At 72.0% G+C, this 114,023-nt stretch carries 102 protein-coding genes (1 of these 102 running past the window's edge); 53 read left to right on the top strand and 49 right to left on the bottom strand.

The features are described from left to right. The first annotated feature begins 176 nt into the window (after window positions 1-176). A complete protein-coding gene (locus ACGFIK_RS08555) occupies window positions 177-506 on the top strand; it encodes a hypothetical protein (protein WP_327024740.1) in 330 nt (109 codons plus the stop codon). 62 nt (window positions 507-568) lie between these two features. Here ACGFIK_RS08555 and ACGFIK_RS08550 read toward each other — a convergent pair whose 3' ends face one another. Then, window positions 569-2,137: a leucyl aminopeptidase gene (locus tag ACGFIK_RS08550; protein ID WP_327024741.1), complete on the bottom strand. Its 1,569-nt coding sequence runs from the start codon at window positions 2,135-2,137 to the stop codon at window positions 569-571. A 162-nt stretch (window positions 2,138-2,299) separates the two neighbouring features. Between ACGFIK_RS08550 and gcvT the strand changes: the two genes are divergently transcribed. Beyond that, a complete protein-coding gene (gene gcvT / locus ACGFIK_RS08545; RefSeq protein WP_393338436.1) occupies window positions 2,300-3,424 on the top strand; it encodes a glycine cleavage system aminomethyltransferase GcvT in 1,125 nt (374 codons plus the stop codon). A gap of 5 nt (window positions 3,425-3,429) precedes the next feature. Here gcvT and ACGFIK_RS08540 read toward each other — a convergent pair whose 3' ends face one another. The 4 genes from ACGFIK_RS08540 to ACGFIK_RS08525 all read right to left on the bottom strand — a co-directional run bounded on the left by ACGFIK_RS08540 (window position 3,430) and on the right by ACGFIK_RS08525 (window position 7,710). Beyond that, a complete protein-coding gene (locus ACGFIK_RS08540) occupies window positions 3,430-4,719 on the bottom strand; it encodes a DUF2314 domain-containing protein (RefSeq protein WP_393338434.1) in 1,290 nt (429 codons plus the stop codon). A 66-nt stretch (window positions 4,720-4,785) separates the two neighbouring features. After that, entirely contained in the window at window positions 4,786-5,562 is a 777-nt protein-coding gene (locus ACGFIK_RS08535; RefSeq protein ID WP_393338432.1) for an adenosylcobinamide-GDP ribazoletransferase, read from the bottom strand. Further along, a complete protein-coding gene (gene cobU / locus ACGFIK_RS08530; protein WP_327024745.1) occupies window positions 5,552-7,438 on the bottom strand; it encodes a bifunctional adenosylcobinamide kinase/adenosylcobinamide-phosphate guanylyltransferase in 1,887 nt (628 codons plus the stop codon). The genes ACGFIK_RS08535 and cobU overlap by 11 nt, the downstream gene beginning before the upstream one ends. A gap of 65 nt (window positions 7,439-7,503) precedes the next feature. Further along, window positions 7,504-7,710, bottom strand: a complete 207-nt coding sequence (locus tag ACGFIK_RS08525; RefSeq protein WP_327024746.1) for a hypothetical protein — start codon at window positions 7,708-7,710, stop codon at window positions 7,504-7,506. A 189-nt stretch (window positions 7,711-7,899) separates the two neighbouring features. Between ACGFIK_RS08525 and ACGFIK_RS08520 the strand changes: the two genes are divergently transcribed. Together ACGFIK_RS08520 and ACGFIK_RS08515 are read left to right on the top strand one after the other, a co-directional pair. After that, on the top strand, window positions 7,900-8,100 hold the full coding sequence (locus tag ACGFIK_RS08520; RefSeq protein ID WP_327024747.1) for a hypothetical protein: 201 nt from the start codon (window positions 7,900-7,902) through the stop codon (window positions 8,098-8,100). Then, a complete protein-coding gene (locus tag ACGFIK_RS08515) occupies window positions 8,100-8,888 on the top strand; it encodes a site-2 protease family protein (RefSeq protein WP_327024748.1) in 789 nt (262 codons plus the stop codon). The genes ACGFIK_RS08520 and ACGFIK_RS08515 overlap by 1 nt, the downstream gene beginning before the upstream one ends. Before the next feature lie 46 nt (window positions 8,889-8,934). On the opposite strand, the gene ACGFIK_RS08510 is transcribed toward ACGFIK_RS08515, so the two are convergent. The 3 genes from ACGFIK_RS08510 to ACGFIK_RS08500 form a co-directional block, all read right to left on the bottom strand. Next, complete coding sequence (locus ACGFIK_RS08510; protein ID WP_327024749.1) at window positions 8,935-9,933, bottom strand: aldo/keto reductase family protein; 999 nt, start codon at window positions 9,931-9,933, stop codon at window positions 8,935-8,937. Window positions 9,934-10,017: 84 nt separating this feature from the next. Next, window positions 10,018-14,250 (bottom strand): WG repeat-containing protein, encoded by a 4,233-nt coding sequence (locus tag ACGFIK_RS08505; RefSeq protein WP_327024751.1) that lies wholly within the window; start codon window positions 14,248-14,250, stop codon window positions 10,018-10,020. Between the two features lie 383 nt (window positions 14,251-14,633). Further along, a complete protein-coding gene (locus ACGFIK_RS08500) occupies window positions 14,634-15,194 on the bottom strand; it encodes a helix-turn-helix domain-containing protein (protein ID WP_327024752.1) in 561 nt (186 codons plus the stop codon). A gap of 66 nt (window positions 15,195-15,260) precedes the next feature. Between ACGFIK_RS08500 and ACGFIK_RS08495 the strand changes: the two genes are divergently transcribed. Further along, complete coding sequence (locus tag ACGFIK_RS08495) at window positions 15,261-16,016, top strand: AzlC family ABC transporter permease (RefSeq protein ID WP_327024753.1); 756 nt, start codon at window positions 15,261-15,263, stop codon at window positions 16,014-16,016. Continuing rightward, window positions 16,010-16,318 (top strand): AzlD domain-containing protein, encoded by a 309-nt coding sequence (locus ACGFIK_RS08490; RefSeq protein ID WP_327024754.1) that lies wholly within the window; start codon window positions 16,010-16,012, stop codon window positions 16,316-16,318. The genes ACGFIK_RS08495 and ACGFIK_RS08490 overlap by 7 nt, the downstream gene beginning before the upstream one ends. A gap of 58 nt (window positions 16,319-16,376) precedes the next feature. Here ACGFIK_RS08490 and ACGFIK_RS08485 read toward each other — a convergent pair whose 3' ends face one another. The 3 genes from ACGFIK_RS08485 to nadA form a co-directional block, all read right to left on the bottom strand. Beyond that, window positions 16,377-16,982, bottom strand: coding sequence for a DUF3043 domain-containing protein (locus ACGFIK_RS08485; protein WP_327024755.1), 606 nt, complete (start codon window positions 16,980-16,982; stop codon window positions 16,377-16,379). 75 nt (window positions 16,983-17,057) lie between these two features. Further along, complete coding sequence (murA, locus tag ACGFIK_RS08480; RefSeq protein ID WP_013735182.1) at window positions 17,058-18,413, bottom strand: UDP-N-acetylglucosamine 1-carboxyvinyltransferase; 1,356 nt, start codon at window positions 18,411-18,413, stop codon at window positions 17,058-17,060. A gap of 224 nt (window positions 18,414-18,637) precedes the next feature. Then, window positions 18,638-19,813 (bottom strand): quinolinate synthase NadA, encoded by a 1,176-nt coding sequence (gene nadA / locus ACGFIK_RS08475; RefSeq protein WP_327024756.1) that lies wholly within the window; start codon window positions 19,811-19,813, stop codon window positions 18,638-18,640. A 68-nt stretch (window positions 19,814-19,881) separates the two neighbouring features. On the opposite strand from nadA, the gene ACGFIK_RS08470 reads away from it, so the two are divergent. The 3 genes from ACGFIK_RS08470 (at window position 19,882) to ACGFIK_RS08460 (ending at window position 22,711) form a co-directional block, all read left to right on the top strand. Beyond that, the gene (locus ACGFIK_RS08470; RefSeq protein ID WP_327024757.1) at window positions 19,882-21,021 is read left to right on the top strand and encodes a glycerate kinase; all 1,140 of its coding nucleotides are present in this window, start codon (window positions 19,882-19,884) and stop codon (window positions 21,019-21,021) included. A 152-nt stretch (window positions 21,022-21,173) separates the two neighbouring features. After that, window positions 21,174-21,542 (top strand): iron-sulfur cluster insertion protein ErpA, encoded by a 369-nt coding sequence (gene erpA, locus ACGFIK_RS08465; protein WP_327024758.1) that lies wholly within the window; start codon window positions 21,174-21,176, stop codon window positions 21,540-21,542. Between the two features lie 191 nt (window positions 21,543-21,733). Continuing rightward, window positions 21,734-22,711, top strand: coding sequence for a carbohydrate kinase family protein (locus ACGFIK_RS08460; protein WP_327024759.1), 978 nt, complete (start codon window positions 21,734-21,736; stop codon window positions 22,709-22,711). 352 nt (window positions 22,712-23,063) lie between these two features. On the opposite strand, the gene ACGFIK_RS08455 is transcribed toward ACGFIK_RS08460, so the two are convergent. Together ACGFIK_RS08455 and ACGFIK_RS08450 are read right to left on the bottom strand one after the other, a co-directional pair. Continuing rightward, the gene (locus ACGFIK_RS08455) at window positions 23,064-23,288 is read right to left on the bottom strand and encodes a sulfurtransferase TusA family protein (protein WP_327024760.1); all 225 of its coding nucleotides are present in this window, start codon (window positions 23,286-23,288) and stop codon (window positions 23,064-23,066) included. Beyond that, window positions 23,285-24,436, bottom strand: a complete 1,152-nt coding sequence (locus tag ACGFIK_RS08450) for an aminotransferase class V-fold PLP-dependent enzyme (RefSeq protein WP_327024761.1) — start codon at window positions 24,434-24,436, stop codon at window positions 23,285-23,287. Before ACGFIK_RS08450 ends, ACGFIK_RS08455 begins: the two co-directional genes overlap by 4 nt. Before the next feature lie 198 nt (window positions 24,437-24,634). Here ACGFIK_RS08450 and coxB point away from each other — a divergent pair, with 198 nt between their 5' ends. Together coxB and ACGFIK_RS08440 are read left to right on the top strand one after the other, a co-directional pair. Then, window positions 24,635-25,606: a cytochrome c oxidase subunit II gene (gene coxB, locus ACGFIK_RS08445; protein ID WP_327024762.1), complete on the top strand. Its 972-nt coding sequence runs from the start codon at window positions 24,635-24,637 to the stop codon at window positions 25,604-25,606. A 10-nt stretch (window positions 25,607-25,616) separates the two neighbouring features. Further along, a complete protein-coding gene (locus ACGFIK_RS08440) occupies window positions 25,617-26,045 on the top strand; it encodes a cytochrome c oxidase subunit 4 (RefSeq protein WP_327024763.1) in 429 nt (142 codons plus the stop codon). A 376-nt stretch (window positions 26,046-26,421) separates the two neighbouring features. Here the strand turns inward: ACGFIK_RS08440 and ACGFIK_RS08435 are convergent, their stop codons facing one another. From ACGFIK_RS08435 to ACGFIK_RS08420, 4 genes are all read right to left on the bottom strand, one after another. Continuing rightward, window positions 26,422-26,616: a hypothetical protein gene (locus ACGFIK_RS08435; protein WP_327024764.1), complete on the bottom strand. Its 195-nt coding sequence runs from the start codon at window positions 26,614-26,616 to the stop codon at window positions 26,422-26,424. A gap of 226 nt (window positions 26,617-26,842) precedes the next feature. Next, the gene (gene trpD / locus ACGFIK_RS08430; protein ID WP_327024765.1) at window positions 26,843-27,889 is read right to left on the bottom strand and encodes an anthranilate phosphoribosyltransferase; all 1,047 of its coding nucleotides are present in this window, start codon (window positions 27,887-27,889) and stop codon (window positions 26,843-26,845) included. A gap of 81 nt (window positions 27,890-27,970) precedes the next feature. Further along, window positions 27,971-28,366 carry a hypothetical protein gene (locus ACGFIK_RS08425; RefSeq protein ID WP_327024766.1) on the bottom strand — a complete coding sequence of 132 codons (396 nt, stop codon included), beginning with the start codon at window positions 28,364-28,366 and terminating at the stop codon, window positions 27,971-27,973. Window positions 28,367-28,528: 162 nt separating this feature from the next. Further along, window positions 28,529-29,512 (bottom strand): cytochrome c oxidase assembly protein, encoded by a 984-nt coding sequence (locus tag ACGFIK_RS08420; protein WP_393338421.1) that lies wholly within the window; start codon window positions 29,510-29,512, stop codon window positions 28,529-28,531. Window positions 29,513-29,620: 108 nt separating this feature from the next. On the opposite strand from ACGFIK_RS08420, the gene ACGFIK_RS08415 reads away from it, so the two are divergent. The 5 genes from ACGFIK_RS08415 to ACGFIK_RS08395 all read left to right on the top strand — a co-directional run bounded on the left by ACGFIK_RS08415 (window position 29,621) and on the right by ACGFIK_RS08395 (window position 34,740). Then, the gene (locus ACGFIK_RS08415) at window positions 29,621-30,220 is read left to right on the top strand and encodes a heme-copper oxidase subunit III (RefSeq protein ID WP_327024767.1); all 600 of its coding nucleotides are present in this window, start codon (window positions 29,621-29,623) and stop codon (window positions 30,218-30,220) included. Window positions 30,221-30,287: 67 nt separating this feature from the next. Further along, complete coding sequence (locus tag ACGFIK_RS08410; protein ID WP_327024768.1) at window positions 30,288-31,127, top strand: cytochrome c; 840 nt, start codon at window positions 30,288-30,290, stop codon at window positions 31,125-31,127. 70 nt (window positions 31,128-31,197) lie between these two features. Continuing rightward, entirely contained in the window at window positions 31,198-32,274 is a 1,077-nt protein-coding gene (locus ACGFIK_RS08405) for a Rieske 2Fe-2S domain-containing protein (protein ID WP_327024769.1), read from the top strand. Continuing rightward, window positions 32,271-33,890 (top strand): cytochrome b N-terminal domain-containing protein, encoded by a 1,620-nt coding sequence (locus tag ACGFIK_RS08400; RefSeq protein ID WP_327024770.1) that lies wholly within the window; start codon window positions 32,271-32,273, stop codon window positions 33,888-33,890. The genes ACGFIK_RS08405 and ACGFIK_RS08400 overlap by 4 nt, the downstream gene beginning before the upstream one ends. A 169-nt stretch (window positions 33,891-34,059) precedes the next feature. Then, window positions 34,060-34,740 carry a DUF4142 domain-containing protein gene (locus tag ACGFIK_RS08395; protein WP_327024771.1) on the top strand — a complete coding sequence of 227 codons (681 nt, stop codon included), beginning with the start codon at window positions 34,060-34,062 and terminating at the stop codon, window positions 34,738-34,740. 224 nt (window positions 34,741-34,964) lie between these two features. Here ACGFIK_RS08395 and ACGFIK_RS08390 read toward each other — a convergent pair whose 3' ends face one another. From ACGFIK_RS08390 to ACGFIK_RS08370, 5 genes are all read right to left on the bottom strand, one after another. After that, window positions 34,965-35,252 carry an Lrp/AsnC ligand binding domain-containing protein gene (locus tag ACGFIK_RS08390; protein ID WP_327024772.1) on the bottom strand — a complete coding sequence of 96 codons (288 nt, stop codon included), beginning with the start codon at window positions 35,250-35,252 and terminating at the stop codon, window positions 34,965-34,967. A 36-nt stretch (window positions 35,253-35,288) separates the two neighbouring features. Beyond that, a complete protein-coding gene (locus ACGFIK_RS08385; RefSeq protein ID WP_327027027.1) occupies window positions 35,289-36,182 on the bottom strand; it encodes a sugar phosphate nucleotidyltransferase in 894 nt (297 codons plus the stop codon). Window positions 36,183-36,202: 20 nt separating this feature from the next. After that, on the bottom strand, window positions 36,203-36,745 hold the full coding sequence (locus ACGFIK_RS08380) for an NUDIX domain-containing protein (RefSeq protein ID WP_327024773.1): 543 nt from the start codon (window positions 36,743-36,745) through the stop codon (window positions 36,203-36,205). A gap of 70 nt (window positions 36,746-36,815) precedes the next feature. Further along, window positions 36,816-38,606, bottom strand: a complete 1,791-nt coding sequence (locus ACGFIK_RS08375; protein WP_327027028.1) for a RelA/SpoT family protein — start codon at window positions 38,604-38,606, stop codon at window positions 36,816-36,818. A 129-nt stretch (window positions 38,607-38,735) separates the two neighbouring features. Beyond that, window positions 38,736-40,490 (bottom strand): DEDD exonuclease domain-containing protein, encoded by a 1,755-nt coding sequence (locus ACGFIK_RS08370; protein ID WP_393338414.1) that lies wholly within the window; start codon window positions 40,488-40,490, stop codon window positions 38,736-38,738. Between the two features lie 127 nt (window positions 40,491-40,617). Between ACGFIK_RS08370 and ACGFIK_RS08365 the strand changes: the two genes are divergently transcribed. From ACGFIK_RS08365 to ACGFIK_RS08355, 3 genes are all read left to right on the top strand, one after another. Continuing rightward, a complete protein-coding gene (locus ACGFIK_RS08365) occupies window positions 40,618-42,135 on the top strand; it encodes an NYN domain-containing protein (protein ID WP_357531958.1) in 1,518 nt (505 codons plus the stop codon). Between the two features lie 155 nt (window positions 42,136-42,290). Then, entirely contained in the window at window positions 42,291-43,547 is a 1,257-nt protein-coding gene (locus ACGFIK_RS08360; protein ID WP_327024776.1) for a M48 family metallopeptidase, read from the top strand. Beyond that, the gene (locus tag ACGFIK_RS08355) at window positions 43,547-44,671 is read left to right on the top strand and encodes a glycosyltransferase family 4 protein (protein ID WP_327024777.1); all 1,125 of its coding nucleotides are present in this window, start codon (window positions 43,547-43,549) and stop codon (window positions 44,669-44,671) included. Before ACGFIK_RS08360 ends, ACGFIK_RS08355 begins: the two co-directional genes overlap by 1 nt. Before the next feature lie 9 nt (window positions 44,672-44,680). Here the strand turns inward: ACGFIK_RS08355 and ACGFIK_RS08350 are convergent, their stop codons facing one another. The 5 genes from ACGFIK_RS08350 to ACGFIK_RS08330 form a co-directional block, all read right to left on the bottom strand. Then, window positions 44,681-46,420: a bifunctional diguanylate cyclase/phosphodiesterase gene (locus ACGFIK_RS08350; RefSeq protein ID WP_357531957.1), complete on the bottom strand. Its 1,740-nt coding sequence runs from the start codon at window positions 46,418-46,420 to the stop codon at window positions 44,681-44,683. Next, the gene (locus tag ACGFIK_RS08345) at window positions 46,413-47,222 is read right to left on the bottom strand and encodes an SAM-dependent methyltransferase (protein WP_357531956.1); all 810 of its coding nucleotides are present in this window, start codon (window positions 47,220-47,222) and stop codon (window positions 46,413-46,415) included. Before ACGFIK_RS08345 ends, ACGFIK_RS08350 begins: the two co-directional genes overlap by 8 nt. A 162-nt stretch (window positions 47,223-47,384) precedes the next feature. After that, window positions 47,385-48,053, bottom strand: a complete 669-nt coding sequence (locus ACGFIK_RS08340; RefSeq protein ID WP_007072219.1) for a response regulator transcription factor — start codon at window positions 48,051-48,053, stop codon at window positions 47,385-47,387. 7 nt (window positions 48,054-48,060) lie between these two features. Beyond that, entirely contained in the window at window positions 48,061-49,755 is a 1,695-nt protein-coding gene (locus ACGFIK_RS08335; protein WP_327024780.1) for a GAF domain-containing sensor histidine kinase, read from the bottom strand. Window positions 49,756-49,769: 14 nt separating this feature from the next. Further along, the gene (locus ACGFIK_RS08330; protein ID WP_327024781.1) at window positions 49,770-51,569 is read right to left on the bottom strand and encodes an AMP-dependent synthetase/ligase; all 1,800 of its coding nucleotides are present in this window, start codon (window positions 51,567-51,569) and stop codon (window positions 49,770-49,772) included. A gap of 147 nt (window positions 51,570-51,716) precedes the next feature. Between ACGFIK_RS08330 and ACGFIK_RS08325 the strand changes: the two genes are divergently transcribed. From ACGFIK_RS08325 to ACGFIK_RS08300, 6 genes are all read left to right on the top strand, one after another. Further along, entirely contained in the window at window positions 51,717-52,172 is a 456-nt protein-coding gene (locus tag ACGFIK_RS08325; protein WP_327024782.1) for an SRPBCC family protein, read from the top strand. A gap of 41 nt (window positions 52,173-52,213) precedes the next feature. After that, complete coding sequence (locus ACGFIK_RS08320; RefSeq protein WP_327024783.1) at window positions 52,214-52,891, top strand: hypothetical protein; 678 nt, start codon at window positions 52,214-52,216, stop codon at window positions 52,889-52,891. Window positions 52,892-52,952: 61 nt separating this feature from the next. Continuing rightward, entirely contained in the window at window positions 52,953-53,909 is a 957-nt protein-coding gene (locus ACGFIK_RS08315; RefSeq protein WP_327024784.1) for an ROK family glucokinase, read from the top strand. 1 nt (window position 53,910) lies between these two features. Beyond that, entirely contained in the window at window positions 53,911-54,621 is a 711-nt protein-coding gene (locus ACGFIK_RS08310) for an endonuclease/exonuclease/phosphatase family protein (protein ID WP_393338406.1), read from the top strand. Window positions 54,622-54,713: 92 nt separating this feature from the next. Beyond that, on the top strand, window positions 54,714-56,120 hold the full coding sequence (locus ACGFIK_RS08305) for a flavin-containing monooxygenase (protein ID WP_393338403.1): 1,407 nt from the start codon (window positions 54,714-54,716) through the stop codon (window positions 56,118-56,120). Between the two features lie 23 nt (window positions 56,121-56,143). Beyond that, a complete protein-coding gene (locus ACGFIK_RS08300) occupies window positions 56,144-56,941 on the top strand; it encodes an alpha/beta fold hydrolase (protein WP_327027029.1) in 798 nt (265 codons plus the stop codon). Window positions 56,942-56,968: 27 nt separating this feature from the next. Here the strand turns inward: ACGFIK_RS08300 and ACGFIK_RS08295 are convergent, their stop codons facing one another. The 3 genes from ACGFIK_RS08295 to ACGFIK_RS08285 form a co-directional block, all read right to left on the bottom strand. After that, the gene (locus ACGFIK_RS08295) at window positions 56,969-58,381 is read right to left on the bottom strand and encodes a trehalose-6-phosphate synthase (RefSeq protein WP_327024787.1); all 1,413 of its coding nucleotides are present in this window, start codon (window positions 58,379-58,381) and stop codon (window positions 56,969-56,971) included. Between the two features lie 174 nt (window positions 58,382-58,555). Then, window positions 58,556-59,407, bottom strand: a complete 852-nt coding sequence (locus ACGFIK_RS08290; RefSeq protein WP_357531953.1) for a DUF308 domain-containing protein — start codon at window positions 59,405-59,407, stop codon at window positions 58,556-58,558. Window positions 59,408-59,622: 215 nt separating this feature from the next. Next, window positions 59,623-60,246, bottom strand: coding sequence for a serine hydrolase domain-containing protein (locus tag ACGFIK_RS08285; RefSeq protein ID WP_393338400.1), 624 nt, complete (start codon window positions 60,244-60,246; stop codon window positions 59,623-59,625). Here ACGFIK_RS08285 and ACGFIK_RS08280 point away from each other — a divergent pair. Genes ACGFIK_RS08280 through ACGFIK_RS08270 form a run of 3 tightly spaced genes read left to right on the top strand, consistent with a single transcriptional unit; the run spans window position 60,220 to window position 62,616 of the window. Continuing rightward, on the top strand, window positions 60,220-61,332 hold the full coding sequence (locus ACGFIK_RS08280) for an RHS repeat-associated core domain-containing protein (protein ID WP_327024790.1): 1,113 nt from the start codon (window positions 60,220-60,222) through the stop codon (window positions 61,330-61,332). The two genes, ACGFIK_RS08285 and ACGFIK_RS08280, sit on opposite strands and share 27 nt — an antisense overlap. A gap of 10 nt (window positions 61,333-61,342) precedes the next feature. After that, window positions 61,343-62,020, top strand: a complete 678-nt coding sequence (locus ACGFIK_RS08275; RefSeq protein ID WP_327024791.1) for a hypothetical protein — start codon at window positions 61,343-61,345, stop codon at window positions 62,018-62,020. After that, window positions 61,996-62,616: a hypothetical protein gene (locus ACGFIK_RS08270; RefSeq protein ID WP_327024792.1), complete on the top strand. Its 621-nt coding sequence runs from the start codon at window positions 61,996-61,998 to the stop codon at window positions 62,614-62,616. Before ACGFIK_RS08275 ends, ACGFIK_RS08270 begins: the two co-directional genes overlap by 25 nt. Window positions 62,617-62,744: 128 nt before the next feature. Here ACGFIK_RS08270 and ACGFIK_RS08265 read toward each other — a convergent pair whose 3' ends face one another. Both ACGFIK_RS08265 and ACGFIK_RS08260 read right to left on the bottom strand, forming a co-directional pair. Then, window positions 62,745-62,870, bottom strand: coding sequence for a hypothetical protein (locus ACGFIK_RS08265; protein ID WP_393338397.1), 126 nt, complete (start codon window positions 62,868-62,870; stop codon window positions 62,745-62,747). A gap of 419 nt (window positions 62,871-63,289) precedes the next feature. Next, complete coding sequence (locus ACGFIK_RS08260) at window positions 63,290-66,904, bottom strand: ATP-binding protein (RefSeq protein WP_393338394.1); 3,615 nt, start codon at window positions 66,902-66,904, stop codon at window positions 63,290-63,292. Window positions 66,905-67,080: 176 nt separating this feature from the next. Here ACGFIK_RS08260 and ACGFIK_RS08255 point away from each other — a divergent pair, with 176 nt between their 5' ends. After that, window positions 67,081-67,278 carry a hypothetical protein gene (locus ACGFIK_RS08255; protein ID WP_327024794.1) on the top strand — a complete coding sequence of 66 codons (198 nt, stop codon included), beginning with the start codon at window positions 67,081-67,083 and terminating at the stop codon, window positions 67,276-67,278. 103 nt (window positions 67,279-67,381) lie between these two features. Here ACGFIK_RS08255 and ACGFIK_RS08250 read toward each other — a convergent pair whose 3' ends face one another. After that, window positions 67,382-68,074, bottom strand: coding sequence for a Crp/Fnr family transcriptional regulator (locus ACGFIK_RS08250; protein WP_327027030.1), 693 nt, complete (start codon window positions 68,072-68,074; stop codon window positions 67,382-67,384). A 257-nt stretch (window positions 68,075-68,331) separates the two neighbouring features. Here ACGFIK_RS08250 and ACGFIK_RS08245 point away from each other — a divergent pair, with 257 nt between their 5' ends. From ACGFIK_RS08245 to ACGFIK_RS08225, 5 genes are all read left to right on the top strand, one after another. After that, a complete protein-coding gene (locus tag ACGFIK_RS08245; RefSeq protein ID WP_357531949.1) occupies window positions 68,332-68,832 on the top strand; it encodes a polyadenylate-specific 3'-exoribonuclease AS in 501 nt (166 codons plus the stop codon). A gap of 82 nt (window positions 68,833-68,914) precedes the next feature. Then, window positions 68,915-69,412 carry a pyridoxamine 5'-phosphate oxidase family protein gene (locus tag ACGFIK_RS08240; RefSeq protein ID WP_393338390.1) on the top strand — a complete coding sequence of 166 codons (498 nt, stop codon included), beginning with the start codon at window positions 68,915-68,917 and terminating at the stop codon, window positions 69,410-69,412. 147 nt (window positions 69,413-69,559) lie between these two features. Then, complete coding sequence (locus tag ACGFIK_RS08235; protein ID WP_327024797.1) at window positions 69,560-70,588, top strand: 6-phosphofructokinase; 1,029 nt, start codon at window positions 69,560-69,562, stop codon at window positions 70,586-70,588. Window positions 70,589-70,657: 69 nt separating this feature from the next. Further along, window positions 70,658-71,476, top strand: a complete 819-nt coding sequence (gene proC, locus ACGFIK_RS08230; RefSeq protein WP_393338387.1) for a pyrroline-5-carboxylate reductase — start codon at window positions 70,658-70,660, stop codon at window positions 71,474-71,476. Window positions 71,477-71,621: 145 nt separating this feature from the next. Next, window positions 71,622-71,972 (top strand): DUF2203 domain-containing protein, encoded by a 351-nt coding sequence (locus tag ACGFIK_RS08225; RefSeq protein ID WP_393338384.1) that lies wholly within the window; start codon window positions 71,622-71,624, stop codon window positions 71,970-71,972. A gap of 48 nt (window positions 71,973-72,020) precedes the next feature. On the opposite strand, the gene ACGFIK_RS08220 is transcribed toward ACGFIK_RS08225, so the two are convergent. Continuing rightward, window positions 72,021-72,854, bottom strand: coding sequence for an exonuclease domain-containing protein (locus ACGFIK_RS08220; protein ID WP_327024800.1), 834 nt, complete (start codon window positions 72,852-72,854; stop codon window positions 72,021-72,023). Window positions 72,855-73,325: 471 nt separating this feature from the next. Here ACGFIK_RS08220 and ACGFIK_RS08215 point away from each other — a divergent pair, with 471 nt between their 5' ends. The 3 genes from ACGFIK_RS08215 (at window position 73,326) to ACGFIK_RS08205 (ending at window position 76,091) form a co-directional block, all read left to right on the top strand. Further along, on the top strand, window positions 73,326-73,892 hold the full coding sequence (locus ACGFIK_RS08215) for a GNAT family protein (RefSeq protein WP_327024801.1): 567 nt from the start codon (window positions 73,326-73,328) through the stop codon (window positions 73,890-73,892). A gap of 61 nt (window positions 73,893-73,953) precedes the next feature. Further along, complete coding sequence (locus ACGFIK_RS08210; RefSeq protein WP_327024802.1) at window positions 73,954-75,318, top strand: helix-turn-helix transcriptional regulator; 1,365 nt, start codon at window positions 73,954-73,956, stop codon at window positions 75,316-75,318. Window positions 75,319-75,413: 95 nt separating this feature from the next. Next, window positions 75,414-76,091, top strand: coding sequence for a hypothetical protein (locus ACGFIK_RS08205; RefSeq protein ID WP_327024804.1), 678 nt, complete (start codon window positions 75,414-75,416; stop codon window positions 76,089-76,091). Window positions 76,092-76,110: 19 nt separating this feature from the next. On the opposite strand, the gene ACGFIK_RS08200 is transcribed toward ACGFIK_RS08205, so the two are convergent. Both ACGFIK_RS08200 and ACGFIK_RS08195 read right to left on the bottom strand, forming a co-directional pair. Next, window positions 76,111-76,788, bottom strand: a complete 678-nt coding sequence (locus ACGFIK_RS08200; protein ID WP_393338381.1) for an NADPH-dependent F420 reductase — start codon at window positions 76,786-76,788, stop codon at window positions 76,111-76,113. Window positions 76,789-76,842: 54 nt separating this feature from the next. Then, complete coding sequence (locus tag ACGFIK_RS08195; RefSeq protein WP_327024806.1) at window positions 76,843-77,328, bottom strand: glutathione peroxidase; 486 nt, start codon at window positions 77,326-77,328, stop codon at window positions 76,843-76,845. Between the two features lie 191 nt (window positions 77,329-77,519). Between ACGFIK_RS08195 and ACGFIK_RS08190 the strand changes: the two genes are divergently transcribed. From ACGFIK_RS08190 to ACGFIK_RS08175, 4 genes are all read left to right on the top strand, one after another. Further along, entirely contained in the window at window positions 77,520-79,118 is a 1,599-nt protein-coding gene (locus ACGFIK_RS08190; RefSeq protein WP_327024807.1) for a glycosyl hydrolase family 18 protein, read from the top strand. Between the two features lie 201 nt (window positions 79,119-79,319). Beyond that, window positions 79,320-79,799 carry a hypothetical protein gene (locus tag ACGFIK_RS08185; protein WP_393338377.1) on the top strand — a complete coding sequence of 160 codons (480 nt, stop codon included), beginning with the start codon at window positions 79,320-79,322 and terminating at the stop codon, window positions 79,797-79,799. 87 nt (window positions 79,800-79,886) lie between these two features. Further along, window positions 79,887-81,293, top strand: a complete 1,407-nt coding sequence (locus tag ACGFIK_RS08180) for a class II 3-deoxy-7-phosphoheptulonate synthase (protein ID WP_327024809.1) — start codon at window positions 79,887-79,889, stop codon at window positions 81,291-81,293. A 110-nt stretch (window positions 81,294-81,403) separates the two neighbouring features. Continuing rightward, window positions 81,404-82,435, top strand: coding sequence for a GntG family PLP-dependent aldolase (locus tag ACGFIK_RS08175; protein WP_327024810.1), 1,032 nt, complete (start codon window positions 81,404-81,406; stop codon window positions 82,433-82,435). A gap of 131 nt (window positions 82,436-82,566) precedes the next feature. Here the strand turns inward: ACGFIK_RS08175 and ACGFIK_RS08170 are convergent, their stop codons facing one another. Together ACGFIK_RS08170 and pknB are read right to left on the bottom strand one after the other, a co-directional pair. Continuing rightward, window positions 82,567-83,427, bottom strand: coding sequence for a deoxyribonuclease IV (locus ACGFIK_RS08170; protein WP_393338373.1), 861 nt, complete (start codon window positions 83,425-83,427; stop codon window positions 82,567-82,569). Further along, window positions 83,427-85,415 (bottom strand): Stk1 family PASTA domain-containing Ser/Thr kinase, encoded by a 1,989-nt coding sequence (pknB, locus tag ACGFIK_RS08165; RefSeq protein ID WP_327024812.1) that lies wholly within the window; start codon window positions 85,413-85,415, stop codon window positions 83,427-83,429. The genes ACGFIK_RS08170 and pknB overlap by 1 nt, the downstream gene beginning before the upstream one ends. Before the next feature lie 153 nt (window positions 85,416-85,568). Between pknB and ACGFIK_RS08160 the strand changes: the two genes are divergently transcribed. Further along, on the top strand, window positions 85,569-85,952 hold the full coding sequence (locus tag ACGFIK_RS08160) for an Rv2175c family DNA-binding protein (RefSeq protein WP_327024813.1): 384 nt from the start codon (window positions 85,569-85,571) through the stop codon (window positions 85,950-85,952). Window positions 85,953-86,003: 51 nt separating this feature from the next. Here the strand turns inward: ACGFIK_RS08160 and ACGFIK_RS08155 are convergent, their stop codons facing one another. Both ACGFIK_RS08155 and ACGFIK_RS08150 read right to left on the bottom strand, forming a co-directional pair. Further along, window positions 86,004-87,086, bottom strand: a complete 1,083-nt coding sequence (locus tag ACGFIK_RS08155) for a polyprenyl synthetase family protein (protein WP_327024814.1) — start codon at window positions 87,084-87,086, stop codon at window positions 86,004-86,006. 9 nt (window positions 87,087-87,095) lie between these two features. Beyond that, the gene (locus ACGFIK_RS08150) at window positions 87,096-87,485 is read right to left on the bottom strand and encodes a helix-turn-helix domain-containing protein (protein ID WP_393338368.1); all 390 of its coding nucleotides are present in this window, start codon (window positions 87,483-87,485) and stop codon (window positions 87,096-87,098) included. A gap of 289 nt (window positions 87,486-87,774) precedes the next feature. On the opposite strand from ACGFIK_RS08150, the gene metF reads away from it, so the two are divergent. Further along, window positions 87,775-88,692, top strand: coding sequence for a methylenetetrahydrofolate reductase [NAD(P)H] (gene metF, locus ACGFIK_RS08145; protein ID WP_357529858.1), 918 nt, complete (start codon window positions 87,775-87,777; stop codon window positions 88,690-88,692). Between the two features lie 43 nt (window positions 88,693-88,735). Next, window positions 88,736-89,425 (top strand): CDP-alcohol phosphatidyltransferase family protein, encoded by a 690-nt coding sequence (locus ACGFIK_RS08140; protein WP_327024818.1) that lies wholly within the window; start codon window positions 88,736-88,738, stop codon window positions 89,423-89,425. Window positions 89,426-89,495: 70 nt separating this feature from the next. Here the strand turns inward: ACGFIK_RS08140 and ACGFIK_RS08135 are convergent, their stop codons facing one another. Genes ACGFIK_RS08135 through ACGFIK_RS08110 form a run of 6 tightly spaced genes read right to left on the bottom strand, consistent with a single transcriptional unit; the run spans window position 89,496 to window position 94,818 of the window. Continuing rightward, complete coding sequence (locus tag ACGFIK_RS08135; protein ID WP_393338366.1) at window positions 89,496-90,983, bottom strand: phytoene desaturase family protein; 1,488 nt, start codon at window positions 90,981-90,983, stop codon at window positions 89,496-89,498. 56 nt (window positions 90,984-91,039) lie between these two features. Further along, window positions 91,040-92,167, bottom strand: a complete 1,128-nt coding sequence (locus tag ACGFIK_RS08130; protein ID WP_393338364.1) for a glycosyltransferase — start codon at window positions 92,165-92,167, stop codon at window positions 91,040-91,042. Next, window positions 92,164-93,021, bottom strand: a complete 858-nt coding sequence (locus ACGFIK_RS08125) for a carotenoid biosynthesis protein (RefSeq protein ID WP_327024821.1) — start codon at window positions 93,019-93,021, stop codon at window positions 92,164-92,166. Before ACGFIK_RS08125 ends, ACGFIK_RS08130 begins: the two co-directional genes overlap by 4 nt. After that, window positions 93,018-93,581 (bottom strand): GNAT family N-acetyltransferase, encoded by a 564-nt coding sequence (locus tag ACGFIK_RS08120; protein WP_327024822.1) that lies wholly within the window; start codon window positions 93,579-93,581, stop codon window positions 93,018-93,020. Before ACGFIK_RS08120 ends, ACGFIK_RS08125 begins: the two co-directional genes overlap by 4 nt. Then, complete coding sequence (locus ACGFIK_RS08115) at window positions 93,578-94,333, bottom strand: monooxygenase (RefSeq protein WP_357529852.1); 756 nt, start codon at window positions 94,331-94,333, stop codon at window positions 93,578-93,580. The genes ACGFIK_RS08120 and ACGFIK_RS08115 overlap by 4 nt, the downstream gene beginning before the upstream one ends. Then, entirely contained in the window at window positions 94,330-94,818 is a 489-nt protein-coding gene (locus ACGFIK_RS08110; RefSeq protein WP_357529851.1) for a YbaK/EbsC family protein, read from the bottom strand. Before ACGFIK_RS08110 ends, ACGFIK_RS08115 begins: the two co-directional genes overlap by 4 nt. Before the next feature lie 468 nt (window positions 94,819-95,286). On the opposite strand from ACGFIK_RS08110, the gene ACGFIK_RS08105 reads away from it, so the two are divergent. The 8 genes from ACGFIK_RS08105 (at window position 95,287) to ACGFIK_RS08070 (ending at window position 105,563) form a co-directional block, all read left to right on the top strand. Further along, window positions 95,287-95,736 carry an SAV_6107 family HEPN domain-containing protein gene (locus ACGFIK_RS08105; RefSeq protein ID WP_357529850.1) on the top strand — a complete coding sequence of 150 codons (450 nt, stop codon included), beginning with the start codon at window positions 95,287-95,289 and terminating at the stop codon, window positions 95,734-95,736. A 157-nt stretch (window positions 95,737-95,893) separates the two neighbouring features. Beyond that, complete coding sequence (locus ACGFIK_RS08100) at window positions 95,894-96,628, top strand: hypothetical protein (protein WP_393338359.1); 735 nt, start codon at window positions 95,894-95,896, stop codon at window positions 96,626-96,628. Window positions 96,629-96,674: 46 nt separating this feature from the next. Continuing rightward, window positions 96,675-98,264 (top strand): DNA polymerase Y family protein, encoded by a 1,590-nt coding sequence (locus ACGFIK_RS08095; protein WP_393338356.1) that lies wholly within the window; start codon window positions 96,675-96,677, stop codon window positions 98,262-98,264. 72 nt (window positions 98,265-98,336) lie between these two features. Beyond that, entirely contained in the window at window positions 98,337-101,720 is a 3,384-nt protein-coding gene (locus ACGFIK_RS08090; RefSeq protein ID WP_393338354.1) for an error-prone DNA polymerase, read from the top strand. A gap of 111 nt (window positions 101,721-101,831) precedes the next feature. After that, the gene (locus ACGFIK_RS08085) at window positions 101,832-102,578 is read left to right on the top strand and encodes a methyltransferase domain-containing protein (RefSeq protein WP_327024829.1); all 747 of its coding nucleotides are present in this window, start codon (window positions 101,832-101,834) and stop codon (window positions 102,576-102,578) included. Beyond that, a complete protein-coding gene (locus ACGFIK_RS08080) occupies window positions 102,575-103,753 on the top strand; it encodes an alkaline phosphatase family protein (protein ID WP_393338351.1) in 1,179 nt (392 codons plus the stop codon). The genes ACGFIK_RS08085 and ACGFIK_RS08080 overlap by 4 nt, the downstream gene beginning before the upstream one ends. A 39-nt stretch (window positions 103,754-103,792) precedes the next feature. Beyond that, a complete protein-coding gene (locus tag ACGFIK_RS08075) occupies window positions 103,793-105,052 on the top strand; it encodes a DNA polymerase IV (RefSeq protein WP_327024831.1) in 1,260 nt (419 codons plus the stop codon). Between the two features lie 115 nt (window positions 105,053-105,167). Continuing rightward, entirely contained in the window at window positions 105,168-105,563 is a 396-nt protein-coding gene (locus ACGFIK_RS08070; RefSeq protein ID WP_327024832.1) for a DUF3040 domain-containing protein, read from the top strand. 505 nt (window positions 105,564-106,068) lie between these two features. Here the strand turns inward: ACGFIK_RS08070 and ACGFIK_RS08065 are convergent. The 3 genes from ACGFIK_RS08065 to ACGFIK_RS08055 are packed head-to-tail and all read right to left on the bottom strand — an operon-like array spanning window position 106,069 to window position 110,900. Then, window positions 106,069-108,534 carry a DUF3488 and transglutaminase-like domain-containing protein gene (locus tag ACGFIK_RS08065; protein WP_327024833.1) on the bottom strand — a complete coding sequence of 822 codons (2,466 nt, stop codon included), beginning with the start codon at window positions 108,532-108,534 and terminating at the stop codon, window positions 106,069-106,071. Between the two features lie 16 nt (window positions 108,535-108,550). Next, window positions 108,551-109,846 (bottom strand): DUF58 domain-containing protein, encoded by a 1,296-nt coding sequence (locus ACGFIK_RS08060; RefSeq protein ID WP_327024834.1) that lies wholly within the window; start codon window positions 109,844-109,846, stop codon window positions 108,551-108,553. 1 nt (window position 109,847) lies between these two features. Further along, window positions 109,848-110,900 carry an AAA family ATPase gene (locus tag ACGFIK_RS08055; protein ID WP_393338347.1) on the bottom strand — a complete coding sequence of 351 codons (1,053 nt, stop codon included), beginning with the start codon at window positions 110,898-110,900 and terminating at the stop codon, window positions 109,848-109,850. 498 nt (window positions 110,901-111,398) lie between these two features. Here ACGFIK_RS08055 and leuS point away from each other — a divergent pair, with 498 nt between their 5' ends. Next, a protein-coding gene (gene leuS / locus ACGFIK_RS08050; protein ID WP_393338344.1) for a leucine--tRNA ligase crosses the window boundary here: on the top strand, window positions 111,399-114,023 show its 5' portion. 240 nt of this gene lie beyond the right edge of the window; the window shows 2,625 of its 2,865 coding nt (coding positions 1-2,625); its start codon is at window positions 111,399-111,401; the stop codon falls past the right edge of the window.

Below are 114,023 nucleotides of genomic sequence, written 5' to 3'. Positions count from 1 at the left end.
ACTCCCAGGTCGCTTCGCTGCATCGGGGGTCACGGCGGGGTAACAGGGATACACCCCACCTCGGCCATCTTGTCACCACCGGGTCGAGAGCGCGTACCGAGGTGCCCAATGACACGTTGGTGCCACGTACCCTTGGCACTGCCTTCGATGACGCGGACAGGTGGGGAGACGGCTCAGTGGGACTGTTCCGGCGACGCAAGCGGGCACGAGCGGCCGAACCCGACCGTACGGCCAATCGCGCCGATCTGGAGCATCTTGAGAACTTTGTCCGGACCCGCAAAGGGGTCGAGGCGTACATCGAGCCGCGTACCACGGTTACCGAGACCACTGTCATCCTGATCGCCGACGACGGCGAGTGGACCCGGCGGCGGATCAACGGGCCGGACGGGGCGCGGCGCTTCGCCTACCGGCTGAGCATCCCGGTCTACGACGTGGCGCTGATGGGCTACCCGCAGCGCATGCGGGACTACAACGAGCGCCGCAAGCGCCGCCCGGAGCTGTACTGACCGACATGTGACAGGGCCCCCTGCCCGGCGCGATGCGTCGAGCAGGGGGCCCTTCTCGCAGCTCAGCCGTTGGCGGCGATGTCCTCGATCAGGTGCAGCAGGGTGCGCACCGGTACCCCGGTGCCGCCCTTGGTCCAGTAGCCGGTGGCCTCGCCGGAGTGGTAGGCCGGGCCGGCGATGTCGATGTGCGCCCACGCCACCTCGTCGGTGACGAACTCGCTGAGGAACACCCCGCCCTGCAACATGTGCCCGGCCCGCTCCATGCCCGCGTTGACCTGCGAGATGTCGGCTACATCGGAGTTCATGCCCTTGCGTACGTCCTCCGGCAGCGGCATCGGCCAGGCCGGCTCGCCGACGGTGTCGCCGGCGGTACGGACCCGCTCGCACAGCTCCGGGGTACCCATCACACCGGAGATCCGCTTGCCCAGCGAGACCACCTGCCCACCGGTCAGGGTCGAGGTCTCGAAGAGGTAGTCGGTGCCGTCCGCGCAGGCGCGGGCCATCGCGTCGCCGAGGATCATCCGGCCCTCGGCGTCGGTGTTGAGCACCTCCACCTTCTTGCCGTTGAACATGGTGATCACATCACCCGGCCGGTACGAGGTGCCCGAGGGCATGTTCTCCGCCATCGGCACGTACGCGGTCACCGCCACCGGCGGCTTCAGGTCGGCCACCGCCAGCATGGTCGCGGCCACCGCCGCCGCCCCGGCCATGTCGGACTTCATCTCCCACATGCCCTGAGCCGGCTTGATCGAGATGCCGCCGGTGTCGAAGGTGATGCCCTTGCCGACCAGCGCCACCCGCTTGCCGGTGCCACCCCCGGCGGGGGTGTAGGTCAGCTTCACCAGCCGAGGCGGAGCCTCCGAGCCCTGCCCGACCGCGATGATGCCGCCGTATCCCCCCTCGCGCAGCGCTACCTCGTCGAGCACCTCCACCCCCAGCCCGGCAGCCCGGGCGGCCTCGGCGACGGCCTCGGCGAAGACCGGCGGACGCTGATCGTTCGGGGCGGTGTTGACCCAGTCCCGGGTGACCCGCACCGCGTTGGTCACCGCCACGGACCGGTCCACCTCGGCCCGGGCACCGGCGTCCGCGGCGTCCGGCACGGCGATCAGCACCTCGGCCACCGGCTCCCGCCGGGCCGGCTGCGGCCGGGTCTTGTAGCCGGCGAACCGGTACCCACCCAGCAGCGCCCCCTCGGCGACGGCACGCACCGCGGCACACGCGTCGGCGTCGTCGGGCAGCGGCAGGGCCAGCGCCACCTTCGTCGCACCGGCCAGGGCCCGTACCGCCGCCCCCGCGGCCCGGCGCAAGGTCTCCGGGGCCGGCGCCGCACCGCTGGGCTCCGGGCCGAGGCCGACCGCGGCGATCACCGGGGCGGTGATGGTGCCCAGGGTCGCCAGCTTGATCACCTCACCCGGGCCGCCGGTCGTGCCGAGCAGCGCCAGGGTCTCGGTCAACTTGCCGTCGAAGGCGGCGGCGATGCTCTCCGCGCCGCTGGCGAGCAGCAGCCTGCCGGCGGGACCGGTGGTGGCGTCCTCGCCGGTCGTACTGTGCACACCGATCACGATCGCGTCGACGGCGAGTTCGGCGGGGTCGGTGTCGACCAGGCTCAGGGTGGTGCTGGACGATGTCACGGAAGCTGCTCCCGGGCAGGCCGGGCCGGTCGCATCGTGGCGTACCGGCGATGGAGTTGGCGGCGGATGGTCACCCGCCGGGCGTTCATGCTGCCCGCCGGATCATCCCCGGGGGTCCCGCCGATGCTAACCAGACCGGTGGTTCCCGGTAAGTTGCGACCCATGACCGACGTGACCACCGACGCCGTCGAGACCCGGCTGCGTCGTACCCCGCTGGCCGAGCGGCACACCGCCCTGGGCGCCAAGTTCGCCCCCTTCGGTGGCTGGGAGATGCCCCTGGAGTACGCCGGCGGCGGGGTGCTGCGGGAACACACCGCGGTACGGACCGAGGTCGGCGTGTTCGACGTGTCGCACCTGGGCAAGGTGCGGGTGACCGGCCCGGGGGCGGTGGAGTTCGTCAACTCCTGCCTCAGCAACGACCTGAACCGGATCGAGGCGGGCCGGGCGCAGTACACCCTCTGCTGCGACGAGGCCACCGGCGGGGTGGTGGACGACATCATCGCCTACCGGTACGCCGACGACCACGTCTTCCTGATCCCGAACGCCGCGAACACCGCCGAGGTGGTACGCCGACTGCGCGCCGCCGCCCCGCCGCAGATCACGATCGCCGACGAGCACGAGGCGTACGCCATCCTGGCGGTCCAGGGGCCCCGCTCCGCGGAGCTGCTGGAGGCCCTGGGCCTGCCCACCGGGCACGAGTACATGAGCTTCTCCCCGGCGACCCTGGACGGGGTCGAGCTGACGGTGTGCCGGACCGGCTACACCGGCGAGCGTGGCTACGAGCTGGTCATCCCGGCCGCCGACGCGGTAGCGGTCTGGGACGCCCTGTTCGCCGCCGAGCCGGCACCCCAGGCCTGCGGGCTGGCCGCCCGGGACACCCTGCGTACCGAGATGGGGTACCCCCTGCACGGGCAGGACCTGTCCTTGGAGATCACCCCGGTGCAGGCCCGCACCGGCTGGGCGGTGGGCTGGGACAAGCCGGCCTTCTGGGGCCGCGAGGCCCTGCTAGCGGAGAAGGCCGCCGGTCCCGGGCGTACGCTGCGCGGCCTGACCATCGCCGGTCGGGGCATTCCCCGCCCCGGCATGGCCGTCTTCCACGGCGACACCCAGGTAGGCACGGTCACCAGCGGCACCTTCAGCCCCACGAACAAGCAGGGCATCGCCCTGGCCCTGATCGACACCGCCCCGGCCCTCCCCGACGGCGCCGAACTCCAGGTGGACATCCGGGGCCGCCGCACCCCCGCCCACCTGACCCGCCCTCCCTTCACCCACCCCTCCGTCAAATAACCCCGTCAGGGGGTGGGTTTCTCGCCGGCGTCCAGGACGGCCTGGGTCCAGCCGCCTTCGATGACGCCGGTGGAGTCGAGCAGGGCCCAGTCGACGATGTCGGTGGCTTCGATCACCACCGGGGAACCGATGCGTACGGTGGGGTCGGTGTTGGCGTCGCTGGCGCTGGCGCCGACCACCCGCTCCGGGGTGTCCCAGGAGGTCACCCCGGCCCAGACGTACTCGGGACCGTCCTCGCCGGGCAGCCCGTACTTGACCACCAGTTGGGTCTCCGGTGGCAGCTGGCCGGCGCGGAAGCGGGCCCGGATGTCGCCCAGGCCGGCGCGGGCGGTGGCGATCGCCCGGCTCATCGCGTCTCCGGAGCGGGCGTACCGCACATCGGGCTGGATGCCGGCGAAGAGGGTGGCGCAGGCGGCGGCGAAGTAGCGCCCGTCCGGGCCGGGGTGCCCGGCCGGTGGGCGCAGGCTGAGGAACGAGTCGGCCTCCGGATCCGTGGCCGGGTCCAGTTCCAGCCGCAGCAGCACCGGCGCGGTCGCCCCGTGCTGTTCCGGATTGCCGTACGCCACCGCGATGTCATGCCCGGTCACCGTGGCCAGTACGGGTAGCTGCACGAAGGCGGGTACCTCCTCGCCGCTGAGCCCGTCGGTCCAGTCGCGCAGCAGTCGGCGGGCGGCTCCGGTCATCACCGCGCCCCAGGCCCGGGTCAGATGGTCCGGTACCCCCTGGGTCTGCAACTCCAGCAGACCGAAGCGGCGCAGCCCCTTGGTGGTGAACCACAGCCCCTCGGCGTCGGAGGAGTAGGGCACCAGCACCCAGTCGACCAGGCGGACCCGGCCCCGCTCGTCCGGCAACGACCGCAGCGCCGCCACCGGGTCCAGGAACTGCAACCCGAACACGTCGACCACGTCGCCGTCGACCGCCTCGGCGATCGCCGCGGCCACCGCCCGGGCCGCCCACTCGTGGGCCGGGGGCCACCCCGGTCGGTACTCGGCCTGCACCACCACCAGATGGGTGGCCGCGGCCAGCCGATCCAGCTGGGCCTGGCTGGCGCCGAAGGCGGTGAGCAGGTCCGGCGGCAGCTCCGGAAACTCGCTGATCGGGCGTACGTCGACACTCATCAGTGGACTGTCCAGCATCTGCTTGGCCAGCCCGTGCACCGGTTCGGCCAGCCGACCGGCCAGACCCCGTACCGCCGTGCGGGCGCTCACCGCCGGCAGCCCGGTCGTCGGCACCAGGTAGGTGGCGTTCAGCGACTCGGGGACCGGTACGGGCAGGAAGTCGTCGGTGATGAGCATGAGGTTCCCCTGCCAGGCGTGCCGGTGCTGTCGTGGGGAAACGCTACCCGCCACCGGTGGTCCGGCTCAGCCGGACAGCACCAGTCCCAGGTAGACCAGCGTGGTGACCAGTTCGACCTCGGCGCCGAGCACGTCGCCGGTGATCCCGCCGAGTCGGCGTACCACATGTCGCAGCACCGCTACCGCGACGGCGAGGGCGGTGAGCACGGCCAGCGGCCCCTGCCAGGGACGGTCCGGCACCGCGGCCACCGCCAGCAGGGTGACCCCGGCGATGCCGGCGGCCAGGGCTACCGGGCCGACCGTGCCGGCCACCAGCGCGCCTAGACCTTCCGGGCGGGCGGCCGGAACCCCCCGTCGACAGGCGACCGTCACGCCCAGGCGACCGGCTGCGGTGGCGGTGACGATCGCCGCGAGCACGGCCGGAGCCTCGCCACCGGCCAACTCGGCCAGCGCCGCCGCCTGCACCAGCAGGACGAGCACCAGCGCGACCACCCCGAAGGGGCCGACGTCCGGCTTCTTCATGATCTCCAGGGCGGCCGGTCCCCGCCGGTACGACCCCAGGGCGTCCACCGTGTCGGCCAGCCCGTCCAGGTGCAGGCCCCGGGTGAGCAGGGCGCTGACCGCCACGGCCACCCCGGCGGCGACAAGGGGTGCGGTGAGCGCGCCGAGCAGCAGCAGAATCCCGGCGACCGGCAGTCCCAGCAGGGCGCCGACGGCCGGGGCTAGGGTCATCGCCGTACCCGCCGTGCGCCGGTCGACGCTGCCGGCGCGCACGGGTGCCACCGTGAGGGTGGTCAGGGCCAGCCGGACCCCGTCGCCGAGCAGCCGCAGGTCAGCCGGCACGCGAGCCGGAGTGGTCCGCCGAGGCGGCTGAGGTGCTGGTCGGCCCGGGCCCTTCCGGCTCCGGCTCCCGGAAGTCAGGCTCCTGAGAGTCAGGCTCCTGGGAGTCAGGCTCGGGGGAGTCAAGCTCCTGGGAGTCGGGCTCGGGGGAGTCGGGCTCTACCGATTCGGTCGGGACCTCGGCGGCCGGGTCCGGGCGGGCCGGTAGCGCGGCGGCCAGCGTCAGCGCCGAGCGCAGCATCGGCAGTACGGTCAGCGCGTTCGCGCCCTCACCGAGGTCCAGCTTCAGCTCCGCCAGCGGGGTCAGGCCGAGCACGTCGGCTGCTAGCCGGATGCCGGGCTGCCCGCCGTGGTCGGCCAACAGGCACCAGTGCCGGGCCTGGCCGGCGAGATCCCGGCTGACCAGCCCGGCGGCCATGCCGACCGGCCCGTCCAGCAGCACCGGAGTGCGGCGGGCGGTGGCGCCCAGCAGGATCCCGGTGGCCACGGCGATGTCGCCACCGCCGACCTGGGCCAGCACCTCCTTGGCCTCCCGGGCGGTGCCCCGGCAGCGCTGCAGGGCGTCCCGGATCGCCGCGCACCGGGCCATCCAGGCCACATCGTCGTACTCCCCGCGGTTGATCACCCGGGCCAGCACGGCGGGCGCCTCCGCCCCGGCGGTCGCCGCCAGGACGGCAGCCGCTGCGGCCTCGGTGCCGGCGCCGCACGCCGCCAGCACCAGCAGTTGTACGCCGGCGTCGACGGCCTCCTCGGCCAGCCGCCAGCCGTAGCGCAGCGCGGACTCGACCTGCTCGGCGGTCAGGGCCGGCCCGTCTTCGATCGGTGCGGCCGTCGGGGCCTCGATCACCTGGAGCGCCGCTCCACTCTCGGCGGCCAGCCGGGCGAGCACCCCCTGACCGGAACGGGCCTGCTCGGCGCGGCGAGCCGAATCACCGGACCGGGTACCGGCCGCCGAACCGCCCTCGTGGTCACCGTGCACCAGCAGCACCCGTACGGACTCCCAGGGTTGCGGGGTCGAAGTGCCCTGGGTGGTGGCGGCGAAGGCGACCACCTGCTCCAGCACGCCGAACCCACGGCCCGGCAGGTCCAGACCGGCCAGCCGCTCCAGGGCCTGCGGCCCGGCGTCCAGGTCGGGCATGGGCAGTTCCATCCCGGGCCCGATCTCCGGTCCATCGGCCGCCACCGGCAGCGACCCTCCGGGGATGATCGCCACAGCGGGCGCTGCGGGCCGTGCCTGCGGCGTCGTCACCGCCGGGGAGGCCGGCACACTGACATCGCCGACCGGCCCGGTCTGGGCGGGCACTCCCGCACCGGCCGGGTCGGCGGCGGGCACGGTGGCGGGCGGCTTGAGCTGGCACGGCTGGCCGGCGACCACCAGCAGCACGGTGTCGCAGACCTCCGCCACGGCCCGGTTGACCAGCCCCAGCGCATCCGTGAAGGCCCGGCCCAGCGGGGTCGTCGGCACCAGACTGAGCCCGACCTCAGGGCTGACCAGCACCAGTCGCGCCGCACACTCCCGGATGGCGGCGACCAGTTCCTCGATCGTGGTGGTGTCGTCGGCCGGCTGGTGGGCGGGGTCCAGCAGGACGGTCACCCAGCCACCCAGGTCGTCGACGAGCAGGGTCTCGTCCGCCCGGGCGGTGGCGATCACGTCGGCCAGCCGACGCGGGTCGCTCGCGGTCTCCTCGGTGCTCCAGCTTGCCGGTCGGCGGTCGCGGTGCGCGGCCAGCCGGGCCGCCCACTCCGCGCCGTCGTCACCGGCTGCGGTGGCCACGTACCGCACCGTGGCCGCGTCGGCCACCAGGGATTCGGCGTACTGCGACTTGCCGGAGCGGATGCCGCCCAGCACCAGGACCCGGTTCCACCCGTCGAGGGACATGCTCGTACCTTACGACCAGCCGACCGCCTCGGTCGTCGCAGGTGCACCGCGCGGCCCCGGGCCCCTCACCGCCCGTCCGGGGGCCGGTAGTAGTAGTCGTTCGGGTTGACGTCGGCGGGTTTGGTGTCCTCCTGCCAGGCGCCCTCACCGGGCCGCGCGACCAGGGCGTCGATCAGTTCCTCCCGGTCCATGTCCCGGGCGCCCTCGATGCCGCCACGTACCGCGATGTCGCGTAGCTCCGCCGTGTCCATCTCCGGGATCGGCCTCGTCATCACCCCTCCTGTCCAGGTTCGGATGCTCAGCGACTTACCCGGCGGTGAGCAGGCGAATCGTCGGGGACCGGCATCCCCGGGTCCGGGTCCGGGGCCGCCTGCCGCCCACCGGTCGAAGGGCCGAGGCATCCACGGCCGACTACGCTGGCAAGGTCCGTCCGGGACATAGCGGTGAGGGGAGACGCGCAAATGGCGTGGAGCTGGCGGTACGAGGGCGCGAACGGCGAGACGGTCGAGGGGCCCGCCGAGTCGTTCAGCAGCCAGGCGGACGCCGAGTCCTGGATCGGTCAGACCTGGCGCGAACTCGCGGCCTCCGGGGTCACCTCGGTCACCCTTCTCGAGGACGACCGGGTGGAGTACCGGATGAGCCTGCTGCCCACGGCGCAGTGATGGCGGCCCGGGACGGCGAACCGCTGGTCCTGGGGGTGCCGCGGGCCGCCTTCCGGCCGTCCCCGATCTTCCTGGCTCTGGTCGCGCTGCTGATCGCCTGCGGGGTGTCGGCCTGGCACGGCATCGGCAACGTCCGGCTCGCCGTCTTCGGGTTCGTGGTCACCGGCTGGGTGGTCTCGCTCTGCCTGCACGAGTACGCGCACGCGGTGGTGGCGTACCGGTTCGGCGACCGGGGGGTGGCCCATCGCGGCTACCTGACCCTGAACCCGCTGAAATACAGCCACCCCCTGCTGTCGATCGCCCTGCCGGTGGTGGTGGTACTGCTCGGCGGCATCGGCCTGCCGGGGGGTGCGGTCTGGGTGGATCGGCACGTCATCGCGGGGCGGCTGCGCCACACCCTGGTCAGCCTCGCCGGCCCGGCCACCAATGTGGTGTTCGCCCTGGTGCTGGTGGCGGTGCTGCGGATCGGTGCGCCCGGGGGTGGTCCGGTGGAGTTCTGGGCGGCCGTGGCCCTGCTCGGCTTCCTTCAGCTCACCGCCAGCGTGCTCAACCTGCTGCCGGTGCCCGGTCTGGACGGCGGCAACATGATCCAGCCCTGGCTGAACCCGCAGTGGCGGCGGATGTACGACCTGTTCGCCCCGTACGGCTTCATCCTGCTCTTCGCCCTGCTGTGGAACCCGCAGATCGGCGGCTGGTTCTTCTCCGCGGTCTTCGCGATCGCCGACTTCCTCGGCCTGCCACCGTGGCTCTACGCCACCGGCCTGGACCTGGTCCGCTTCTGGAGTTGACCCGACCGGGCCGGTCGACCGGACAGGTCGACCGGCCCGGCATCGGTCAGGGCCGCTCGGCCGGCGACTCGGTACGGGCCGGGTCGCGTTCGGTGATGGGGTCGACGATCTCGTCGATCGCCTTGAGCAGGTCGGCGTCGAGCTTGACCCCGGCCGCCTTGACGTTGTCGTGCACCTGCTCCGGGCGGGTCGCGCCGACGATCGCCGAGGAGACGTTCGGGTTCTGCAACACCCAGGCGATGGCCAGCTGGGCCATGCTCAGCCCGGCCTGGTCGGCCAGCGGGCGCAGCTGCTGCACCCGGGTCAGCACGTCGTCGGTCAGCCACCTGGCGATGAAGTTCGCCCCGGACTTCTCGTCCGTGGCCCGGGAGCCGGCGGGCGGCGGCTGACCGGGCAGGTACTTGCCGGAGAGCGCCCCCTGGGCCATCGGCGACCAGACGATCTGCCCGACCCCCAGCTCCGCACTGGTGGGGACGACCTCGCTCTCGATGACCCGCCAGAGCATCGAGTACTGCGGCTGGTTGGAGACCAGCGGGATGCGCAGTTCACGGGCCAGTGCGTGGGCCTCGCGGATCTGCGAGGCCTTCCACTCGGAGACCCCGATGTAGTGGGCCTTGCCGGAGTGCACGACGTCGGCGAAAGCCTCCATCGTCTCCTCCAGCGGGGTGTGGTAGTCGTACCGGTGGGCCTGGTAGAGGTCCACATAGTCGGTGCGCAACCGCCGCAGCGAACCGTTGATCGACTCCATGATGTGCTTGCGGGACAGGCCCCGGTCGTTGCGGCCCGGACCGGTCGGCCAGTACACCTTGGTGAAGATCTCCAGACCTTCACGCCGTTGGCCCTCCAGGGCCCGACCGAGCACGTCCTCGGCCCGGGTGCCGGCGTAGACGTCCGCGGTGTCGAAGGTGGTGATGCCGGCGTCCAGGGCGGCTCGGACGCAGGCGAAGGCGGCGTCCTCCTCGACCTGTGAGCCATGGGTGATCCAGTTGCCGTACGAGATCTCACTGACCATCAGGCCGGAACGGCCCAGGTGTCGGAATTCCATTCCCTGAGCCTAATGCGCCCCGACCCAGGTCCGCCGGGTCGACCACCTCGCCAGGGCTCGCCGGGTGGCGAACGCCTCCCCGGGTCAGAGCAGGGGAGTCGTGTCGGTGAGCAGCGCCTCGATCTCGGCGATGACATCGTTCGGGTTGCCGAAAACCGGGTCGATCAGCGGCCCGCCCCGCCGGTCCAGGGCACCCCACCGGCCGATCCCGTTGGTGGCCAGGAAGGCGACCGGGTGGATGAGCAGCGCCGGGTGGGCGGGGGTGACGATCACCTGGCCGGTCCGGTCCACCACACCCTTGCGCCCGGCCAGGTCGACCACGGCCAGGCCCTCATCGGTGAAGCCGTCGACGTACCGGCCGTCCGCGAGCAGGGTGTGGAAACCGTGGTACCGGGTCGGCACCACGATCTGGCCGGTCAGGTCGACCGCCCCCCAGCCCTCGCGGCGGACGGCCGCCACCCCCTTGCGGAAGGGCCGCACGTCCGCGAAACCAGGGGGTACGACCACCTCGCCGGTGGTGTCCACGGCCAGCCAACCGCTGTTGTCCCGTACCACCCAGGCCAGGCCGTCGGAGAACGGCCGGGCAGCCAGGTAGGTCGGCTCGACCACCACCTCCCCGGTCAGGTCGATCAACGACCAGTGCTCCGACTCCGGTCCACGCACCCAGGCCAGGCCCTCGGAGAAGGGCTGGGCCTCGGCGTACCGGGCCGGCACGACCAGGTCACCGGCGCCGTCCGCGTACCCCCACAGACCCTGATCGCCGTCGCGGGCCGGCACCGGACCGCGCTCCCGGTCCAACACCTCGTCGGCACTACGGGGGTACGGCCCGAAGCCCCGTAGGGCGGCTCGGGTCGCCACCGCGTCCAGTCCGATCCGGACCCGGGCGAGCAGTTCGGCGTCCCCCTCCCCGCGCAGGTCGAGAGCCCGCTCGAAGTGGTGACAGGCCTCCATCAACCGGCCCTGGTCGTAGCAGCACCGCGCGGCGTGTTCGTGCAGGGCGGCCCGCAACCGGTCCGGCAGCTCTACCGAGTTAGCCTCCGCGAACAGCCGGTCGGCCTCGGCGAACTCGCCCCGCCAGCGCAGCACGTGCGCCAACCGGGCCTGGGCCAGCGCCACCCGACGCAACTCCCCGGTCGCCTCGGCGTAGGTCAGGGCCAGCCGACCGTCGTCCAGCGCATCGTCGAGGTCACCGAGCACCCGGGAGGCCACTGCCCGCAAACTCAGCAGCCGGGCGCGGGAGCGGTTGTCCAGGGCCGAGGCGAGCTTGTCGGTCAACCGGTCCCGTACCGTCCGCAGCTCCTGCGGGTCCTCCACGACCTCGCGCAGCTGCTCCGGGTCCAACTGCCAGCGGTACCCGGCCAGCACCTGCTCCGGGTCAGCCGGCGGCTCCGGCTCCTCGTCAACCGTCGACTCGGTCGCATCGTCGGCCGCTGATGCCTCGGCCACCAGGGCGTCGTCGTCCGGCGGTACGACGTCGGCTGGTGCTGCTTCGGCCGCCGAGGCGATGTCGGCAGCTGGTACATCCTCGGCCGATGGTGCGTCCTCAGCCGGTGGTGCGTCCTCAGCCGGTGGTGCGTCCTCAGCCGGTGGTGCGTCCTCGGCCGGTGGTGCGTCCTCGGTCGCTGGCACGTCGTCGGCTGGCGGTATCACCTCGGCGGGAGGTGCGTCGATCGCTGATGCTGCCTCGGTGGCCGGTGCTGACGGGATCGGCGCTGCGGGCGCTGCGGGTGGTGCGGAGACCGGTGCGGTCGCGGCCGGTGTGACGGATTGCGGTGTGGCGGTGGCCGGCGGTCCGGAGACCGGTGCCATGGGGGGTGACGGCTGCTCCCGGGTGGCAGGCGGAGTGGAATCCAGGGTCGCGGGCAGAGTGGGATCGGGAGTCGCGGGCGGGATGGTCGCCGGTGTTACCGCCGTCGGCAGACCCGCCGCCGACGTGGAGGTGGCCGCAACCGACGGTGCGGAAGGCGGTGCCGATGCGGGTAGCGGTGGGATCAGGGGCGCGGAAGCCGAGGCGGGCGGTGCGGAGACCGGCGTGGTCGCGGGCGACGCCGACACCGGCGGAGTGGCCGGTGGTGCGGACAGTGATGGCGCTGGCGGCGCGGACACCGGTGGGGAGGCAGGTGGTGCGGACACCGGCCGGGTGGCCGGTGGTGCGGAGACCGGCGTGGTGGCGGGTGGCGCGGACACCGGCGTGGTGGCCGGTGGCCCGGACACCGGCGGAACAGGCTGTGTCGGGCGGCCTGGTAGGTCCGTGCTCTCCGGGGCGACGGCAGGGCTGGGCGCGGGCGAGCCGAACCATGCCTGAAAACCCTCCGGCGGCGAGTTGACCCCTGCGGAGGCGGCCGTCTCCGCCGCTGGCGGGACATACCGGCCGGGCGGCGGGGTGACCGGCGGCCCGGAGACCGGGGTGGACCCAGGAGGGTCGTCGGTCGGGGCAGCCACGGGCGCGTCGAGGTGTTCGAATCGCGAGCCACCCAGCGGCCAGTGGCTAGGCGGCGCGGAGACCGGCCGCTGGGTGGATGGCGCGGAGACCGGTCGGTAAGTGGGTGGTGGGGTGGCCGGGGGTGCTGAGGCGACCGTCGGGGTGGGGACCGGGGGCGGGGTGGCCGCCATCGGCTGGTCGTGCAGGGGTGCGGGCCGGACCTGGTGGTCATGCAGCGGCGCCGGGCGTACCTCGTGCTGGTGCAGCGGTGCGGGCCGTACGGTCTCCCCCGGCGCGGCCCGGTCGGACCCGGAGGCGACGGGCCGCTCCTGGCTCGGCCGGGATGGCTGGTGCTGGTCGGGGCGCGGGAAGCCGGGGCGCTGCGAACTCGGGCCGGGGGTGCCCGGCCAGTCGGGTGCCGGGGCCGAGGGCCGGTCGGGGTGCGGGCGGAAGCTGTCGGGCCGGTCCTGGCCCGGGGCGGGGGAGACCGGACGGGCCCGCCCGGCGGCGGGGGAGACGGGGTGCTCGGGGGCCGGGGAGACCGGGCGGGCGGTCCGCTCGGGGGCGGGGGAGACGGGCTGTTCCGGCACCACGGACAGGTGCCGGCGGGACGGGTGGTCGGCGGCGGGGGAGACGGGGTGGTCGGCGTCCGGTCGCTGCGCGGCCGGGCGGTCCATGAACCGGTCCGGTCCGGGCCGCTCGGGGATGCGCCGGTCGTCGCGTCCGGGTTGGTCGCCGGGGCCCGGGGCCACCGGGCGCTGGTACTCCCGGTGGCCTCGACCGGTGCCGGGGCGCATCGGGCCGGGCTCCGGCCAGGGCAGGTCCCGGCGTGGCGGTTCAGGGTGCCGCTGCGGGTCCCGGGAAATCGGCTCGGTGCGGGACCGCTCCGGTGCGCGGGTCCACTCGTCGCGCGGCCCTCGGACCGGCTCGTCGTCGAGGTAGCCGTCCGGGTAGGGGGCGGCCTCCGGGTCACCGACACCGAACTGCTCCCGGTAACCCTCCACGCGGGGCTCGTCCTCGTGGCCGGGGTGGCCGGGATGGCTGCTCCACTGGTAGCGGGGGCGTCGTGCGGGGTCGCCTGACCGGCGGTCGACCTCCTCGGCCGGCCGGTACGCGGCGGGACGCTGGCCTTCCTGACCCGGCTCGGGCACCCAGCCGCGCTCCGGCGGTCCGGCCGGCGACACGGGCGCGCCACGCCGGTACTGATCCCGATCCGGCGGCTCGGGCCGAGCCGGCCGTCGGGGGTACCGGTCGGGGTCCTGGTCGCGCCACTGTGGTTCGTGCTGCGGATACCGGTCCGGCTCTCGCCGGTCGGCCTGGCGCCGGTCGGGTTCGGGTTCACCTCGGGAGTACCGGTCGGGGCCGCGTCGCTCGTGCGAGGTGAAGCCGCCCCGATCCCGGCGGTCGTGGCGCGAGGGGTATCCCTCGGGCTGGGCGTACCGGTCGGGAGTGCGGTGGGTCGGCGCTCCGGTGCCACCGGTCGCCTGCGGACCCATGTCGGACCAGGTGACCCCGTCGCGGCCGCGTACCGGCTCGGCCGGTGCCGACCGTCGCTCCTCCGGTCGCCCCGGGTGCGGGAAACGGTCGTACGCGGGTGGGCTGTTGCCCCCGTCGGGACGGCGGTGACCGGCGGCCTCCTGCCGACCCGGCCAGCCCTCGGGCTCGTCCTCCCAGGACCGACCCACATAGGTACCGTCCGGTCTGGTCGGTGCCAGGGGTGGCACCTCGGCCCGCCCGATCGCGCTCGCCCGGCCCCTGGGCCGTGGCTGGTGATGGTCCGCGCCGTCGTCGCCCGGGTAGCGCTGGCCCGGGAACTGTGGCTGCCATTCGGTCGTCGGCTCGACCATCCAGGACGGCTCGGGGGGATCACCCCACCGGTCGTAGCCGCGACTCATCCGCCGAACCTGTCGTACCGGCCAGGACCTGGTCGGCGGGTCGGGTGACACTCGGCCACGGCCGGGCCCGGCTGCTCGGCGGCGGCCACGCGACGCCGGCGGGTCGGCGTCCGCTCACTCACGGCCGCGCCCCGATGGTCGGCTCGCGTCCGCTCGCTCACGGCGAATGTCACCTCGTCGGAAATGGTCGCTGGGCACCTGCCCGGAGTCGGCCAAACTTGCTCGTCCCGGCACCGAATGGCTGCGGATGGAGGGTAGCGGCGCGAGCTTGGTCAACGCCACTGTGGCGCTCGCGCCGGCCCCAAACGTTATCCAGTGGATCCGGGCATGTGGGTGCCTTCGGTCAGATCGGACCTAACAGGATGAGCCAGGCGGGCCCAGGCTCAGGGATGTTCCATGATCAGTACGACGAAGGTGCCCGGTTCGAGAGCCTCATAGCGGTGCGGGGTGTCCCCGGGAAAGGTGGCGTAGTCGCCCGGGCCGAGTTCCACCTGCTCGTGCTCCGGGCCGCAGAGCAGTCGGCCGGCCCCCACCACCAGGTGTTCCACCGTGCGTGGGGTGTGTGGCTCGGCGCTGCGGACCCGCCCCGGCTCCAGTTCGAGGAGGTAGACGTCCCGGCGGGCGTGGGCCGCACCGGCGGTCAGCAGGGTGGCGGTGAAGTCCGCGTGCTCGGAGTGGACCCGGGGGCCGTCACCGGCCCGGATCACCCGTACGGCGTTCGCCGGTGGCTCGACCAGGCGGCTGAAGGGTATGTCGAGCGCCACACCCAGGGCCCACAGGGTCTCCACGCTCGGGTTGCCCAGCCCGGCCTCGAGTTGCGACAGGGTCGACTTGGCGATCCCGGCCCGGCGGGCCAGTTCGGTCAACGAGATGCCGACCCGCTGCCGTTCCTGGCGGAGAGCAGCGGCGATGGTGGCCAGCGGGGGCGAAGGATCCGCGGACATTGTTCGCTCCGTCGGTCAAGTTGTTCTATTTGACGAACATGAGGGGCGTGTTCATCATGATGGACTATGCGTACGCCAGAGCGAACAGCGGGGGCCGGGATGCTCCGCGACATCGCGGCCATCGGGGCGGCGATGGTCGCCGTCGGCGCCTCGTTCGGGGCGGTGGCCGTGGCCGCGGGACTGCCGGTCTGGGCGGTCATCGCCATGTCCGTGCTGGTCTACGCCGGTGGTGCGCAGTTCATGGCGGTCGGGCTGGCGGCTGCCGGCAACCCGGTGGCCGCCGTACTGGCCGGGTTGCTGCTCAACGCCCGACACCTGCCCTTCGGGCTGGCCCTCGGCGACACCCTGGGCCGCCGACTGTGGCAACGGCTGCTCGGCAGTCACCTGATGACCGACGAGGCGACCGCCTTCACCCTCGCCCGCCCGGCCGGTGAACTGCGGCGCAAGGCGTTCTGGCTGGCCGGCATCCTGCTCTTCGTGGCCTGGAACGCCGGTACGGTGCTCGGCGCCCTGGCCGGTGGGGCGGCCGGAGACCCCGCCGCCCTCGGACTGGACGCCGCCTTCCCGGCAGGGCTGATCGCCCTGCTGCTGCCCGCCCTGCGGGACCGGGACACCCGACGGGCGGCCGTGGGCGGGGCGGCCCTGGCGGTACTGACCACGCCGGTGCTGCCGGCCGGGCTGCCGGTCCTGCTGGCGCTGGCCGGCCCGGCGCTGCTGGCCGCGCACCGACTTCGGCGGCCTACGGCCACTCCGGAGGTCGTCGAGGAGTCCCCGGTCTCGCCCGAGCCGGTGCCGGCCGGTCGGAAGGAGTCGTCGTGCTGATCGCGGTGATCGTGGCGCTGGCCGTCGGGACGTACACCTTCCGGGTCGCCGGGGTGCTGCTGCGGGACCGGCTGGACCTGCCCACCTGGGCCCGGCAACTGCTGCCGGTCGCCGCGGCGACCCTGCTGGCGGCCCTGGCCGCGACCGCGACCCTGACCGAGTCCGGTGCCTTCTCCGGCTGGGCCCGGCCGACCGGGGTGCTGGTGGGCGTGCTGCTGGCCTGGCGGCGGGCGCCGTTCGTGCTCGTGGTGATCGCCGCGGCGGCCACCACCGCCCTGCTGCGCCTGCTCGGGGTGCCCTGAGGCGCAGCCCGGGCCGGTGGTTCCAGACCGGTCGGTGATTCTAGACCGGTCGGTGATTCTAGACCGGGTCGCCGATGGAGACCCGGGGCTCCGGGGTACGCAGCTTGCGGAAGGTGATCGCCCGCATGATCGCGTAGAGGTACAGCGACCCCATCCGCTGGGTGGACTGCGGGTAGCGGGTCCGGACCAGCTTCTTGATCTTGCGCGAGATGAAGACCGAGTCGATCACTACACCGAGGGCCAGAGCACCCCACAGCAGGTTGGCGGCCAACCGGATGCCCGGGGGCATCGCCTGGTTGGACCCGATCAGCACGATCAGCGCGCCACCGAAGAACCAGGTGCCGACGGTACGCCGGGAGTCGACCACGTTGCGGGCCAGCAGCCGCTCCGGGCCCCGGTCACGGGGGCCACCCTCACGCCGGAACTCCGCTGACGCCTCGGCCCGCCGCTGCCGCCGCAGGGCCTTGGCCTCCTCCTTGCTCAGCGGCTTGGTCGTACCCGGTGGGCGACGGCCACTGCTGGGGCGCTTCGGCGTCTCACGCCCCTTGCTGGGGGTGTAGTTGCGCGGACGACCGGCCTCGGACTCCTCTTCCTCGGCCGGGGTCAGCGGCTCGGAGGCGGGGTCGACGAGGTCGGCGGACTTACGACGAAACAGCGACGGCACGCGGCAAGGGTAGCCAACGCGCCGTGGTCGCCGCACATCGCGGGTGCGACGGCCACGGGCGTGGTGTGGCAGGGATTACGGCCGCTCGACGTGGGCGCCGAGGTCGGCCAGCTTGGCCTCGAAGTCCTCGTAGCCCCGGTTGATCAGGTCGACGCCGTACACCCGGGAGGTGCCCTCGGCGGCCAACGCCGCGATCAGGTGGCTGAAGCCGGCCCGCAGGTCCGGGATGACCAGGTCGGCCGCGTGCAGCTTGCTCGGCCCGGCGATCACCGCGGAGTGCTTGAAGTTGCGCCGGCCGAAGCGGCACGGGGTGCCGCCCAGGCAGTCCCGGTAGACCTGGATGTTGGCGCCCATCGAGTTGAGCGCCTCGGTGTAGCCCAGCCGTTGCTCGTAGACCGTCTCGTGCACGATCGACAGGCCCCGGGCCTGGGTCAGCGCCACCACCAGCGGCTGCTGCCAGTCGGTCATGAACCCCGGGTGCACGTCCGTCTCCAGCGCGGTGGCCTGGAGTTCGCCGCCGGGGTGCCAGAAGCGGATGCCGCCCTCCTGGCCCGGCTGCCCCGGGCGCGGCGGGCGGGTGTCGGTGACCTCGTACTCGCCGCCGATCGAGCGGAACACGTTCAGGAAGGTCATCATGTCGGCCTGCTCGGCGCCGAGCACCTCCACGTGACCACGGGTGGCCAGCGCCGCCGCCGCCCAGCTCGCCGCCTCGATCCGGTCCGGGATCGGCCGGTGGGTGTAACCGTGCAGCTTCGGTACGCCCTGGATCTCGATCACCCGGTCGGTGTGCACCTTGATGATCGCGCCCATCTTCTGCAGCACGCAGATCAGGTCGATGATCTCCGGCTCCACGGCGGCGTTGCGCAGCTCGGTGACCCCCTCGGCCATCACCGCGGTGAGCAGCACCTGCTCGGTGGCGCCCACACTCGGGTACGGCAGGGCGAACTTGGTGCCGTGCAGGCCGTTCGGCGCGGACAGGTGCAGCCCTTCCGGGGTCTTCTCGACCGTCGCGCCGAACTCGCGCAGCGCCTGAAGGTGAAAGTCGATCGGTCGCGGCCCGATGTGGCAGCCGCCCAGGTCCGGAATGAAGGCGTGGCCGAGGCGGTGCAGCAGCGGCCCGCAGAACAGGATCGGGATCCGGCTGGACCCGGCGTGCACGTTGATCTGGTCGGTGCTGGCGCTTTCCACGTTCGCCGGATCGAAGACCAGCTCGCCGTCCTCGACCCCGTCGCTGACCTTGACGCCGTGCAGCCCGAGCAGGCCCCGGACCACCTCCACATCACGGATCTTCGGCACGTCGAACAGCCGGCTGGGGCTGTCGCCGAGCAGGGCGGCGACCATCGCCTTGGAGACCAGGTTCTTCGCGCCGCGCACGCGGATCCGCCCCTGCAGGGGGGTGCCTCCGTGTACGACCAGGACGTCGTCGGTCAACGCAACCTCCAGCGCGTGCGTGCTGTCGTTTCGATGTGGGAACACCACGGGTCGCTACCCGGGCAACGGTCGCGCTCAAACTCACGCGGCACGTTTCTCGTCGCCCGGCAGCATAGCCCTCCGTGATGAGAATGGATCCCGTCACACCACATACGAGGGTATTTATCGGCGATCCGGCACTTTGGCGTACCAGGGTTGTTACTGAGGGTGATGGTGGTTCCGGGTCAGGCGCCGGGCAGGGCGAGCATCTGATCCAGGGCTGTACGGGCGTGGTGTGCGGTGTCGGGGTCGACCGTGATCTGGTTGACCACCCGGCCGGCGACCAGCTCCTCCAGCGCCCAGACCAGGTGCGGAAGATCGATGCGGTTCATCGTCGAGCAGTAGCAGACCGCCCGGTCCAGGAACATGATCTGCTTGTCCGGGTGGGCCAGGGCGAGCCGGCGTACCAGATTCAGTTCGGTGCCGATCGCCCACGCGGAACCGGCCGGCGCGGCCTCGACGGTCCGGATGATGTACTCGGTCGAACCGACCAGATCGGCGGCGTTGACCACCTCGTGCCGGCACTCCGGGTGCACCAGCACGTTGACCCCGGGGACCCGTTCCCGGACGTCGTTGACGCTCTCCAGGGTGAACCGCCCGTGCACCGAGCAGTGCCCTCGCCACAGGATCATGCGGGCGTCGCGGAGCTGCTCGGGGGTGAGCCCGCCGCCCGGCTTGTGCGGGTCGTAGAGCACACAGTCGTCCAGGGTGAAGCCCATCTCCAGTACGGCGGTGTTGCGGCCCAGGTGCTGGTCGGGCAGGAAGAGGACCTTCTCACCCTGCTGGTAGGCCCACTCCAGGGCCCGCTTGGCGTTCGACGAGGTGCAGACCACCCCGCCGTTGCGGCCGACGAAGCCCTTGATGTCGGCCGAGGAGTTCATGTAGGTCACCGGCACGGTCTGGGCCGCGATACCCAGGTCGGTCAGCACCTCCCAGGCGCTCTCGACCTGGGGCAGCGCCGCCATGTCCGCCATCGAGCAGCCGGCCGCCAGATCCGGCAGGACGACCCGCTGGGTGTCCGAGGTGAGGATGTCGGCGCTCTCGGCCATGAAGTGCACACCGCAGAAGACGATGTACTCCGCGTCCGGCCGGGCGGCGGCCTCGCGGGCCAGCTTGAACGAGTCGCCGGTCACATCGGCGAACTGGATCACCTCGTCGCGCTGGTAGTGGTGGCCCAGCACGAAGACCTTGTCGCCCAGGGCTGCCTTGGCCGCCCGGGCCCGCTCCACCAGGTCGGGGTCACTAGGTGCCGGAAGATCACCCGGACACTCCACGCCACGCTCGGTGGCGGGGTCGGCGCCGCGGCCCAGCAGCAGCAACGCGGTGGCGGTGTTCGAGGGCTCAACCCAGGTCGACGTCACGCCACCCATGGTCCCACAGCGGGACACGCGCGCAGCCCGCGCCGCTGTGGGCTGCCACACTGCCAGACATGCGCGTACTGCTCTGCCCGGACAAGTTCGCCGGCACCCTGCCCGCACCCCAGGTGGCCGCCGCCGTGGCCGACGGTTGGCGGCAGGTGGCCCCCGACGACGACCTGCTGGTCAGGCCGCTGGCCGACGGCGGCCCCGGCTTCCTCGACGTGCTCGCCGAGGCGCTGCCCGGGCGGCGGGTCCCGGTGGACACCCTCGACCCCCTGGGCCGTCCGACCGCCGGTGAGATCCTGCTCACCGACGAGGGCGCGACCGCCTGGCTGGAGAGCGCCCAGGCGTGCGGGCTGCACCTGCTGGACCCGACCGAACGCGACCCGAAGACGACCACCTCGTACGGGCTGGGGCTGCTGATCACCGCCGCGGTCGAGGCCGGGGCCCGCACGGTCGTGGTCGGGCTGGGCGGCTCGGGAACCAACGACGGGGGCGCGGGGATGCTCGCCGCGCTGGGGGCGGTGGCCCTGGACGACACCGGGGCCGCCCTGCCGTACGGGGGTGCCGCGCTGGCGGCGGTGGCCGCCCTCGACGGCACCCCCCGACTGCGCGAGGTACGCCTGATCGCCGCCACCGATGTCGACAACCCGCTGCTCGGCCTGCACGGGGCCAGCAACGTCTTCGGGCCGCAGAAGGGCGCAGACCGGGCCGACGTGCTGCTGCTCGACGCCGCGCTGCAACGCTGGGCCGAGGTGCTCCAGCAGCACCTGCCCGGCTGCCCCAGCGGATTGGGTGCGCTGCCCGGCGGGGGAGCGGCCGGGGGTATCGGGGCCGCCCTGCTGGCCCTCGGGGGCCGGTGCGAGTCCGGGATCGGGCTGGTCAGTCGGGCCGTCGACCTGAATGTCGCCCTCGACGAGGTGGATCTGGTCATCACCGGGGAAGGCAAGTTCGACCACCAGTCGCTGCGCGGCAAGGTGGTCGCCGGTGTCGCCGGTGCCGCCCGGGACCGGGGCGTACCGTGTGTCGTGCTCGCCGGTCAGGTGAGCACCGGGCGCCGGGAGGCGGCCTCGGTCGGGGTGACCGAGGCGTACAGCCTGGTGGAACACTTCGGCGGCGAGGAGCGCGGCGGCCTGGCCGCGGCGCTGGACCGCCCGGGGGAGGGGCTGCGGGCCCTGGGTGCCCGGTTGGCCCGCCAATGGAGCCGCTGACGGGTTCGGCACCGCTGCGGCTGGTCACGCCACCGGGTGGGCGGACCGCGAGCGGCCTACAATCGGAAACTGGACCACTGTGGGAATCGCTGACCGGCGACTGATGTTGGCCAGGGGAAGACCACACCTAACGCGCGCAGGGAGAATTCCACGTGACCACGCCAGCGCAGACCGAGTCGACCGAGGCCCAGGCCCCCACGTCCGTCGTCCTCACCGACGTCGCGGCGCAGAAGGTCAAGGCCCTGATCGAGCAGGAGGGCCGCGACGACCTGCGGCTCCGGGTCGCCGTGCAGCCGGGCGGCTGCTCCGGCCTGCGATACCAACTCTTCTTCGACGAGCGCTCCCTCGACGGTGACGTCGTCACCGACTACGACGGTGTAGAGGTCGTCGTCGACCGGATGAGCGCTCCCTACCTGGCCGGCGCCACGATCGACTTCGCCGACCGGATCGACGCCCAGGGCTTCACCATCGACAACCCCAACGCGGGCAACTCCTGCGCCTGCGGTGACTCCTTCAGCTGAGTCGATTTCACGACTGAGGGGGACGGTCCATCGGGCCGTCCCCCTCAGTCGTTCCTGGTCCCGGCGCAGGGCCGATGGCGAGGCTCCCGAGGATCTTGACCAGGGCCGGAGTCCGGGTCCGACGGAGTGGTCGGTCGGGGGCCGGAGGGCGATAGGCTGTCCGGGCTCTGCCGCCGACCCTGAGGGCTGCCATGAAGATCGCCGTGACCGGCTCGATTGCCACCGATCACCTGATGAGCTTCCCGGGTCGGTTCGCCGATCAGCTCATCGCCGACCAGCTGCACAAGGTGTCGCTCTCCTTCCTGGTGGACGACCTGGTGCTGCGCCGGGGCGGGGTGGCGGCCAACATCGCGTTCGGCATGGGGCAGCTGGGTATGCGGCCGGTGCTGCTGGGTGCCGTCGGCGCCGACTTCGCCGACTACCGCTCCTGGCTGGAGCGGCACGGGGTGGACTGTGACTCCGTGCACGTCAGCGAGGTGGCCCACACGGCCCGTTTCGTCTGCACCACCGACACCGACATGTGTCAGATCGCCTCCTTCTACGCCGGCGCGATGAGTGAGGCGCGCAACATCGAGCTGCGGCCGGTCGCCGAGCGCCTGGGCGGTCTCGACCTGGTGCTGGTCGGCGCCAACGACCCGGCGGCGATGCTGCGTCACTCCGAGGAGTGCCGGGAGCGCGGCTACCCGTTCGTCGCCGACCCCTCACAGCAACTCGCCCGGATGGACGGCGAGGATGTGGTGGGGCTGATCGACGGCGCCGAGTACCTGATGACCAACGACTACGAGAAGTCCCTGCTGCAGAGCAAGGCCGGGCTGAGCGACGACCAACTGCTGGACCGGGTCCGGATCCGGGTCACCACCCTGGGCAAGCACGGGGTGGAGATCGCGGGGAGGGAGATCGACCCGATCCACGTGCCGATCGCCCGGGAGGCCCAGGCGGTCGACCCCACCGGGGTCGGGGACGGCTTCCGCGCCGGCTTCTTCACCGCACTGTCCTGGGGGGTGGGGCTGGAGCGCGCCGCCCAGGTCGGTTCGCTGCTAGCCGCCCTGGTGCTGGAGACCGTCGGCACCCAGGAGTACCAGGTACGGCGGGACCTGTTCGTCAAGCGCCTGGCCGAGTCGTACGGCGACGAGGCGGCCGACGAGGTCCGTCCGCACCTGCTGCCCTGACGGTTGCCGGCGCGCGTCCGGGGTGCGTTGGTCTTCAACGATCTGCACAACGATCGCGGCGTCCCGCTGGTGCAGACCTACGCCATGCCGCCCGCCACCACCTGGGATCAGGTCCGGTCCGGAGTCGCCGGTCAGCTCGACGGATGGAACGAGGTCGGGGACTGCACCGACACCGGGTGTCGCCGATTCCCACCTGTGGCCCGACAACACCTTCCTGGTGATCGGCTCCGCCCGCGGCGCCAACCGCTGACAACGCGCCCTGTGGCGACGACCGCATGCCGGATCAGCGGGCATCACGTTGTTAACAGGGGGCCCCGCCTATGCGCGAGGCGTTAATAAGGTGCCCTTCCTTTTACTGTCGGCGGCGGACGTGGTGGGCGGAGCCGGTGGTGCCGAGGAACTCCTGGTCGCGCATCCGGCACCAGGCCGGAATGTCCACCGCCGCCGCCGGGTCGTCGGCCAGCACCCGCAGCACCGCGCCGACCGGAAGCTGCGGCAGCCGGCGGGCCAGCGCGATCACCGGCAACGGGCAGCGCTGACCGAGACAGTCGAGGACCTCGTCGGGTTCGGCGGTCACAGCCCGACCACCCCGGCCTCGGCCCGCAGGTCGGCGACGATGCCGGGCAGTTCGGCGAGGAACCGTTCCACCTCCGCCTCGGTGCTGCCGGAGTGCAGCGAGACCCGGACGTTGCCGTGCGAGAGCACCCCCATCGCCTCCAGGACATGCGAGGGTCGCAGGGTCGAGGAGGTGCAGGAGGAGCCGGACGAGACCGCGAAGCCGCGGCGGTCCAAGGCGTGCAGCAGCGCCTCACCGTCGACGTACAGGCAGGAGAAGGTCACCAGGTGCGGCAGCCGGTGCTCGGGATCACCGACCACCTCCACGTCCGGCACCTCGGCGGCCACCCGGGCCCGGATCCGGTCCACCAGGGGCGCCAGCCGGGCCGCCTGGGCCGCCGCGTCGGCCGCCGCCGCGCGCAGGCTGGCCGCCGCCGCGACCACCGCCGGCAGGTTCAGCGTGCCGGGGGTACGCCCCGACTCCCGCTCGTCGGCCGGCCAGGGCGACTCCCACCGGGTGCCCTTGCGGACCACCAGCAGCCCGACGCCGGGCGGGCCACCCCACTTGCGGGCGCTGGCGGTCAACACCGACCAGCCCTGCGGTATCGGCAGCCGCCCCACCAGCTGAGCGGCGTCGATGTAGAGCGGCACCCCCGCCTCGCCGCAGGCCGCCGACGCCGCCTCGACCGGCTGGATGGTGCCCACCTCGTGACTGGCCGCGATCAGGGCGGCCAGCGCCACCCCGGGGCCGGTTACCGCCCTGGACCAGGTCTCCAGATCCAGTCGGCCCAGCCGGTCCACCGGCACCTCGACGGCGACCCCTCCGCCCGCCGTGTGGCGCTGCGCGGCGTGCAGCACGGCGGAGTGCTCGATCGCGGAGTGGACCAGCACCTCACCGGCCCGTCGTCGCCCCAACAGGCCCCCGAGCACGGCGGAGTGGGCCGCGGTCGTACCGCTGCTGGTGAAGGAGAGCTCGTCGGGGCGTACCCCCAGGGTCTGCGCGGCGGCCTCGCGGGCGGCGTCGAGCAACTGACGGGCCCGCCGGGCGGAGGTGTACAGGCGGTCGGGGTCGGCCCACCCGTCATCGAGGGCGGCAAGTAGCGCCTGCCGGGCGACCGGGTGCAGCGGCGCGGCGGTGGCCGCGTCCAGGTAGACCGGGGATGGAATCACATCTACCTACGCTATCGCCCCCGGCCGCGACAAGATCCCCCATCCGGGGGCGGACAGTGACCCCAACCGGGTCGAGCCCGTCATGGTCGAGTAATCTGCGACCGTCGGTGACGCCTTTGCCGCTGGTGTGGCGGCTCCGCTCGGCGGAGCCGGCCAGATCGAAAAAGACACCGCGGCGCGCTAGGGAGGCAGGACCAGGTGGTCGCAAGGAGTTCGGAGGTACGGCCGACGGCCGTACGGCGCAGCGCATCTCCGCCAGCCGGTGCGCGGCGGGGGCGTCGTGCCGGGCGTCTCGCCGGGCTCGGATTCGGTGGGGCGGCGCTGCTGGTCCTGCTCACGGGCTGTGATGTCGGAGCGGCGTTCGGGGGCTTCGGCTGGCCGCAGGGTGGCATCACCCCGGAGGCCCGGCAGATGTACGACCTGTGGATCGCCTCGTGCATCGCGGCGCTGGCGGTCGGCGTCTTCGTCTGGGGCCTGATCTTCTGGTGCGTGGTGCGGTACCGCAAGCGCGGTAACGAGCTGCCGGTGCAGACCCGCTACAACCTGCCGATGGAGTTCCTCTACACCATCGCCCCGGTGCTGATCGTCGCGGTGCTGTTCTACTACACCGCGGTCGTGCAGACCGACGTGGTGAAGACCAGCCGCAACCCCGACGTCACCGTCGAGGTGGTCGCCTTCAAGTGGAACTGGCAGTTCAACTACCGCGACGGCCAGGGTGTGGACGCCAACACCACCGCCTCGGTGCTGGGCACCAGTGAGGTCATCCCGATCCTGGTGCTGCCGAGCAACCGGTCCATCCGGTTCGAGGAGACCAGCAAGGACGTCATCCACTCGTTCTGGGTGCCGGAGATGCTGTTCAAGCGGGACGTCTTCCCGGGCAGCATCCGCAACGTCTTCGAGGTCTCCTCGCTGGAGTCCGAGGGTGCCTACGTGGGCCGGTGCGCCGAGCTGTGCGGTAGCTACCACGCCTTCATGAACTTCGAGCTGCGGGTCGTCTCGCCGGAGAACTTCGACCGCTTCCTCGCGGCCAAGCAGGACGGTGCCACCACCCAGGAGGCGTTGACCGCGATCGGCGAGGAGCCGTACGCGATCACCACCAAGCCGTTCGAGACGCGGCGTACCCAGGACAACTTCAACCAGGGCAGCGCGCCGCTGGGCGCGGGAAGCTGAGGCGGCGGCCATGAAGACCGAGTGGCGCATCTTCTTGACCATTGCCGCGTTCCTGCTCTTCGCATGCTTCCTGTACGGCGGCTGGACCTGGGCCGACTCGGGTGGCCGCGTGGAGTGGATCGGCACGGTGGCTCTGCTGCTGTCGTTCCTGCTCTGCTCGATGTGCGGTGGCTTCTTCTGGTTCGTCTCCCGCCGCATCGACCTGCGCCCGGAGGACCGGCCGGACGCTGAGATCGCCGACGGTGCGGGCGAGATCGGCTTCTTCAGCCCCGGCAGCTACTGGCCCTTCGCCCTGGCGCTGGCCGCCACGATCGCCGGCCTGGGCCTGGTGTTCTGGCAGATGTGGCTGCTCGGCCTCGGCGCGGTAGCGGTCATCTTCGCCGCCTGCGGCCTGCTGTTCGAGTACTACACCGGCACCCGCCGCACCGCCGAACACTGACCCACCCTCTCTCCGACACCACGAAGGCCCGCCTCCCCCCAGGGAGGCGGGCCTTCGCACATCCACACCTTTCCCCGGCGCCCCGCCCGTGTCCGGCGTCCCCGCCCTGTCCCGCCCCATCCCACCCCACCCCGGCCCGGCCCCGCGTCCTTGCCCCGCCTCTTCCGCCCCGCGTGTCGGCGGGCAGGCACGCCCTCGCGCCGTCGATCTTGCACTTTCAGTCGCCTTTATGCCCGCATATGAGGCTTTTGCGGAGACAGAAAGTGCAAGATCGGAGCGGCAGCGGAGGCGCGGAGGCGGGCGGAGCGCGGGGTGTGGCGGAGGGCGGGGTGGGTGAGCGCGTGGGGGTGAGTGCCTGCGTCGGGGGTGGGGTGGGTTAGGCGGCTTGGCGGGGGGTGGTGTGGGGGAGGAGGGTGCGGGTGATCGGGGGGAGGGCGGCTAGGAGGAGGGCGGTGCCGCAGCGGGTGCAGGCCAGTTCGGGGCAGGCCGAGCCGTGGCCGTCGAGGCAGGGAGGGGCCTCGAAGAGTTGGCGGTCCCCGCAGGTGTCGCAGTGCAGCTCGCGCTCGGCCATGATGACTCCTCCGTTCGGCTGGGCCGCGACTGTGCCTGCCGCCCGGCGGGACGCTCGGGCCGGCCGTCGCGGCGACCACCGCCGACGATCGTGGGAATTACTCGCCTGTAGCTTCCCACGCGGCCCTGACACTTCTGCCGCAGCCCACCACCGTGACCAGGCCAGCCAGTGCACCCCCCCGCAGCCCGCTGCGGATCACCCGCAGCCTGAGCGGGAAGCGCCGGGGTCAGGCGGTGCGGGCGACCTCGATCCAGCGGTCCAGGGTGCGGGCGGCGGCGCCGGAGTCGATCGACTCGGCGGCCCGTTCCAGGCCGGGGCGCAGCGCGGTGGCCAGGTCACCGTCCAGCGGTCCCTGGGTGGCCAGCGCCGCGGCGGCGTTGACCAGGACGGCGTCGCGTACCGGGCCGGGCTCACCGGCCAGCAGGCGACGGGCCACCTCAGCGTTGTACGCGGCGTCACCGCCACGCAGGTCGGCCAGGGTGGCCCGGGGTACCCCCAGGTCGGTCGCGTCGACCACGGCCTGCCGGACGGTGCCGCCCTGGGCTACCCAGAACCGGGTGGGCGCGGCCGTGCTGAACTCGTCCAGGCCGTCCTCACCGCGCATCACCAGCACGGAGTCGCCCCGGGCGGCGAACACGGCGGCCATCACCGGAGCCATCGTGGCGTCGAAGCAACCGACCGCACCGGCCCGGGGACGTGCCGGATTGGTCAGCGGGCCGAGGAAGTTGAAGGCGGTCGGCACCCCCAGTTCCCGGCGTACCGGGCCGGCGTGGCGCATCCCGGGGTGGAACCGGGCGGCGAAGCAGAAGCCGATGCCCACCTCGGCCACACACCGGGCCACCTGCTCGGGGCCGAGATCCAGCGGTACGCCGAGGAACTCCAGCAGGTCGGCGGTGCCGCAGGAGGAGGAGGCCGCCCGGTTGCCGTGCTTGACCACCGAAACCCCGGCACCGGCGACCACCAGGGCGGTCATCGTGGAGATGTTCACCGTGTGAGCTAAGTCCCCGCCGGTGCCGACCACGTCCAGGGCGCCGACGCGTACCTGCTCGGGCAGTTCGACCGGGACGGCGCGGCTCAGCATCGCCTCCACCAGCCCACCCACCTCGGCCGGTGTCTCGCCCTTGGCCCGCAGGGCCACCGCGAACCCGGCGATCTGGGCGGGGGCCGCCGAGCCGGACATGATCTCGCCCATCGCCCAGGATGTGTCGGCGGCGGAGAGTTCCTCCCCGCGCAGCAGCGCGGTGAGCAGGTGCGGCCAGGTCCGTTCGCCCATAGCGGGCCTCCCGAGCAGACGAGTGCGGGTGGGGGACCGGCGCCGGCTCCTCCGGCGCCGTGGCGGTGCCGGTGTGATGCCTCAGGCGGGGGTGTGGGTCCGCAGCAGCTCGGTGACCGTGGCGGCCGCGGTCACCGGGTCGAGGGGGTGCACCAGGGTGGCGTCTACCTCGGCGTACGCGGCGAGCCAGCGATCCGCGGCGCGGGCGATCACCACGCAGGTCGGGGGGGCCTTCTCGAAGTCGTCCTTGATCTGCCGGGCGATGCCGATGCCACCACCGGGGGAGGCCTCACCGTCGAGCAGCATCAGGTCGATCTCGTAGTCGTCGACCAGCCGGACGCACTCGGCGTAGGTGGACGCCTCGACGAACTCGATGCGCAGATCGGCCGCGGGGCGGGTGCCGACGGCGAGCCGCATCCGGTCCCGTACCTGTGGGTCGTCGCTGTAGAGCAGGACGGTGCACAGACGATCGCTCATGCCGACACTCCGCTTCGCTTCCTGCCGCTCGCCACCGAGGACCGCGGCGAGCCGGGTGACCCGCCCGCTGATGGCTTCGAGACGGCTTTCACCTCGTAGCTGCGTGGCCGATCGTACCGGTCGGGGTGCCCTGCACCGCACGCCCCCCGCTGAGGTGACAGGTCAGCCGGCGGCCTCGGCGGCGCGTTCGCGGGCCTCCTGACGGTCCAGGTCGCGGTCGACCCGCCGGGCCTCCCGTTCGGCGTGCCGCATCCACTGCACGACCAGTACGGCGAGCATCGTCACACTGACGAACTCGCCACCGGCCCACAGGATGCCCCCGGCGAGCACCTGGTCCTCCCAGGGATCGGCCCAGCTCAGCCCCAGGGAGGGGTACCAGTCGCCGCCGAAGAGGGTCGAGCTCTGCATGATGGTCAGGCCGAGCACGGTGTGGAACGGCACCGACAGCAGCATCAGCAGGGCCCGGGCCGGGTACGGCCAGCGGCCCGGCAGCGGGTCCAGGCCGAGCAGCGGCCAGAAGAACACGCAGCCGGTCATGATGAAGTGCGCGTGGACCAGCTCGTGCGCCCAGACGTGTTCCAGGGTGTAGCGGTACAGGTCGGTGAAGTAGAGCGCGAACGGGTTGACCACGAAGATGGCGAAGGCCACCAGCGGGAAGGTGTAGATCCGCGCGATCCGGCTGTGCACCACCGCCAGCAGCCGCTTGCGGGGCACCGGCGGCAGGGTCCGCAGGGCCAGGGTCACCGGGGCACCCAGGGCCAGGAAGATCGGCGAGATCATGGACAGCACCATGTGCTGGACCATGTGCACCGACAGCAGGGTGGTGTCGTAGGCGTGCAGCCCGCTGAGGGCGACCGAGGCGATGCCGCCGAGGCCGGGCCCGAGGAAGAAGACCGTACGCGCGATCGGCCACCGGTCGCCGCGTATCCGCAGGCGGTGCACCCCGTAGAGGTAGAGGCCGGCGGCCAGCACCAGGACCACGGCCAGCCAGTTGTCCAACTTGGCCTCGGTGAACACCGTGGTCACCGAGAAGGGTGGCGGGGTGGCCTCGGCGGCCAGCGTCGCGGCCCCACCCGGGCCGGTCAGGCCCGCCGTGAGCTGCGGCGCGGCCGGTACGGCCGGGAAGATCGGATCGACGTGCAGCACGCCAATCAGCCTAGGTCAGGCGAACCGGACGGTACCGATCGGGCCATCTGTACCTGGGTTTGGCCACCCCGCTGATCGCCTGCCGTGGTCAAGGGCAATAATGACCGCGTGACTGCGGCCCCAGCCATTGACAAGAGCCGGATCCACTCTCTGACGCGTCCCAACATGGTCAGCGTCGGGACGATCGTCTGGCTCTCCAGTGAACTCATGTTCTTCGCGGCGTTGTTCGCGATGTACTTCTCCATCCGCGCGGCGGCGCCGGAGCAGTGGGAGAAGCACACTGCGGTACTCAACGTCCCGTACGCGACGACCTTCACGGCGATCCTGGTGCTCTCCTCGATCACCTGCCAGATCGGTGTGTTCGCGGCGGAGCGGGGTGACGTGCACGCGCTGCGGCGCTGGTTCACGATCACCTTCGTGATGGGCCTGATCTTCGTGATGGGCCAGGCGAACGAGTACCGCGAGCTGGTGCACCACGGCATCAAGATCAACGAAGACGGCTACGGCTCGATGTTCTACCTGACCACCGGCTTCCACGGCCTGCACGTGATCGGTGGACTGATCGCCTTCGTGATCTTCATGATCCGTACCACGATGGGCCGGTTCACCCCGGCGCAGGCCACCTCGGCGATCGTCGTGTCGTACTACTGGCACTTCGTCGACGTCGTGTGGATCGGGCTCTACGCCATGATCTACTGGCTCCAGTGATCTTGGCGCCCGCGCGCCGTCGCTCCACCCCCTGAGACAAGGTCCAAACCGGTTAAGGACACAGCTCATGACTTCTGACAACGACCGCCGACGCGGTCTGCTCGCGCGGCTGCGCGGGCGGCCCGTGGCGCGCAGCAGGGGCCGCCGTCGGCTGGGCGCCGCGGTCCGGCTGGTGGCCGCGTTGATGCTCGCCGGCGGCGCGTACACGCTTCTCGCTCCGAGCGCGTCGGCGCAGGACAACCCGCCCTTGAGCGGTGCCGCCGCCGACGGCAAGGCGCTGTTCGACGTGAGTTGTGTGACCTGTCACGGTCGCAACGCGCAGGGGGTCGAGGGGCGCGGGCCGAGCCTCATCGGCGTCGGCGCGGCCTCGGTCGAGTTCCAGGTCAGCACGGGCCGGATGCCGATGGCTCGGCAGGAAGCCCAGGCGCAGCGCAAGCCCGAGGTGTTCAACCCCGACGAGATCGACCAGCTGGCCGCGTACGTGCAGCAGCTGGGTGGCGGTCCGACCATGCCGGCCGGTGACAACCTGCACGCCGACGGCAATGTCGCCCTCGGTGGCGAGCTGTACCGGATCAACTGCGCGCAGTGCCACGCCTTCAGCGGCGGCGGCGGTGCCCTCTCCTCCGGCAAGTACGCGCCGAGCCTCTCGCCGGCCACCGATCGGCAGATCTACGCCGCGATGCTGAGCGGACCGCAGAACATGCCGGTGTTCGGCGACAACCAGATCACCCCGGAGCAGAAGGCGGACATCATCGCCTACATCCAGAAGTCGTTGAACAACGACGCCGACCCGGGCGGTCTGTTCAACCTGGGCCGCTACGGCCCCTCCACCGAGGGTGTGGCGATCTTCCTGGTCGGCATGGTCGCGCTGGTCTTCGCCAGCTTGTGGATCGCAGGCAAGTCGTGATCGAGCTGATCTCCCGAGTCAGTGCTGTGGTGCCGCCACGGGCCGGTGCCGAGCGGAGCGAGGTGGCGGCATGAGCACCCACACGGCCCACCCGGGCCACGAGCAGGTCGACGTGCACGACCCTCGGCTGAGTCAGTTCGACATCGTCCGTGAGGGCGCCCGCCGCGACGACATCGAGATCGTCCACTACGAGCAGCAGGTGCTGCCGGGCAGCAAGGCCGAGCGCCGGCTGGTCCGTACGGTAGCCGCGATGTTCCTGCTCACCGGCCTGGCCGCGACGGCCTTCCTGGTGGTCTACATCTGGTGGCCGTGGGAGTACGAGATGGGTCGCGGGGGCGACAAGCTCTACACCCCGCTGCTCGGTCTGACCCTCGGTGTGGCCCTGCTCGGACTGGGCTTCGGCATTCTCACCTGGGGCAAGAAGCTGCTGCCCAAGGAGGTGTCGATCCAGGATCGGCACGAGGGCGCGGTCTCCAGCGACGACCAGCGGATCACCGGGCAGACCATGGCCTACATGGCCGACGAGCTGGGCGTCAAGCGTCGTCCGCTGCTCGGTGTGTCGCTGCTGGCCGGCCTGGCGCCGGTCGGTGCGGTCGCCGCAGCGCCGCTGGTGGGTGGATTGATCTCCAACCCGCACAAGAACAACCAGATGATGACCACCGGGTTCAGCCCGCAGGACGGTCAGAAGATCCGACTGGTACGCGAGGACGGCCGCCCGATCCGGCCGGCGGACATCAGCGCCGGTGGCCAGATCACGGTCTTTCCCGGGATCGAGCACGGGGTGAGCAACCTGCACGCCGACTCGCCCACCCTGCTGATCCACCTGCGCGAGGCCGACGCGGAGATGTCGCGCCGCAACAACGAGCGGGTGGGGCACGGCGGCTACATGTGGGGCAACTACGCCGCCTACTCGAAGATCTGCACGCACGCCGGCTGCCCGGCGAGCCTGTACGAGGAGCAGACCAACCGGCTGCTCTGCCCGTGCCACCAGTCGCAGTTCCTGATCACCGACAACGCCAAGCCCATCTTCGGCCCGGCCAGCCGGCGACTGCCTCAGCTGCCCATCGAGGTGGACGCTGAGGGCTACTTCGTGGCGAAGTCCGACTACACCGAAGCTGTCGGGCCCGACTTCTGGGAGCGGCCGTGAAGCGGCGCAAGTTTGACATGGCAGCGTTGCCCGGCAAGACCGGCCGGGCGGTCGACGAGCGCTTCCAGGTGGCTACCCCGCTGCGCCGGCTGCTGAACAAGGTCTTCCCGGACCACTGGTCCTTCCTGCTCGGCGAGATCGCGCTCTTCTCGTTCATCGTCCTGCTGCTGACCGGTGTCTTCCTGACCTTCTTCTTCGAGCCGGCGATGACCGAGGTCATCTACAACGGCAGCTACGCCCCGCTGCGGGGCACCCCGATGTCGGCCGCGTACGCCTCGACCCTGGACATCTCGTTCGACGTCCGGGGTGGCCTGATCATGCGGCAGATGCACCACTGGTCCGCGCTGCTGTTCATGGCCGCGATCGTGGTGCACATGCTGCGGGTCTTCTTCACCGGCGCGTTCCGCAAGCCGCGGGAGACCAACTGGATCATCGGTTCGCTGCTGTTCTGGGTCGGCTTCCTGGCCGGCTTCACCGGCTACTCGCTGCCGGACGACGGCCTGTCCGGCACCGGTCTGCGGATCGCCTCGGCGATCATGCTGTCCATCCCGGTGATCGGCTCCTGGGTGACCTCCTCGGTGTTCAGCGGGGAGTTCCCCGGCACGATCATCATCAGCCGGTTCTTCATCGCCCACGTGCTGCTCGTACCGGGTCTGCTGGTCGCGCTGATCAGCGCCCACCTGGGGCTGGTCTTCAAGCAGAAGCACACCCAGTGGCCGGGCCCGGGCCGGACCAACGGCAACGTCGTCGGCGAGCGGATGTTCCCCCGGTACGCGATCAAGCAGGGCGGCTTCTTCATGGTCGTCTTCGGCGTGATCGCGCTGATGGGCGGTCTGTTCCAGATCAACCCGGTCTGGCTGTTCGGCCCGTACGAGGCCTGGGTGGTCTCCGCGGCCAGCCAGCCCGACTGGTACGTCATGTTCCTCGACGGCTCGACACGGTTGATGCCGGACTGGGAGATCTTCATCCCGATCGGCGAGGGTTATGTGATTCCGCCGTTGTTCTGGCCGACCGTGGTGCTACCCGGCATCCTGGTGATGCTCTCCCTGTTCTATCCGTTCATGGAGGCGCGTTACCTGAAGGACTACCGCAGCCACAACCTGCTCCAGCGTCCCCGGGACGTGCCGTTCCGCACCGCCCTGGGCATGATGGCCATCACCTTCTACGTGATCCTGACGCTGACCGGTGCGAACGACGTCATCGCCGACAAGTTCCAGATCAGCCTGAACGCGATGACCTGGGCCGGCCGGATCGGTCTGCTGATCCTGCCGCCGGTGGCGTACTACCTCACCTACCGCATCTGCCTGGGTCTGCAGCAGCACGACCGGGAGGTGCTGGCCCACGGCGTGGAGACCGGCATCATCCGACGGCTGCCGGACGGTCGGTTCGTCGAGGTGCACCAGCCGCTCAGCTCGGGCGGCGAGCACGGCGAGCTGCCGTACGTCGGTTGGGTCGTGCCGAAGAAGATGAACCGGCTGGGGGCCCTCGGCCCGGCCATCCGGGGCTTCTTCTACCCGATCGAGAAGCCCGCTGAGGCGCCGGTCTCCCCGGGACACCCCCCGGTCGAGTCCCGCGCCGAGCGGGAGGAGATCGGCAGCGGAGACAGCCGCAGCTGAGTAGAACCGCATAGTGGTACGTGGCGCCCGTCGGATGATTCCGGCGGGCGCCACGCCCGTATTCGGCCTTCTCCCGCCTCGGCGGAGCTTCCCGCCCCTCACCGGGACGCAGGAATAACCCCGGTCAGCCGGGTATCCGTGCGGTCCAACGTCTCAACGGGGAGGAAGCATGTTGGGTATCAAACGCCTCGGCCTGCTGGCCGCACTGGTGCTGGTGGGAGTCGCGCCCGCCGCAGCAGCGCAGGCAGCACAGCCGTCGGAGCAGGACACCCAGTACCTGCAGGCGATCCACCAGGTCAACCTCTACGAGGTGAAGGCCGGTGAGCTGGCGCAGAAGAAGGCACAGGACCAGCAGGTCAAGGACCTCGCGCAGATGATCGTCACCGATCACAAGGACCTCGACCAGCAGGTGAAGGACCTGGCCGGGCAGCTGAACGTCCAGTTGCCGAAGGAGCCCACTCCTGATCAGCGGACGGCTCTGGACCAGCTGAACAACGCCAGTGGTGAGGAGTTCGACCGGCTCTGGGTGACCCAGGGTCTGGCCGGTCACCTGCAGGCCATCCAGGCCACCCAGACGGAGATCTCGCAGGGCACCGAGGCCCAGGTGGTCCAGCTGGCGCAGACCGCCCTGCCGGTCCTGCAGGCGCACTACGACGCCCTGGTGCAACTGGCTGAGGCACTCGGCATCCCGGTGCCGCAGGCCAGCGCCAGCGCCAGCGGCACGCCCAGCCCGGGCGGCACCACGCCGACTCCAGGTGGCACCACGCCGGCTCCGAGTGGGACCTCCACCGAGGAGTCCCCGGCTCCGGGCGGCACCATCACCGAAACCCCGGTGCCGCAGCAGAGCTGACGCCCGACGGTACGCAAAGCCGGCCCAGCCCACCCCGGCTGGGCCGGCTCGCCCGTGCGCCCCACCGCCTCTCTGCGCCCGACCGCCCCCGCCCATCTGCGGCGATCTTGCACTTTCTGTCGGTGCAAAGCCGGATGAAGGGTGCATTTCGGCGACCAAAAGTGCAAGATCGCGGGATTCAAGGAGGGAGGGGCGGGGAGGGTGGGAGGGGGAGGGGTGCGGGGTTAGTCGGCGCCGGCTAGGCCGATGGCGAAGGCTTCTTCCAGGTCGTGGCGGGAGTAGGCGCGGAAGGCGATGTGGGACTCGGTGTTGAGCACCCCGGGCACCTTGGAGATGCTGCCCGCGATCACCTGGGCGATCTGGTCGAACTCGCGGACCCGGACCATGGCGATCAGATCCACGTGCCCGGCCACCGAGTAGACCTCACTCACCCCGGGCAGATTCGCCAGGGCCTCGGCCACCTCGGGAATCGCGTCGGTGGCGCAGTCGATCAGCACGATCGCGGTGATCACTGGAGGTTCTCCGTTCGTCGGTGTTCCAGGCCCATGCTAGGGCCCGCGAGACGGGTCAGCCGCAGGGACGGTGAGGTCGTCGTCCACCCGGATCACCTCGTGCAGCCGCTCGTCGGCGTCGACCGTGGCGCCGGGCCAGAGCACGCAGCGGGTCACCGTTCCGCGTACGGTGGCCCCGGCTCCGATCACCGACTGGTGGCAGTCGCCGGTGACGGTCGCGGTGGGATCGATCAGGCTGGTGTCCCCGGCGGCGTGCAGGTTAGCGGCCAGGTAGTCGGCCGGGGTGCCGGTGTCGTAGAAGGTGCCCCGGTAGGGGACCACGGTCAACCGGCCGGCGGCCTCGGCCGGCCGCCAGAGGGCCCGGACCAGGTCACCGAAGGTCGGCGGCAACTGCCGGACCAGTCGCCAGGGCAGCAGCGAGAAGCCGGTGAACAGGTGCCCGTCGAAGGTGCCCGGTGCCTTCGGGTCGAGGGCCGGCTGGCCCAGCAGGCGTACGGAGTCGCCGTCCCAGCCGTGCAACAGTGCCGCGATGTCCGGCCCGGGTGACGAGGTCGGGTCGGCCAGGTAGGCGTCCGCGTTCCCGACCAGTACCCCTCGACCGGCGATCCAGTCTCGCAGGTTGCCCACCCCGCCCGCGGTGCCGAGGGGGGACCCCTGTTCCACGGAGAGGTGGGCTCGGGTGCCGACCCGGTCGACCACCTGGTCACCCAGGTAGCAGGCGTTGACGGCGACCCGCTGTGGCCCGGTCAGGCCCAACCCGGCGAGCCGGGCCAGCGCGCGATCCAGCAGCGACACGTTGCCCACCGGGCAGAGCGCCTTGGGTAGCCGTTCGGTCAGCGGGCGCAACCGGGTGCCCTCTCCGGCGGCCAGCACGATCGCGCACAACTCCCCGTCGTACCGGGCGACCGGCTCGGAGCCACCACCGGACAGGCTGGAGACCGGCGGGTGGGTCACGGGAGGGTGTCCGGCAGGGGTGGCGGGAACTGTCCGGCCAGGGGGCCGATGTCGTAGTAGGCGAGCAGTCGCGCGGTGGGCCAGGTCAGCTTGGGCAGGTCGTCCAGGGGGTGCCAGGCGGCCTCGAAGACCTCCGCCCCGTCCACCGTCAGGGTGGTGCTCGACGCCGGCACCTCGGCGATGAAGACCATGTCCACCCAACCCTTGGCGTGGACGACCGCGTTGGGGGTGGCCGGGGTCAGCCGGGTGGGCGGCAGTCGTACCCCGGCCTCCTCGTGCAGTTCGCGGGCCGCGCCCACCGCGGGGTTCTCGCCGCGTTGCAGCAGCCCGGCCGGCAGCGACCAGCCCCGGCCCGGCGGCTGGCGCAGCAGCAGCAGCCGACCCGCTCCCTCGGCCTCGCTGTCATGCACCAGGGTGACCGCCCCGACGATGTACTTCGGCACGGCCAGGCGCACCAGCCGACGTCGCACCGGCAGGGGTAGCCGGTAGAAGATCTGGTAGACGGCGGCGCGACCGATGCGACGCGAGCGGGGGATCATGGCTTCAGGCTAGTGGCCCCGAGACCCCTTCGCGCCCGGGGAGCCCGGCACGTCACTGTCCGTGCCTACCTCACTGTCGATGGTCGACAAGGTCGATGAGTTGGCGTACGACGGCGTCCGGTTCGAGGACCCGGTCGAAGACCGCGACCAGCAGGGTCTCCAGGTCGGGGTAGCCGAGTTCCTCTGACAGTCGCAGCAGCGGCAGGTCGCTGGCCAGCCCTCGGTTGTGCTGACGCAGCGCCAGCCCGATGGTGGCCCGGCCCAGCCGGACCTTGTCGCTGATCGAGATGCCCGGCTCGCTGTGCTCGGCGAACCAGCGGTTGATCTGCATCTGGGCGTGCGGTGACTTGACGAAGCCGAGCCACTCGCGGCGCGGGCCCCGGGGGGCCACCTCCGCGTCCAGGGAGCATTCCTCGTCGGTCTCGGTGAAGATCTCCACCACGTCGCCCTCCTCCAGGGCGGAGGAGAGCGGCACCAGCCGACCGTTGACCCGGGCGGCCAGACATCGCTCGCCCCGGTCGGTGCCCAGTTCGTAGGCCAGGTCGACCGGGGTGGCCCCGGCCGGCAGGACGATCTGCCGGCCCTCGGCGACCACCTGGATCTGGGCCTCGGCCAGGTCGCTGCGCAACGATTCCAGGAACTGGGCCGGGTCGGCCGCGTCCTGCTCCCAGTTCAGTACCCGGCGCAGCCAGTCGAGTTGTTCCGCGCAGGCCGTCGGGGTCGCGCCGGGGCGGGGGAAACGGAAGTCGGCCGCCACCCCGTACTCGGCTGAGCGGTGCATCTCCTCGGTGCGGATCAGCACCTCCACCGTCCGGTTCCGGGGGCCGCAGACGCTGGTGTGCAGGGAGCGGTAGAGGTTGTTCTTCGGTGAGGCGATGAAGTCCTTGAACCGGCCGGGTACCGGCCGCCAGAGGCCGTGGATGGCGCCGAGGGCCGCGTAGCAGTCGGTGGCCGGACCGTCCACCACGACGGTGATGCGGGGCAGGTCGTACGGTACGGCGTGGCCGCCGGCCACGGTGTCCTTCCAGATCGAGTAGAGGTGCCGGGGCCGGGGGGCCACGTTTGCGTCGACCCGGCTGCGCCGCAGCGCCACCTTGGCCTTGGCCACCACGTCGGCCAGGTAGTTGTCCCAGCCGGGGCGGTCGTGCACGTGGCGGGCGATGCGGGCGTGCTCCTCCGGCTCCAGGTGCATCAGCACCACGTCGTCCAGTTCCCGTTTGAGGGTCTGGATGCCCAGCCGGTCGCAGAGGGGCACCAGCACCTCAAGGGTCTTGCGGGCGATGCGTTCCCGCGAGGCCGCCGAGCGTACGCCCAGGGTGCGCATGTTGTGCAGCCGGTCGGCCAACTTGATGATCAGCACCCGGACGTCCTTGCCGGCCGCGATGATCATCTTTCGGATGGTCTCCGCCTCGGCGGCCTGGCCGTAGAACGCCTTGTCGAACTTGGTCACCCCGTCGACCAGGTGGGCCACCTCGTGGCCGAAGTCCTCGGCCAGGGCCTGCAAGGTGTAGCGGGTGTCCTCCACGGTGTCGTGCAGCAGCGCCGCCACCAGGGTGGTGGTGTCCATGCCCAGCTCGGCGCAGATCTGCGCGACCGCCAGGGGGTGGGTGATGTACGGCTCCCCGCTCTTGCGGAACTGACCGCGGTGCATGTTCTCCGCGATGGTGTACGACCGGCGCAGCACCGCCGGGTCGGCACCCGCGTGGATGCTGCGGTGGGTGCGGACCAGGTGGCCCACCGGTTCGGTGTCGTTGGTCGGCCAGGTCAGCAGCGACCGGAGGCGGCGGGCGAGCGGCAGTTCACCTGGCTGGGCGGGAAGTGCGCCCCGCAGGGCGCCGCCGCGTCCGGCGTCGACGTCCACGTGGGACACCCCCTCACTTCCGCTCCGGCAAGCCGGCGGATCGACAACCGGGAGCAGTACCTCGAAACGGGCAGGACTGCACTCCCATAACAGACTAAGTGAGTCGACGTAGTCCGATCGGACAGTTGCTCATGGGCGTTCGGACCAGAGTTGATGGGACGCTCCGCTTTCGGCCTTGGTCAACAGGTCACGGAAGCGACCCGCGCCGCGCACCGGGGAGGCCCAACCGGCCGACATCTCCACCAGCCGGGTCTCCGGTCGCTCCAGCCAGGACAGGATCCGTTCCGACTCCTCCGGGGTGGCTGCGGGGACCGGACCGTGCCCGGCCGACACCGTCTCGGCGGTCGCCCGGATGACGGCCAGGGTGGGTCGAGGATGGATCCCGGGTGGACTGACCCCCGCCCCGGCTAGTCGACCGTGCCGGACCAACGCCAGCTCCCAGCCGCCGCCGTCGGCCGGTCGGGCGGCGGCCAGCTCGGCGATCCCGGTCAGGGCGGCCAGCCGCTGCATGCGTACGGTCGCCCGCAGCACCGCCGCCAACCGGGACCGCAGCACGGCCGCCTCCTCGTAGCGCTGCCCGGCGGCCAGGGTCTCGATCCGGGCCAGCAGGGCCTCCACCACCGGCTGGACGTCGCCGGTGGTGGCCTCGGCGAACGGGGTGACCGCCACGGAGTCGTACTCCTGGGGGGTGATCCGGTGCTCGCAGGGTGCCGGGCAACGACCCAGCTCCGCCAGGGCGCAGGCCGGGGTGACCGTACGCAGGGACAACCGGTGGGTGCACTGGCGCAGCGGCACCGCGTCGTGAAAGCCGGCGGCGGCCAGCTCCGCGGCCCGCCGGGAGGAGAAGGGCCCCAGGTAGGCGCGGTCCTGGGGGGAGATCTCCCGGACCACGGACAGTCGGGGGTACGGCCCGTCGGTCAGCTTCAGCCAGACCACCCGCTCCGGAAACTTCGACCGCCGGTTGTACGGCGGCGCGTGTGCCCCGATCAGCCGCAGCTCACGGACCTCCGCCTCCAGCGAGTGGGCGCACTCCAGGGCCTCGACCCGTTCGGCCGCGGCCAGCATCTCCGAGATCCGGGCCCGCTTCTCCGCCGCAGTGAAGTAGCTGCGCACCCGGGTGGCGATGTCCCGTGAGGTGCCGACGTAGAGCGGACGGTCGTCGGCGGCCCGGAAGATGTAGACCCCGGGGGAGCGGGGCAGCCCGTCGGCCAGGTGACGTTTGCGGCGCTGGGTGGGGGTGACCGCCCGGGTGAACTCGATGGCCTCGCCGATGGTGTCGACCCGGTGCCCGCCGAGCCGCCCGATCAGCCCGTGCAGCACGTCGACCGTGGCCCGGGCGTCGTCCAGGGCCCGGTGGGTCGGGGTGGTGCCGGCCCGGAAGTAGGCCGCCAGGGTGCCGAGCTTGCGGTTGGGCACCTCGTCGCGCAGCAGCACCCGCCGGGCCAGGGCGGCGGTGTCCAGCACCTGGGGGTTCGGCCACCGGTAGCCGTGCCGGGCGCAGGCCGCCTTGAGGAACCCGACATCGTACGGGGCGTTGTGGGCCACCAGCACGGCATCGGAGATGAACTCCAGGAAGCTCGGCAGCACCTGCTCGATCGGGGGCGCGGGCAGCACCATCGCCTCGGTGATTCCGGTGAGCACGGTGATGAAGGGTGGAATCGGCACCCCGGGGTTGACCAGGGTGGCCAGCACCCCCAGCTCCTCGCCGCCGCGTACCTTCACCGCGCCGATCTCGGTGATGCCTCCGCCGTCCGGTGTTCCGCCGGTGGTCTCCAGGTCGACCACCACGAAGGTCGTCGCGTACAGCGGCAGGGCCGGGTCGACGCCCTCGGTGGCCGGGTCGAGCCCGGCGAGCGTCGGCTGGAGAAACCCCTGTGCTGCCATCGGCGGCACGGTAACCGGCCGGTCCGACACTCGCGCCCCACCGGTCTCATTCGCCACCACCGGTCTAGGATGAGAGATCGGCTCACTCACCGGGCGGTGGGCCCGGTCGCGGTGGGAGACTTGCCACATGCCCCTCACCGAGCCGCACGACGACAACCTCCCTCGGGAGGAGCAGGTCGTCTCGATGCCGGCTGCCGGTGACGGCGCTGAGAGCCCCGCCGTCGTCGACCCGGCGCAGCCGCCCCACACGGAGACCACCACCGATGGCGACCCCGCCGACACCCCCGGCGCGGAGCCAGCCGAGGCAGGCGCTGACGGGGAGGCGGAACAGACCCTGGAGCCGGAGCCGATCCTGCCGGAGCCGGTGCGGCAGCGGATCGTCTCCCTCACCGCGGCCGTGCTGCCGGGCATGCCGGCCGACGAGGTGCCGGTTCCGCTGCGTCGGGTGGCCAAGTTCGCCCCCAACCGGCGGGCCCGCCTGGGCGCCTCCGTGATCGCCGCCCAACTCGCCGCCGACCCCCTGCTGCGGCAGCGGGTCACCGCCCGGGTGCTGGCCGACGCCGGTGACCTGGGCGCCGCCGTCGTCGAGGGGACCGCCCCGGCCGCCGCCGACCCCGTGGAGGTGGCCGCCCTGGCCTACCTGGCCCGGCCCCGCGGATGGCGGCGGTTGATCGAGGCCAGCGGTGCGGCCGTACGCGCCGAGGCGGACACCGCCGTGGTGGCCGAACTGGTCCGCCAGGCCGAGCAGCGGGCGACCCGGGCCGAACACGACCGCGCGGTGGCCCGGGTGGAGGCCGACAAGCTGCGCGACGAACTGGCCCGGGTCCGCGAGGAACTGGGCCAACTGCGCGAGGAGTCCCGCCAGTTGGCCCGTACGCTGCGGGAGAGTCAGGCCCGCGAACGCAAGGCGAACGAACTGCTGGCCACGGAGCGGGGCCGGGCCGCCCGGGCCGCCACGGACGCGGACGCCGAGTTGCGCCGGGCCCGGGCCCGGCTGGCCGAGGCCGAGGCGGCGGCCGGGGTGGCCCGGGCCAGCGCCAAGGAGGCCCGGTCGGTCGACGACGCCCGCCTGTGGTTGCTGCTGGAGACCATCTCTCAGGCCGCCGTAGGGCTGCGCCGGGAGTTGGCGCTGGACCCGGTGGAGAAGCTGCCGGCCGACTTCGTCGCGGACTCCTTCGCGGACTCCTCGACGGCCACCCCCACCGGGGCCGCCACCCGGGCCCGGGACACGGACGACCCGGCCCGGCTGGATCAGCTGCTCGCCCTGCCCCGCGCCCACCTGGTGGTCGACGGCTACAACGTCACCAAACGGGGCTTCGGGGAGATGTCCCTGGAACAGCAGCGCAAGCGGCTGATCACCGGCCTGGGTGGGATCGCCGCCCAGACCGGTGACGAGGTCACGGTCGTCTTCGACGGCGCCGAGCGGATGCACGGGCTGCCCCCCACCCCACGGGGGGTGCGGGTGCTCTTCTCCCGCAAGGGGGAGACCGCCGACGAGCTGATCCGCCGGCTGGTCCGGGCCGAGCCGCCGGGTCGCGCGGTGGTGGTGGTCTCCTCCGACCGCGAGGTAGCCGACGGGGTACGCCGACACGGCGCCTACCCCCTGGGCGCGGACTCGCTGCTGCGTCGCCTGTCCCGGTCCTGATCGAACCCTGTGAACCACTCACGTGGGGAGGGAGCGGGGCGGGCAATAGGATTGGCGTCCCACGGCGACAGGAGCGACGGAATGAGGCGCACAACGGACGGCCGGTCCCAAACCGGTCGCTGCGCCGGAACGCCCCGACCGGGCGGGGTGCCCCGGTGAGCCCGCGCGGCTGGGCGGTGCTCACCCTCGCCGGTCTCGGCCTGGCCCTGCTGGTGGCGGCCCTGGTGCTGATCCCGTGGAACCGCCCACCGGCCCCCCGCGCCGACCAGTTGGCCGCCCTCCGGGAACTCCCCGCCGACCAGGTGGAACGGGCCCGGCAGTTCCGCTCCGCCCTGCGCCCCGGCAGTTGGACGGCGCTGGGCCTGGGGCTGCTGGTGGCCCTCCTGCTGGGGCTGACCCCGCTGGGCAGCCGCCTGATCGAGTTGGCCGGGCGCCCCTTCGGCGACCACTGGACCGCCCAGGCGATCCTCGGCGGGCTGGCCGTGGTGCTCGTGGCCGACCTGGTGACCCTGCCGTTGTCCGCCTGGCGGCACAGTGTGCTCAGCCGGTACGGACTGGCCACCAACGGCTGGGGTGGCTGGGCCGTCGACCTGCTCAAGTCGTACGCGGTCAGTGCCGTCATCGGCGCGGTGGCCCTGCTCGGCTTCTACACCATCGTGCGACTGGCCCCCCGCTGGTGGTGGGCCTTCGGGGCGGCCGGGGCGGCGACCCTGGTGGCGCTGCTCTCCTTCGTCCTGCCGGTGCTGGTGGAGCCGGTGTTCAACCGGTTCAGCCCGATGGAGCCGGGCCCGCTGCGTACCCAGCTGATGGACCTGGCCGCCCGCGACGGGGTGCCGGTGCGCGACGTGCTGGTGGCGGACGCCTCCCGGCGTACCCGGGCGGTGAACGCCTACGTGTCCGGGTACGGCCCGACCCGCCGGGTCGTGGTCTACGACACCCTGCTGCGGGAGGGCACCGATGCCGAGGTGACCGCCGTGGTGGCCCACGAACTCGGGCACGCCAAGGACCAGGACGTGCCCATCGGCACCCTCACCGGCGCCCTAGGTGCCGCAGCCGCCGTGGTGGCGCTCTACCTGATCGGTTCCTGGCCGCCCCTGCTGCGCCTGGCCGGGGTCGACTCGATCGCCGAACCCCGCGCCTTCGGGTTGCTGCTGGCCCTGGTCACGGTCGCCGGGCTGGTCTTCACCCCGGTGCAGGCCCTGATGTCGCGGCGGATCGAGGCCCGCGCCGACGCGCACGCCCTGGCTCTCACCGGTGACCCGGCCGCCTACGAGTCGATGCAGCGACGGCTGTCCTCGATCAACCTCTCCGACCCGGATCCACCCCGCTGGGAGTACCTCTACTCGGCCTCCCACCCCTCCACCGTGGAGCGGATCGCCGCCGCCCGCGCGTACGCCAGAAAGGCCGGTTGATGGGTCGCACGTTGCTGGTCACGAACGACTTCCCGCCCCGACCCGGCGGCATCCAGTCGTTCGTGCACAACCTGGCGGTACGCCAGCCGACAGACTCGGTGGTGGTGTACGCGTCGAGTTGGCCGGGGGCCGACAAGTTCGACGCCGACCAGCCCTTCGAGGTGATCCGGGAGCGCACCAAGGTGCTGCTGCCGACTCCGCTGGTGGCCCGCCGGGCGGCCCGGCTGGCCCGGGAGTACGACTGCGACAAGGTCTGGTTCGGTGCGGCCGCTCCGCTGGGCCTGCTGGCCGCTGGGCTGCGCCGCCGGGCCGGGGTACGCCGGGTGGTCGCCCTGACCCACGGGCACGAGGCGGGTTGGGCGGCCCTGCCGCTGGCCCGGACCGCCCTGCGGCGCATCGGCCGGGGCACCGACGTGGTCACCTACCTGGGGGAGTACACCCGCACCCGGCTGGCCCGGGCCCTGGACGGGGTGACCGAGCTGCGGCGGCTGGCCCCCGGGGTGGACACCGAGCTGTACCACCCGGGGGTCGACGGCTCCGGGGTACGACACCGGCTGGGGCTGGCCGACCGGCCGGTGGTGGTCTGTGTCTCGCGGCTGGTGCCCCGCAAGGGTCAGGACATGCTGATCCGGGCCATGCCGCTGATCCGCCGCCGGGTGCCCGACGCGGCCCTGCTGGTGGTCGGTGGCGGCCCGTACCGGGCGACCCTCACCCGGCTGGCCCGCCAGGTCGGGGTGGAGCGGGAGGTGGTCTTCACCGGCTCGGTGCCGGCGGCCGAACTGCCCGCCCACTACGCCGCCGGTGACGTGTACGCCATGCCCTGCCGGACCCGCAACCGGGGGCTGGACGTGGAAGGGCTCGGCATCGTCTACCTGGAGGCGTCGGCTACCGGCCTGCCCGTGGTGGCCGGTGACTCCGGGGGCGCGCCGGACGCGGTGCGGCAGGGGGAGACCGGCTATGTCGTCAACGGTCGGGATCTCAGCGAACTCGCCGACCGGGTGGGCACCCTGCTGGCCGACCGGGACCTGGCCCGTACCCTCGGCGCGGCCGGTAGGGCCTGGGTGGAACGCGAGTGGCGCTGGGAGACCCAGGCCGAACGCCTGAGCGCCCTGTTGCACGGCTGACGGTCTGCCTCAGCGGAGGCGGGCGAGGATGTGTTCGGCGGGGGCGGGGCGGCCGAAGTGCCAGCCCTGACCCGCGTCGCAGCCGATCGCGCGCAGCCGTTCGGCCTGCCCCACGGTCTCCACCCCCTCCGCGGTCACCGTCAGGTCCAGGGCGTGGGCCAGGGAGACCAGTGAGGCCAGGATCCGTTCGTCCGGGGCCTCCGGTGCGCGCAGCCCCCGGACGAACTCCCCGGCCACCTTCAACTCGGTCACCGGCAGATCCCGCAGGTACGCCAGGTTGCTGTAACCGGTGCCGAAGTCGTCGATGGCGATTCGGACCCCGAGGTCGGCCAGGGCCCGCAGGGCCCGCACCGGCTGCTCGGCGCTGCTCATCATCATGCTCTCGGTGATCTCCAACTGGAGCCGGTCCGGTGGCAGGCCGGTGCGTTGCAGCAGACCGCACACCTCCTGCACCAGGTCAACCTGGCGGACCTGACGCACCGCCAGGTTGACGCTGACGTACGGGGGTTCCCCGGTCCTGGCCGACCAGCCGACCGCCTCCCGGCAGGCCTCGGCGAGCACCCAGGAGCCCAGCGGCACGATCAGGCCGGTCTCCTCGGCCAACCCGATGAAGCGGTCCGGACGCAGCACCCCCAACTGCGGGTGCCGCCAGCGCACCAGCGCCTCGACCCCGAGCATCGAACCGTCCTGCAAGGAGGTCAGCGGCTGATAGTCGAGGTAGAACTCGCCGCGTTCCAGCCCGCCGGGGATGGCGGCGCTCAACGCCTGCCGGGCCTGTTCCCGGCCGTCGCGTTCGGCGTCGTACAGGGCCCATCCCGCGCCACCGGCGTGCTTGGCCCACTGGAGGGTGCTGCCGGCCGCCCGCAGCAGGTCGTCCGGGGTGGTGCCGGCCACCCGCCGCTCCACCACCCCGACGCTGGCGGTGACCGTGATGTCATGCCCGCCGACCAGCGCCGGCTCCGCCATCGCCGCCAGGGCGGACTCGGCGACGGCCACCACGTCCCCGGTGCCGGTGGAGCGTTCCACCAGGATCATGAAGGCGTCCCCGCCGAGGCGGGCCACCAGGTGGGGTTCCACGGCGCGGCTGAGCCGGTGCGCGGCCGCCACCAGGGCCCGGTCACCGATCTGGTGGCCGTAGGAGTCGTTGATGCGCTTGAACCGGTCGATGTCCAGGAAGCACAGCCCGACCCGCTGGTCACCGGCGGGATGCCCGGCGCAGACCGCGGCCAGCCGGTCGGCGAACAGCGTCCGGTTGGGCAGGTCGGTGAGGGGGTCATGGGTGGCCTGGTGCCGGAAGCGGGCCTCGCTGGCCCGCAGCGCCCGCTCCGCCTCGGCGCGGGCGGTCTGCGCGGCCCGCCGGATCGCCTCCTGCTCGTCCAGGGTCCGGTCGCGCAGCGCCCGGGCGTAGCCGGTGGCGATCGCCGCGATCAGCCGGGCCATCCGGTCGGCGATGTCGTCGGTGACCAGGTCCAGGTCGCGGACCAGCCGGAGCTGGATCACCTCGACGGTACGACCCAGGGCCTCGGCGGAGCCGATGTGCGCGGCGACCAGTTCGGCGGCCACCCGATGCCCGGCGCGCAGGTCCAGCGGTTCGCTTCGCAGCGCCTCGGCCAGTTGATCGGTGAGCCGCTGCAACAGCGTCTCCAGTTGGGCGTGGGTCAGCGGAAAGTAGCTGGTGCCCGTCAGCGCCTTGGCCCAGGCCCGAGCGAACACCCCCACCCGGGCGAGGTCGTCCGCCGGCTCAGCCACCGAGCCGCCCGACCCCACCGAGGAAGACCGCCCGCTCGGCGTCCTCGACGCTGTCCGGGGTCTCCGGACGCCACTGCGGCACCCACACCACCCCGGGCTCCACCAGGTCGAACCCCTCGAAGAAGGCCGTCAGCTCGGCCCGGCTGCGTACCCACAGGGGGTTGTCGGTGCGCTGGTAGACCTTCTGCGCCTCGGCCCGTTCGGCCTCGCTGCGGCCGTCGTCGCTGGCCTGGGAGAGCACCAGGTAGCTGCCCGGCGCCAGCGCCGCCCGCAGGGTGGCCAGCAGCTCGGACGGCCGGTCCTGGTCGCCGACGAAGTGCAGCACCGCCACGACCAGTACGGCGACCGGCTGGGAGAAGTCGAGCAGGGCGCGGATCTCGGGGTGGCCGAGGATGCGCTCGGGGTGGCGCAGATCCTCCTGGATCACGGTCGCACCCTCGTTGCCGGCCAGGATCTCCCGGCTGTGGGCCACCGCCACCGGGTCGACGTCGACATAGACCACCCGGGAGTCGGGGGCGTGCCGCTGGGCGATCTCGTGCACGTTGCCGGCGGTGGGGATGCCCGAACCGATGTCCAGGAACTGCCGGACGCCGGCCTCGGTGAGGAACTGCACGGCCCTACGCAGGAAGGCGCGGTTGGCCTGGGCCATCAGCGGGGCCTCCGGCACCGCGGCCACCATGGCCTGGGCCGCCGCCCGGTCCACCGCGAAGTTGTGCGAACCGCCGAGGTAGTAGTCGTACATCCGAGCGACGCTGGGCCGCTCGACATCGATCGTCTCGGGCGCCCAGTCCGGCCGCTGCATCCTGCTGTCTCCTCCGCGCACCATGTCGGGCATCAGTGCCCAGGCGGGGATTCTGCCCCACTTTCGTCACCGAAACCATAGTGTGTCGCAAGATGGCGGTCGATACAGATGATCCGTGCCCGCACAGTGGCGGACACGGATCATCCGTGCACTCTGGGTTACCTAGAACTTGGGCGCGTCCGGGGCCTCCAGCAGACCGAGCCGCAGGGCGGTCATCAGGGCCTGGGCCCGGTTGGCCGCGCCGAGCTTCTCGTAGAGCTTGGAGATGTGGGTCTTGGCGGTCGACTCGCTGACGAACAACTGCTTGGCGATGCCGGCGACGCTCATGCCGTCGGCCAGCAGCCGCAGCACCTGACCCTCGCGCGGCGACAGCTGCGGGCCGGAGGGGGCCAGTCGACGCTTCATCGCCTCGGCCAGGTCGGCGGCGGTGAAGGCGCTGGGGGAGGAGGCGGCGTGCCGGGCGGCGGCGACCACCTCGTCGGCCGGCGCGGTCTTCGGCACGAAGGCGCTGGCCCCGGCCTCCAGGGCGCCGAAGAGCTGGTCGTCGCCGGCGTACATGGTGAGCACGACGATGCCCATCGAGGCGCTGGACTTGCGCAGCGCCCGGGTGGCCTCCAGGCCGCTGCCGTCGGGCAGCCGCAGGTCCATGATCACCACATCCGGCTGCAACGCGCCGGCCTGCCGTACCCCCTCCGCCGCGGTCGCAGCCTCACCCACGACCTCGAACTGCCGGTCGCGCTCGAAGGCGTGCCGCAGGCCTTTCCGGATCAAGTCGTGGTCGTCGACAAGGAGGACCTTGGTACGGGTAGCCGGTGTCGGACTTGTGGTCATCCTCGGGTTACTCCCCTTCTGCTGCGGCGGCGCTACCGCGAAGGTTATCGCGCCGGGGCGACGAGCCGACCACCACCGCCACGGTCGTCCCGCTGGGCTGACGTGGTCGAATCTCCAACCGGCCCCGGATACGTTCCGCTCTCTCGGCCATGATCGCAAGCCCATAGTGCCCGTCGGAACGTTGGTCACCTATGCCGTGACCGTCATCCGACACTTCGATCTGGGCGTACGGGGGGTCCACCTCGCAGGTGACCCAGAGGTTGGCGGCACCGGCGTGCTTGCGGGCGTTGGTCACCGCCTCCTGGGCGATGCGCAGCAACTCGGCCTCGGTGGCGGCGGGCAGCCGGGCGGTGGACTCGTCGAGGGACAGGTGCACCCGCAGCCCGCCGGAGGCGCCGACCGTGCGGGCGTACTCGGCGATGGCGGCGGCCAGGCCCCCGTGCCGGTCCACCTCACTGCGCAGCTCGAACAGGCTCAACCGCAGCTCGGTGATGACCCGGGTGACCTCCTGCCGCAGGGTGCGCAGGCTCTCGGCGGTCTCCTCGGTGTCCTCGTGCACGGTGGCCAGGGCGTTGTCGATGCCGTAGCCGACCATCACCAGCTCCTGGGCCACCCCGTCGTGGATCTCCCGGGCCAGGCGCTGCCGCTCCTCGTTGGTGGCCAGCGACCGCACCTCGTCGAAGAGCAGGGCGGCTTCCAGGCGCAGCGCCGCCGGGCCGGTCAGCCCGGTCACCTCGGCGGTCACCGAGGGCGGGTAGGCGTGGCCGGCGTCGGCCTCCAACACCACCAGACCGACCGTACGGACCCCGGCGACCAGCGGCACGATCAGCGCGGAGACCTCCCCGCCCCGGTGGGACCGGGACTGGGACCGGGCCGCGGTCTGCGGCTGCTGACTGGCCCAGGCGTCGGCGATGGCGGAGTCCGCGTCCAGGGTGGTCTCCCAGTCGACCCGGTCCGCGCCGATCTGGGCCAGCACCACCAGCCGCCCCCCGCCGCTGGCGGACAGCACTGCCCCCCGGTCGGTACGGGCCACCGTGCGCAGCTCCTCGAGGAGGTGCTCGGATATCCCCCCGGGGTCCAGGGTCGCGCCGGGCAGTTGGCGGGCGACCGTACGCAGCTGGGTCAGCAGCCGGGTCGCCTCGGCGTACGGCTGGGGTTTGGCGTCGTGTCGCAGCTGCATCACCCGGTGCAGGGTCTGTGCCGCGTAGAGGCCGAGCACGGCCAGGATCAGCCACTGGGCGCAGACCACGAGGTAACCGGTCTGGGTCAGCTGCCGGACCCCGCCGACCAGGGTCAGCCCGCCGGTGATCAGCAGGGTGCCCGCCAGGGTGGCGATCAGCAGGGCCCCCTCGCGGAAGCGGCGCCGCAACGCGGTGACCGTCACCGGCACCGCCAGGTACGGCAGCACCGCGGAGGCCCCCAGCCCGTCGATGTGCCCCCCGATGGTGGCCACCGCCGCCACCTGGCTCGCCGCCAGGCCCAGCACCACCACCTCCGCCGTCCGGCTGATCGGCCCGATCAGCCAGTGCTCGGGGGCCAGCGAGGCCGGCATGCCGGCGACCGCCAGCAGCACGATCCACCAGAGCTGGGTCAGGTCACGGGTGGCCAGCAGGGTCAGGACGGCGACCAGTGCGAGCACGACCACCCGGGTCGCCGAGGCGAGCGGATGGGAACGGGCCAGGGCGGTTGTCGAGGCGGACACGTGACGGATCGTAGTCAGCCGCGGTAGATGTCCGCGATTTCCGCCGCGTACGTCTTGTGTACGACCTGACGCTTCACCTTCAGCGAGGGGGTCAGCTCGCCGGTGGCCTCGGTGAAGTCCTGGGGCAGGATCCGGAACACCTTGATCGCCTCGGCCTTGGAGACGGACTGGTTGGCCAGGTCCACCGCGCCCTGGATCTCCGCGCGCAGCCCCTCGTGCTCGCGCAGCTTCTCGGCGCTGGTGTCGGCGGGCAGGCCGACCGAGGCCAACCAGGCCGGTAGCGCCTCCTCGTCCAGGGTGATCAGGGCGGCGATGAACGGCTGCCGGTCGCCCACCACGACGCACTGGCTGACCAGTTGGTGCGCCCGCACCTGGTCCTCCAGCATGGCCGGGGCGACGTTCTTGCCGCCGGCCGTCACGATGATCTCCTTCTTCCGGCCGGTGATGGTCAGGAAGCCGTCGCCGTCGAGCTGACCGAGGTCGCCGGTGGCGAACCAGCCGTCGGAGCTGATCGCCTCGGCGGTGGCCTCCTGGTTGCGCCAGTACCCCTGGAAGACGATGTCACCGGCGATGAGGACCTCGCCGTCGTCGGCGATCCGGATGGTCACCCCGGGCAGCGGCCGACCGACCGTACCGATGCGGGTGAAGCCCGGCAGGTTCGCCGAGGCGGCCGGGGAGGTCTCGGTGAGCCCGTACCCCTCGTAGACGGTCACTCCGACACCCCGGAAGAAGTGCCCTAGCCGGGCACCGAGCGGGGCCCCACCGGACATCGCGTCGCGGCAGCGCCCGCCGAGGGCGGCCCGCAGCTTGCCGTAGACCAGCTTGTCGAAGAGGGCGTGCTGGACCCGCAGCGCCAGGCCGGGCCCGGCCGAGGTCTCCAGCGCCTCGCTGTAGGCGATGGCGACCGCCTCGGCCCGCGCGAAGATCTTGCCCTTGCCGGCGGCCTCGGCCTTCTGCTTGGCGCCGTTGTAGACCTTCTCGAAGACCCGGGGCACGGAGAGCACGAAGGTCGGCTTGATCTCCTGGAGATCAGCGACCAGGTTCTTGGCGTCCGGGCAGTGCGCCATGGTGGCCCGGGCCTGCACCACACCGATCTGGATGAGCCGGGCGAAGGCGTGCGCCAACGGCAGGAAGAGCAGGGTGGAGGCGTTCGGGCCGAACAGGTTCGGCAGCACCGGCACCGCGTTGGCGATGTCGGTGTACATGTTGCGGTGGGTCAGCACGCAGCCCTTGGGCCGACCGGTGGTGCCGCTGGTGTAGATGATCGTGGCCAAGGCGGAGGAGCGCAGTTCGGCCCGCCGTCGGTCGATCTCGGCGGGTTCCACCGTCGCGCCCGCCCTGATCAGGTCGTCGACCCCGCCGAGGTCGATCTGCCAGGTGTTGGCCAGCTCCGGGGTCCGGTCCCGGACCCCGGCCAGCAGGGTGGCGTGGGCGGTGGTCTCCACCACGGCGGCCACCGCGCCGGAGTCGGCCAGGATCCAGGCGGCCTGTTCGGCGCTGGAGGTCTCGTAGACCGGCACGGTCACCGCGCCGGCGGCCCAGATGGCGTAGTCGACGAGGGTCCACTCGTAGCGGGTGCGGCTCATCAGCGCCACCCGGTCGCCGGGCTTGACGCCGGTGGCGACCAGGCCGCGGGCGACCGCGATCACCTCGTCGCGGAACTGGCGGCAGGTGACCTCCACCAGGGCCCCGTTGGAGTCACGGCGGAGGAACTGCACCGCGTCCGGCGCCACCTCGGCGTTGTCCCAGACGGGATCGGTGAGGTTGGCCGAATCGCCGACGGTGACGATCGGCGGGACGGAGAACTCGCGCACCTGCACTCCCTCGTGCTTGCACTGGCCGGTCGGGGGCGCCACCGGCGGGTCTGCTCATTCCGAAACCTACCTGGCCCACCCTCGGCCGGCACATCGCAGGTGGGGCGGCGCGGCGCGACCGCCCGGTCGGGGCGGTAGCCTCCCCCCATGGCGGACTCCTCCACCCAGTCGATCATCATCGGCGCGTCACCGGATCAGGTGGCGGCGGTCATCTGCGACTTCCCGAGCTATCCCCGCTGGACCGACGCGGTACGGCAGGCGGAGGTCATCGAGGAGTACGAGGACGGTTACGCCAGCCAGGTCCGCTTCGTCCTAGACGCCGGGGTGATGGCCGACGAGTACGTGCTGGAGTACGCCTACGCCGAGGACCTGTCCCGCATCGAGTGGCACCTGGTGGCGCCGTCGAAGATGCAGAAGCTCCAGCGCGGCTCGTACGACCTGGTCGGCAACGCCGACGGCAGCACCACCGTGACCTACACCCTGGAGGTGGAACTCGCGGTCGGGATGCTGGGGATGTTTCGGCGCAAGGCCGAGAAAATGATCATGGATGCCGCGTTGAAGCAGCTCAAGCGCCGGGTAGAAGCATCTGGCTCGGCGCACTGAGGCGTCCGGCGGCGCGGTCGCTCACGGCAGAGGAGCCCACGATGGGTGCAACGGATCCGGGTTCGGCCCGGCAGGAGGCGGAGCGGCTGGTCGCCACTCTGCTGGCCAGCGCGCGGTTGGCCGCCGCCAGCCCCGGTGGGGGACCCCTGGGCGCCCTGGGCGGGATGGTGACCAGTGTCCTCGGTCACAACGGCCCGTCGGACTCCTCCGACCAGGCCACCGGGGCGGGTTTCGCCACCGGTACGGCGGAATGCTGTGTCTGCCCCGTCTGCCGAGGAATCGCCGCGTTGCGTGATCCGAGTCCGGAATTCGCGGAGCGGTTGGCCACCGGTGCCGGTGACCTGGCCGCCGGCCTGGCCAGCTTCCTGCGGGCCTTCGCCCCCACCGAGACCCCCGAGGACCCCTATCACGAACCGGGCACCGGCGCCGATGGTGACCACGTGTGGCGCGAGGCGACCCGTACCGGGCATGATTCTCAGCCGGCACCGGATCGGGACGTCTGGACCGCCGCTACCCGGGCGGAGGAGGGCGCCGTCCCGGCCGTCCCGCCCGTCGACGCCGCCGGGCCGGTCGCGGACGCCGCAGGCCCGACGCCGGAGGTCGGCCGCCCGGTGGTGCCCACCTCACGGACCCCGGACGGCGACGGCCGGGTCGTGTCCTCGGACGCCGCGGTGCCCACCGGCGCCGAGCAGCAGGGCGCACCAGGCGACGACGCCTGACTTCAGGGACCACCCGCACCACCGGCCCAGAGCAGGTGTGCGCGGGGCACAGCAGAGGGGAGTGGCAGCGGTGACGCTGACCATCGGAGTCGACGTGGGTGGCACGAAGGTGGCCGGCGGTGTCGTCGACGACACCGGCACGGTGCTGGTGCAGACCCGACGGGACACCCCCGCCGACGACGTGGGCAAGACCCGCGACGTCATCATCGAACTGGTCGCCGAACTGGCCACCGGGCACGACATCCAGGCGGTCGGCATCGGGGCGGCCGGGTGGATCGACGCCAGCCGCTCTACCGTGCTGTTCGCCCCCAACCTGGCCTGGCGGGACGAGCCGTTGCGGGCGTACGTCAGCGCGGCCGTCGGGTTGCCGGTGATCGTGGAGAACGACGGCAACGTGGCCGCCTGGGCGGAGTTCCGCTACGGCGCGGCCCGGCAGGCCGAGGACTCGATGGTCATGTTCACCATCGGCACCGGGGTCGGCGGCGGCATCGTACTCGGCGGTGGCCTGGTTCGTGGCGCCAACGGCATCGCCGCCGAACTGGGCCACATGCTCGCCGTCCCGGACGGGCACCAGTGCGGCTGCGGTCGGCTCGGCTGCATCGAGCAGTACGCCAGCGGCAGCGCCCTGGTCCGCTTCGCCCGGGCCGCGGCCCGACAGGAACCGCAGCGGGCGACCGCGCTGCTGGAACTGGCGGCCGGCGAGGCCGAGGCGATCACCGGCCCGATGGTGACCGCCGCGGCCAAGGCCGGTGACCCGGTCGCCACGGAGGCCTTCGCCCAGGTCGGGCGCTGGCTCGGCACCAGCCTGGCGGACATGGCCCAGATGCTCGACCCCCAGGTGCTCGTCATCGGCGGTGGCGTCATCGAGGCCGGTGACCTGCTGATGGGCCCGACCCGGCGGTCCTACACCGAGTCGCTGGCCCAGCGCAGCCGGCTGCCGGTGGCCGAGATCCGCCCGGCCGAGCTGGGCAACGCCGCCGGAGTCATCGGCGCGGCCGACCTGGCCCGGCGGATCTGACATGGCCGACTCCGCCCCCGGGGTGCCGCTGCGCGTCGTGTCCTACAACGTGCACGGCCAACGCGACGACACCACCGCCCTGGCCACGGTCGTCCGCCAACTGGCACCGGATGTGCTGATCGTCCAGGAGGGCCCCCGCCGCTTCGGGTGGCGGTCCAAGTCGGCCTCCCTGGCCGCCTCCCTGGGTCTGGTGGTCGCCGCCGGTGGACTGCCCTCGCTGGGCAACCTGCTGCTGGTCAACCTGCGGGTACGGGTGACCGGGGTGCGTCACCAGCGGTTCCCGCTGACCCCAGGCCGACACATGCGGGGTGCCGCGTACGCCGACTGTCTGGTCGGCACCGGCGCCCGGTTCACGGTGGCCGGGTCGCACCTGGCCACCGACCCGGTGGAGCGGCCGGAGCAGGCGAGACTGTTCAAGAAGGAGGTGCAGGCCGCGCCGTGGCCGGTGATCGCGGCGGCCGACCTCAACGACGAACCGGACGGGTCGGCCTGGTGCGTCCTGGCGGACGGGCTGACCGACGCCGCGATCGCCGCAGACCGGGCCGACCGGCTCACCTACTCCTGCGCGAACCCGCGGCGGCGCATCGACGCGGTCTTCGTCGACCCCCGGATCACCGTGGTCGACTACGACGTGCTGGACACCCCCCTGACCCGGCGGGCCAGTGACCATTTTCCGATCGTCGTCGATCTGCTCCTGCCGACGACCGGCTGACCTGCGACGCTCGGACGGGCTGGACATACCGCGCGGATGTGGAGAAGATTTCGCGCGACCCGGCATGCGTGCCGAGACGAAGGAGATCCCCGGTGCCCACCCCCACCGAGCACGGCCGGCCCGATCCGGAGACGACCACGCCAGCCCGCGGCCACGACGGTCACCCGGTCGCCGACCGGGGTGACACCGTCTGTGTCATCGGCGCCGGAGCCAGCGGCCTGACCGCGATCAAGAACCTCGCCGAGCACGGCTTCGGGGTGGACTGCTACGAACGCGAGACCGGCATCGGCGGCGCCTGGAACTGGCGACACGACCGCAGCCCGGTGTACGCCAGCACCCACCTGATCTCCTCGCGGCCCTTCACCCAGTTCCCCGACTTCCCGATGCCGGACGACTGGCCGGACTACCCGCACCACAGCCGGCTGCTGTCCTATTTCGAGCGGTATGCCGACCACTTCGACCTGCGTCGGCACATCTGGTTCGGCACCGAGGTGGTGCGGATCGAACCGGTGGCGGACGACCGTTGGGACGTCACGACCCGCAGCACCGGCGGCTACGGCCCCGAACGCACCTCCCGGTACGCCGCCGTGCTGATCGCCAACGGGCACAACTGGTCCCCCAAGCTGCCCCGCTACGAGGGGCTGGAGCAGTTCCGGGGCGAGGTCATGCACGCCTCCTCCTACCAGGACCCGGCCCAGTTGCGCGGCAAGCGGGTGCTGGTGGTCGGGGCCGGCAACACCGGCTGCGACATCGCCGTGGAGGCCGCCCAGCAGGCCTCGCACTGCTGGCACTCCACCCGGCGCGGCTACTGGTACGCCCCCAAGTACGTCTTCGGTCGCCCGGCCGACCAGGTCAACGACACCCTGCTGGCCCTGCGGGTGCCGCTGTGGCTACGCCAGTGGCTCTACCACCGCACCCTGCGGCTGACGGTCGGCGACCTGACCCGCTTCGGCCTGCCCGAGCCGGACCACCGGGTGTACGAGACCCACCCGATCGCCAACAGTCAACTCGTCTACCACGTCGGTCACGGCGCGATCACCCCCGTGCCGGACATCGCCCGGCTGCACTCTCACTCCGTGGAGTTGACCGACGGCCGACAGATCGACCCGGAACTCGTCATCTTCGCCACCGGCTACCTGCCGCGCTTCGAGTTCCTCGACGCGAAGATCCTCGGCGACGACGAGGGGGTGGGCCGCCCTCGGCTGTGGCTCAACGCCTTCGTCCCGAACTATCCGACCCTGGCGGTCGCCGGCCTGCTCCAACCGGACTCCGGTCTCTTCCCGCTGGTGCACTGGCAGGCCGTGCTCTTCGCCCGCCTGCTGCACGCCCGGATGACCCGCCCGCAACGCGCCGCCGCCTTCGCCGCCCGGGTGACCTCCGGGGCGGGTGAACGCTACTCGGGTCGGGTCAAGGACTCCACCCGGCACTGGTTCGAGGTCGGCCATGTCGACTATCTGCGCGCCCTGGAGCGTGCGCTGCGCGACCTGGAGGGCAAGTGACGCAGTTGAGCCGGCAGCCACGGATGGTGCGCGGTTGGGAGTGGGCGCGTCCGGTCCGCCCGGTCCGACGCGAGGTGCTCAGCGTGGTCCCGGAACTGGAGCAGGGGCATCCGCCGCTGCTGTTCGTACCCGGCTTCGGGCACGGGGCCTGGGCGTACGCCGAGCACTGGCTGGGGCACACCGCCGCCCGGGGTTTCCCGGCCTACGCGGTCAGCCTGCGCGGGCACGGCGGCAGCGGCCCCGCACCGGATGCCGACCTGCGGGCGTACGCCCACGATGTGGTTCAGGCGGCGGCGGGCCTGCCCCGCCAGGCGGTGCTGGTGGGGCACGGCGCCGGGGCCCTGGTGGTGGCGCACGCCCTGGCCCGCTACCCGGCCCGGGCGGCGGTGCTGGTGGCCCCGGTCCTCGGCGGCTGGGCGAACCTGGGTGCGGCGCTGCGGCACAACCCCGTCGGCACCCTGCCGGCGGTGTTCGGTGGCGGGCTGCGGCTGAGCCGGAGCCAGCTGTTCAGCCGGGAACTGCCCGAGGCCGAGGCCCGGCGGCACACCGCCCGGCTGGGTCGGGCCGCTCGGCGGGCCCAGTGGCAACTGCTCACCGGCGGGGATCCGGAACCGGCCGTGGGCCGCCCGCCGGTGCTGGTCCTGGGCAGCCCGGACGACCGGGTGGTGCCGGCGGCGGCGCTGACCCGCGCGGCCCGGCGGTACGGCTCGGCTCCCCTGCTCTTCCCGGGCATGGGACACGACCTGATGCTGGACGCCCGGTGGCGGGAGCCGATCGACGCCATCCTGGACTGGCTGCTCAAGCAGCCCAACCGGCCCTGACGGGCGGCGGACCTCCGTCCGCCGCCCTCAGCCGCCGAGCCGGGTCAGCAGCGATCCGCTCTGATCCAGGGCGGACAGGTAGGACCGGGCCCAGGCCCGGATGTCGTGTTCCCGCAGGTGGGCGCGCATGGCCTGCATCCGGGCCCGGACATCGGCCGGCTCGGCCCGCAGGGCCGCCAGCAACCCCTGCTTGAGCCCCTCCAGGTCGTGCGGGTTGACCAGGTACGCCTGCGACAACTCGGCGGCGGCCCCGGCGAACTCGCTGAGCAGCAGGGCACCGCCGTCATCCACCCGGGCGGCCACGTACTCCTTGGCGACCAGGTTCATCCCGTCCCGCAGGGGAGTCACCGCCATCACGTCCGCCACCCGGTAGAGGGCGGCCAGTTCGGTCCGGTCGAACGGCTGGGTCAGGTAGTGGATCGCGGGCTCACCCACCCGACCGAACTCGCCGTTGATCCGGCCGACCTCCCGCTCGACCCGGTCGCGGAGGATCTGGTACTGGCCGACCCGTTCCCGGCTGGGCACCGCCACCTGCACCAGGACGGTGTCGCGGACCTTGACGTGCCCGTCCGCCAGCAGTTCGCTGTACGCCTTGAGCCGCTGCTCGATGCCCTTGGTGTAGTCCATCCGGTCCACACTGAGGATCACCTGCTCCGGGCTGCCCAGGTCGTGCCGCAGCCGACCGGCCCGGTCGGACACCTCCGGCCGCCCGGCCAGCGCCGCCATCTCGTTGGTGTCGATGGAGACCGGGAAGGCCCCGATGCGCACCATCCGGTCCTCGACCGCGATCCGCCGGTCGGTGGCCGGCAGCCCCAGCACCTTGGTCACCAGTTGGGAGAAGTTGTGCGCCGCCTGGGCTCGCTGGAAACCGACCAGATCCGCGCCGAGCATCCCGCGCAGCAGTTCCGCCCGACGGGGCAACTGCATGAACAACTCCGGGGGCGGGAAGGGCACGTGCAGGAAGAAGCCGATGCGCAGGTCGGGCCGCAGGGCACGGAGCATCCCCGGCACCAGTTGCAGGTGGTAGTCCTGCACCCAGACCACCGCGCCGGCCTCGGCGACCTGGGCGGTCGCCTCGGCGAAGCGCTGGTTGACCCGCTGGTACGCGTCCCACCAGCGCCGGTGATGCTCGGGCTGCTCCACCGCGTCGTGGTAGATCGGCCAGAGGGTGGCGTTGGCGAAGCCCTCGTAGTGGTCGCGCAGGTCTTCGCTGGTCAGGGGGACGGTGTGCATACGTACCCCGTCGACGTCCGGCAGGGTGGGCGCGGGGCCGGTCCCGCCGGCCCAGCCGACCCAGGTGGCCGGGGTGTGTCTCAACAGGGGGTGCAGGGCGCTCACCAGCCCACCGGGACTGCGTCGCCACTCGCAGGCGCCGTCGAGCGCCACGTTGTCGTTGATGGGGAGGCGGTTGGCTACCACCACGAGGGAACTCTGTCGCATCTCGGGCATTCCGATCAGCAGGGGAGTGACCGCCACGAGGAGGAACAACCGGGGCAGTCAGGGGGGTGACGTGACGTACTACGGTATTCCTACTGACAGTAAGTTACACCACTGTTACATGCCTCGGAGCAGGCGGTCTCCGTCCCGGTATCCGGGCGGCTGCTGTGCGACGGCTCAGACGACCGCCCCATCGTCGGGATCGCGTTCCTCGTCGCCCGGGCGCAGCCGCCACACCAGGGTGACGAAACCGGCGAGGATGCCGGTGAACCCGAGCAGGGTGACCACCCCCCGGTCGGCCGGGATCAGGTCCGGGAAGAGGAACAACACGAACCCGAATATCACCGCCAGCACCCCGGCGGCGGCGTACTTCGAGACCCGGGGCAGGGGTGGGGGCGGCGGCGGCACGTAGCGCTCGTCGGCGTCCGGGTCGTCCGGCAGGTCCGCGCCGAAGGTGTCCAGGCCGTCCAGCAGCGAGGGGCCGTCCCCGTCGCGGGGGCCACGCCCCACGGAGACACCGGAGATGTCCCCCGCGTACGGCAACCGGCGCAGCGGGGTGGTGGTGGTCGGTCCGGCCGGCTCCTCCGTGCTCGGCAGCGTCGCCGTGGCGGTGCCGCCGGGGCGAGCCGGCGGATCATCCACGTCCTCCGCGGCCGGCCAGGGGTTCGCCCCGGTGCTGGGGGAGCTGTGGAACCCGGCGACGATCTGGGCCCACTCGGCGTCGATGTCCGGTTCCCTGGGGGCGGCCCCGGGCGGATTCTCGTCGGACAGCTGGTGCAGGTAGTCCCGGGCGGTGCTCAGGTGCGAGCGGTCCACGTAGAGCCGGTCGACCGGTCGAGAAGGCACCGTGGTGGTGCGGGTGACCGGGTTCAGATCCGCCGAGGGTTGCAGATAGGCGGCGATGCCGCCGGCCGCCAACACGTCGAGCAGGTGCTCGCCGACGCGTGGGTCGACGTCGCCGGCCACGGCGTACTCGCTCGCGTCGATCCCGTTGTCCCGTCGCCCCCGACGGGCTCCACCCGCTGACACCCGGACACCCTCCTCATCGCGCCGCGGCGCGCCCCGCGTCCAGCCCTGGGCGCCACTCACACGCCGTGCTCTGAATCGTGACACGTCCGGACCAGGTTCGGGGAGTGCCTTGTGGCGTGGGTACCTCGGCGCGTCCCGCACTCCTGGTCGAAGCGAGGCTCTTTGTCCTTTTGTGCGGGCCGTGCCAGGTGTGGGGTGTGCCGGAAGCAGGGCGTTCAGGCGCAGAGGTTGGCGACCGCTACCCGGACCGGGTCGGGGTTGGCCCAACTCCAGTTGGGGTGGGCGCGGTTGGTGAGCAGCACGAGCACGAGTCGGCGGCCGGGATGCACGAGCAGCGAGGTGCCGGTGAAGCCGGTGTGTCCGAAGGTGCCCTTGGTGGCCAGTCTGCCCATGAACCAGGGTTGGTTGAGCACGACGCCGAGACCGTGGTCGGAGGTGCGGTTGGGGCGTTCGGCGTCGACCGCGGGCAGACCGGCGTTGACGTTGGTCAGCATCCGCTGGGTGAGGGCCTCCGACAGGATCCGGGTGCCGCGGTAGGTGCCGCCGTTGAGCAGGAGCTGCCCGATGACGGTGAGGTCGGCGGCGGTGGAGAAGATGCCGGCGTGTCCGGCGATCCCGCCGAGGTGGTTGGCGACATCGTCGTGCACGATGCCGCGCAACAGCCCCCGGGAAGAGCGGGCGTCCGTGGCCACCAGCCGCTGGGCCTGGTCGGCGCTGCTGAGCCACTTCTTCGGGGTGAACCCGGTGTCGGTCAGGCCGAGCGGGCCGGTGATGCCGCTCTTGAGGGCCTGATCGAGCCGTTGTCCGGTGACATGCTCGACGAGCTGGGCGGCGACCATCAGCCCTTCGGTCGAATTACCACTCTGCCGAGCGGGCTCACGAATACGTATCACGTAAACGACCTGGTCCAGCAGCAGCAGGGCGACGCCCGCCAATCCTGGACACTCGATCCGCAGTACCGGTTCCGGACTTTTACCGCCGAGACGCTGGTAGGCGGAGCAGTAGCCAACGCTATTACCAGCCGCAACCATTACGGCGATGACTCGGACGAGCCACGGTGGATCGTTGAGGACATCACTCTCGGTACTATCACCCGAAACGTTTCCGGCCCAGACGGAGATCTCGCCGCTACCACCTCTGCAGGCGAAGTGCACCTGCAACTAGCCAACCTGCACGGCGATATTGCTGTGACAATCGACTCCGGTCTGACCGAACCAGAGGTGTTTGACTTCGAAGAATTTGGTGCTCCAATCATCGGGCAGGCGGACCAGAGATACGGGTGGCTCGGCGGCAAACAACGTTCCGGTGACGCTCTCGGTGACGTGATCTTGATGGGTGTCCGATTGTACGATCCCGCGATCGGGAGGTTTCTTTCGGTCGACCCGGTCCAGGGCGGCTCCGCTAACGACTACGACTACGCCTATCAGGACCCGGTAAACAGCAACGACCTCGACGGTCGCTGCCCAGTGTGTCCGATCGCCGTGGGAATCGGCGTCCGTGTCGCACTGCGATACGCAGCACGACACGCAGCGAGAAGAGCCGCCCAACAGGCGCAAAAGAAGCGGATCATCAAGATCGCTGGTCGGCCGCCAGCGAGGATCAAAAGCTCGACGCCTGCATCTACCCATCCAAACGGTCGAAACTGGCGGGGGCGTAGTTGGGGATACCAAATCAATTACACGGACCGGCACGGTCGCCAGCGAGTATACAAATACGGAATTACCAGCGTGGCACCCCCGCAGGCGAGGGCGGAGAAGAGCCGCCGGCAGTGCGCGGCAGAGCGTTATGCCAGGAACTGCAGGATTGTAAAGATTAAGCGGTTCCCCCATAGGCCAGCCGCTCGTGCCTGGGAGTATGCGAGCTGTCTAAGCTACGTGATTCGATACGGCTCTCGGCCGAGGGGGATGAGAAAGAACTGTCGCTAGACTGACTGGCATGACGCCTTGGATCTTGGTCTCAGCCCGGGACGCGCGCGACAGTCCCGGGCTGGACGCCGCAGCCTACAACCACCGCGTACATGGCCTCGCTGATGTGGTCAGTAGCGCAGTTGAACGAGGTTTCGCCGGTAGCCAGTGGCTAAGGAAACAATTGCCTGCTCGAAGTTTTCTAGCCATCGAGTTGAACCTGGACGGTGGCAGAGCCACACGTGTCGAGCGGCTAAAGCACCGTACCTACCCGGACGCCAGAGAGCTCAGGTACAAGCTCTGGGTGCCGGGAGCCTGGTTCAGCACGCCGGGCGACGGGCTGCTCGGCATCCGGCTGCTTCGTGCTGTGCTGGCGACGGTTGCAGTGGTCGGCGCTGAACGAGAGCTCGGTCCGCCGCAGCTTCGCGCAGCAGCGACGGACCCCGGGCGTCCAGAGATGCGCGACCTATTCTCCCCACCCTCGTCAGAGGCGTCGCGGTTCACTGAGGCCGCCCGGCGCCTGACGGAACTAGTCGATCGGGCGGACCCTGAACAGCTAATCCTATCCGGAGTCGAGCCTGTCACGGAAAGGACGCAGCAAGGCCGCCAAGCCGTCGTCGGGAGACTGGGAGCGGTGGAGGATGACATCGTCATCCCGGTGGCGGAGACGGAAAGGGTGCGGGTGTGGACGCTTCGGCGAATCGGCTGATCTGGCGGGTCGAGGCTGAGCACCTAAGCAGACGAGAGGCGAAAGCATTCACCGAGTCCGTCGCCGCGCTCCAACACTGGCTCGACGTGTGGCACAGCCTCATCACCGCCACCCTTGCCCGACCGCTATACGTCACCGTCGCTGCTACCGACGGTGACAGCGATGCTGTCGAGATGACGCTAAGCCCGGAGGCAGTCGTACTGATTGAGGTTCCCCCGAAGCTGGCGCGCTCCAACGTCGCCGGCCTACAGATGGTGCTGCTGGATGCCGTACTAGGTGCCGTCGAGGAGGCAGCGCAGCGGTGGCCACACGACGTGCCGCCGCAGGTATGGCCCGTGCAGGAGGACACTCCGAATGTGGATTCCCCGGACGAGGACGCTGATTCTCTGGCCACCGCGCTGGAGTTTCTCGAAAAAGAAGAGCTGCTGCTTCTTGGCCGCTTGGACGGCACCGACGCCGATGAACTCAGCCGCTTCCACGAGCTTGACGACTATGTACTCTCCAAAACGGATGCTCTGGCTGAGATGTCCGACACCGAAGCTGGCTGCTCGTCGGTCACCTGGATTCTTAGCCTTCCCGGTGATCGACACGTGTGAGCGCGCCAATACCCGAAAGGCCACCAGGTGAACGATCGACGCGACGACGGGCGGCAGGCCGGGCTGAGGTGACTCTGGTGCCTGCGACGTCAGCAGCGGGCCGGCTGCGGTCGGGTCGTCGCCGGCCGTCAGCTTCCGTACCGCGAAGTCAGCGACAACATCCGGTCGGTGACGTCGGGGATGCCGGCGTAGATCTCGGCGGCGGCCAGGTGCAGGCGGGCGAGAAGATTGTCGTCGACCTGCACGTAGGCCACCGCCCTCGGGTATGCGGGATGGTTCGGGTTTGCGCTGGTCGGCTCGAGGTGGCGGGTCAACTCAGCGGCGAGGGCCCGGCTCAGCGGCGAGGGGGTGCCGATCCCGGCCTGCCCCCTCAGGCTGCCACCGCCCGCCGCCTCGGCCGTACTGCCGGATGCCCGCGCTCGGCACCGAGCCGGCCGCCGCAGAGGGGGTTCCGGACGACGGCACTGCTCGTGGGGCTGGCGGTGTGGCAAACCTTGGCGTTGGTGGCGCCTGGTACGGCGGGTTGGCGAAGGTTCTGCTCTCGTTCTTCGGAGCGCTGCATGCGGCTGACGCCGTGCGATTGATCCGCGGTTCCCCCGATCCTGAGTGACCAATACCAGGATGTCAGCATTCCTGCAAGCGATGGCAGCTGACCCGGATGGGCGGTGCGCGGTCAGCTGGCGAGCGGCTGCGCGCCGGCCGGCGGGTGGGCCGGGGGGTTAGCCAGGGCGAGCAGGCCCGGGGCGGCGTTGCGGTGGGCGAAGGCGCGTAGCTCGGTCAGCAGGGGACCGGCCGTGGTCGGGTCGTCGCCGGCTGTCAGCTCCCGTACCGCGAAGGTCAACGACAACATCCGGTCGGTGACGTCCGGGATGCCGGCGTAGATCTCGGCGGCGGCCAGGTGCAGCTCGGCGGCGTGCCGGTGGTCGCCGTCGGCACCGGCCAGGGCAGCCGTCACGGTCCGCAGCGCCGCCTCCGACCAGGGGGTACGGTGACCGACCTGGTCCAGCATGGCGCGTACCCGGGCGGCGCACTTGCGGCCGGCCAGGGTGGCCGCCCAGCCGGCTGCGGCGATCCACTCGCCGCTGGCCAGCGCCGGGACCTTCGTCCAGGCCTCGGCCAGCTCGTCGACCAGGGCGGCGGCCTCGTCGGTGCGTCCCTGCACCGCCCGGCACAGCGCGCCCATCGCCAGCATCGTCCAGTGCAGCCGGTGGAAGCCGCTACGCCGAGCGGTGTCCAGGGCGGCCGCCACGTCGTCGTACGGCGGTGAGGGCTGTCCCGCCGTCAGGGGGGTGATGCCGGAGGCGGCCGGTCGGGTCTCCGGTGCGGCCGGCGGGCCGGCGGTCGGCACCGGCTGACCGCGTAGCACCAGCAGGCAGGATCGCAGCCCCCGTACCTGCATGTCCCAACTGCCGGTCGGGGTGTGCACGAAGGCCTCGGCGGCGGCCAGCAGGCGGTCGAAGTCTCCCTCGAACCAGGCCCGCATCGCCTCCCCGGAGTAGCTGGTGGTCAGGGTCTGCCCGCTGGCGGTCCGGGCCGGTGCCGCCGAGAGCAGGGCTTTGGAGCGCAGCCAGTCGCCCTCCTCCCGGACCGCGTACGCGAGGTTCTGGGTGGCCCGGGGCAGGGCCAGCAGCTGCCGGCCCCGGCTGAACTCGACGATGGCGTACAACTCGTCCAGGCCGGACCGGTCGCCGGCCTGGTAGCGGGCGGTGGCCGCGGTGATCCGGGCATTGGTGCGGATCTCGGTCAGCCCTAGTCGCTCGCCGATCTGGGCGGCCGTGTCCGCAGCGGCCACCGCCGGGTCGCGTTCGTAGTTGAGCATGTGCAGCCGGCCCAGCTCGGCGTAGGCGTCCGCCTTCTGGGCGCTGTCCGGCAGCGGCTCGAACAGCCGTACGGCGTGGTCCAGGCAGGCCAGGGCGGCCTGCCGGTCGGCGCGCAGCCACGCCGCCTGACCCAGCAGGGTCCAGGCCCGTGCCGCACACGCCTCGTCGCCGTGGGCCAGCAGCCGGTCGGCCAGGGTCTGCATCTGCTCCGGCCCACCGCTGGACAGGAAAGCGTTGCCGTCCCGGTAGAAGGAGATCTCCGTGCTGAGCAGTTCCAGCTGGAGACGGCCCACCGGGTCGGAGTCGTCGGCCAGCCCGAGGGCCCGGCCCGCGTGCCCGGCGGCGGCGTCCAACCCGTGCAGGGCGTACGCCCGGCGGGCCGCCCGGTGCAGCGCGGCCCGGGCGGGGCCGGCGTACCGGGTGGTGTCCATGCCCAGCGACCGGGCGATCTCGTGGGCCGCCCAGCGGTGGTGGGCCAGCACCTCGGCCAGGTCGGTGTCCCGGCTCTGCGACAGGGTGTCCAGCCAGTCGGCGGTCCGCTCGTGTCGGGCCACCCGTTCGGTACGCGGCAGCCGCTGGTAGCAGACGTCGCGCACCAGCACGTGCCGGAACCGGTACTCCGGCTGACCGGCCATGGTGGAGGCGCCCTGCTCGTGGACGAAGTCCCGCTGCTCCAGCCGGCGCAGGGCCCGCTCGACCGCCTCCACCGGCTGGCCGACCGCCGCCGCCACCGCACCCGGCCAGAACTGCACCCCTACGACGGCGGCGGCCAGCAGCACCGCCCGGTCCTTGGCGTCGAGCAGGTCGATCCGGTTGGCGATGACGGCGTGCACGCTCTCCGGCATCGGCAGGTCCAGGTGCTTCTCCAGCGACCAGCCCCGCCCCGACTGGCGCAACGCGCCCTGCTCGATCAACATCCGGACGTACTCGTGGGCGTAGAGCGGGTTGCCCCCGGCCACCTCGACCAGCGGGGTGAGCAGGTCGGCGGAGAAGGCCGCCTGGCCGAACATGTGCGCGTACAGGGCGGCGATGCCGGTGTCCCGCAGCGGGGGCAGGGTGATGGTCACCGAGCCGGTGATCGTCCCCGCCCAGCTCGGGTCCCGGTCGACCAGTTCCGGGCGGGCGGTGCAGAGCAGCAGCAGGGGCACGTCGCGGGCCGCCGCGCCGAGCAGCTCCACGAACCGCAGCATGGCGTCGTCGGCCCAGTGCAGATCCTCGAAGACCAGCACGGTGGGGCGGCGGGCGGCCAGGGCCAGCAGGAACCGTCGCCAGCAGGATTCCGCCTCCTCGGCCGGCAGGGGGGTGCCGGCCAGGCCGACCAGCGGACGCAGGGCGTCGATCACCCGCTCCCGCTCGCCCGGGCCGACCAGCTCCTCCACGGCCGCGGCCAGCCGCTGGGCGGCCGTGCTGGCCGGGTCGGTGTCCAGGATGCCCGCCTCGGCCTTGACGATGTCGGCCAGCGCGGCGAAGGTGACATTCTCCCCGAACGGCGGGCAGCGCCCGATGCGCCAGGTCAGCGGCTCGTCCACCAGCCGGGCGGTGTGTCGGTGCAGTTCCCGGACCAGCCGGCTCTTGCCGATGCCGGCCCGCCCGAAGACGGTCACCACCTGGGGGCGGCGGTCCCGCAGACTGCGATGCAGGGCGTTGACCAGCATCCCCAGCTCATGCTCGCGGTCGATCAGGGGAGTGGCGTCCGGTTCCCGGTCGGCGGGCTGCTGGCGTACTGCGGCCAGGGCCAGCCACACCTCCGTCGGGGCGGAGCGCCCGCGCAGGGTGACCGGGGGTTGCTCGTCGTAGCGGATGGTGTCCCGGGTCAGCGCGTACGTGGCGCCGTCGACCAGCACCCCGCCCGGCGGGGCCACGGACTGCAACCGGGAGGCGGTGTTGACCACGTCCCCGGCCACGATCGCCTGTCCGCCGTCGCGGGCGGCGGCCACGTCGACCAGGGCCTCACCGGTGGCCACTCCCACCCGGAAGCGCAGCCCGTCGGTGCCGGTGGGCGCGAAACGGGTCAGCACCCGTTGCAGCTCCAACCCGGCCCGTACGCACCGCAGCGCGTCCGTCTCCGTGGCCACCGGCGCGCCGAACAGGGCCATCACCGCGTCGCCGATGTACTTCTCGACCACCCCGCCGTACTGGCCGACCACCCGCCGGGCGGCGGAGAAGAACCCGGTCTGCATCCCCCGGACCAGCTCCGGGTCGGCCCGCTCGACGTACGGGGTGAAGTCGATCAGGTCGACGAAGAGCACACTGACCCGACGGCGGTCCTCCTGGGGGATGGCCGGGGCCCGACCGCTGCCGGCCCGGGGCGCCCCACACGAGGTGCAGAAGGCGACATCCGTCGCCAGCGGGCGCAGGCAGTGTGGACAGACTGCACCCAGCTCCGCTCCGCAGCCACCGCAGAAGCGGTCACCATCGGCGGCGGTGCGTCCACAACGATCACACTGAGTGGCGATGACACCCTCCACTGGTGAGCCCTGATTGCCGGGGGCAGGACCGAGTATCGCTGCCCAGAGGAGTGTCGGGTACCGGGCTGTTGGTTTGTGGACACTCCTCCGAGCAGTGCGTTGTGTGGCGCAACGGCTAGATTCAGAAGCCGATTCGTTGATCGTTTATCTGGGGGGACAGCCTCATGGTGTACGTCATGTTGAGCAGCGACTGGACCGACGGTAACGGGGTCACCCACTCGGCCGGTGACTCGGTGGACGTGGACGCCGCGACCCTGGCTCAGCTTCAGGCCCAGGGAATCGTCGGAGAGGTGCCGGGCAAGGGCAAGGACGGCACCGACTGGGCCGGACCGGGCGGCACCGACTGGGCCGGGCCGGGAAGCACCAAGCCCTGATCATCGCCGGAGCGGGCGATCTGCCCTGATCACAGCAGAAGTCGGTGGCGTCGGAAACCCAGTTTCCGACGCCACCGCTTCGTTCCGGGCCTGCTGTTGCCGGTCAGCGCTCGCTCATGCCGGCGCGGCGACGCAGCGCCGGCACGTCGGTGACGACGATCCGACGGCCCTCGGTACGCAGCCAACCCCGGTTGGCGAACGAGCCGATCGCCTGGTTGACGCTCTGCCGGGAACCCCCGGCCATCTCCGCCAACTGGCTCTGGTTCAGCTCGATGGTGATCATCGGTGCCTGCGACTCGCCGGCCAGCCGCACCAGGGTCTTCGCGACCCGACCGGGCAGGTCCAGGAAGACATGATCGGCGTTCTGCTCGGTCAGGCGGCGGATCAGCCCACCCAGGGAGCGCATCACCGCGTCCAGGATGCGCGGGTTCGAGTGCACCAGCTCCATGAAGGCGCCCCGGGACAGGGCCAGGGCGGTGCAGTCCTCGATGGCCTCCGCCGAGGCGGACCGGGTGGAGGCGTCGAGCAGGGAGACCTCGCCGAGCACATCCGGCGGTCGGATCACCGACAACACCGCCCGCTCACCGGTCGGTGCGGTGCGGAACACCGCCACCGCGCCCCGGCGCAGCACGATCAGCGATTCGCCCGGGTCGTTCTCCACGAACAGGAGCTGACCCTTGCGGTACGTCCTCGGCACGGCAGCGGCTATCACCCGCTGGCGTACCTCGGGTTCCAGGCCGGCGAACATCTCCACGCCCGTGAGCGCGTCGCCCGGCTCCGGCAGGCGCATCTCCACGGCCCCACCCCTCCCCCGGTCAAGGACCACATCGCTCACCGGGAGAGCCTGGTGGCCCCTGACTAGGCGAATCGACACCCGTTCGGCGTCCGGCAGCGGTACACATCAGATCATGACGGTCCGGTCGCGTGCTGTACACCCCTGAAGTCACTTCTGTGACAGCTTAAGCTGCGATGTCGCCGTTGCAGATGGTGTGGTAGCGCTCCCGGCTCGCCCCGCCCGCCGGGGCGACAGGGGCGTCAGCGAGGATGGCCGGGATGGTCTACCGCTATTTCTACGACTGCGAATTCATCGAGGACGGCCGTACGGTCGAACTGGTGTCGATCGGTGTGGTCGACGAGCAGGGCCGCGAGTTCTACGCGGTCTCCACCGAGTTCGACGCCTCCCGGGCCGTGCCCTGGGTTCGCCGCAACGTGCTGGACAAGCTGCCCTCCCCGGCGGACCGCGCCTGGCGCTCCCGCGAGCGCATCCGCGACGACCTGTACGACTTCCTGGTCGAGCCGATCCAGACCTGGGCGGCCGGGGAGGAGTTGGAGCTGTGGGCCTGGTACGCCGCGTACGACCATGTGGCGCTGGCCCAACTGTGGGGCGCCATGCCGGCCCTGCCCAGGGAGATTCCCCGGTTCACCAAGGATCTGCGCCAGTTGTGGGACGACCGGGGGCGGCCACGGCTGCCGAACGCCGAGTCCGGGCGGCATGACGCCCTGGTCGACGCCCGGCACAACCTGGCCCGGTGGCGGGCGATGACCGGATCGTAGGTTTGGCCGGCCACGCAGCGGGCACCGGTTCGCCCTGACGGTGGTCGACCCGAGGGAGCATCGCCATGAGGCGGGCGTCAGCATGAGTGACGAGCCGTATGCCGTCCGCGCGGCCCGGCAGCGGATCACCGAGCTGATCCGGGCCGCGGGCACCTGCACCCTCACCACGATCTCGCTGGACGGCCGGCTGGTGGGCCGGCCGATGCTGCTGCAACGGGCGGCGTTCGCCGGTGAGCTGTGGTTCTTCGCGTACTCCCGGTCGGCTACGGTCCGTCAGCTTCGGGTCAACCCGGAGGTCGAGGTGAGCCTCACCGACCCGGGGGAGCAGGTCCGGGCCTCGCTGTCCGGCACCGCCCGCGACGACCACGACCCGGCGCGGGCGGCCCGGCTCTGGTGGCCCGAGCTGGCGGTGTGGTTCCCGCAGGGGCCGGCCACGGCGGGACTGACCCTGGTCGCCGTGCACCTCACCGCAGCCCGCTGCTGGGACCGCGCGGGTCTGCGTGGAGTGGACCTGCTCGGCGCCGCCGGGTCGGCGCCGGCGGTGGTGGGTGTGCGCCCTGATGAGGCTACTGACCGGTAGTGGGCCGCGGTGTCCGGTCGTACCAGCGCCGACTACAGTCGCAGTGACGGCCCGCCCCGGGCCGGCAACGGCGCCGAAGGTCTGACGTGACGCATATCCTGGGGCTTGATCGGGCTTGACCAGATGCTCCCAGGAGGATGAGCGATCATGCGTATCGGCGTGCTCACCGGCGGCGGCGACTGCCCCGGCCTCAACGCGGTCATCCGGGCGGTGGTCCGTAAGGGCGTCGCCAGCTACGGCCACGAGTTCGTGGGTTTCCGGGACGGTTGGAAGGGTCCGCTGGAGGGCCTGTCCCGCCCGCTGGGCATCGCGGAGGTCCGGGGGATCCTGCCGCGCGGCGGCACCATCCTCGGCTCCTCGCGGACCAACCCCTTCAAGATCGAGAACGGCGTCGAGCGGATCAAGGAGAACCTTGCCGCCCAGGGCGTCGACGCGCTGATCGCCATCGGCGGTGAGGACACCCTGGGTGTCGCCACCAAGCTGCACGAGCTGGGCGTCCACGTCATCGGGGTGCCGAAGACCATCGACAACGACCTCGGCGCCACGGACTACACCTTCGGCTTCGACACCGCGGTCAACATCGCGATGGAGGCCATCGACCGGCTGCACACCACCGCCGAGAGCCACCACCGCACCCTGGTGGTCGAGGTGATGGGTCGGCACGCCGGCTGGATCGCCCTGCACGCCGGCCTGGCCGGCGGCGCCAACGTGATCCTGCTGCCGGAGCGGGCCTTCGATGTCGAGCAGGTCGCCGGTTACGTCGAGAAGCGCTTCCAGCACCAGTACGCCCCGATCGTCGTGGTCGCCGAGGGCGCCCAGCCGATGGAGGGCCAGATGGTCCTGCAGAACCAGGAGCTGGACGCGTTCGGCCACGTCCGGCTCGGCGGCATCGGCCAGTGGCTGGCCGAGCAGTTGGAGGCCAAGACCGGCAAGGAGGCCCGCACGGTCGTGCTCGGGCACATCCAGCGCGGCGGCACCCCGACCGCCTTCGACCGGGTGCTGGCCACCCGGCTGGGTCTCCAGGCGATCGACGCCGCCCACGAGGGCGACTGGGGCAAGATGGTCGCCATGCAGAGCACGGACATCGTCCGGGTTCCGCTGGCCGAGGCCACCCGGGAGCTGAAGACCGTCCCGCTGGAGCGCTACCTCGAGGCCGAGGTCTTCTTCGGCAGCTGATCGTGGTTCCGGTGTCGCGGCGGGCCACCCGGTCCGCCGCGACACCGATCTTCAGAGGGGGTACCACAGGTGTCAGCCGGAGTGCGCACGGTCGCGGTGATCGGGGCGGGCAAGATCGGCGAGTTGATGCTGTCCGGGCTGCTGCGCTCCGGCTGGCCGGTGGACCGCCTGCTGGCCACCGCCCGTCGGCCGGCCCGCGCCGAGGAACTGACCGCCCGCTACGGCGTACGGGTGGTGGACAACCTCACCGCGGTCGACGAGGCCGAGGTGCTGGCCGTGTCGGTGAAGCCCCAGGACGCGGCGGTACTGCTCGACGAGATCGGGCCGAAGGTACCCGCCGGCAAGCTGATGATCTCCCTCTGCGCCGGCCTGCCCAGCAGCTTCTTCAGCCGCCGGCTGCCCGAGGGCACTCCGGTCGTGCGGGTCATGACCAACACTCCCGCCCTGGTGGACGAGGCGATGACCGCCATCTCCGCCGGGGCGTACGCCACCGGGGAGCACCTGGCGCTGGCCGAGGAGATGTTCAAGCCGCTCGGCTCCACCATCCGGGTGCCGGAGAGCCAGCAGGACGCGGTGACCGCCCTGTCCGGCTCCGGCCCGGCCTACTTCTACCTGCTGGTGGAGGCGATGACCGACGCCGGCATCCTGCTCGGCCTGCCCCGCCAGGTGGCGCACGACCTGATCGTGCAGACCGCGATCGGCTCGGCGGTGATGCTGCGCGACTCCGGCGAACATCCCGTGAAGCTGCGCGAGGCGGTAACCTCACCCGCCGGCACCACCATCTCCGCCGTGCGCGAGCTGGAGAATCACGGCGTACGCGCCGCACTGCTGGCCGCCCTGGAAGCGGCCCGCGACCGGGCCCGCGAACTGGCCGCCCAGGCCGAATAGCCGCCCCCACCGGCGTACCATGATCCACTCCGTTACGCCGATACGGCGGTTTCCCGCGCCGACGAAGCCGCCGGTGCGGCGAAACGGTGTCGATCATGCCCAGCGCCGGTACCGCAGAGGTATCCGGGTGTCGCATACTGGCGCGGTGTTCACTCTCGCCCAGGCCCGGCACCTGGTGGCCACCCTGCAACCCCGGATCGACGAGCTGATCCGGGTCCGCGCCGACCTGACCGAGTTGCAGGTTGATCTGACCAACCACGGGCTCAGCGCACTCGGCGGACGGCCCGAGGCCAAGGCCCTGGAGGCACGGCTGCACGCCATCTGCGACGAGATCGGGCAGCACGGCATCGAGATCAAGAGTGTCGCCCCGGTGCTGCTCGACTTCCCCGGTGAGCGCGCGGGCCGCCAGGTCCTCTGGTGCTGGCTGGAGGGGGACACCGACGTGCGCTGGTACCACCGCGCCGACTGCGGCTTCGGCGGCCGCCGCCCCGCCTGACGGTCAGTCGGACGAGGGGCGGCCGGCCGAGGCTCAAGCTGGGGGACGTCATCGGCGTCGGCGGGTCTCCAGCGGCCATTCCAGGCTGACCGTCTCGTCGCGGCCCTGCCGGTCGAAGGCTGCCTGTAGCTCCCGCTTCTGCTCGGCGTACCAGGTGATCTGTGCCTGGTGCAGGGTCTCGGGGTGCAGCCGGGCGATCCGCTCGTGCCGGGCGGCGATCGACACCGCCATCTCGGCAGCGGCGCGGGCGTCGCTCGCGGCGTCGTGAGCGGAGACGAGGTCGACGCCGTAGTACCGGCACAGATCTTCGAGCCGTCTGCCGCCGTACCAGCGGGGTTCCACCTCGCCGTGCAGGACCGAGGGGTCGATGATGACGGCGCGGTCCCAGTCCAGCGGTGCGAGGGCGTGCCGGGCCAGCTCGGTGTGCAACGCCGTGACGTCGTAGGGGGCGCAGAAGGCGACGAGCGGGGTCCCGTCGGCGATCACCTTGTCGATGGCCGTTCTCAGCTCGGTCAGCGCCTCGGTGGCCGGTTGCCCGGAACTGCGTACCATCTCGTCGGTGATCCCGTGGATCTCGGTGGAGCGGGGCGGGATCGGCACGCCCGGGTCGATGAGCCACCGCGCGGTGGTGCCGTCGGAGTGGACCAGCGCGGCGGAGACGATGCGGGCGTCCATGGGTTCGGCCTCGGTGGCCTCGATATCGAAGCCCACCATGGGCAGGTCGTGCCACCCACGGTGGGTCCCCGGCGGCGGAGCCGTCCTGACCGGTACGCATTCGTCGTGGTGGGGACTCCAACGGCCGCCGAGATTGATCGCCTGTCCGGCGCCGGCTTCGACCCACTTCTGGCACTTGCCGCAGCTTCCGGGGTACCTGTTGATCACGCTACGGGCTCCTGGTTCGGTTGGGTGGGCGTACTCATGCCTGTCGGCCGTCCGCTGACGAGGCGGGACCGGCAGCGCCGGTAATCCTGAGCCATCGGTCAGAGTGTCGGCACCCACCGGCCGCGCCGTTCAGTGACCTTTGTGGACATTCGGCGACAACCCTTTGTTCGGTGGCGTTTGCCGGGTGGCCTCTTCGTGGCAGCGACACGGGCATCTCCGGCGACGACAAGGCGACAGGCGGCATGCGTCGTGGCGCTCGCTGGTGGCGGCCCATCCGCCGGGCTCGTAGGGGCGGAGGATGATCTATAGGCTCCAAGCGCCACCGAGAGGAAGCCCTCTCGGTGGCGCTGCGCGCACCGCCACCGGCGTACGGTGGCACGGCCCTGTCGCCGGCGCAGCATGATCGGATGGCTCAGGTGGCCGGCGAGATCACGATCAGTGAGCAGCCGGCCGTTTACGGGGAGGGTGCTGATGTTCGCCATTTCGTTGACCGAGGACGCGGAACTGCGTCCGCTCAACCCGTGGCATGCCGAGGAGTTTCTGGCCAACCTGGACCGGGCCCGGCAGAGCATGACCCCCTGGGTGCCGGCGGCCTTCATCGCCACCGACCTGGAGAGGGCGCGGCATGTGCTGCAGCGGTACGCCGAGCGGTGGGCCCGCGACGACGGCGGCATCTGGGGCATCTGGTCCGACGGCAGGCTGGTCGGTGGCGTGCTGCTCGTGTCGCTCGACGCCGATACGGGAGTCTGCGAAGCTGGCTGTTGGCTTGAACCGGCCGCCGAGGGACGCGGGCTGGTCACTCGCGCGGTCAGCCGGCTCATCGACTGGGCGGTCGACGAGCGGGGACAGCACCGGGTCGAGTGGCGGGTCCTGGCCGGCAACGTACGCAGCATCGCGGTGGCCCGTCGGCTAGGGATGCGCCGCGACGGCGTGTTGCGTGAGGTGTCACCGGGTCCGGAGGGGCGACGCGATCTCGAGATCTGGTCGCTGCTGGCACCCGAGTGGCGGACTCGCCGGGCCGGTGCCTCCGAGGATTGAGCCTGCGGCGACGACGGCGCGGCTGGTGAAAGCGGCTGTTGAGAACTAGGGTGTGGCGCGCATGACGACCATCGTCCGGCCGGTGTCGGCCCTGCGGGTTCTGCCCGTCGTGGCCGCGAGCACGGCGGGGACGGGTGTCGTCGCGCTCACCCTCCTGGGGGCGGCCGGCCACGGTGGCTTCGCGACCGATCCGGTCGGCGTTCTCGCCCTGGCGGTGGCGGCCGTGGTCGGCACTGTCGCGGCTGCCCGGCTCGACCGGTCGGGTCGGCACGTCGCCAGCCGGTTCGCGGCTGGGCTGGCCGCCTCCCTGCTCGCGTACCTGATGCTCACCGTGCTGGCGGTGGCCGGGGTCGCGGCCGGGCAGCCATGGGCCGGGTTGGCCGTCGCGGCGTGGAACTCGGCCTGGATCCCGCCGCTCGCCCTCCTGCAACTCACCGCCTCGGCCGCCGTCCGCACCGGCCCCGCCGTCCCCTGGACGCATCGGGTCGTGGGCCTGACCCTGGGCGCGGTCACGCTGGTCAACGCGTTGCTGACCACGGCGGGCGAGCCGTTTGCGGGGCTGCCGACGATCGCCGGGGAGTCGTGGCGCACCGCGCTCGCCCCGGTCGGCGCCGCCGCCACCGTGCTGGGCATGGTGGCACTGCTCCTGCTGCCGGTGACCCTCTGGCGGGCTGCTCTCGGTTCGCACGAGGCCGTCCGGGCGCGCCTCGGCATCGCCGCTGCGGCGACCACCGCAGCGCCGCTGACGGTCGCCTTCTGCCTGCTTCTCGCCGTCGCCCGTACTCCCGGCGGGGTCGAACCGTCGCTGGGTTCGGTCGCCTTCCTGGTGGCGCTCTCCGGGGCGGCCGGGTTCGCCGTCGCCTGCGCGCTCGCCGTCGCCCGAAGCGCCGTCGAGCCCCGTCAGGTCACCGTCGTGGTCCGCGTCGCCGGTCTGACCGCTGCGGCCCTGATCATCGCTGGCATCGGTACGGTCGTGGCCGCTCCCGGTACGGCCCTCGGCCCGACCTCGGTCGCCCTGCTCGTCTCGACCCTGACGGTCCTCGTCGGTGGCTCGGCCTGGGCCGGCACGGCCCGCCTGGCCCGGACCCTCACGCCCGTCCCGCCCCCGTCACGAGCTGAGCCGGGAAGCCCCGAAGCGATGCCGGGGACCGGGGCGAGGGGCGGCTCGCCCGGCGCGGCGGTGCCGCAGGCCGGAGCTGCTCCGGTCGGGGGGTTGACGGCCCGGGAGTGTGAGGTGCTGGCGGCCCTGGCCGAGGGAGCCAGCAACGCCGGGATCGCGGCCCAACTGGTCGTCTCCGAGCGGACGGTCGACGCCCATCTGCGCGCGATCTTCAGCAAGCTCGACCTGACCCCCGGTGGTGGGGCCACCAACCGGCGGGTGCAGGCGGCACGGATCTGGCTGGAGCACACCCGTCAGCACTCCTGAGCAGGAGTTTCCTGAAGATAGGTGTTGAGGCCGATGCCGAGGGCGGCGGCTCGGGGGCACGGTGAGCCATCACCCGATCAACGGAGGCTCGCACCGTGTCCGTACCGAACCTGCGCCGTGTCGCCCTCGTCGCCCTCTTCGTCCTGCTGCTCGTCGCCCTGGCCGGCCGGACGGTCTTCATGCTCTGGGAGCCGCCCTTCGACGGCACGATCCGGTACGACGAGATCCGGGAACTGGGGTCGGCCTACTGGCCGATGAACCTCTACCTGGGGGGTCCCGCGTACGCGGTCTCCTGGATCGCCGCCGCGGTCTTCATCGTCCGGCTGGCCAAGGGCCGCGCCGGGGTGTTGAACCTGGTCGGCGCCTTCCTGGTGGGTCTCGGTGGGGTGGTGTTCGCGCTGGCGATCACCGCAGAGGTGCTCCCCTTCGCCTACGCGGCCGATCCGGCCGTGCTGGCGGAACCGCAGGGACGGGCGCTGTTCGAGGTCCTCAACGACCGGCTGGACTGGGTGATCCCGGCCATCATCGGCAGCCAGTTGGCGATCGTCGTGGGCATGGTGCTGGCCCTGGTCGGCGCGCTGATCGCCCGGACCATGCCCCGGCCGGTGGTCATCGCCGCCCTGGTCTACGCGGTGATCTTCGTGGTGCTGCCGCTGGCCGAGTTCGGCCGCCCGGTCGTCATCGTCGACTATCTGCTGCAGGTGTCCCTGGTGGCCGCGATCGGCTGGTACGGGCTGCGGGCCGCCGCCGACGACAGGCCGGTCACCGCCTGAGGTCGGCGGCGGCCACCGGTCAGCCCCGCTTGGCCTCGGCCAGCGCGGCACGCACCGTGTCGGCGTCGCCGGGGGCCTCCTGCTCCCAGTTGGCCGGGTCGGCGGAGTAGATGGTGCCGTACGCCGGGGTGTCCGGCTGGAACCGCCAACTGTCGGCGAGACTGCCGGCGTCGACCGTGTCGTAGCCGATCCGGTCCAGGAAGCCGGTGACGACCGCCTTGGCCTCGGCGTCGTCACCGGCGATCGGCAGGGCACTGCGGTCCGCCGCACCGGCGGGTCGGGCCAGGGTGAGCAGGTGCTTGAAGAAGATGTTGTTGAACACCTTCACCACCCGGGCCTCGGGCAGATGCTGTTGCAGCAGCTCACTGCTGGTGACCCGGTCCTCGTCCAACTCGGGGATCTGGCCGTCGCGCTGCGGGTAGTAGTTGTTGGTGTCGATGACCACCTTGCCGGCCAGCGGCTGCGCCGGCACGGACCGGTACGACTTGAGCGGGATGCTGACCACCACCAGGTCACCGGCCCGAGCCGCCGCCTCGACCGTGCCGGCGCTGGCCCTCGGCCCCAACTCCTCGACCAGGCCGGACAGGGTCTGCGGCCCCCGCGAGTTGCTCAGCACCACCTCGTACCCGGCGGCCACCGCCAACCGCGCGAGGGTGCCTCCGATGTGTCCACTTCCGATCAGGCCCACGACCGACACGTCCACCTCCATCGACTCGGCTCTCCCCGTCGAACCTACGCCCCTGGTGGAGGGTCAGGGCAGGATCTTCTCCAGAGTGGTGCGCAGGGTGGGGTCCTCCGGGGTGACCGTCGGATCGAAACGGGCGGCCACGGTGCCGTCCGGGGCGACGAGGAACTTCTCGAAGTTCCACCGGATGTCCCCGGTGTGGCCTTCGGCGTCCGGGGTGTCCACCAGGGCGGCGTAGAGGGGATGACGGTCGGGGCCGTTGACCTCGACCTTCTCCGTCAGCGGGAAGGTGACGCCGTAGTTGACCTGGCAGAACTCGCTGATCTCCGCAGCGCTGCCCGGTTCCTGGCCGCCGAACTGGTTGCACGGGACGCCGAGCACCACCAGCCCACGGTCGGCGTACTCGTCCTGAAGGGCCTGCAGACCGGCGTACTGGCCGGTGAGGCCGCAGCGGGAGGCGACATTGACCACCAGCAGGGCCTTCCCGCGGTACTGCGCGAGATCGGCCGGGCCGCCGGTCAGGGAGTTGATCTGGGTGTCGAAGACGGACATGGCGCGAGGGTACCGCCGATGCCGCCGTACCGGATCATGCCGCGCGGCGGCGTCTACCGCCAGGTAACAGCGAACGACGTGGTTTCTCTCCGGGTCAGCAATCGATACATCTACATCTTGACGAAGTGTGGTCGCGTGAGTAGCGTCTCCTCAACAATTTGGAAAGTTTCCTAACTGTTTGGAGGCGCCACATGAAGAGATCGCTCCGCCGGGCCCTCTGGGTCGGCGCCGCGGTCGCGGTGACCGTCGCCACGGTCCCGATGGCCTCGGCGTTCGGCGCCGGAAGTGTCACCACCTCGTTCGCCCGGGTGCAGGATTGGGGCACCGGTCACGAAACGAGGGTCACCATCACCAACGGTTCCAGTGCCAGCGTCAGCACCTGGCGCATCGAGTTCGAGCTGCCCTCGGGCACCAGCATCAGCAGCTCCTGGGACGCCGACGTCACCCGTAACGGCAACCGCTACGTGGCGGTCAAGAAGAGCTGGGCCGGTGCCCTGGCGCCGGGCGCCTCCTTCAGCTGGGGCTACAACGGCACCGGGGGGTACCGGGCGCCGCTGAACTGCACCGTCAACGGCGTGGCCTGCGGCGGCGGCACCCCGCCCCCGACCACCCCGCCGCCGACGACCACACCTCCACCCCCGCCGACCACCCCGCCCCCGACCACCCCGCCGCCGAGCGGCCAGAAGGTGGTCGGCTACTTCGTCCAGTGGGGGGTCTACGCCCGCAACTACCACGTCAAGAACATCCACACCAGCGGCTCGGCGTCGAAGCTGACCCACATCCTGTACGCCTTCGGCAACACCACCGGCGGCCGGTGCACCATCGGCGACAGCTACGCCGACTACGAGAAGGCGTACACCGCGGCGGAGAGTGTCGACGGGGTCGCCGACACCTGGGATCAGCCGCTGCGGGGCAGCTTCAACCAGCTGCGCAAGCTCAAGCAGATGTACCCGCACCTCAAGGTGATCTGGTCCTTCGGCGGCTGGACCTGGTCCGGCGGCTTCACCCAGGCCGCGCAGAACCCGACCGCCTTCGCCGAGAGCTGCTACAACCTGGTCGAGGACCCGCGCTGGGCGGACGTCTTCGACGGCATCGACATCGACTGGGAGTACCCGAACGCCTGCGGTCTGACCTGTGACGCCAGCGGCCCGAACGCGTTCAAGAACGTGGCCAGTGCGTTGCGTACCCGGTTCGGGTCGTCGGCTCTGGTCACCGCCGCGATCACCGCGGACGGCAGCAACGGCGGCAAGATCGACGCTACCGACTACGCCGGCGCCGCCACCCACCTAAACTGGATCATGCCGATGACGTACGACTACTTCGGCGCCTTCAACCCGCAGGGCCCCACCGCCCCGCACTCGCCGCTCTACTCGTACTCCGGCATCCCGCAGCAGGGCTTCTGGTCGGACGCGGCCATCCAGAAGCTCAAGAGCAAGGGCATCCCGGCCAACAAGCTGCTGCTCGGCATCGGCTTCTACGGCCGGGGCTGGACCGGGGTCACCCAGACCGCACCGGGCGGCACCGCCACCGGCCCCGCCCCGGGCACCTACGAGCAGGGCATCGAGGACTACAAGGTGCTCAAGAACACCTGCCCGGCCACCGGCACCGTCGGCGGCACGGCGTACGCCAAGTGCGGCAGCAACTGGTGGAGCTACGACACCCCCTCGACCATCGGGGGCAAGATGACGTACGCCAGGAACCAGGGCCTCGGCGGCGCCTTCTTCTGGGAACTCTCCGGTGACACCAGCAACGGCGAATTGATCACCGCCATCCGCGGCGGCCTCGGCTGACGGTAAGGAAGGGCCCCCTGTTAACGCCTGCGGTAGAGCAGGGGTCCCCTGTTAACAATTCGGCAGCTCGATCTTGCCGGATGTTAATAGGGGGCCCCTCCTATGCAAAAGGCGATAACAAGGGGCCCTTCCTTGCATCCGAGGCGGGTGTGACAGACTCGCCGGTCGGACGGTGCAAAGTCCGCAGATCGGGAGGTGACGATGCGAGTTCACCGGCGCTGCGCCGCCCTCGCCCTGCTCACGACCGTGCCGTTCGCCCTGGTCGGTTGCGGACTGATCGGCGGCGAGAAGGAACCGGCGGAGCAACCCGGTCGGGCACCCGCCGAGGAGGCCCTGGCCAAGTCCCGCGAGCGGGTACAGGCGTACCTGGACGCGATGGTGGCCAAGGACGTCGTGGCCGGGCGCAGTCAACTCTGCACGGTGCTGCACGAGTCGTTCGACGAGGCCGCGACCGGGCCGAACGGTGACTTCGCCGACCACTTCACGGTGGCCCAGACCGAGATCACCGACATCCGCCCGGGCCCCCTCGGGCAGGAGGTCAGCACTGTGGTTACCGTCACGGTGGGTAAGCGCAAGGCGGACCGGGGACTGTTGTTCACAGTCACCCGTGAGGGGCTGGACTGGTGCATCTCGGGCGAGCGCCCCGGTGGGCACAGCCCGGCACCCGCCCCGACGCCCTGACCTGCGACAACGTTCACGGTCGTCCAGTTACCGGAACCCGGCCCCTCGATGGGCGGTAGGCGCTCAGGCCGCCGTACGCTTCTTGTCATGCGGCATGAGTGGCATCAGTTGAGTCATCCGGCGGTGGGCAGCCCGGTGTTGCAGACCAGCCGTCCGACCGTCGACTCCGCCGAGGACGAGGCCCTCGGCCTGGACCGCTGGCGAGAGTTGCCCCGCGCCCAGACCCCACCCTGGGAGGACCCGGCCCAGGTGGCCGAGGTCTGCAAGGTGCTCGACCGGGTCCCGTCGGTGGTCGCCCCCTACGAGGTCGACCAGTTGCGGCAGCGCCTGGCCCTGGTCTGCGAGGGCAAGGCCTTCCTGCTGCAGGGCGGTGACTGCGCGGAGACCTTCGCCGACAACACCGAGAGTCACCTGCTGGCCAACGCCCGCACCCTGTTGCAGATGGCGATCGTGCTCACCTACGGCGCCTCGCTGCCGGTGGTGAAGGTGGCCCGGGTCGCCGGGCAGTACACCAAGCCCCGGTCGCTCCCGACGGACGCCCGGGGCCTTCCGGCCTACCGCGGCGACATGATCAATTCCCTCGAGGCCACCCCGGAGGCCCGGGTCGCCGACCCGCAACGCATGATCCGGGCGTACGCCAACTCGGCCGCCGCGATGAACATGCTCCGCGCCTACCTGGCCGGGGGACTGGCCGACCTGCACGCCGTGCACGACTGGAACAAGGGCTTCGTACGCAATTCCCCGGCCGGGGAACGGTACGAGGCGATCGCCCGGGAGATCGACCGGGCGCTGGCCTTCATTCGGGCCTGCGGGATGACCGACGACGATGCCCTGCGTACGGTCACTCTCTACTGCTCCCACGAGGCCCTGGCCCTGGAGTACGACCGGGCGCTGACCCGGGTCTCCGACCGTCGGGCGTACGGGCTGTCCGGGCACTTCCTGTGGATCGGCGAGCGCACCCGGCAGATCGACGGCGCCCACATCGACTTCATCTCCCGCATCGCCAACCCGATCGGGGTCAAACTCGGCCCGACCACCACCCCGGACGAGGCGATCGAGCTGTGCGAGAAGCTGAACCCGGAGAACATCCCCGGGCGGCTAACCCTGATCAGCCGGATGGGCAACCACAAGGTACGCGACGCCCTGCCGCCGATCGTGGCCAAGGTGACCGCCGCCGGGGCGAAGGTGGTGTGGCAGTGCGACCCGATGCACGGCAACACCCACGAGTCCTCCAACGGCTACAAGACCCGGCACTTCGACCGGATCGTCGACGAGGTGCTGGGCTACTTCGAGGTGCACCGCAGCCTGGACACCCACCCCGGCGGCCTGCATGTCGAGCTGACCGGTGAGGATGTCACCGAGTGCCTCGGCGGCGCCCAGGGCATCGAGGACCTGGACCTGCCCGACCGGTACGAGACCGCCTGCGACCCCCGCCTGAACACCCAGCAGTCACTGGAACTGGCCTTCCTCGTAGCGGAGATGCTCCGTGGCTGACGCGAGGAGTGAGCTTGCGAGCCCCGCAGTCGGCAGCCGGAAGGTGGCACTGTGGCTGACGCGAGGAGTGAGCTTGCGAGCCCCGCAGTCGGCGGCCGGAAGGGATGACCGTGGCTGAGAATCTCATCGATCTGCGTTCGGACACGGTCACCCGGCCCACCCCCGGGATGCGGGAGGCGATGGCCGCCGCCGAGGTCGGTGACGACGTCTACGGCGAGGACCCGACCGTCAACGCGCTGGAGGCCGAGGTCGCCGCGCTGTTCGGTCACGAGGCAGCGCTGTTCTGCCCGACCGGCTCGATGGCCAACCAGATCGCCCTGCAACTGCTGGTGCCGCCCGGGGCGGAGTTGCTCTGCGACGCCGACGCCCATGTGATCACGTACGAGATGGGGGCGGCTGCCGCGTACGGCGGAATGACCTCGCGGACGTGGTCGGCGGTGGGCGCGGACGTGGACCCCGACGTGGTCGCCGGCATGATCCGTCCCGACGGCTACTGGGCGGTGCCCACCCGGGCGATCGCGGTGGAGCAGACCCACAATCGTGGCGGCGGCGGGGTGATCCCCCTCGACACGCTGCGGCGGTTGCGGCAGGTCGCCGACGAGGCGCAGGTGGCGCTGCACTGCGACGGAGCCCGGATCTGGCACGCCCATGTCGCCGACGGGGTGCCGCTGGCCACCTACGGTGGGCTGTTCGACACCCTCTCGGTCTGCCTGTCCAAGGGGCTCGGCGCGCCGGTCGGCTCGCTGGTCGTCGGTGCCGCCGACAAGATCGAGCGGGCGCGGGTGATCCGTAAGCGGATGGGTGGCGGGATGCGCCAGGCCGGCATCCTGGCCGCCGCCGGCCGGTACGCCCTGGCCCACCACATCGACCGTCTCGCCGAGGATCACGCCAAGGCGGCCCGGCTAGCGGAGGCGATCGCCCCGTTCGGGGTGCTGGCCGCCCCGGTACGCACCAACCTGGTCCCCCTGGACCTGGCCAAAACCTCCCTGGACGCCCCCACCCTGGCCGCAGCGGCCCGCGCCGAGGGCCTGCTGATCTCCGTCCTGGGCCCCCACACCGCCCGCCTGGTGACCCACATGGACGTCCCCGACCCCGCCATCGACCAAGCCATCACCACCCTCACCCACCTCCTCCGCGCCTAACATCCCCTCCCCGCCTCCCCCTTTTAGCCCCGTTGATCATGAGGTTAGCGGCAGTGTGGAGATCGAACACTGCCGCTAACCTCATGATCAACGGGGCAAACCCGGGGGCCAGAGGGGGCCGGTGGGGGGTGTTAGGGGAGGAGGCGGCGGAGGGTGGTTATGTCGGTGGCGTGGCCTTCGTGGTGGGTGGTGGGGGTTTCCACGAGGATGGGGACGCCGGCGGTGGCGGGGTGACGCATCAGTTCGGCGAAGGCGGGCTCGCCGATGTTGCCCTTGCCGATGTTCTCGTGCCGGTCCCGGGTGGAGCCGCACAGGTCCTTCGAGTCGTTGGCGTGCACCAGCCGGAGCCGATCCGCGCCGACGGTCGCCACCAGGGTGTCCAGGGTCTCGGTCATGCCGCCTTCGGCAGCCAGATCGTGCCCGGCGGCCCAGGCGTGGCAGGTGTCGAAGCAGACCCCCAGCCATGGGTGCCGGTCCACCGCGTCGAGGTAGGGGCCGAGGTGCTCCACCCGGCTGGCCAGCGACCGGCCGCCGCCCGCGCTCGGCTCGACCAGCAGCATCGGCCCGCCACTGTCGGCCGCCGAGTCCAGTAGCGGCAGCAGGGATTCGCGTACCTGCCGCATGGCCGCCTCGGCGTGCCCGGCGTCCACCGCGCTGCCGGCGTGGAACACCACTGCGCGAGCACCGATCGCGGTGCCCCGGCGCAGGGCGTGGGCCAGGCTCTGCCGGGACCGTTCGACCGTGGCCGGGGTCGGTGAACCCAGGTTGACCAGCAGCGAAGCGTGGATGTAGACGGCCGTGCCCCGCTCGGCGCAGCCGTCGCGGAACAGGGCGTCCTGCCCGGGGTCACCGGCCGGCATCGCCCAGCCCCGGGAGTTGCCGACGTACACCTGGGCCACCTCGGACCCGGCGGCGTCGAGGTACGGCAGTGCCGCCTTCGCCAGTCCACCCGAGGTGGGGGTGTGCGAGCCGATCGGCCGGTGGCTGGTCATCAGAAGCACCCGATGGTGATCTGGGTGCCGGGGGCCACCTGCGTGTTCTCGGGCGGGTTCTGGAACCGGGCCACGGCCGCCGGGTTGAACTGCACCGCCACCGGGAAGCCCTGGCTCTCCAGCACCTGCTTGGCCTGCTGACAGGGCAGGTCGATGACCCGGGGTACGGCCACCAGCGGTGGACCTTCGCTGACCTCCAGCCGGACCTGGGCACCCTTCTCCACCCCGCTGCCGTCGGCCGGGCTCTGCCCGAGCACCTCGTCGCGGGGCTTGTCGGACTGCTTGTAGGTCGGTTCCACCAGGACCAGGCCGAGCTGGGCGATCTGGGTACGGGCCTCGTTGAGGCTCTTGCCGACCAGGTTCGGCACCGTGATCGGGGCGCGGCCCTTGCTCAGGATGACGGTGATCTCGTCGCCCGGCTCGACTTCCTTGCCGGCCTCCGGCTTGGTGGCCACCACCACGCCTTCGGGCAGGCTGTCGTCGTACCGGGCGTTGCCCTTGACGATCTTCAGTTGGGCGTTGACCAGGTCGGTTTCGGCCAGGTCGAACTCCTTGCCCACCACGTCGGGCATCGGGAACCGGGCCGGCCCCAGCGACAGGGTCAGGGTGATGGTGCCGCCCTTGAGGATCCGGGCGGCCGAGGCGGGCTCCTGCGCCACCACCCCGTCGCGCGGGATCTGCTCGTCGTGGCGCGGGTCGGCGTACTTCAGGGTGAAGCCGCCCTGCGCCGCCTGCGCCTCCGCCTGGGCCTTGGTCATGCTGACCAGTTGCGGGGCGGTGGTGTAGCGGCCCACCCCGAACCACCAGCCGCCGAGGGCGGCCACCAGGCCGAGGACGACCACGACGGCGGCGACCGCGAGACGTCCGTTCGACTCGCCCAGGAGACGGGTACGCCATTCGGCGAGTTGGGCCCACCGATTCCCGTCGCCGTCCGGGGCCGCCCGACGACGTCCCCGGGCGGGTGCCCCACCCTCGGGCAGCCGGGCCCAGGTGGGCCGCTCGGCGGGGCGGACCGCCGCCACCATCATGGTGGGCTGGGCGACCACCGGGTCGTCGGCCACTGCGGACAGCATGGCGGTCTGGGCGTTGGCGTTGCCGATTCCGTCCCGGGCCACCTGCACCTCGGCCAGCAGCGCCCCGGCATCGACCGGCCGGGTAGCCGGGTCACGGCGGGTGGCCCGGGCCACCAGGTCGTCGAGCACCCTGGGCAGGCCGGGTACCAGGGTCGAGGGCGCGGGGACGTCCCGGTCGACATGCTGCCAGGCGATGTCGATCGGCCGGTCACCGTCGTACGGCACCCGGCCGGTCAGCATCTCGAACAGCACGATGCCGGTGGAGTAGACGTCCGTACGGGCGTCGGCCCGGCCGGTGGTGACCAGCTCCGGGGCGACGTACGCGACCGTGGCCATCAGCTGGTTGCCGCTGTCGTGGTCGGTGCTCGCCTCCACGGCCTGCGCCAACCCGAAGTCGGTGACCTTCACGACGCTGTCGACCAGGTTGGCCGGACCGCCGCTGGGTGCCTCGGCGACGAGCACGTTCTCCGGCTTGACGTCGCGGTGCACCAGCCCGGCCCGGTGCGCGGCGGCCAGGGCGGCCAGGATCTGCTCGGTGATGGCCAGCGCCTCGTCCGGGTTGAGTCGGCGCCGCTCGGTCAGCACCTCCCGCAGGGTGCGCCCCCGGACGTACTCCATGACCAGGTACGGCCGCCCGGCGTGGGTGCCCTGGTCGTAGACCGCGACCACGTTGGGGTGGGTCAGCCGGGCGATGGTCTTCGCCTCGTCGCTGAACCGGTCGACGAAGCTGGCCAGACCGGCCCGGTCCGTCGGCCCCGATGTCGAGTGAATGATCTTGACCGCCACGATGCGTTCGAGTCGTTCGTCCGTGGCGGTGTACACGGTCGCCATGCCGCCACGAGCCACGCGACCGCGGATGCGGTAGCGCCCGTCGATCAGCGAGCCCAGCAACGTGTCGGCGACCTGTGTGTCCATCGGCAGCGAGTCTATGTGTCGGGGGATGAAGGTTGAACAGGATGCTACCGCCGAGCGAGCCTCCCCGGGTCCGCCGTGGTGTCACGGACGGTGGTCGATCCTGGTCAGGGAGGCTGTTGACCCGGTGCCGGGAGGACGTGGCAGGGTGGTCGGGTGACCGACTCCGTACCCACCGACAACGCCGCGCCGGGGGCCACCCCCGCCGGGCCGACGGACTGGCTGACCCTGCCGGACGTCGCCGAGCGGCTCGATCTGCCGATCAGCAAGGTGCACCAGAAGATCAGGGACCGGGAACTGATCGCGGTACGCCGCGACGGTGTCCGCCGGATCCCGACCGACCTGGTGGCCAACGACACCGTGCTCAAGCACCTGCCCGGCGTGCTCAACCTGCTGGCCGACGCCGGTTACGACGACGAGGCGGCGCTACGCTGGCTCTACGAGCCCGACCCGACCCTGCCGGGCGGCACCCCCGCCACCGCCCTCGCCGGCGACCAGGCCCGCGAGGTGAAACGCCGCGCCCAGGCCCTCGGCTTCTGACCCACCCCACCCCTCACCCCGCCCTCGCCGTACGGAGGCGGGGTGAGGACGTCAGTCGGTGCGGCGGGTGGCGGCTATGGCCAGGTCGACCAGGGACTGGCGGGCTTCGGTGTCCAGGTCGACGGCGCTCAACGCGGCCAGGGCGGCGTCGGTGAGGGTGACGATGCGCTGCTCGGTGCGGGCCAGGGCGCCGGTGGAGGTGATCAGGTCCCGTAGTCGGACCACCCCGGTCTGGTCCAGCTCCGGGTCGCCCAGCCCGGCGAGCAGGACGGCCCGGTCGGCCTCGTCAGCCGCTTCCAGGGCCGCCGCCACCAGGTAGGTCCGCTTGCCCTCGCGCAGGTCGTCGCCGGCCGGCTTGCCGGTCTGGGCGGGATCACCGAAGACTCCCAGGACGTCGTCGCGCAGCTGGAACGCCTCACCCAGCGGCAGCCCGTACGCCGAGTAGGCGACCCGTACGTCGGCGGAGGCGTCGGCCAGCGCCGCGCCGATCAGCAGGGGTCGCTCGACGGTGTACTTGGCCGACTTGTACCGGGCCACCTTGCTGGCCCGCTCCAACGAGGTGTCCCCGGTGGCCTGGGTCACCACGTCGAGGTACTGCCCGACGGTGACCTCGGTACGCATCTCGTCGAAGTCCGGCCGGGCCCGGGCCACCGTCCGGGGATCCAGCCCGGCGGAGTGCAGCAGCTCGTCGGACCAGACCAGGCACAGGTCGCCCAGCAGGATCGCCGCCGCGTCGCCGAAGCCGTCCGGAGAGCCACCCCAGCCGGCCGTGCGGTGCCAGGTGGCGAATCGGCGGTGCACCGCCGGCTCACCCCGCCGGGTGTCCGAGCGGTCCATCAGATCGTCGTGGATCAGGGCGCTGGCCTGGACCAACTCCAGGGCGGCCAGGGCGGTGACCACCGCGTCGGTGTCCACTCCGCCGGCTCCTCGGTACCCCCAGTAGGCGAAGGCGGGCCGTAGCCGCTTGCCGCCGCCCAGCACGAACGCCTCGATCGCGTCGGCGACCGGCACCAGGGCCGCATCGAGGTCGGTCATCCACGATCGGCGGCCGGTGAGGAAGTCGGAGAGGGCCTGGTCCACCCGTTGGCGGAGGCCGGCCCGGTCGACCGGAGAGACAGGAGCAGCGTGGGTCACGTCCCGACGCTAGTAGGCCGGATCGCGGCGCGCCGACCCACCCACGTTCCGGCGCGTCGCGACTCGCCGGGGGATCCGGGTCGGTGGGCGCGCCGAAGCCGGTCGGCAGGGCCCGCGTCGCCGCTCCCGGTCGCCGGCCGCCGCTGCCGGTCCGCCGGCCTCGCCCGGGTCGGCCGGCGGATCGGAGGGTACGCCGAGCACGGCGGCCAGCCAGCCGTGCCAGAACCGGCCGGGGGTACGCCGCTGGCGCTCCCATCGGGAGATCTCGTGCCGGCTGAGGGTCGGCACCCCGGCGGCGGCGCACAATTCGGCGGCCAGCCGGGACTGGCTCCACCCTCGGGCCAGCCGTAACCGGGTCAGTGGCGGCCCGGACAGCGGATCGGGCGGGTGCGGGAACATCGGTCCTCCGGAGGGTCGACACGCGGGATGGTCGGCCCGGACTCGGACCACCCATCGGTGGATCATGACCCCCGCGCGGCCCCCTGCGGTCCGCAGACCACCCGCGCTGAACAACAGATATCCGAGGGGTCCGACGTTTTCCCGTCCGGCGAACTGGACCCGGCCCGGACCGGTAACAGGCCCGGGCCACACCGGAGAACTGGGCCGGGGGCGCCTGGACGGTCGGGCAGTGATCCCTGGCAGTGGGAAGCGGATAGGGATCCGTGGACTCTCCGGCTAGAGTCGATGCGTGGCGCTCGGTCTACCCTCGGTCCTCCCGAATCCGCAACCAGCGATCGGGGAGCTGGTCCGTGACTGCCAGCCGACCTTCTCCTTCGAGTTCATGCCGCCGAAGACGGCGGAGGGCGAGCGGCAGCTCTGGCAGGCGATCCGCGAGCTGGAGCCGTTGCGGCCCTCGTTCGTCTCGATCACCTACGGTGCCGGCGGCACCACGCGGGACACCACTGTCTCGGTCACCGAACGGGTGGCCACCGAGACCACCCTGCTGCCGATGGCTCACCTGACCGCGGTCAACCACTCGGTGGCCGAGCTGCGGCACGTGATCGGGCGGCTGGCCGGTGTCGGGGTGCGCAACGTGCTGGCCGTGCGGGGTGACCCGCCCGGTGACCCGACCGGCGAGTGGGTCCGGCACCCCGAGGGCGTCGACTACGCCGAGGATCTCGTCCGCCTGGTACGCCGCTCGGGCGACTTCAGTGTCGGGGTGGCCGCCTTCCCGTACCGGCATCCGCGTTCGCCGGACATCGCCACGGACACCGAGCACTTCGTCCGCAAGTGTCGGGCCGGTGCCGATTTCGCCATCACCCAGATGTTCTTCGACGCCGAGGAGTACCTCCGCCTGCGGGACCGGGTGGCCGCCGCCGGCTGTGACACCCCCATCCTGGCCGGGGTGATGCCGGTGATCCGCATCGGCACGATCGAACGCTCCGTGCAACTGTCTGGGGCCCCCTTCCCGCCGGCGCTGGCCGAGCGGTTCGAGCGGGTCGCCGACGACCCGGAGGCGGTCCGCCGGCTCGGCATCGAGCAGACCAGCGAGATGTGTCAGCGGCTGCTCGCCGAGGGTGTTCCGGGCATCCACTTCATCACCTTCAACCGGTCCACCGCGACCCGGGAGATCTGGCAGAACCTGCGGGTGGGCGCCTCGAAGTGAGCTCGACGGCGCGATACCTCAGCGCCGCCGCGACGGTTGAACCGTGGTGGGCAGACAGCTGAACTGGAACGAGTACGCCACCGCGTGGGCCCGACTGCACGGTGGGTTCGACCCCCGTGCCGCCACGCCGGTGGTACGCGGTTGGCTGCGTCTGGCGTACCATCTCGGGTTTCTGCTGGGCCGGCTGCGGGTCGGTCCGACCGCGGTGACGGCGGTCGGCGTACTCCTCTGCCTCTGTGTGCCGTTGTTCGCGGTCCGTCCCGGTGACGGTCCGTTCCTCGGCGCCCTGTTCGTGTTGCTCGCCTCGGTGGCCGACAGTGTCGACGGGGCGGTGGCGGTGGCCACCGGGCGCACGACCCGGCTCGGCTATGTCTACGACTCGCTGGCCGACCGGATCGGTGAGGTCGCCTGGCTGGCGGCGTTCTGGCTGGTCGGTGCGCCGGGTGCGCTGGTCGTCGCGGCCGGCGCGCTGTCCTGGCTGCACGAGTACGTCCGGGCCAGGGCGGTCGCCGCCGGGATGCGGGAGATCGGCGCGGTGACGGTGGGGGAGCGGCCCACCCGGGTCTGCGTGGCCCTGGTGGGGCTGCTGCTGGCCGGCCTGACCGGGCTGATCCAGCCGGATCTGGCGGCCGGCACCATCACCATGGCGACCGCGGTGTGGGTGCTGCTGGCCGCCTTCGGGCTGGGGCAACTGCTCTCCGCGGTACGTCGGGCGTTGCTCGACGCCGACTGACCGCCTCCCGGAGTGTTAACAAGGGGCCCTTCCTCTACCCGAGGCGTTAATAAGGTGCCCTTCCTTGCACCTACCAGGCGGGGCCGACGGCATCGGCGACGATCTGGGCGGACAGGGTCACCATCGGCAGGCCGCCGCCCGGGTGACTGGAGCCGCCGACCAGCCACAGGCCGCGCGCCGGTCCCCGGTTGGCCGGCCGCAGCAGGCCACCGGCGGTGCCGTAGATGGTGCCGCCCGGGGCGCCGGTGGCGGTGGCCAGGTCGGCCGGGGTCCGGATGTCCTGGAACACCAGCCGGTCGCGGACCTCCACGCCGCGCTCGGCCAGCACCTCCAGGATCCGATCGGCGTACGCCTGCGCCAGCCCCGGTCGACGCCAGTCGATCGCGTCGGGGGTGGTGCCCTGGCGGGCGGCGTTGACCAGCACGAACCACGCCTCGTGGCCCTCCGGGCGGACCGCCGGATCGTCGGCCACCGTGACGAAGATCGTCGGGTCGGCGGCCGGCCGGGCCCGGATCCCCCGACCCGGGTAGCCGAAGACCGCGTCGAACTCGGCGTCGTAGTCGCGCGGGAAGAAGACGTTGTGGTGGGCCAGCCCGCTGTCCCCGCGTACGCCGAGCAGCAGCACGAAGCCGGCCAGGCTGCGGTCGGTGAGCCCGGCCAACCGGCGGGGGTCCGGCAGCAGGTCACGGTAGACCGTCAGGGCGTCGACATTGGCCACCACCACGTCGGCGGGGATCGGGGCGCGCTGGTCGGCCACGCGTACCCCGTGCACCCGACCGCCGGTGGCGTCGATCCGGGTGACCGTGGTGCCGGTACGCACCACCACCCCCAGGTCCAGGCAGCGCGACAGCAGGGCGTCGGCCAGGGTGCCCAGCCCGCCACGCAGGTACCAGCCGCCGAAGGCCAGTTCGGCGTAGGGGACCGCGACCAGGGCGGCCGGGGCCCGACGCGGATCGGCGCCGGTGTAGGTGGCGTACCGGTCCAGCAGCATCCGCAGTCGAGGATCGGACAGGTGGGACCGGCCCAGTCCGCGCAGGCTCTGCCCGGGGCGGATCGCCGCCAGGTCGCCCAGCCGCCAGGCCAGTCGGGCCAGGTCCCGGGGGGAGTCGACCCGGCGGCGCAGGATGTCGTGTTCGCTGGCCCGCCAGACCCGGGCGGCGCGCCGCCACAGCCGCTGCCAGTCCGCGGCGGCCCGGTCACCGAAGGCCGCGCCGATGCGGGCGGTGAACTCCGCCGGGTCGGCGCAGGAGTCCAGCACCGGAGCACCGTCGGGGAAGACGTGCCGCACGATCGGGTCCAGCGGCACCAGGTCCAGGTATTCGTCCAGCTTCGCCCCGGTGGCCTCGAACAGCTCGTGGAAGACCTCGGGCAGGGTGAGCAGGCTGGGCCCGGTGTCGAAGTGGAACTGGCCCGAGGGGGTGTCGCGGGTGTGTCGTCCCAGCTTGCCGCCGACCGTGTCGGCCTGCTCCAGAACGGTCACCTGGTGCCCGGTGACAGCCAGCCGGGCGGCGGTGGCCAGCCCGCCCACCCCGGCCCCGACGACCACGATCCGCGCCATGCCGCGTCCTCCCCTGACCGTGTCGAGGTCCCTGCTCCGCACCCGCCGAGGCGGAGCTAGCCGACCGGACGGCCGCGCCAGGACAGGCGCCGCCGCTTGCGCAGATGGTACGACCGTACGGTCAACCAACCGAGGACCGCGACCGACACGGGGTGGCTCAGCGCGTCGGGCCAGGCCCGCCCGCCGGTGGCCCGGGCGCTGACCACCCGTCCCACCACCCCCGCCAGGTACGTCAGGGCGGCCACCCCGGCCAGGGCCGGTGCCCCGGCCAGCAGGGCGGCCACGGCGACCAGCGGCGGCGCGGTGTAGAGCAGGAGCAGCAGCCCTACCACCAGCGCGGCGGCCAACGGATGCCCGAAGGTGGCCCACAGGGACTTGGTGTAGCCGTCACGCAACTGCGGCCAGGTGTCGTACATCCGGCAGGTGGCCAGCCGGGAGCCGTCGGCCAGGGCGATCCGGCCCCCGGCGCGTTTCACCGCCCGGGCCAGCTCGATGTCCTCCAGCACCCGGTCGGCGACCGCGGCGTGCCCCCCGGCCCGCAGGTAGCCGGCCCGGTCGACGACCAGGAACTGCCCGCCGGCCGCGGCCAGGGAGGGCCGCGGCGAGCCTTCCATCGCCCGCAGCGGCAGGAAGGTCAGCCACAACCACTGCAACAGCGGCTGCACCAGCCGGTCGGCCACCGTCCGCACCACGATCTTCGGGTACGGCGACAGCAGGGTCACCCCGGCGGCGCGCAGTTCGGTGACCGCCGCCGCCACGGCGTACGGGCGGAGCACCACGTCGGCGTCGACGAACACCAGCACCTCGGCCGACTCCTCGGCGTGGCCGGCCAACTGCCAGCAGGCGTGTGGCTTGCCCAACCAGCCCGGTGGTGGGGCGATCCCGGTGTGCAGGGTGACCCGGGGATCGTCGCCGACCAGGGCGCGGACCACCTCGGCGGTGCCGTCCGTGGAGCCGTCGTCGAGCACCACGATCCGCAGCCCGGGTACCCCACGCTGGGCCAGCAGCGCCCGCAGGCAGGGGGTTACCCGGTCGGCCTCGTCGCGCAGCGGCAGCAGCACGCTCACCCGTTCGCCGGTCCGCACCGGCCGGTCGGTCGGGCGACGCAGCCACCGGCCGGCGTTGACCAGGGTGTGCCCGGTCAACATGACGACGAGGAGTAGTACGACGAGCGGCCCGGTCATGCCGTGACGTCGGCCCGGGTGCGCTCCGCGCCGGCATGGTCGTCGCCGGTCCGGCGGCTGCGCAGCAGCGTCACCGCCAGGGGCACCGCGATCACCGCCATGCCGACACCGCCCCACAGGGCGGAGGCGGGCAGGTCCAGGAAGACCGCGTGGGCCAGCACACTGGAGGCGTACGTCCACAGGTAGAGGGCGTACATCGGTCGGTCGCGGGCGTCCGTGTCGAGCACGGCGGACCCGGCCAGCGGACGCAGGGCGGTCATCACCAGCACCGCGAACAGCAGCCAACCCAGGTAGTTGCTGACCGGGATGCCGGCCAGTCCGGGCAGCGCCGGGGTGGCGTCGCGCCACACCCAGTGCCCCTCGGCGACCATCTGGGGATCGAGGAAGAGGTCCCAGGTGGCCAGCCCCAGGGTGGCCAGCCCGATCCGCGCCGGCCACCGCCACCACCCGGGTGCCGTGCCGCCGCCGATGATTCGGGTCGCCACCAGCCAGGCCGGCCAGGACATCCAGGTCCAGGCCAGCGGGATGATCAGTGGCACTCCGGCCAGTTTCGGTCCGAGTTGGCCGGAGTAGTCGTAGCTGCCGAAGGGGAAGCCGGTGGCCACCCCCAGGGCCTCGATGGCGAAACCGCCGCCGGTGGCCAGGGCGACGAGCGCCAAAGCGGTACGGGGTCCCCGGCTGAGCAGGGCGTGCCCGACCGAGAGCAGGTAGCCGAGCACGACGGTGGCCACGGTCAGCCGGGCCCGGGTCGACCCCTCGGTCAGCGGGTAGCAGATCTGCGCCAGCACCAGCAGGGCCAGCAGCACCCAGGGGTAGACCGCCCGCAGGGAGCGGGTCGGTGCGGCTGCGGTCATGGCCGTACGGGTGGCTGCTCGGCGGCCAGGGGCAGATCCCGGCCGAGCACCCCGAACGGGCGCTCGTCGCCGGGAAAGCGGAAGTCGCGCAGCAGGTCGACGAAGCCGAACCGGCGGTACAACCGCCAGGCCCGGGAGGTCTGCTCGTCGGCCTCCGGAGTGGACAGCAGGGTGGTCGCCCCCTCGGCCAGGGTCAGCAGGGCCCGCAACTGCCCGGCCCCCAGACCATGCCCCTGTGCCGGTGGGCTCACGTGCAACTCGACCACCTCGAAGCAGTCGGTGAGCCAGCGTCGGCGGGCGGCCGGGTCGAGGGCCCGCCAGACCTGGTCGTGCCACCACTGGCCGGCGCTGCCGGTGTAGCCGTACCCGAATCCGGCCAGGTGGCCCTCCGCGGTCAGGCTGGCCACGGCGCGGAAACCGGGCCGGCGTACGTGGGTGGCGATGTAACCGCGTCGGCCCGCCAGCAGGTCGGCGCGGTAGCCCATGGCCTCGCCGTAGACGGTCACCACGTCGTCCAGTCGCCGGAGGAGATCGTCCGGTGTCCACCGCACCAATCTCATGCCCGTCCACCCTTCGCCGGGTCTGCGTCGACCCACCCCAGTACCGTCCGGTCACCGATCACGTCACGCACCTCGAACCGGGCGAAGAGTTCCTCCGCGTACCATCGCGCGGTCTCCGTCCGGGTGATCGCGGCCCGGTGCTGCGGGTGACGGTACGCGAACCCCACCAAGTCCGCCGGATCGCGCCACACGCTCACCGTGCCCTGCCAGCCCAGCGGCGCCTCACCGACACCGAAGCGGGCCAGCAGGCCGGGTGCGGCGTGCAGGGCGGCGGCCACCGGGGGGACCGCCCGCCAGAAGGTGAGGGCGCGGGTGGGTCGCAACCGGGCCCGGGTCAGGGCCAGCACCGGCCCGGTCACCCGGCCGCCGGCCGGCTCACCGAAGGGCCGCCGACCGGACCACTCACCCCGGCTGCTCAGCGGCCGCAGGTCGAGCCGGACACCGGCGGTGGCGATGTCGGACCAGGCCCGGCCCACCGGTGAGTCGGCGAACCGGGTGGCCGCGAGAGGGGAGTCCCACACCGTCAACGCCGCCCAGCGGGTCGGGTCGGCGTCGCCCGGCCCGAAGCCGGTGCCGGTCCCGGTGCCGAGCAGCTTGCCGAACCGTACGCCGGGCAGGGCGCGCAACCGGCGCGGGTCCCGCGCCATCCGCAGCAGCGCCCGACCCACGGCGGTACGCGGGATCCGCCACACGTGCAGAGTGACCAGTTGGGGGACCTGTTCCGGCCCGTTCACGCCGCCGCGCTCGTTCACGCCACGTCGGTCGGGGTGCCGCCGGTGATCCGCAACAGTTCGGCGTACGTGCTGGGGAAGACCGCCTGGGGTACGCCACCGGCGGCCCAGATCTCGTCGTACTTGTCCAGGGCGTTGTCCACCAGGGTGCGCAGCGGCTGCGGATGGCCCACCGGGGCGACCCCGCCGATCACCTGGCCGGTGTGCTCCTTGACGAACTGCGGCGTGGCCCGGCGCAGCCGGGTGATGCCGAACCGGGCGGCCAGGCCGGTGGTGTCCACCCGGTGCGCGCCGGAGGTCAGCACCAGCAGCGGTGCCCCGTCGGCGTCGAAGACGAGGGAGTTGGCGATGGCGCCCACGTCGACGCCGAGCGCCTCGGCGGCGGCTGCGGCGGTGTGCACGGCGTCGGGCAACAGGCGGACCGTGGCCGGGGCGTCGGAACCGTTGCGCGCCTGGGCGGCGTCGAGGGCGTCCTGCACGGCCCGGACATTCGGGTGTGACTGCATCCCGCCATTCTTCCCGGTACCCGTCCAGACGGTGCAGCCGGCCAGGGTGCATCCGGTGGCCGGACAGGTCGGCGCGTCACACGTTGCATTTTCGTCGGGGGGAGGGTGTACTGTCAGCAGCAGTTAGAACGAGTGTTCGATTGAGTCGAACGTTCGTTCCAACCCTCCTCGGGGTGGGTGTTTCGCGGCACCTGACCCTGAGAGGTGCGGTACCGCGGACCGCACCGGGCTTCGGGCAGTCGCGAGTCCGGACCCATCAGGCAGGACCGTCGTCCGCCGCCCACGACCCCCGGGCGGCGGACGACGGACCCGCCGGTACGCCGGCCGGGTGTGGTGTGGGGAAGCTCCACACCCGGCCGGCCACCCCATCTGGTGCGTCTTCCTCCGCACCGCCCGCTGCGGGTGCCCCGCGCCGACGGAACTCCTCCGCCGCGCGGTCGCCCGCCCCGGTCCGCCTGGAGGAGTGACATGCCGACCAGCCCGGCCCAGGTGCCGACGGTGCCCGCGCACGTGTTGCCACACCGCACCCCCGCCCAACTACTGGCGGTGGCTCGGCAAGGGCTCGCCGAAGCCGCCCGGACGAGCCCCGAGGGTCTCCGGTACGCCACCGCCCACCTGGCGGCCCTGCGCGCCGCCGCCGCGGTGCTCGCCGCCCGGGCCCGCCCCGCGCCGACCCGCCGTAGCCGGATCACCAGTGTCTGGGTCCTGCTCGCCGGTGTCGCCCCCGAGCTGCACGAGTGGGCCACCTACTTCGCCCTGGCCGCCGGCAAGCGGGCCGCCGCCGAGGCCGGCATACCCCGGGTGGTCACCGCCCGGGAGGCCGACGATCTGCTCCGCGCCGCGGAGGATTTCGTGGCGGTGGTGGAGTCCGCACTCGACCTGGTCCATCAACCGGCCATCGAGGGGCTCGTCGCCTGAGTCGCGGCGTCCGGTCACCACCGGCGGGACACCAGGCTGACCGGACGCCGTCAGGGCCCTCCCTGGCCGACCATGCCACCTCGGCACCTTCTTATCTGATCAACGACAGCACCATCCCCGGGCCGGTGCCCGGGGCGACACGACGGGGGTAGATCCGATGGCGGGCCGCATGGTCGTCGGTTCCGCCGCGCTGGCCGAGTTGGTGCGCCCGGCCAGCGCCCCCGATCCGGCGGGCGGCCACCGGACGCTGCCGGTGCGGCCCGAGTTGAGCGGGTTGTTGCCCGGCCGAGGGCTGCGCCGGGGCAGCACCATCGCGGTCGGTGCCGGGCAGTCCCGGCACAGTGGCACCACCTCACTGCTGTTCGCCCTGCTGGCCGAGGCCTCCCGCACCGGCTCATGGTGCGCGGTGGTCGGGTTGCCGACCTTCGGAGCCGGCGCGGCGGCCGAGGCCGGGATCGCCCTGGACCGGCTGGCCCTGGTGCCGCAGCCCGGCCCGGAATGGCCCACCGTGGTCGCCGCGCTCATCGACGGGGTCGATGTGGTGGTCACCGCCGTACCGGCCACGGTCTCCGCCTCCGTCGCCGGCCGACTGGCCGCCCGGGCCCGGCAACGCGGCAGCGTGCTGGTGCCCTACGGCCGGTGGGAGGGCGCGGATGTGACCCTCCAGGTGGTACGCGGGGTGTGGGAAGGACTCGGGTCGGGTCGGGGTCGGCTGCGTCGCCGCGAGGTGACCATCTCGGCGCGTGGCCGGGGGGCGGCGGCCCGCCCCAAGGAGGCCAAGGTCTGGTTGCCCGGTGCCGAACTGACCCGGGTCATCCCCGGGCCCGCCACTTCCCGCAGCGAGTCCACCAGCAGCCGCGCGGCCGTCATGCGCCTGTGGTCGTCGCGATGAGGGTTCCGTGGCGCATCCGGCACCCCGCCGGGTGGGTGAGGCTGACATGAGTGCGGTCGTCCGGACCCTGCTGCTCTGGTGTCCGGACTGGCCGGTGCTGGCCGCCGAGATCATCGACGGGGTGCCGGCCACCGGACCGGTGGCGGTGCTGCACGCCAACCGGGTCCTCGCCTGCTCCGAGCAGGCCAGGGCCGAGGGGGTACGCCGAGGGCTGCGTCGGCGGGAGGCCCAGGGGCGCTGCCCGGGGCTGACCGTCGTCGACCACGATCCCGGGCGGGACGCGCGGGCCTTCGAGCCGGTGGTGGCCGCGGTCGAGGAGGTGGCGGCCGGGGTCGAGGTGATCCGCCCCGGAGCCTGCGCGTTGCCCGCCCGGGGGCCCAGCCGCTACCTCGGCGGTGAGGAGGCGGCGGCCGAACGGATCGTCGAGCATGTCGCGCAGAGCTGCGCGGTGGAGAGCCAGGTCGGCATCGCCGACGGGGTGTTCGCCGCCGGGTTGGCCGCCCGACAGGGGCGGATCGTGCCGCCCGGCGGAACCCCGGAGTTCCTGTCCACCCAGCCCGTCGAGGCCCTGGGCCGGCCGCCCCTGGCCGACCTGCTGCGCCGACTGGGGGTGCGTACCCTCGGTGACTTCGCCGCCCTGTCCGCCGGTGACGTGTTGGCCCGGTTCGGCTTCGACGGGGCGCTGGCCCACCGGATGGCCGCCGGGCGGGACGACCGCCCGCTCGCGGTCCGGCGCCCGCCCGCCGACCTGACGGTCACCGCCGACCTGGACGAGCCGATCGAGCGGGTCGACGTCGCGGCGTTCGCCGCCCGGACCCTGGCCGAACGGCTGCACGAACGGCTCGCCGGGCACGGGCTGGCCTGCACCCGGCTCGGCATCGAGGCGGTCACCGCGCACGGCCAGGAGTTGCACCGGGTCTGGCGGCACGACGGTCTGCTGAGCGCGGCGGCGATCGCCGACCGGGTCCGCTGGCAACTGGACGGCTGGCTGACCGGGGCCCGCCGGGGCGGCCCGGCCCGGCCCACCGCCGGGATCATCCGGCTGCGGTTGGTGCCGGACGGGGTGCTGGCCCAGGCCGGCCTGCAACCCGGGCTGTGGGGCGAGACCGGCGAGGAACGCGAGCGGGCACATCGGGCGCTGACCCGGGTGCAGGGCCTGCTCGGCCCCGAGGCGGTGGTCACCGCCGTGCTCGGTGGCGGTCGCTCCCCGACCGACCAGGTACGGCTGGTCCCATGGGGCGACGAACGCGCCCCCACCCGCCCCGCTGCCGCCCCGCTGCCGTCCTGGCCGGGGCGGCTGCCGCCGCCTTCGCCGGCGGTGGTGCTGCCCACTGCGCTCGCCGTACACGTGTGGGATGCCGCCGGTGAACCGGTGACGGTGAGCGCCCGGCTGGCGATGAGCGCCCCGCCGGCCCGGCTGAGCACCGACGCGACCGTGGAAGCCCTGGTCCGGGTAGGCGTGGGCAGGGGAGTCGAGATCGTCGGCTGGGCCGGTCCGTGGCCGGTCGACGAGCGGTGGTGGGCCCCGACCGAGGCCCGTCGCCGAGCCCGCTTCCAGGTCTGCCTGGCCGACGGCACCGCACTCCTGCTCGCCGTCGAGCACGGCCGATGGCTGCTGGAGGCGATCTATGACTGACGTGAATCCTGGTACGAAACGGCCCTCCCGGGGGCCGGCACGTACCAAGATCGTGGCGGCGAGGTGGGGACGGTGAGTTTCCACAACCCACGGCTGCCGTGGTCGGAGCTGGAGCGGGTGCTCTCCGGACGGTCGGGCAAGGGGAGAGGTCGGGGGAGTGAGCAGGGTGCCGGGGAACGGCATCTGCATGTGGTGGATCCACTCGCGATCGATGCCGACGGGGGCGACTCGCCGGCCTGGAACCGGCGCCGGGAGCACTACAGTCCGCCGGAGCTGACCCGACCCGACGGGGTGCTGCCGTACGCGGAACTGCACGCCCACACCAACTTCAGCTTCCTCGACGGCGCCAGCCATCCGGAGGAACTGGTCGAGGAGGCCATCCGGCTGGGGCTCACCGCCCTGGCCGTCACCGACCACGACGGCTTCTACGGTGTGGTGCGCTTCGCCGAGGCGGCCCGCGCGCTGCACCTGCCGACGATCTTCGGGGCGGAGCTGACCCTGGGCCTGCCCGGCCCGCAGAACGGGGTACCCGACCCGCACGGCAAGCACCTGCTGGTGCTGGCCCACGGCCACGAGGGGTACGCCCGGCTGGCCACCACCATCGCCCGCGCCCACCTGCGGGGCGGGGAGAAGGGCCGCCCGGTCTACGGCGACCTGGAGGAGATCGCCGCCGACCTGCGGGACCACGTGCTGGTGCTGACCGGCTGCCGCAAGGGGCACGTGCCGGCGGCCCTGCTCACCGAGGGGGTCGAGGCGGCGGCCCGCGAGCTGGACCGGCTGACCGCCCTGTTCGGGGCGGAGACGGTGGCGGTGGAGCTGACCGACCACGGGCATCCGGTCGACGAGGACCGCAACGAGGCCCTGGCCGAGCTGGCCGCCGCCGCCGGGCTGCCCACGGTGGCCACCAACAACGTGCACTACGCCGCCCCGGGGCGACGGCGACTGGCCACCACCCTGGCCGCCGTACGGGCCCGGCGCAGCCTGGACGAGATGGACGGCTGGCTACCCGCCGCCGGCACCGCCCACCTGCGCTCCGGGGCCGAGATGGCGGCCCGGTTCGCGGCCTACCCGGGTGCGGTGGCCCGGGCCGCCGAGTTCGGCGCGGAACTCGCCTTCGACCTGCAACTCGTCGCACCGCAACTGCCGGCGTACCCGGTGCCGCCGGGGCACACCGAGATGAGCTGGCTGCGGCAGCTCACCGAGGCCGGTGCGCGGGAACGCTACGGCCCCCGCGCGGCCCACCCGCAGGCGTACGCGCAGCTCGACCACGAGCTGAACATGATCGAGGCGCTGGGCTTCCCGGGCTACTTCCTGGTGGTCTACGACATCGTCGAGTTCTGCCGCCGGGCCGACATCTACTGCCAGGGCCGGGGCTCGGCGGCCAACTCGGCGGTCTGCTACGCCCTGCGGATCACCAATGTGGACGCGGTCCGGCACCGGTTGCTGTTCGAACGCTTCCTGGCCCCCGAACGCGACGGCCCGCCCGACATCGACGTGGACATCGAGTCCGACCGCCGGGAGGAGGTCATCCAGCACGTCTACGCCCGCTACGGCCGGGAGCACACCGCCCAGGTGGCCAATGTGATCTCGTACCGGCCCCGGTCGGCGGTGCGGGACGTGGCCAAGGCGTTCGGTTTCTCCCCCGGTCAGCAGGACGCCTGGAGCAAGCAGATCGACCGGTGGGGTGAGGTGGCCACGGCGGACGTGCCGGAGATCCCCGAGCAGGTGATCGCGTACGCCAACGAGGTGCAGACGTTCCCCCGGCACCTGGGCATCCACTCCGGGGGCATGGTGATCTGCGATCGGCCGGTGATCGAGGTGTGTCCGGTGGAGTGGGGGCGGATGCCCGGCCGCAGCGTGCTCCAGTGGGACAAGGACGACTGCGCCGCCGTCGGCCTGGTCAAGTTCGACCTGCTGGGCCTGGGCATGCTCTCGGCGCTGCACTACGGCTACGACATGATCGGGATGAGCCTGGATCTGGGCGACATGAGCCTGGACGATCCCGAGGTCTACGACATGCTCTGCCGGGCCGACTCGGTCGGGGTGTTCCAGGTGGAGAGCCGGGCCCAGATGGCCACCCTGCCCCGGCTGAAGCCGCGCGAGTTCTACGACCTGGTGGTCGAGGTGGCGCTGATCCGGCCCGGCCCGATCCAGGGCGGCTCGGTGCACCCGTACATCCGGCGCAAGAACGGGCAGGAGCCGGTGACGTACGCCCATCCGCTGATGCGCAACGCCCTGGAGAAGACCCTGGGGGTGCCGCTGTTCCAGGAGCAGTTGATGCAGCTCGCCATCGACCTGGCCGGGTTCGACGCGGCCGAGGCCGACCAGTTGCGCCGGGCGATGGGGGCGAAGCGTTCGGTGCAGCGGATGGCCCGCATCGCCGATCGGCTCTACGCCGGCATGGCGCAGCGGGGCATCACCGGTGAGTTGGCCGAGGACGTCTACCGCAAGCTCACCGCCTTCGCCAGCTACGGCTTCCCGGAGAGCCACGCGATGAGCTTCGCCTACCTGGTGTACGCCAGCTCCTGGCTCAAGCGTTACCACCCGGGTCCCTTCCTGGCCGCGCTGCTGCGCGCCCAGCCGATGGGCTTCTACTCGCCGCAGACCCTGGTCGACGACGCCCGCCGGCACGGGGTGCAGGTCCGCCGACCGGACATCAACGCCAGCGGGGTGCAGCCGGTGCTGGAGTCCACCCCGGACACCCGGTGGGGCAGCCAGCCGGGGGAGCCGCCCCACGCCTGGGGGCTGGGCGGGCCGGCCGTACGGCTGGGGCTGTCGGGTGTGCGTACCCTCGGCGAGCCGGTGGCCGAGCGGATCGTGGCCGAGCGGACGGCGCACGGGCCGTACCGGGACATGTCGGATCTGGCCCGGCGGGTGGGTCTGACCGCCGCCCAACTGGAGGCCCTGGCCACCGCGGACGCCTTCGCCTGTTTCGGTCTGACCCGGCGGCAGGCGCTGTGGGCGGCCGGCGCGGCGGCCCAGGACCGACCGGACCGGCTGCCCGGCACGGTGACCGGCGCGGCGGCGCCCACCCTGCCCGGGATGGAGGCGGTGGACCGGCTGGTCGCCGACGTGTGGGCCACCGGGTTGTCCCCGGAGAACCATCCGGCCCGGTTCATCCGCCCCCAGTTGGAGGCGATGGGTGCGGTACCGATCGACCGGCTGGGCCGGGTGGAACCGGGTCGGCGGATCCGGGTCGGGGGGATCGTCACCCACCGGCAGCGGCCGGCCACCGCGGGCGGGGTCACCTTCATCAACCTGGAGGACGAGACCGGGATGCTCAACGTGACCTGTTCGCCGGGGTTGTGGCAGCGGCAGCGGCGGGTGGCCCGGACCAGCGCGGCGCTGGTCGTACGGGGGCGGCTGCAACGACACGAGGGGGTGACCAACCTGGTCGCCGACCGGTTGGAGGCCATCGAGCCACCGGTCCGTCCGGCCTCCCGCGATTTCCGCTGAGGCGGGTGGGTCCGCCGGCTCGGGGGCTCCGACCAGGTGTGACCCGGCTCGGTGGGTGTGGACCCAACCTCGGTGAGCAGGATCGGCGGGACAGGCCCTAGGCTCGACCGGGTGGAACAGACCCCAGGCGCGGCCGGGCCGCCACTGACTCCCCGTACCGCCGTGGTCTGGTCGGTGCTGCGCGCCGAGCTGGACCGTCGGCCCGCCACCGAGTTGACCGTGCTGGACGTGGGGGGTGGCACGGGTGGCTTCGCGGTACCGCTGGCCCAGGCCGGGCACCAGGTCACCGTGGTCGACGCCAGTCCGGACGCCCTGGCCGCCCTCAGCCGCCGGGCCGCCGAGGCCGGGGTGGCCGACCGGGTACGCGCAGTCCAGGGCGACGGTGACGCCCTGGCCGGGCTGGTCGAACCGGCAAGTGTCGACCTGGTGCTCTGCCATGCCGTCCTGGAGGTGGTCGACGAACCGGCCTCGGTGGTGACCGCACTGGCCACCGCGCTGCGTCCCGGCGGGGCGGCGAGCGTGCTGGTGGCCGGTAGGTCGGCGGCGGTGCTCGGCCGGGCCATGAACGGTCACCTCGACACGGCCGCCACGCTGGCCGCCGACCCCGAGGGCACCGCCGGGCCCCGGGACACCCTGCGCCGCCGGTTCGACGCCGAGGGCGCCGCCGCGCTGCTCACCGCCGCCGGCCTCACCGTCGAGGAGATCCACGGGGTACGCGTCCTGGCCGACCTGCTGCCGGCGGCGGTCGCGGACGGCCAGCAGGCGGCCCTGGTCGAGTTGGAGCGGGCCCTGGCGGCCCGGTCTCCCTGGCGGGATGTCGCCGCCCAGCTGCACCTGTTCGCCCGCCGCCCGGCATGACCGACCCCGCCGCGACCCCCGCACCGCCGCCCTTCCTGGCCCCGGTGGTGCCGGAGTACGGCGGGCGGAGCCTGGCGGATGTGCTGCCCAGCGCGCTGGCGGCGCTAGGGGTGCCCGGCGCGGTCGACCTGCTCGGGCTGGCCGACGAGTTGGCCGGGGTACGTCGGGTCGCCGTGCTGCTGGTCGACGGGCTCGGCTGGCACCAGATCCCGATCGCCACGCCGTACGCGCCGACCCTGGCCGGGCTGACCGCCACCACCGGCCGCCCGCTCACCTGCGGCTTCCCCTCCACCACCCCGACCAGCCTGGTCACCCTGGGCACCGGTACGGCCTCCGGCGCGCACGGGGTGCTCGGGTTCAGCCTGCGGATACCGGGCACCGACCGGGTGCTCAACCACCTGGAGTGGGCCGACGAGCCGTCCCCGCTGCGCTGGCAGCCGGTCACCACGGCGTTGCAGCGGGCCCGGGCCGCCGGTGTCGCGGTGACCGTGGTGAGCCGACCGGAGTTCGGCGGCACCGGACTGACGGTGGCCGCCAACCGGGGCGGCGACTACCGGGGCGCCACCGGGGTCGAGGCGCTGGCCGCCACCATGCTGGCCGCCCTGGGCGCCGGGACCGGGCCCACCCTGGTCTCCGGCTACCACCCGGACCTGGACCGGCACGGCCACCTCAGCGGGGTGGACTCGGTGCCCTGGCGTACCGCCGCCACCGAGGTCGACGGGCTGCTGGCCCGGCTGGTGGACGGGTTGCCGCCGGACGCGGCGCTGCTGGTCACCGCCGACCACGGGCAGTTGAACGTGCCGGCCGGGCACCGGTTCGACCTGGACACCGACCCTCGGTTGACCGCCGGGGTGCGGGTGGTCGCCGGAGAGCCCCGGGTGCGCTACCTGCATGTCGTACCGGGGGCCACCGAAGACGTACGGGCCGCCTGGTCGCAGGTGCTGGGCGCGGCGGGCCGGGTGCTGACCCGGGAGGAGGCGGTGGCCACCGGCTGGTTCGGGCCGGTGTACGAGGAACACCTGGCGCGCGTCGGCGACCTCGTGGTGGTCTGCAACGACACGTACGCCGTACTGGCCAGCCGCTCGGAGAGCCCGATGCTGTCCCGGCTGGTCGGCTTCCACGGCGCGGACACGGCGGCCGAGATGACCATTCCGCTGCTGGTCGTACGGGGCTGACCGGCCGAGGGTGTCGGTGCGGGAGGCTAACCTTCCCAGGTGGGCCGCAGCCAGTCGATACCCCGGGGCGGTGATCCCCGCTTCGGGCCGGACGCCGACGACACCGGCTGTCCGATCCTGCATGTCGACATGGACGCCTTCTACGCCTCCGTGGAGGTGCGGCACCGGCCGGAACTGCGCGGCCGGGCCGTCGTGGTCGGCGGAGTCGGGCCGCGCGGGGTGGTCAGCTCCGCCAGCTACGAGGCCCGACGGTACGGCGTACGCAGCGCGATGCCCACCATGCGGGCCCGGGCCCTGTGCCCGCACGCGATCTTCCTGCCGCCGGATTTCACCCGCTACTCGGCCGCCTCCCGGGCGGTCATGCAGATCTTCCGGGACGTCACCCCGTTGGTCGAGCCGCTGTCGCTGGACGAGGCCTTCCTCGACGTAGCGGGGGCCCGAAGACTCTTCGGCTCGCCGGCGGCGATCGGCCGTCGCATCCGTGAACGGGTCGCGGCCGAACAGGGACTGACCTGTTCGGTGGGGGTGGGGCCGAGCAAGTTCGTCGCCAAGCTCGGCTCCACCCGGGCCAAACCCGACGGGTTGCTCGTCGTCCCGGCCGCCCAGGTGCTCGACTTCCTCCACCCGCTGCCGGTGTCGGCGCTGTGGGGGGTGGGGGAGCGCTCCGCCGAGGCGCTGCTGCGGCTCGGTCTGCGTACCGTCGGCGACCTGGCCCAGGCCCCGATCGGGATGCTGCGTACCGCGCTGGGTCAGGCCGCCGCCACCCACCTGCACGAGTTGGCCTGGGGGCGGGACCCGCGCCGGGTAAGCCCCGAGCAGGTGGAGAAGTCGATCGGCGCGGAGGTCACCTTCGAGGTCGACGTGGTCGACCCGGAACGCCTGCGCCGGACCATCCTCGCCCTGGCCGAGAAGGTCGGCGCCCGGCTGCGGGACGCCGGGCAGGTGGGACGAACCGTGTCGGTGAAGGTGCGAATGTCGGATTTTCGTACCGTCAGTCGATCGCGCACCTTGGAAGTAGCGACTGATGTCGCTCGGGAGATCTTCGACACGGCCTGGTCCTTGTTCACCGCTCTGTCCCCCGGTGACCCGATCCGTCTGCTGGGCGTACGCGCGGAGGGCCTGCATCCGGCGGACGCCACCCCCCGGCAGCTCACCCTCGGCGAGCCGGAGCGGGGATGGCGGGAGGCGGAGGTCGCGGCGGACGCCGCGGCTGCCCGTTTCGGGCGGTCCGTCATAGGTCCGGCCAGTCTGCTCATCGGTCGCGATGGGCGACGAAAGGAAAATCCGACCCTGCCATAGGTCGTCCCGCTTTCCGAGGCGCGAGCCCCCTCGTAGACTTGCGGGTAAGCAGCCGGTTGGCTGCCACGGTCTGTCGGTCCGACCGGACCGACCAACGTGACCGGGGAGGAGTGCCGTGCCGCTCTCGGAGCACGAGCAGCGGCTGTTCGAGCAGATCGAGCGGTCGCTTGCCGAGGACCCCAAATTCGCCTCGGCCGTGCGCGCCAGCGATCCGCGCTTCCATGCGCGGCGTCGCCTGCTCGTCGCTGCCGGTCTGATCGTCGCCGGCTTGGCGTTGTTGGTATATGGCGCGGTGATCAAAACTCCGCCGCTGGCAGTGGCGGGGTTCGTTGTCATGTTGGCCTCGGCCGCGTTCGCGGTGCAGTCGCACCGTCGGGCGCAGTCGCCGGACCTGCACGTCGTCGGCGGCACAGCCAGTCGTCGCCGATCTCGCGGTCGTGCCGGACGGCGGCCGGGATTCATCGACCGGATGGAGGACCGGTGGCGGCAACGCCCGGAGGGGCACCGCTGACCCGGTACCACCAGCCCTAGACGGCGGACCGCGTCACCGGCCCACGCCGGCGACGCTTTCCCAGCTCGATCGACGCGTCGATCGAGCTGTCCGTCATGCCCCCGATCAGCCAGCCGCCCTCGGTCTCATGCCGCCCCCGCCCGCCCGGACCTCAGCTGGCGTGGCGTCAGCGTCCTGGCGGTGCGTTCCCTTCAACTATGCCTCGACGTCGTGGGTTCCCCGTCCGACGACAAGCGTGATGCGGACCTCGGCGTCACAGCGCTTCCCTTCACCAGACCTCAGGCGTCGTGGCGTTCCCCGCCCCAACGGGCTCGGCGCCCTGCAAGCACCGCCCCGCCCGTGCCCCTCCCATCTCGGCCGCGATCTTGCACTTTTGGTCGGGACAAAAGTCATCAAGCCGGACATTCGGGCGACCAAAAGTGCAAGATCTGCGCGGCGAGGTGGTGCGGGCGCCCGCCCGTCGGCGGGGCGACGGGCGGGGCGGGGAGCAGACAGGGTGGGTGCGTTATCGGGGGGGTCGGGTGGCTAGGAGGCGGCGGGGGTTGAAGCGTAGGAGTCGGGATCGGAGTTCGCCGCCGGAGGCGACCAGGCGGGCCGAGGTGTCCGCGAGGGTGGTGCGCCAACGGCCCAGCACCGACGGGGGCAGGGCGGTCGCCATCAGGCGGGTACGCCGGTCGGCCTGCCCGGCCAGGGCACCCCGGACCGTCCGCAGGGCGGCGGGCAGGGGCTCTCCGGTCAACGGGTCCCGGGCGTAGCGGGCCCGCTCCTCGGCCCGCCCGAGCAGGCGTACCGCCGTACCGGCCTCGGTGTCGGCGCCGACCGACTCCCGGGCCAGCCGTTCGGCGGTCGCCCGGGGGGTCTCCGTCGGGTCCACCCGGACCCGGTAGTCGACCAGGGTGTCGATCAGCTCGTCCCAGGCGGCGTGGGCGTCCGCGCGGGCCCGGTCGGCGCTGACCACCACGGTCGGCGGGCCGGTCGTGGCGGAGGTCGGGTCCGGCGGGTCTAGGGTCCGGGCGACCGGGGCCGGTCGACCCCGACGCCGACGCAGGGCCAGCCGGCGCAGCGCCGGCACGGCCAGCAGCAGGAGCAGCGCCAGCACCCCGAGCAGGGTCAGCCAGGGCCACGGCGAGGACTGCCCGGCGGGGGTGTCGGGGCTGGCGGCGGCACCCGGGTCGACACCCTCGTCGAACTGGTTGGGGCCGCTGTCCGGGGCCGCGGTGGTGTCGATCTCGTCCGGGGTGTCCGTGGCGCCGGGCTGCGGCGTGGTCTCCTCCGGCGCATCGACGTCCGGCGCCCAGGCGGACCGGGTGGAGCCGGGCACCCCGTAGGTCGGGGTGGCGTCGAACGGTACCCAACCGAAGTTGTCGAAGTAGACCTCGGTCCAGGCGTGCAGGTTCCGGTTGGTCAGGGTCAGGGTGTCACCGGTACGCCGGTTGCCGTTGGTGAAACCGAAGGCGACCCGCGCCGGGATGCCGGCGTCGCGCACCATCCAGGCCATCGCGGCGGCGTACTGCTGGCAATAGCCGGCCTTGTTCTCCAGGAAGTCGAGGATCTGCTGGCCGCTGGTGCCCTCCTCGGTACTCAACTGGTAGGTGAAGCCGTTGTCCTCGGAGAAGTAGTCGTAGATGGCCCGGACCTTGTCGTACTCGGTGCGCCTGTCCTGGGTCAGCTCCGCGACCAGGGCCCGCACCTCGGGCACGTCCGGGGTGACGGTCTGCTGTCGACGCAACGGCAGGTCGGCCGGCAGCGGCTGCGCCGAGCGCAGGGCCTGCGGGGTGTAGGTGGACCGTACGTAGTCGAACGAGAACTTCTTGCCCCGGGAGTTGTCCCGGTTGGAGAAGAGCACTTGCAGGTTCGGGTCGTAGAACCAGTTGTTGCCGAGGTCGGCGAAGTTGACCGGCTCGGCGTAGAACGGCAGGAAGTTCATGTTCAACTCGCGGGACACCTCCACGGTGGCCCGGTGTCGCGTCCGCTCGATGCCGGGCCGCGACCCCCCGGCCGGATCCGGCAGATCCCCGGTGGCCCGCTGGCCGTTGGAGCCACGGACTCGGAAGCCGTCGGCGCGCAGGTCGTCGGCGACCCCGAAGCGCAGGTAGAAGGGCTCCTCCTCGCTGGTGGTGACCTTGACCAGGTCGGTCACCTGGGACTGGTTGAGTTCCCCGCTGAGGGCGGCGAACAGGTCAACCCGGCCGGGTGAGCCGCCCAGCCCGGTGCCGAGGCCGGAACCCACCCCGGAGTTGAAGGAGTTCATCAGGCCGACGGTCATTCCCGGCACGGCCAGCGGCACCAGCACCGCCAGCGCCAGGCCCACCACGGCCAGCCGCCGACCGGCGGCGGCCAACGGGGAGGCCTCCCACACGTCGACGTCGCGGCCGTCACCGGTGAACCGGCGACCGAAGCGACGGACCCGGTCCACGTTGTCGGTGACCAGCAGCCAGAGGAAACCGGCGGCGCCGATGGCGAACGGCAACGGCGGGACGCTGTCCACGTGGACGGCCACCGGCACCGAGTAGATCGCCAGCATCGGCAGCCCGGCCAGGGCCGGCCGACGCATCCCGACGCAGAGCACGTCCACCACCACGGCCACCGCACCGATGCCGAGCACGGTGACGAACAGCAGGGGGTCGGTGTCGGGCACCTTGACCCCGTAGGCGCGCATGTCCTCGACCGAGCCGGTGATCAACTGGGCGAAGTGCCCGAAGGTGCTCGGGGTGGGCAGCACGGCCAGCAACTCGCCACCGCTGGGGAACAGCCAGGTCAGGGCGAGGGTGAGGCCCCCCAGCATGGCCAGGACCTGGGCCCACAGCGGGAACCGGCCGAGTCGGGCCAGGGCCGCCGCGGCGGCCACCGCGGCCACCGCGATGACGGCCTGCACGAACCAGGTCCAGCGTTCGAAGATGGCCGACAGCGGCGCGGAGGCGAGCAGGGTAGCCGCGGCGGCCACCAGGCCCAGGTTCCGGTGGGCGATCATGAGGGGGACCTTCCGTTCATCGCACGCCGCCGGCCACCGTCTCGGCCATCGCCGCACGCAGGGCGAACCCTTGCGAACCCCGCCCGGCCTGTGGCCAGAGGGCCGGCAGTCGACCACCGTGGTCGACCCCGATGACCCGCCAACCGGACTGGAGCAGGGCCAGGGCGGCGGCGTCGTGGGCCTGGTCGGCCTCGGCCCGGGCCTGGGCCGGCAGGTTAAGCCAGGCGGAGCTGTCCAGCAGGAAACTCACACAGGTGGCGTTGTTGGCCCGCAGCCCGGCCAGCAACTCCGCCTCGGCCGTGCTCAGCGACCCGAACAGGCCGATGATCAGACCACCGTCGGAGCGTTGCCGGACGTGCTGCATCAGGGTGGTGATCTCGACCCGCTGGTCCAGCCGGACCTCCGCGAGATGGTCGAGCAGCTGCCCGTCGCCGCCCTCTCCCGCGTCGATGTCCACCCCGGCGCCGGTGACCAGGCGCAGCTTGTAGCCGGCCTGACGCAGGTGTACGGCGATGCTGGCCGCCGCCGAGACGGCCCACTCGAAACTGGCCGTCGGCCCGTCACCGTGATGGCCGTACGCCCGGGTGTCCAGCAGCACGGTGGCCCGGCTCTCCCAGGGCTGTTCCTCCCGGCGCACCATCAGCTCACCCGTGCGGGCGGTCGACTTCCAGTGCACCCGGCGCAGGTCGTCGCCGCGCCGGTACTCACGGGTCGCCGCGTCGTCCTCGCCGTGCACCGCCACCGAACGGGCCCGGCTCTCACCACTGCCGGCGTACTCCCCGGGCAGCCGCACCGACGGCAGCGGCACCACCTGCGGGACGACCGTCAGCCGGTCGGTACCCGGGAAGGCCCGGGTGAGTTCGCACAACCCGAAGGGGTCGGTCATCCGCACCATCAGCGGACCCACCTCGTACCGGCCGCGGACGTCGGCCCGCACGGTGTACGCCACCGAGCTGGCCTGGTGGGCGCCGAGCCGTTCCAGCACGACCCTGGGACGACTGCCCAGGGCGTACGGCAGGCGATCCTCCAGCAGCAGGGTGCCGGTGGGCAGCCGGGACATGTTCTGCAACCGCAGCACCACCCGGGCGTTGGCCCCGACCGGCATCCGGTGCGGCTCCAGCGACCGGTGACAGGCCAACTTGTACCGGCTCCGACCGACGTAGAGGGCGGCTAGCAGGGGCAGGACGGCCAGCAGCACGGCCACCCGGAGCAGATCCTTCTCGCCGAGTATGCCGGCGGAGATGGCCGCCGCCACCGCGGCGGCCAGGAACGAGCGGCCACGGGTGGTCAGTCCGCGCAGACCGTCACGCACGTCACGGCCTCCGCGGCTCGAAGGGGGCCCGGCCGTTGCCGGTCGGCGGCCGGTTGTCGTACGGCGAGCGCTTGCGGTCGTGCGGCAGGGGCAGCCGGTGCACCAGCTCGGCGATGATCGCGTCGGTGGTGCGCCGGGCCAGCTGGGCGTCCGCGGTGGGGATGAGCCGGTGCGCCAGTACGGGCACGGCCAGCGCCTGAAGGTCGTCCGGAAGCACGTAGTCCCGCCCGTCCAGGGCGGCCACGGCCCGGGCGGTGCGCAGCATCTGCAGGGTGCACCGGGGGGAGGCGCCGAGCCGCAGGTCGGGCGACTCACGGGTGGCGGTGACCAGGTCGACGGCGTACTGCTTGATCGCGTCGGCGACGTGCACCTGCCGGACGTGCCCGATCAGTCGGCGTACCGTCTCGGCGTCGGAGACCGGCCGCAGGGCCGCCAGCGGATCCACCGCACCGTGCGCGTCGAGCATGGCCAGCTCGGCGGCCGGATCCGGGTAACCCATCGCGATCCGGGCGGTGAAGCGGTCCCGCTGCGCCTCCGGCAGGGGGTATGTCCCCTCCATCTCGATCGGGTTCTGGGTGGCGATCACCATGAAGGGGGTCTGCAGCTGGTAGGTCACCCCGTCGACCGTGACCTGCCGTTCCTCCATGCACTCCAGCAGGGCGGACTGGGTCTTCGGGGAGGCCCGGTTGATCTCGTCGCCGACGACCAGGTTGGCGAAGACGGCACCCGGGCGGAACTCGAAGTCGTGGGTCTCCTGGTTGTAGACGCTGACCCCGGTGACGTCGCTGGGCAGCAGGTCGGGGGTGAACTGGATGCGGCGTACCGAACAGTCGATGGACCGGGCCAGCGCCTTGGCCAGCTTGGTCTTGCCGACTCCCGGTACGTCCTCGATGAGCAGGTGACCCTCGGCGAGCAGGACGGCCAGGGCGAGTCGCACGGTGGCGGTCTTGCCCTCGATGACCTGTTCGATGTTGGCCACGATGGCGTCGCTGGCGGCGCGGAACTCGTCGAACGGCAACAGGCCGCCAACCTCGTCCCAGGTCTGCTGTGTCACGGGCCTCCTCCTCGTCGCCATCACGGCAGCTCTGAATAGAGCACCTGGCCCCGCCGTTGGGTTCGCGACGTGCAAGCCTCGTCTGCCGCAACAATCTCACTGGCCTCTCAGGCTAACCATGTTTGTCGCCGACGCCGACCTGCGCAGGTGTTTGAGGGCTTACGCAACGTTTGTCACTCACGCAGCGCATATCGCTGGTTCTTCTCGGGTGATGGGGGGCCGGGTGGGTGGCGCACGACGCGCTCGTACCGGTTGGCGGTACACTGCCGGACATGGCCGGAGTCTTCCTGCTTACCCAGCCGTGCTGATGCGCTGAACGCGCGACAGCACGGCGGCCCCTCCTGCGTGAGGGGCTTTTTCGTGCCCGCCGCCGGCCCTCGGGGGTGGGCCCGGCGAGACAGACCCGAGACCAGCCAGCACTCCGACAGACTCCGCCGAGCGATGCGAGGAGAAGGCCATGAGCGAGCGGCAGCGAGCGATTCATCAAGGTGGGGCGGCATGACCGAGGCAGCCACCCCGACCAGCGACACGCCACCGTTCCGGTACACCGCCACCCTGGCCGACGACATCGAACGCCGCTGGCAGGACGTCTGGGAACGCGAGGGCACCTTCCACGCGCCGAACCCCTCCGGCCCGCTGGCCGATGCGGCCCACCCGCGGTCCGGCGCGGAGAAGCTGTACGTGCTGGACATGTTCCCCTATCCCTCGGGCGCCGGCCTGCACGTCGGGCACCCGCTGGGCTACATCGGCACCGACTGCTTCGCCCGCTACCAGCGGATGGCCGGGCGCAACGTGCTGCACGCGATGGGCTTCGACGCCTTCGGCCTGCCCGCCGAGCAGTACGCGGTGCAGACCGGCACCCACCCCCGGACCACCACCGAGGCCAACATCGAGCGGTACCGGGAGCAGTTGCGTCGGCTGGGCCTGGCCCACGACCAGCGGCGGTCGGTGGCCACCATCGACACCGACTTCTACCGCTGGACCCAGTGGATCTTCCTGCAGATCTTCAACTCCTGGTACGACCGGGACGCCAATCGGGCCCGCCCGATCAGCGAGCTGACCGCCGAGTTCGCCGGCGGCACCCGGCGTACCCCGGACGGGCGTGGGTGGGGTGAGCTGTCCGCCGCCGAGCAGCGGTCGATCATCGACGACCACCGCCTGGCGTACATCTCGCAGGCGCCGGTGAACTGGTGCCCCGGCCTGGGCACCGTGCTGGCCAACGAGGAGGTCACCGCCGACGGGCGCTCCGAGCGGGGCAACTTCCCGGTCTACAAGCGCAATCTGAAGCAGTGGATGATGCGGATCACCGCCTACGGTGACCGGCTGCTGGACGACCTGGACAAGCTGGACTGGCCCGAGCCGATCAAGCTGATGCAGCGCAACTGGATCGGCCGCTCCACCGGCGCCCACATCTCCTTCCCGGCCGCGACCCGTGATTCCGATTCTGCGGGCGAAGCCCGCATCACTGTTTTCACCACCCGGCCGGACACCGTCTTCGGGGCCACCTACATGGTGCTGGCCCCGGAGCACGAGCTGGTCGACGCCCTGGTGCCGGCCGCCTGGCCGGAGGGGACCCGGGAGGCCTGGACCGGGGGGCACGCCAACCCCCGGGGCGCGGTCGAGGCGTACCGCAAGGCGGCGGCGGCCAAGACCGATGTCGAGCGGCAGGCCGACACGAAGGAGAAGACCGGGGTCTTCACCGGGGCGTACGCCACCAACCCGGTCACCGGCAAGCAGATCCCGATCTTCATCGCGGACTACGTGCTGGCCGGCTACGGCACCGGCGCGATCATGGCGGTGCCCGCCCAGGACGAGCGGGACTGGGACTTCGCCGAGGTCTTCGAACTGCCGATCGTGCGTACGGTCGCCCCGCCGGAGGGCTTCGAGGGCAAGGCGTACACCGGGGAGGGGCCGGCCATCAACAGCGCCGCGCCCGACCGCGGCCTGGACCTGGACGGGCTGGGGGTGGCCGACGCCAAGGCCCGGATCATCGCCTGGCTGGAGGAGACCGGCAACGGTCAGGGCGCTACCACCTACCGGCTGCGGGACTGGCTGTTCAGCCGGCAGCGCTACTGGGGCGAGCCCTTCCCGATCGTGTACGACGCCGAGGGCACCGCCATCGCCCTGCCGGAGGAGATGCTGCCGGTAGAGCTGCCCGAGGTGGACGACTTCTCCCCGCGTACCTTCGACCCGGAGGACGCCGACACCGACCCGGAGACCCCCCTGTCGCGCCGCCGGGACTGGGTGGAGGTGGAGCTGGACCTGGGTGACGGGCCCAAGCGGTACACCCGGGAGACCAACGTGATGCCGCAGTGGGCCGGCTCCTGCTGGTACGAACTGCGCTACCTGGATCCCACCAACGACGGGCGGTTCGTCGACGCCGACAACGAGCGGTACTGGATGGGCCCGCGCAGCGAGGGCGACTGCGGTGGGGTGGACCTGTACGTCGGCGGGGCCGAGCACGCCGTGCTGCACCTGCTGTACGCCCGGTTCTGGCACAAGGTGCTGTACGACCTGGGCCACGTGTCCAGCTTCGAGCCCTTCCGCAAGCTGTTCAACCAGGGCTACATCCAGGCGTACGCGTACACCGACGCCCGGGGTGCCTACGTGCCCGCCGAGGAGGTCGTCGAACGCGACGGCGGCTTCTACCTGGGTGACGTCCAGGTCAACCGCGAGTACGGCAAGATGGGCAAGTCCCTGAAGAACATCGTCACCCCGGACGAGATGTGCGCCGCCTACGGCGCCGACACCTTCCGGGTGTACGAGATGTCGATGGGGCCGCTGGAGGTGTCCCGCCCCTGGGAGACCCGGGCGGTCATCGGCTCGTACCGGTTCCTGCAACGGGTCTGGCGGGCCATCGTCGACGAGCAGACCGGGGCCTCCCGGGTGGTCGACACCCCGGCCGACGAGGCGACCCGACGGCTGCTGCACAAGGTGATCGACGGGGTCCGGGGCGACATGGAGTCGATCCGGTTCAACACCGCGATCGCCAAGCTGATCGAGCTGACCAACGCGGTGACCCGGCTGCCGGCCACCCCCCGTGAGGTGGCCGAGCCGCTGGTGCTGATGCTGGCGCCGGTCGCCCCGCACATCGCCGAGGAACTGTGGCGGCGACTGGGCCAC

It is taken from the genome of Micromonospora sp. NPDC048871 (assembly GCF_043198155.1).
Taxonomy (GTDB): Bacteria; Actinomycetota; Actinomycetes; order Mycobacteriales; family Micromonosporaceae; genus Micromonospora.
This window is presented reverse-complemented; position numbering and strand designations above follow the sequence as displayed.

Bases quoted from the DNA above. Each gene is read 5' to 3' on its own strand.
- gcvT (WP_393338436.1), top strand. From the start codon at position 2,300: ATGACCGACGTGACCACCGACGCCGTCGAGACCCGGCTGCGTCGTACC.
- ACGFIK_RS08540 (WP_393338434.1), bottom strand. From the start codon at position 4,719: ATGCTCATCACCGACGACTTCCTGCCCGTACCGGTCCCCGAGTCGCTG.
- cobU (WP_327024745.1), bottom strand. From the start codon at position 7,438: ATGTCCCTCGACGGGTGGAACCGGGTCCTGGTGCTGGGCGGCATCCGC.
- ACGFIK_RS08525 (WP_327024746.1), bottom strand. From the start codon at position 7,710: ATGACGAGGCCGATCCCGGAGATGGACACGGCGGAGCTACGCGACATC.
- ACGFIK_RS08520 (WP_327024747.1), top strand. From the start codon at position 7,900: ATGGCGTGGAGCTGGCGGTACGAGGGCGCGAACGGCGAGACGGTCGAG.
- ACGFIK_RS08515 (WP_327024748.1), top strand. From the start codon at position 8,100: ATGGCGGCCCGGGACGGCGAACCGCTGGTCCTGGGGGTGCCGCGGGCC.
- ACGFIK_RS08510 (WP_327024749.1), bottom strand. From the start codon at position 9,933: ATGGAATTCCGACACCTGGGCCGTTCCGGCCTGATGGTCAGTGAGATC.
- ACGFIK_RS08505 (WP_327024751.1), bottom strand. From the start codon at position 14,250: ATGAGTCGCGGCTACGACCGGTGGGGTGATCCCCCCGAGCCGTCCTGG.
- ACGFIK_RS08500 (WP_327024752.1), bottom strand. From the start codon at position 15,194: ATGTCCGCGGATCCTTCGCCCCCGCTGGCCACCATCGCCGCTGCTCTC.
- ACGFIK_RS08495 (WP_327024753.1), top strand. From the start codon at position 15,261: ATGCGTACGCCAGAGCGAACAGCGGGGGCCGGGATGCTCCGCGACATC.
- ACGFIK_RS08470 (WP_327024757.1), top strand. From the start codon at position 19,882: ATGCGCGTACTGCTCTGCCCGGACAAGTTCGCCGGCACCCTGCCCGCA.
- ACGFIK_RS08460 (WP_327024759.1), top strand. From the start codon at position 21,734: ATGAAGATCGCCGTGACCGGCTCGATTGCCACCGATCACCTGATGAGC.
- ACGFIK_RS08440 (WP_327024763.1), top strand. From the start codon at position 25,617: ATGAAGACCGAGTGGCGCATCTTCTTGACCATTGCCGCGTTCCTGCTC.
- ACGFIK_RS08435 (WP_327024764.1), bottom strand. From the start codon at position 26,616: ATGGCCGAGCGCGAGCTGCACTGCGACACCTGCGGGGACCGCCAACTC.
- trpD (WP_327024765.1), bottom strand. From the start codon at position 27,889: ATGGGCGAACGGACCTGGCCGCACCTGCTCACCGCGCTGCTGCGCGGG.
- ACGFIK_RS08425 (WP_327024766.1), bottom strand. From the start codon at position 28,366: ATGAGCGATCGTCTGTGCACCGTCCTGCTCTACAGCGACGACCCACAG.
- ACGFIK_RS08410 (WP_327024768.1), top strand. From the start codon at position 30,288: ATGACTTCTGACAACGACCGCCGACGCGGTCTGCTCGCGCGGCTGCGC.
- ACGFIK_RS08405 (WP_327024769.1), top strand. From the start codon at position 31,198: ATGAGCACCCACACGGCCCACCCGGGCCACGAGCAGGTCGACGTGCAC.
- ACGFIK_RS08395 (WP_327024771.1), top strand. From the start codon at position 34,060: ATGTTGGGTATCAAACGCCTCGGCCTGCTGGCCGCACTGGTGCTGGTG.
- ACGFIK_RS08380 (WP_327024773.1), bottom strand. From the start codon at position 36,745: ATGATCCCCCGCTCGCGTCGCATCGGTCGCGCCGCCGTCTACCAGATC.
- ACGFIK_RS08370 (WP_393338414.1), bottom strand. From the start codon at position 40,490: ATGGCAGCACAGGGGTTTCTCCAGCCGACGCTCGCCGGGCTCGACCCG.
- ACGFIK_RS08365 (WP_357531958.1), top strand. From the start codon at position 40,618: ATGCCCCTCACCGAGCCGCACGACGACAACCTCCCTCGGGAGGAGCAG.
- ACGFIK_RS08355 (WP_327024777.1), top strand. From the start codon at position 43,547: ATGGGTCGCACGTTGCTGGTCACGAACGACTTCCCGCCCCGACCCGGC.
- ACGFIK_RS08345 (WP_357531956.1), bottom strand. From the start codon at position 47,222: ATGCAGCGGCCGGACTGGGCGCCCGAGACGATCGATGTCGAGCGGCCC.
- ACGFIK_RS08340 (WP_007072219.1), bottom strand. From the start codon at position 48,053: ATGACCACAAGTCCGACACCGGCTACCCGTACCAAGGTCCTCCTTGTC.
- ACGFIK_RS08325 (WP_327024782.1), top strand. From the start codon at position 51,717: ATGGCGGACTCCTCCACCCAGTCGATCATCATCGGCGCGTCACCGGAT.
- ACGFIK_RS08320 (WP_327024783.1), top strand. From the start codon at position 52,214: ATGGGTGCAACGGATCCGGGTTCGGCCCGGCAGGAGGCGGAGCGGCTG.
- ACGFIK_RS08310 (WP_393338406.1), top strand. From the start codon at position 53,911: ATGGCCGACTCCGCCCCCGGGGTGCCGCTGCGCGTCGTGTCCTACAAC.
- ACGFIK_RS08300 (WP_327027029.1), top strand. From the start codon at position 56,144: ATGGTGCGCGGTTGGGAGTGGGCGCGTCCGGTCCGCCCGGTCCGACGC.
- ACGFIK_RS08295 (WP_327024787.1), bottom strand. From the start codon at position 58,381: ATGCGACAGAGTTCCCTCGTGGTGGTAGCCAACCGCCTCCCCATCAAC.
- ACGFIK_RS08280 (WP_327024790.1), top strand. From the start codon at position 60,220: ATGCTCGACGAGCTGGGCGGCGACCATCAGCCCTTCGGTCGAATTACC.
- ACGFIK_RS08285 (WP_393338400.1), bottom strand. From the start codon at position 60,246: ATGGTCGCCGCCCAGCTCGTCGAGCATGTCACCGGACAACGGCTCGAT.
- ACGFIK_RS08275 (WP_327024791.1), top strand. From the start codon at position 61,343: ATGACGCCTTGGATCTTGGTCTCAGCCCGGGACGCGCGCGACAGTCCC.
- ACGFIK_RS08255 (WP_327024794.1), top strand. From the start codon at position 67,081: ATGTTGAGCAGCGACTGGACCGACGGTAACGGGGTCACCCACTCGGCC.
- ACGFIK_RS08245 (WP_357531949.1), top strand. From the start codon at position 68,332: ATGGTCTACCGCTATTTCTACGACTGCGAATTCATCGAGGACGGCCGT.
- ACGFIK_RS08240 (WP_393338390.1), top strand. From the start codon at position 68,915: ATGAGTGACGAGCCGTATGCCGTCCGCGCGGCCCGGCAGCGGATCACC.
- ACGFIK_RS08235 (WP_327024797.1), top strand. From the start codon at position 69,560: ATGCGTATCGGCGTGCTCACCGGCGGCGGCGACTGCCCCGGCCTCAAC.
- ACGFIK_RS08215 (WP_327024801.1), top strand. From the start codon at position 73,326: ATGTTCGCCATTTCGTTGACCGAGGACGCGGAACTGCGTCCGCTCAAC.
- ACGFIK_RS08210 (WP_327024802.1), top strand. From the start codon at position 73,954: ATGACGACCATCGTCCGGCCGGTGTCGGCCCTGCGGGTTCTGCCCGTC.
- ACGFIK_RS08195 (WP_327024806.1), bottom strand. From the start codon at position 77,328: ATGTCCGTCTTCGACACCCAGATCAACTCCCTGACCGGCGGCCCGGCC.
- ACGFIK_RS08190 (WP_327024807.1), top strand. From the start codon at position 77,520: ATGAAGAGATCGCTCCGCCGGGCCCTCTGGGTCGGCGCCGCGGTCGCG.
- ACGFIK_RS08185 (WP_393338377.1), top strand. From the start codon at position 79,320: ATGCGAGTTCACCGGCGCTGCGCCGCCCTCGCCCTGCTCACGACCGTG.
- ACGFIK_RS08180 (WP_327024809.1), top strand. From the start codon at position 79,887: ATGCGGCATGAGTGGCATCAGTTGAGTCATCCGGCGGTGGGCAGCCCG.
- ACGFIK_RS08170 (WP_393338373.1), bottom strand. From the start codon at position 83,427: ATGACCAGCCACCGGCCGATCGGCTCGCACACCCCCACCTCGGGTGGA.
- pknB (WP_327024812.1), bottom strand. From the start codon at position 85,415: ATGGACACACAGGTCGCCGACACGTTGCTGGGCTCGCTGATCGACGGG.
- ACGFIK_RS08150 (WP_393338368.1), bottom strand. From the start codon at position 87,485: ATGTTCCCGCACCCGCCCGATCCGCTGTCCGGGCCGCCACTGACCCGG.
- ACGFIK_RS08135 (WP_393338366.1), bottom strand. From the start codon at position 90,983: ATGGCGCGGATCGTGGTCGTCGGGGCCGGGGTGGGCGGGCTGGCCACC.
- ACGFIK_RS08130 (WP_393338364.1), bottom strand. From the start codon at position 92,167: ATGACCGGGCCGCTCGTCGTACTACTCCTCGTCGTCATGTTGACCGGG.
- ACGFIK_RS08125 (WP_327024821.1), bottom strand. From the start codon at position 93,021: ATGACCGCAGCCGCACCGACCCGCTCCCTGCGGGCGGTCTACCCCTGG.
- ACGFIK_RS08120 (WP_327024822.1), bottom strand. From the start codon at position 93,581: ATGAGATTGGTGCGGTGGACACCGGACGATCTCCTCCGGCGACTGGAC.
- ACGFIK_RS08110 (WP_357529851.1), bottom strand. From the start codon at position 94,818: ATGCAGTCACACCCGAATGTCCGGGCCGTGCAGGACGCCCTCGACGCC.
- ACGFIK_RS08105 (WP_357529850.1), top strand. From the start codon at position 95,287: ATGCCGACCAGCCCGGCCCAGGTGCCGACGGTGCCCGCGCACGTGTTG.
- ACGFIK_RS08100 (WP_393338359.1), top strand. From the start codon at position 95,894: ATGGCGGGCCGCATGGTCGTCGGTTCCGCCGCGCTGGCCGAGTTGGTG.
- ACGFIK_RS08095 (WP_393338356.1), top strand. From the start codon at position 96,675: ATGAGTGCGGTCGTCCGGACCCTGCTGCTCTGGTGTCCGGACTGGCCG.
- ACGFIK_RS08080 (WP_393338351.1), top strand. From the start codon at position 102,575: ATGACCGACCCCGCCGCGACCCCCGCACCGCCGCCCTTCCTGGCCCCG.
- ACGFIK_RS08065 (WP_327024833.1), bottom strand. From the start codon at position 108,534: ATGATCGCCCACCGGAACCTGGGCCTGGTGGCCGCCGCGGCTACCCTG.